This window comes from Kutzneria buriramensis, from assembly GCF_003387475.1.
In the GTDB taxonomy this organism is placed as follows: Bacteria; Actinomycetota; Actinomycetes; order Mycobacteriales; family Pseudonocardiaceae; genus Kutzneria; species Kutzneria buriramensis.
This window is the reverse complement of sequence record NZ_QUNO01000001.1, coordinates 737,361-849,614: the sequence shown is the minus strand read 5'-3', so window position 1 is coordinate 849,614 and position 112,254 is coordinate 737,361. Positions and strand designations below refer to the sequence as shown.

Sequence of the window (112,254 nt, the reverse complement as noted above, 5' to 3'; positions counted from 1 at the left end):
GCTCATCGGTGTCGGCGATCGACTGCTCGATCGACTTGGTCCGCCATAGGCCGCTGCCCGCCATGCACCCTCCCAGACTCCGTTGTCGGTGCTCCGACCCTACCGAGGAGTCCTGTCAAGATCGGGTTCCAGGTAGATGAGACGGGCCGCCGGTACCGCGGATCGCACCCGAACCTCCGCCTCGTCGATGGACCGGGCGACGTCGGCGACGGAGTCGGTGCCGTCGAAGGCGAGCTTGGCGGCGACCAGGATCTCCTCCGGCCCGAGGTACTGGGTGCGGATGTGGATCACCCGCTCCACGTTGCCGCCCTCCAGCTCCCGCACGATGGTGGCCAAGAGCTCCGGGCCGGCGCCCTCGCCGATGAGCAGGCTCTTCATCTCGATGATCAGCACGACCGCGATCAGCCCGAGCAGCGCGCCGATGGCGATGGTGGCGATGCCGTCCCACACGGGATTGCCCGTGACCAGCGACAGCACGACTCCCAGCAGCGCGAACACCAGGCCGAACAGGGCCCCGGTGTCCTCCAGCAGCACGATCGGCAGCTCGGGCACCTTGGCCTGGCGGATGAACTGCCACCAGGTGGCGCTGCCGCGCAGCTCCCGCGACTCGGCCATCGCGGTGCGGAAGCTGTAGCCCTCCAACAGCACGGCCAGGCCGAGGATCACCACGGCCACGATCGGCGCGTCCAGGGGCTCCGGGGCCTCCACCTTGTGGACGCCCTCGTACATGGCGAACAGCGCCCCCAGCGTGAACAGCAGCAGGGCGACGACGAACGAGTAGAAGTACCGGTCGCGGCCGTAGCCGAACGGGTGCTCGGCGTCCGCCTTGCGCTGCGAGGTCCGCTTGCCGAGCAGCAGCAGCCCCTGGTTGGCGGTGTCGGCGACCGAGTGCACGCCCTCGGCGAGCATCGACGACGATCCCGTCACGGCGAAGCCCACGAACTTCGCGACCGCGATGCCGGCGTTGGCGCTCAGCGCGGCGACAATGGCTTTGGTACCGCCCCCTGCTGACATGGGACAAAACCCTAATTGGTGGACGAACCGACCCCGGCAGTGGCCCGGAACACCGAGGCCGGCAGGCTGGTCGGCACGACGTCCACGGCCGGGTCGGCGGCGGCCAGCCAGGCCGACTCGCCGCGGCCCAGCGGCAGCTCCACGCCGTCGTCACGGCGCAGCGTGACGGCCCCGTCGATGCAGATCAGCACCTGCGGCCCGGGGTGGTCGATCCGCACCGGGGTGGCGTCCGAGGACCACTCCAGCCGGGACAGCTCGAACTCGGCCGCCGGCGTCCGGTAGACGAAGTCGTGCGGGGCGACCTCGTCGCCGGTCTGCACCGGCATCCGCCCGTACGAGAAGTCCAGCACCCGCAGCAGCTCCGGCACGTCCACGTGCTTGGGGGTGAGCCCGCAGCGCAGCACGTTGTCGGAGTTGGCGAGGATCTCGATGCCGGTGCCGCGCAGGTACGCGTGCGGGTTGCCGGCGGGCAGGTAGATCGCCTCGCCGGGCTGGAGCACGATCCGGTTCAGCAGCACGGCGGCCAGCACGCCGGCGTCGCCGGGGTAGGCCTCGCCCAGCTCCAGCACCGTCCGGCACTCCAGGTCGAACTCGCCGTGCTCCTTGACCTGCCGCACGCACGAGTCCAGCAGTTGCGGCAGCAGTTGCTGGAGGGCCTGCTGGGGCAGGGTGATCCAGGTGGTGAACAGCGCCCGCAGGCCGTCCGCGTCGGGCTGGCCGGCCAGCAGCTCGGTGTAGTGGTCCAGGCCGGGGGTGTCCAGGCCGCGCAACAGCCGCACGGTCCGCTCCGGGTCGGCGAAGCCGGCCAGGGCGTGGAACTCGGTCAGCGCGCAGATCAGCTCGGGCTTGGCCGTCGGATCCGGGTAGTTGCGGTTCTTGGCGTCCCGCGGGATGCCGGCGGCCTCCTCGCGGGCGAAGCCCTCGGCGGCCTGCGCCGCGGACGGGTGGGCCTGCAGGCTCAGCGGCTCATCGGCGGCCAGCACCTTGAGCAGGAACGGCAGCCGGCCGCCCCAGCGCTCGGCCAGCGCCGGGCCGAGTTGGCCGTCGGGGTCGGCGGCGAGCACGTCGAGCAGGGACCGTTCGTCGCCGTCCGCGTCGACGAGGCGGGACGGGCCGCCCGGGTGCGCCCCCATCCACAGCTCGGCCTCCGGGTGCGGGGCCGGCACGGGCTTGCCGAGCAGCTCAGCGATCGCGGTGCGCGAGCCCCATGCGTAGGGGCGCACCGCGTTGTGCAGCAACTCCACTCGTCGTCACTCCCTCACACGGCGGCCGGGGCGAAATACCCGGGGCCGCCGATGGTGCCGGCCGCGAGCCCCAGGTAGAGGGCGGCCAGCTCGAAACGCAGGGCAAGCACCGCGGCGCAGGTGGCATCGCCGCCGGAGACCTCGTCCAACCGGATCACGTCGGCGCCGGCCATCGTCGCCTCGGCCGTGCGGCGCATCGCCTCGGCGGCGTCGCTGCGGCCGACGGCCAGCAGCAGCACCCGGGGCTGGGTGGGCTGCTCGTCGTCCGGATCGGCGAACAGGTCGCTGCCGGAGCTGGACTGGACGGCGGCGCGGTGCAGGGCCGCGCGCCCGATGGCCTGCTGGTAGCCGGCCACGTCGCTGACCAGGCCGGCGTGGCTGGCCAGCACGAACGCGGCGTGCCAGGCCACGGCGGTGGCCGCCGGGTCCAGGCCCCACAGCAGCGGCGTGCGGTCGGCGACGCGCAGCGCCAGGCTCTTGGCCGGGTTCACGAACGACTCGTGCATCGGGTGGTCCCGCTCGGCCTCGCGGTCCAACTCGTCGGCCAGCTCGGCGATGTCCGTGCGGAGCAGCCCGAGCGCCCCGACCACGACCAGGCCGGCGGCCAGCGCGCGGGCGAAGCCGAAGCCGGTCGGCACCGGCACGCGCGGCGGCAGCAGCACGCCGCGCCCGGCGGCCGCGGCCGCCACCGGCCCGTCCGGCGGGGCCGTCACGACCACGCGCGCGCCGCGCCGGGTCGCCCGGTCCAGGGACTCCGCCAGCACCACGTCGCCGGGGTCGTCGGTGTGGGCGATGACCAGGTCCAGGGCCCCGATCCAGCTCGGCACCGCCTCGGCCAGCACCACCGGCACCGGGCACGCCGGCGTCAGAAGGGCGGCCAGCAGCTGCGCGGCGGCCACGCCGATGCCCGGCCGGGTCACCAGCACCAGGGCCCGCGGGCGCTCGTCGGCGAGCCGCCCGACGCCCGCCTCCTCGGCGGCCTCCGCGACCGCGCGCACCTGCGCGCCGGACATCGCGGCGGCGCGCAGCAGCCCGCCGCTGTCGGTGTCGGCCAGCCGTGACGGGTCGTCGAGCAGGGTGTCGTCGAGCACGTCAGGTCACCCGGCCAGGCCGCCCGGCGGCGGCACCGCCTCGTCCAGCAGCAGCACCGGGATGCCGTCCTGGACGGGGTAGCCGCGCCCGCACTCGGTGCAGGTCAGCATGTCCGCGTCGGCGTCGTCCGGGGTGCCCGGGCGCAGCGGCGCGTGGTCGGGCGACGGGCAGCGCAGGATCTCCAGCAGCTGCGGATCGAGCTGGACGGCCATCGGGTTCCTCCCTAGCGAAGAAGTCTCAGCGCCGCACGATGGCCAGCACCTCGTCGCGCAGCGCGGCGACCGCGCCCGCGTCGGGTGCCTCCACGTTCAACCGCAGCAGCGGCTCCGTGTTGGAGGCGCGCAGGTTGAACCAGCGGCCGTCTCCGAGGTCGACGGTCATGCCGTCCAGCTCGTCGAAGGTCACACCCTCGCGGTCGGCGAACGCCGCCCGCACGGCGGCGGTGCTGGCGGCCTGGTCGGCGACGGTCGAGTTGATCTCGCCGGACGCCTCGTAGCGGCAGAACTCGGCGGTCAGCTCGGCCAGCGACCCGTCCTGCTCGCCCAGCGCGGCCAGCACGTGCATGGCGGCCAGCATGCCGGTGTCGGCCCGCCAGAAGTCGCGGAAGTAGTAGTGCGCCGAGTGCTCGCCGCCGAAGATGGCGCCGGTCTCGGCCATCCGCTGCTTGATGAACGAGTGCCCGACGCGGGTCCGCACCGGCTTGCCGCCGTGCTCCTCCACGATCTCCGGCACGCAGCGGGAGGTGATCAGGTTGTGGATGATCGTGCCGCCCGGGTCCTTGGCCAGCTCGCGGGTGGCGACCAGGGCCGTCACCGCGCTCGGCGAGACCGGGTTGCCGTCGGCGTCGACCACGAAGCAGCGGTCCGCGTCGCCGTCGAAGGCCAGGCCGGCGTCCGCGCCCACCTCGACCACCCTGCGCTGGAGGTCGACCAGGTTGGCCGGGTCCAGCGGGTTGGCCTCGTGGTTCGGGAAGTTGCCGTCCAGCTCGAAGTACATCGGGACGACCTCGATCGGCAGCCCGGCGAACACCTCGGGCACCGTGTAGCCGCCCATGCCGTTGCCGGCGTCGACCGCGATCTTCAGCGGGCGGATGCCGCTGAGGTCCACGAGCTCGCGCAGGTAGGCGGCGTAGTCGGCGAGCATGTTCCGCTCGCTCACGCTGCCGTGACGGCCCTCGACGGCCGGCACCCCCTGCTGCGCCCACTCCCGGATCTCGGCCAGGCCGCTGTCCTGGCCCACCGGCGCCGCGCCGGCCCGGCAGAGCTTGATCCCGTTGTACTTGGCGGGGTTGTGGCTGGCGGTGAACATCGCGCCGGGCAGCTGGAGCTTGCCGGAGGCGAAGTACAGCATGTCGGTGCTGGCCAGGCCGATGGAGACGACGTCGACGCCCTGGCTGGTCACGCCCTCGGCGAAGGCCGCCGACAGCGCCGGCGACGAGTCCCGCATGTCGTACCCGATGACCACGGACGGGCCACCCACCAGCTTGGCGAACGCGGCGCCCAGCTCCCGGGTCACGGCGGCGTCGAGCTGCTCGCCGACCACCCCACGGATGTCGTAGGCCTTGACGATCGCAGACAGGTCGGGCACGCCTTCTCCCCGGTAGCTCGGATCTGTTCGGATGCCAGCCTACCGGCGCGTTCAGTCCTCGATCGGGTCGGGCAACACCCGCAGGTGGCCCCGACGATGGGCCCCCATCGGGTCGACCCGGGTCGGATCGACCCGGTCCACCGGTCGGTCGGCCCGGCCGGCCTCCCGCACCGCCTCCGCGAGCGCCGTCAGGTCGTCGACCGACGGCTCGGGAGCGGCGAACTCACCCTCATGCCTGACGACCTCCCAGCCGCGGGGCACCGTGAGCCGCATGGCGTGCTCCTCGCACAGGTCGTAACTGTGCGGTTCGGAGTAGGTGGCCAGGGGTCCGACGACCGCGGTGGAGTCCGCATAGGCGTAGGTGAGCGTGGCGACTGCCGGGTTCGTACACCCGGTTCGCGAGCACCGCCTCACGCTCCGCACGATCGCTGACGATAGCGCTTCCCACTCTTGGCGGCGTGCAGGCACGCGGGTGACACGCCCCCGCGTACGCTGACTGGCCGTGGTGATGGCTCGAGGATCCAGGCGTCGGGGACGCCGCAGTCGCGACCGGCACGGCCGTGGCCTGCGGGGACCCCTCTATCCGGCGACGCTGCCCGCCGCGCGCAGCCGGGCCGAGCGTTTCGACGCGCTCGTGATCGAGGCGCTCGAGCCGATCGAGGCGCGCTGGCGCACGGAGTTGACCCAACTGGACGTCGCGGTGGACGACGTGCCGGAGGTGCACGTCGGGCCGGACGACGAGCTGAGCTGGGAGGACGGCGTCGTCGACGACGGCAACGTGCCGCTGGCCCGGCTGGTGCCGGCCGGGGTCGACCGCCGCGGGCTGCCCACCCGGGCCCGGATCGTGCTGTACCGCCGGCCGCTGGAGGCGCGGGCCAAGGACGGGGCGGATCTCGCGGATCTCGTGCACGACGTGCTGGTCGAGCAGATCGCCAGCTACCTGGGCCTGGACCCGGACGTCATCGACGGGGATTAAGACCTGCCTGAGAGCCGGTGACCCGGTGGCCGCGAGGCCGCGCCGGTGCTTGGCACGGTTGGCAGATTTTTCGAGCGGCGCCACCCGGCGTACCCACCAGGAAGCCGACGCGGCGCTCGAAAAATCCGGCAAGGGACAGGCACCGGCTCAAAGGCGGCCTCGCTCCGCCGCGGCACGCGGCGAAACAAGCACCGTGAAGAGCAGGAAGGCGGCCTGGGCCAGGAGCAGGAAGCTCCGCAGGGTGCCGGGCTGGTCGACGGTGACGTCGGCGGCGGTGGTCGGCACCGGGACCGCGATGAGGTGGCCCCAGGCCCGCACGGTGGCCACCTGACGGCCGTCCACGGTCGCCCGCCAGCCGGGCTCGTCCTCGGCGGCCAGCACCAGCAGCCGGCCGCTCGGCCCGTCCGACACCCGTACGGCGATGTCCGGCGGAGCGGCGTCCACCGGCGCGATGCCGGGCGCCCCGAGCTCGGCGGGCGGGGTGCCGCCCGTGACGGCCTTCTGCGCCTGCTGCGGGGCCAGCAGCACCACGTGCCCGTTGGCCAGCTGCACCCGTACCACCGGCCGGCCGTCGGACATCGGCGGCGAGGCTGAGGCCAGTTCGCCGACGGAGTCGTGCAGCCGCCCGGCGGCCGCGGTGTCGGGCAGCACGATGTAGCTGACGCCGTCGGCGGCGAGCTGGGCGACGGCCGCCCTGGCGGCGTCGTGGTCGGTGCCGATCAGGTCCGCGCCGAGCTTGGCGATCCGTTCGGCGGCCCCCGGCACCGGTTCCAGGTCGTCGTCGCCGAAGCCGGCGAGCCCGCCGGCGGTCAACCGGGTCGGCCGGTCGCCGTGGGCCACCTCCAGGACGGTCTCGCCGGTCGACGCCAGCTCGTTGGCGATCGCCGGCACGAACCTCGGATCGCCGCCGGCCCGCAGCGGCCCCTGCCGCCCGGCCAGCAGCGCACTGGCGGCGAGCACCCCGACCACGACCACCGCCGCGCTCACGGCGGCGAACCGCACGTGCGGGATCGACCACACGACCGGCGCCGGCACGCACGCGCCGAGCACCACCAGCAGCAGCCCCGCGCCGGCGACGAGCATCGGCGCGCCGGTCCACACCCGGTTGTGCCAGAGAAACGCCACCACCACCGCGCCGCCGACGGCGACCACCAGGCCGGGCAGCACGTTCCGGTTGGCGCGCAACACCGCCGCGCTCACGCCGGCCACGACGACGAATGCCCCGATCACGCCAAGGGCTTCTGGGCCGCCCGGATCAAGGGTGACGATCCGGGTCCACGGCTCGGCCGGGTCGGGCAGCCGCGCGCCGATGCCGTGCAGCAGGACATCGGGGTGCTGCAACACGACCGCCGGCCACGGCAGCAGCAAAGCCAGCGGCAGCAACACGATCCCGAACAGCGCCAGCACGCGCCGGTGCCCCGGCACGGCGACGAAGCCGATCAGCACGCCGACCAGCACCAGCAGATGCGTCAACGGCGAGAAGGCGCCGATCACCGCCAGTCCGATGGACGTGCTCGCGACGGTGGCCACCCACGTGCCGGGTGCGTTGCCACGCAACAGGGTTGCCGCCCCGGCAAGCACCAGCGGCAGCACCAGGTGCACGACGACCACGTCCAGCCGCCCCTGCGACACCGCCGTCGCGGCCGCCGGCAGCAGCGCGTACGTGGCGGCGACCAGCGCGCGAATCGGCCTGGCGACACGCATCCGCCGCGTCGCCAGGTACGCCGAGACGCCGGCCAGCGGCAGGTCGCCGAACATCAGCACGGCCACCGCAGCCTTGGGACCGCCCAGCACCGCGCCGAGACTTCCCAGCACTGCCAAGGCCGCCGGGGCCGGCGCGGCCGTGCCGCCGGCCACCGGATGCCAGGTCGCCAGGTACGTCGACCAGGTGGTGGCGAGGTCCCGCACCGGCAGCAACCGGCCGCCGACGAGATCGGTGCCGAGCCGGCCGACGTTGACGAGCACGCCGAGCACCGACAGCGCCGCGAACATCCACAGCGCCGGCGACAGCAGCAGCTGCCGGATCACCTCGCCGCGATCGACCTCGACGATCATGAGGTCGGCCAGCGGATTCGGCGCCTCCTCGCCGCGCCGTCGCGGCGAGGGCCGAGGGCGTGGACTGGGTCTCATTCCCATCGGCGTCTGGGCCGCGACGGGCACGACGACGGCCGCCGGCCGCCGGAGTCCGGCCGGTCGGCGCGGCGCGCCACGCAGCGCGCCGGCCGGCAACGCCTGCGGCCCGACGGGAAGCTTGGCGTTGCGGCTGTCCTCGGGATCCAGCCACGCCGTCCGCGCCGTCTCCGGCGCCGGCAGCCGGCCGAGCACCGCGTCGGCCTGCACGCGCCGGCGCACCAGCACGGCCAGGCCGCTGCGGATCGCGTTGCGCAACCGCGTCAGCCGGCTGGTGAACAGTCCGCGCACACTTTTCTGCCCGGCGATCGAAGTTCGCCGGCGATCTGCCCGAGCGGACAGCAGATGCCCGCGCCCGCTCAGCAGATAGCGGACCGCGCCGAGCTCGGCACGCGCGTCCGGGACCCGCCGCAGCACCAGGAAACCCATGGCGCGCAACAGACACAGCAGCACCAGGCGCGGCAGGCCGATCAGGAAGGACGGCAGCGCGCAGTTGACCAGGAACGTGCGCACGCCGTGGGCGCGCTCGACGCCGCGACGGAACGGCCCCGGCGGCGCGGCCAGCGCGTCCAGCCGGCGTTCGCCTACACTGGCGGCGCGGACATGCCGCAGGCGAGCCGTCGGCACCGACAGCACCAGGCTGCCGGCTTTGTTTGCGCGCCAACCGAAATCCAGATCGTCGCCGAGCATCGGCAGCACCGGGTCGTAGCCGTCGAGCCGGCTCCACAGCTCCCGGGCGATCAGCGAGCCGGCCGAGGCCACCGCCAGGGATTCGGTGCTCTGCTCGAAAAACCGCGCCTGCGCGCTCTCCAGCGTGGAGATGCCGGTCTGCCGATGACCGGACGAATCCGTGGACAGTCCGGCCGAGACGACCGTGGTCGGGTCGTTCCAGTCCAGGCCGAGCGGCCCGAGCACGCCGGCGGCCGGCGACATCTCCGCCGCAGCCAGCAGCGCGGCCAGGCAGTCCGGCTCCGGCGCGCTGTCGTCGTGCAGCAGCCACAGCCACCGCCCGGGATCGCCCCAGCGCTGGATCGCGTGCCCCACGGCGGCCCGCACGGCGTCCCCGAAACCGGTTCCACGGGACATCGTCAGCACGCCGTCCAGCACGGGCTTGTCGCCGGATGCCGCCTCGGCCAACAACTTCGAGGTCCGGTCCCGGGAGCCCGTGTCCACCGCGATCACGTGCCGCGGCCGCGGCGTCGAGCGGCGCAGCGCGGACAGCGCCAGGCGCAGCCACGCCTCGCCGTCGTGGCACACGAGCACGGCGAGCACCGGCGCGGTGCGCAGGACCGGCTGGGCCTTACCGGGCAACTGGCCACTCCCATCGTCGGCGCCTGGAGCACACCGTACGACTGATCATCGGGCCAGCTGCCCGGAGGGTAAAGCCGCTAAGCGGGCCGCTTCTTCAACTTCCGGCGCTCCCGTTCGGACAGCCCGCCCCAGATGCCGAAGCGCTCGTCATGGGCCAGCGCGTACTCGAGACACTCCGAGCGCACCTCGCAGCCCTGACAGATCCGCTTGGCCTCCCGGGTGGATCCGCCCTTCTCGGGGAAGAACGCCTCCGGGTCGGTCTGCGCGCACAGGGCGCGCTCCTGCCACTCCTGCTCGTCCTCGTCGTCGAACACCCCGTCCAGCACCGTGAAATCCCTCTCACCGGATTCCAGCAGGCTGAACTCACGAACCGGCGCGATGCCGACGATCTCGGCCGCTTCCACGATGCGGCCTCCTTCTATTTCCATGTCCGTCCGCCTCCTCGCCTTCCGCACTCCCCGGTTGGCGGACACCACCCACCGCCCCCTCGACGGTGAATGACACCAATGTGATTACACCCGTGTCGTTGCAAGGGGTCAAGCGAAGTACACACGTCGGGGGACACCGTCACTGAGGGCTAGCAGGCACCGCCACCTGGTCATACCGCCGCCGGTCACCCTGGGCCACCGGGCACACTGGAGCTGTGAACCGATCTTCGGTGCGACCGAGCCCCCTGTTTCTCGGCCTGCTCGGCATGACAGTCATCGGTGCGGTGCTGTGCGCCCTGCCGGCGGCCGACCCGTTCACCGGCAGCCGGGCGCTGCTCACCCTGGGCGTCGTGCTGTTCGCCATCGGCGGCTGGGTCGTTTCCCTGTGCCTGCACGAGTTCGGCCACGCGTTCGTGGCCTACCGCGGCGGCGACCACGACGTGCGCACGCGCGGTTACCTGACGCTCGACCCGCGTCACTACACCGATCCAGTACTGAGCATCGTGCTGCCGCTGATCTACCTGATCATCGGAGGTATCCCGCTGCCCGGCGGCGCCGTCCTGATCAACCACTGGGCGCTGCGGTCGAGGCCGATCGAATCGCTGGTTTCCCTCGCCGGACCGCTGTTCAATCTTCTTATCGGCGTGCTGCTCAACGTCGTGCTGCTGGTCGTGAATCTGCCCACCGGCCTCGCGCTTGCCGTCGGCTACCTGGCCTTCCTCCAGGTGATGACCTTCCTGTTCAACATCCTGCCGGTGCCGGGCTTCGACGGCTTCGGCGTGATCTCGCCCTGGCTGTCCCGGGAGGCGCAGGCCGTCGCCATGAAGGTGCGGCCGTGGGCGCCGCTGGTGCTGTTCGCCCTGGTGATCAGCTTCTCCCAGGTCAGCGGCGTGTTCTTCGCCATCGCGCGGGCCCTGTTCGCCGCGCTCGGCGGCGATTACCAGCTCTTCGTCGCGGGCGACTTCATCTTCCGCTTCTGGCTCCGGTGAGGTTTCACCCGCAAGCGTGAAAGGATTGCGCCCTGTGAAGGTCGTGGTACTGGTCGGTGGCGTCGGCGGGGCGAGATTCCTGCTGGGCGTGAAGGCAGCTCTGCCCGAACAGGCAGAAGTCACCGCTTTGGTGAACACCGGGGACGACGTGTGGCTGCACGGCCTGCGCATCTGCCCGGACCTGGACACGTGCATGTACACGCTCGGCGGTGGCATCGACACCGAGCGCGGCTGGGGGCTGTCCGGGGAGACCTGGCGGGTCAAGGAGGAACTGGCCGCCTACGGCGCGGAGGCGCCGTGGTTCGGGCTGGGCGACCGGGACATCGCCACCCACCTCGTGCGCACGCGCATGCTGCGCGCCGGCTATCCGCTGTCGGCGGTCACCGAGGCGCTGTGCGCGCGCTGGGAGCCCGGCGTGCGGCTGCTGCCGATGACCGACGACCAGGTGGAGACGCACGTCGTGGTGGACGTGCCCGGCTCGGAGGACGAGCGGCGGGCGATCCACTTCCAGGAGTGGTGGATCCGGTACCACGCCGAGTTGCCGGCGCACTCGATCGTGCCGGTCGGCGCGGACGACGCCAAGCCGGCGCCGGGCGTGCTGGACGCCATCGCCGGCGCGGACGCGGTGTTGTTCGCACCGTCCAACCCCGTGGTCAGCGTCGGCACCGTGCTGTCGATCCCCGGTGTGCGCGAATCGGTTCGACAGACCTCGGCCGGTGTGGTCGGCATCTCCCCGATCATCGGCGACAAGCCGGTGCGCGGCATGGCCGACGCCTGCCTCACCGCGATCGGCGTGGAGACCAGCGCCGAGGCCGTCGGCCGGCACTACGGCTCCCGCAAGGCCGACGGCCTGCTGGACGGCTGGCTGATCGCGCCCGAGGACTCCGCGACCGTGGACGGCGTCGCCGTGCGCAACGTGCCGCTGCTGATGTCCGATGTGGACGCCACCGCGGACATGGTCCGCGCGGCGCTGGACCTCGCCGGCGTGTCGCTCGGCTGACCCGGTGCGCGGCGGCGCGAGGCGCCGCCGCGCACTGCGGCCCTACTGCTTCACCAGCGTGGCCACCTGGATGTGCGGCCAGGCGATCCCCAGGAAGTCCAGCGTCACCTGCTGGGTGTACTGGAGCTGCATGAACGTCCCGGTGCCGTCCGCGGACTGCACCTTCTCGATCCAGAAGATCGCGCTCATGCTCGTCGCGTTGGCGTTCTGCACGACGAACGGGATGTTCTGGATGCCGCCGGCGGTGCCGCCGACCTGGGTGGCGGTGCTGATGATCAGCACCGTGGTCTCGAGGATCTTCTGCTGGCTGATCGCCTCGGTCAGCACCACGTTCGGGTTGGCGATCGCGCCGTCCGGGATGCCGGGCGGCAGCGGCGTCGTGGTGAACGGGTCCAGGTAGGCGCCCGTCACCTTCTGGCCGGTGTTGGGGCCGGCGGAGAACGTCGGCGTCGAGTCGACCGGCGCGATCTCCGGCGGTCCGGCGACGGTCAGCGACGAGCCCTGCGCGAGCAGCGCGTCGCCGTGCGGAATGGTGGCCAGGCGGGCCACGCTGGCCGGCGCCGCCGGATCCGTGGTCGCCGGAATGTTCAGCCACATTCCCGGCTCCAGGTGCAGCGCCCCGTTGGTCACCGCGTCGCTGATCCGCTGGAGATAGTGCACGCCCAGGAAGAAGATGTCGTCCTGGCCGCTGCCCCGGTTCGGGATCGGCGCGCCGATCTCCGTGAACGACAACGTCTCCCGCGTGGCGTTGAGCTCGAGGAAGAACGGCTTGTTGTCGTGCTGGTCGGGACGCGAGATCAGATTGAAGCCATTGCCGACCCAGGTGCCCGGCAGTTCCAGCAGCGGACCGAGATCCGGGCCGGCGTCGGCGACGGGTGCACTGGCACGGAAAACAGCAGGCATTTCACAGCCCCCTTGTGTTGTTTCGGACTCGCGCCATGACCACCAGACAGGCGGCGAGCAGAATGATGTCCTTGAGCACGTACTGACCGGCCAGCGTCGGCGCGTGGTCCGGCCCGCTGAACAGCTCCCCCGGGAACAGCAGCACCGGCAGCAGGATCGCCAGCGCCCACGCGGTGAGCGGATACACGACGTAGCGCAGGCCCCGGCCGGTGATCAGCGACAGGCCGAGCAGGCACTCGACCGTGGCCAGCGCCGGCAGCGCCACCTGGTCCGGCACCAGTCCGAACGTCAGGATCCGGTTGACGTGCAGCACCAGATCCTGCGCCGGACTGACCCCGGGAAAGTATTTGAGAAATCCGAAACCGAAGATCACCAACCCCAGTGCGACGCGGAGCAGCGGAAAGCTGTACCGCGCCAACCAGTTGTCCACCTTCTCGCGCGACACCGGCGGTCCCGGTTTTGTCGCGCCGCGAACTGCCCCCATGTTTCTCCCCCTTGTCCCCCGACATAGGACAAGACGTCCACAGGGCCCGTCAGATGCGTGTCGCAGGACTCTTCGCCCTTTCGGCCAATTTCCTGGCGACCACCGAAACCGGCGAGTACAATCTGTCGGCCGAATTTCGGCGTCGACGGGGCAGCGCCGCGGTCGGGGGGCGCGCCGGCGTGGCAGGATGAGGACCCGTGAGCATCGCTGGCGTTTCGCACGAGCACCGAGCCGGGAGCCGACGTTGACCGATCACGCCGAGGGCTCCGTCGAACTGCTGCCGGTGCCCGGACTGCCCGAGTTCCGGCCCGGCGACGACCTGACCGCCGCGATCGCGCAGGCCGCGCCGTGGCTGCGCGACGGCGACGTGCTGGTGGTCACCAGCAAGATCGTGTCCAAAGTGGAGGGTCAGCTGGTGCCCGCGCCGGACGACCCGGAGGAACGCGAGGCCCGGCGGCGGGAGCTCGTGGTCTCCGAGTCGGTGCGGGTGCTGGCGCGGGTGAAGAACACCCTGATCACCCAGAACCGGCTCGGCATCGTGCAGGCCGCGTCCGGGGTGGACAACTCCAACGTGTCGCAGGCCGAGATCGCGCTGCTGCCGCTCGACCCCGACGCCTCGGCCCGGAAGCTGCGCACCGAGCTGCGCGAGCGGCTGGGCGTCTCCGTCGCCGTCGTGATCACCGACACCATGGGCCGGGCCTGGCGGGTCGGGCAGACCGACGCCGCCATCGGCGCGTCCGGGCTGCCGGTGGTCCGCAGCTACGCCGGCGAGGTCGACCGGCAGGGCAACGAGCTCGTGGTGACCGAGATCGCGCTGGCCGACGAGATCGCCGCCGCCGGCGACCTCGTCAAGGGCAAACTCGGCGCGGTGCCGGTGGCGGTCGTGCGCGGGTTGTCCCTGGCGGACAACGGATCCACCGCACGGGACCTGAACCGGCCCGTCGAGGAAGACCTGTTCCGGTTGGGCACCAACGAATCCATCGCGCAGGGCCGTCGCGAGGCCGTGCTGCTGCGGCGATCCGTGCGGAGTTTCAGTGGCGAGCCGGTGGACGAGGACGTGCTGCGGCGGGCCATCGGCGTGGCGTTGACGGCCCCCGCGCCGCACCACACGCATCCCGTGCGGTTCGTGTGGGTGCGGGACCGTGCGCGGCGGACCAAGCTGCTGGAGGCCATGCGCGACCAGTGGCGCGCCGACCTTCGTAACGACGGGTGGGACGAGGCGCGGATCGAGCGCCGCATCGCTCGCGGCGACCTGCTGTGGGGCGCGACCGAACTGGTGCTGCCGTTCATGGTCATGGACGGCGCCCACTCGTATCCCGACGCGTTGCGGCAAGGGGCCGAGCGCACCATGTTCACCGTCGCCGGCGGCGCCGCGGTGCAGGGGCTACTGGTCGCCCTGGCGGCCGAGGACCTCGCTTCGTGCTGGGTGTCGTCGACCATCTTCTGCCCCGACATCGTGCGGGCCGTGCTGGACCTGCCCGCCGACTGGTCGCCGCTCGGCGCCGTCGCCGTCGGTCATCCGGCCGACGGTGTCACCGGGCCTCGGCCGCCCGCGCCGACCGAACTGGGATTGGTGGAACTGTGACCGAGCTTGCGACGGCACCATTCAACGCAGGGACCTGGGTCACGGACCCGCCGAGCGCTGGCGAGGTGGGCCTGTGAGCCTGCATGCCGACGCCGTGTCGACGTTGACCGGGTGGCTGCCCGGCAGCGAGCCGCAGGAGGCGCTGCGGCAGGCGTTCCTCGGCTTCCTCGCCGCTCGTGAGGACGCGTGCCTGCGGTCGTGCGAGGCCGGGCACATCACCGCCTCGGCGCTGGTGCTCGACGCCACCGCCGAGAACGTCCTGCTGACGCTGCACCCTCGGGTCGGCCGGTGGCTCCAGCTCGGCGGTCACTGCGAGCCCGAGGATGCGACGCTGGTCGACGCCGCCCTGCGCGAGGCCGTCGAGGAGTCCGGCATTCGGGGGCTGCGCATCGAGTCCACACCGCTGCACGTCGACGTGCACCCCATCACGTGCTCGCTCGGCAAGCCCACCCGGCACTTCGACGTCCGGTTCCTCGTGCGCGCTCCCGTCGGGGCGAAGCCCGTGCGCAGCGCCGAGTCCGTGGATCTCCAGTGGTGGCCCGTCGAGGCGCTTCCGTCCAATGTGGACACCGTGCCCGAACTCGTGGATCTGGCGCTGTCCCGTTACCGCTAGATCGCCCGGTAGTCCCTGGCGGAGAACCGTGGTGCGAAGCGGGGTTTCCTGAACCCCGACGCCTCGATGTAGCGGACCGCGCGCTGGCGCTGCGGTCGGTACGGCTCGAGCACCTCGAGCATGCCGTCGTCGTCCAGCGCGCGGCCCACCAGCGCCCAGCCCACCACGCTCGGCAGGTGGAAGTCGCCCACACTCACCTCGTCCGCGTCGCCCCAGGCGCGCTGCGCCACCTCCGCCGTCGTCCACACCCCGATGCCCGGGATCAGGCGCAGCTTCTCCTTGCTGGTCAACGCATGCGCTGCCGCCGCCGCGTTCATCAACGTCCGCCGGCGCGCCCCGTCCACGCCCGCCTTGTGCCACTCCCAGTCCTTGATCGCCAGCAGCTGTCTCGGCGTCGGCGGCACCCTCATCCCCAGCGGCGCCGGCCCCGGCGCCGGCGTTCCGTAGCGACGGCACAGATCCCGCCAGGACCTTCTCGCCTCGTATCCCGTGACCTTCTGCTCCAGCACCGCCGGCACCAGGCTGTCCCAGACGCGGTCCGTCGCCCCCAACCGCAGCCCCGGATTGCGCCGCCTCGTCTCGGCGATCAGCTCGTGGTGGGCCTCGAACCCCTCCGGCTCGTCGTCGGCCCCCAGCAGCCTCGGCACCCCGTCCAGCAACTCCGGCGCCCCGGGTCCCCAGGCCCGCGCCACCACTTCGCCGTCCTGCCGCCTCAGCGCCAGCGACCCGGGCCCCGCGACCGTGTTCCCCGTCAGCCACACCGCCCCGTCCGGGCCCACCTGGAACGCCGGGTCCCCCGCCCCACGCCGCATCGGCCCGACCACCGCGCCCACATCGAGCGCGAAGTCAGGCCTCCAGCGACGGGTCAGGGCGTCCAAGGGCTACGCGTCCGTGGAGAAGCGGACGGAGGTGTCGGGCAGGTGGATGCCGGGCCAGACACGGGCGCCGTGGAGGAGCTCGCAGTGGGCGCCGACGGAGGCGTCGTCGCCGATGACGACGTCGCGGAGGACGGAGCCGGAGCCGACGACGGCACGGGCGCCGACCAATGACGCGGCGACGGTGGCGCCGGAGCGGATGACGGCGCCGTCGAAGAGGACGGAGCCGTCGACGACGGCGCCGGCTTCGACGACGCAACCGGCGCCGACGGTGGAGCCGCCGGTGAGGACGGCGGTCGGGTCGACGGAGGCGCCCTCGAGAACGATCGCGGAGCCGGGGGCGCCGGGGAGGGCGGCGGACGGGGCGATGCCGCGGACGAGGTCGGCGGAGCCCTGGACAAAAGCCCCGGGGGTGCCGAGATCGAGCCAGTACGACGAATCGACGTGCCCCTGGAGACGGCGGCCGGCGGCGAGCAGGCCGGGGAAGGTCTCCCGCTCCACCGACACCCGACGGCCGGTGGGAATGGTCATCAGCGCCTCGCGCCGGAACACGTAGCAACCGGCGTTGATCTGGTCGGTCGGCGGATTGTCGGTCTTCTCCAGGAACGCGGTGACCCGCCCGTCGGCGTCGGTCGGCACGCAGCCGAACGCCCGGGGGTCGGGAACCTTCACGAGGTGGAGGGTGACATCGGCGTCGTTGTCGCGGTGCGTGCCGACGACACCGGCGAGGTCCACCCCCGACAGGATGTCGCCGTTGAACACCATGACGTCGTCCTCGCGCAGCCGGTCGCCGACGTTGCGGATGCCGCCGCCGGTGTCCAGCGGCTCCTCCTCGACGACGTACTCGAGCTCCAGCCCCAGCCGAGACCCGTCGCCGAAGTACTCGGCGAACACCTCGGCCTTGTACGAGGTGCCGAGCACGACGTGCGTGATGCCCACGGCCCGGATCCGGGACAGCAGGTGCGTCAGGAACGGCACCCCCGCGGTGGGCAGCATGGGCTTGGGCGCTGAGAGCGTGAGCGGCCGGAGTCTGGTGCCCTTCCCCCCGACGAGCACGACGGCGTCCACCCCACTGACCTGCTGTCCGACGCTGGACGACATGCCGGTCTTCCTCCTCCACTGACGCGGGCCCAACCGAGGGAATACTCTTGCACGTGGCGGATCGACCGGGCATCGGACCCGGTGGCCGGCGGCACGCCAACCAGGAAGAGGTCGGGAGATGGACCCCCGCGACCGGGCCGACGCAGCACTCGCCCGCGCCAGCGCCCGCAGCCGGTGGGTGGTGACCCCGAACAACGCCACGTCGCCGATGGACGCGAAGCCGACCGTGCAGATCCCACGGGTGGTGGTCAACCAGAACGACCCCCGCGAGCAGGACCCCGACACGACGGTGGTGCTGCCGGGTTCGGTGGCGGCGGGCCAGGTGCCGGTGCCGCAGCAGCAGGCGCCGACCCAGCAGATCCCGCGGGCCCACCAGTCCCAGCCACTCCCGCACGTCCAGCCACGGGCTCAGCATTCGCAACCGCTCCCGCACGTCCAGCCGACCCAGCAGCTGCCGCAGCCTCCGCAGCAGCGGCCGGAGCCCGAGACGAAGCAGTTGCCGGGCATCATCCCGACCACGCAGCAGAACCCGGGCCGCCGTATCTCGCTGACGGACCGCCTCAGCGGGGCACTGCCGGAGGACGACCAGCCCTGAGCTCCAGCTTCAACCGCAGCGCCAGCCCGGCCTTGATGGCCAGCCGCAACGGCGCGTACCACGGCCCCCGATGGCGCTCGGACAGGTACTTGTACGCGCTGGCGTGGTGCGCGGCCAGCATCCGCTCGGACGCCCGCGCGGTGGCGTGCCCACCGAGGTGCACGACCTCCGCGGACGGCAGGTAGACGTTGAGCCAGCCGGCCCGCCCGAGCCGGTCGCCGAGGTCGACGTCCTCGAAGTACATGAAGTAGCTGGAGTCGAAGCCGTCGACGGAGTCGAACGCCTCACGCCGCATGAGCAGGCACGAACCGGACAGCCACCCGGCGGGCCGCTCGACGACGGAGGTGTCCTGCTGCCGGTACTCGCGCGTCCACGGGTTGCTGGGCCACACCTTGCCGAACGCGGCGTGCCCGAGCCCCTTGCCCAGCGACGGCAGCAGCCGCGCGGACGGGTACACGCGGCCGTCGGGCTCGCGGATGAGCGGCCCGAACGAGCCGCCGCGCGGCCACCGCGAGGCGCCCTCGATCAGGATGTCCAGTGAGCCGGCACCCCACTCGATGTCGGGGTTGACGATGACGACCCAGCCGACGTCGTCGGGCAGCTCGGCGACACCGCGGTTGGCGGCGCCGCCGTAGCCGAGGTTGCCACCGGTGCGCACGAGGCGGACGTCGTCCCGCTCGGCCGCGGCCTTCTCCGGCGCGCCGTCGGTGGACCCGTTGTCCGCGAGGATCACGGTGACGGGGCGCGTGGTGGCCTTGGCCAGCGTGTCGAGGAACCGGTCGAGCACCTCACCCGGGGAGTAGGTGATGGTCACGACCGCGAGTTCGTCGCCATACGTCTTCGGCTCGGGCTGCGTCACGCCGGATGAGACTAGTGGCGGGCGCGGCGGGCCAGTACAGCCGCCCGCCCGTACGCCTCGCGGTGCCAGGTGGCCGACGCCGCCCACGAGAACTCCTTGGCCCGCAGCTGCGCGGCCGCGGCCAGCGCCGACCGGCGGGCCGGGTCGTCCAACAGCTCGGTCAGGCCGGCGGCGATGTCGCCCGCGCCGACGCCGACGTACGCGACGGTGTCGCCGCCGACCTCGGGCAGGCTGAGCCGCCGGGTGGTGAGCACGCAGGCGCCGCTGGCCATGGCCTCCAGCACGGGCAGCCCGAAGCCCTCGCCGAGGCTCGGGTATGCCACCACGACCGCGCCGCCGAGGAATCCCGAGAGCTGCTCGAACGGCAGGTAGCCGGCGCGGATCACCCGGATCCGGTGAGGCACGGCGTCCAGGGCGTTCTCGATCTGCGTGTCCCAGCCGGGCTGGCCGGCGAGCACGAGCGCGGGCGGATCCGTGCGCCCCTGACAGGCGCGCGCGAAGCCGCGGATGAGCGCGGGCACGTTCTTGCGCGGCTCCAACGCCCCGAGGAACGCCACGTACGGCGTGTCGTCGAGGTTGAGTGCCTCGCGCACGGCCCTGATCTCCCCCGGCGACGGCGGGTGGAAGCGGTCGGCGTCGACGCCGTGGTGTGCGACCTGAAGCACGCGACGGTCGGCGTTGGCCACGCGCGTGAGCTCGTTCGCGGTGGCACGGCTGGGCACCACGCACACGGTCGCGCGTGCGAGCGACGCTCGCGTCCATGTTCGGAAGAAGCGGGCCTTGACCGACGAGTGCAGCAAGGGGTCGGTGAAGAAGGTGGCGTCGTGCAGCGTGACGACGGAGGCGACCGGACTGGCCAGCGGCATCGTGTAGTGCGGGGAGTGCAGCACGTCGACGCCGAGCGCCCGGGCCAGCCGCGGCAGCGCGCTCTGCTCCCACATCAGCCGCGCGGTGCGCGCGGCCACGGCCTCCGGCGCGGGCACGATGCGGGCGTTGGGCGCGAGCTCCGCGTACAGCGCGGCGTCACGCGGCTGGCAGACCAGGCTGAGCCGGGCCCCGTCCGCGTCCAGCGCCGCCGCCAGCGAGTCGACGTACCGTCCGACGCCGCCCCGGTCGGCGGGCACGGCGGTAGCGTCGATCAAGACGCTGGGGTCGAGATGGGGCACCCGAGCAGGGTACGGCGGGGTTGATGATCATTACCTGCGAATGGCGTAACCGTGTGTGCCCAGTCCCAGATGCGCCGTCCAAACCGATTCAGCCGCCCTGCGCCAAGTGAAGCGGCTCGCCCGCTGTCGACCTCGATCGCTCGCCGCGCGCGCCGCGGCCGGATCGTCGGTGACTGTGCGCAACGCCACTACCAGCGACTTCGGATCGCCGATTCGTGCGGTGACACCAGCGCCGTCGGCCACCTCGACCAGCGCCGGTACATCTGAGTGGACCACAGGAACGCCCGCCGCCATTGCTTCCAACAGCGGAAGGCCGAACCCCTCGGCGAGGCTCGGGACCGCCAGCACGGTCGCCCGATGGAGCACGACGGCGAGCTCGGCGTCGGTCAGCGCCCCCAGCAGCCTCACTCGTTCGGACGACACGTCGACGTTGCCCCAGCCCGTGGCCCCGACCAGCAACACGGGCAGATCCGGCGCATCCGGCAGGCCCATGGCCTCTATGAGCACATCTATGCCTTTGCGCGGTTCCAGCGTGCCGACGGCGAGGACGTAGCGCGGCGGCAACGCAAGCCGTCGAGCGACGGCATCGGCATCCGGCGGTTGGACCGCAAGCGCGGCGGTGACCCCGTGCCCGATCACCTGCACGTGCGCGGAGCCGGGGGCGTATTCGGCGAGCTCCTTCGCCACGGCGGCAGTCGGCACGACGATGCCGTGCGCCTTGCGTACGAGCCGGGACACCATGGTGCGGTGCCACTGCGCACCGTGCGGCGTGAGCGTCTCGGGATGCGTCCACGGCACCGTGTCGTGCACCGTGGCGACGAGCGTGCGCCCGCGTTTGACGACGGTCGGCGCGAGCGGCGTCGGTGCGTGCACGGCGTCGCCGCCGGGCCACAGTGGCACGCCACGCTGCCACAGTCGCGCCAGCACGGGCCGTGGCACCGGGAGCATGCGCGGGCCCTCGACACCGTCGATCTGTGCCGCGCTCGGGTCCGCACAACGCGCCACGACGCCCGTCACGGTCCAGCCGTCGGGAGCCGTCGCGGCGAGCGCGGCGGCGAGTTCCCTGGTGTAGCGGCCGGTGCCACCGGGCACAGGCGCGAGCAGCTGATCGGTCAGCACCACGAGTTCGGGCACGCCCAAGGGTGACATGTACCGTCTGCGGCCGTGGCTGAAGCCCGTTCGACCGTCGTGGTGGTGACCTGGCGCGGCCGGGCGCACATCCGTGAGTGCCTGGACGCGCTGGCGGCGCAGGACCGCGCGCCGCGCGTGCTGGTCGTCGACAACGCCTCCGACGACGGCACCGCCGACCTGCTCACGGGTCACGACGTGTTGAGGCTCACGCGCAATCGCGGCTACGCCGGCGCGCTGGCGGCGGCGCTCCCGCGCGTCGACACGGAGTTCGTGGCGTGGCTGAACGACGACGCCGTGCCCACACCGTCGTGGATCGCCACGCTGGAGGACGCCTTGGACCGCCATGGCGACGCCGCGGCGGTCACGTCGTCGCTGGAGCTGCCGGACGGTTCCGTGCAGTCGGTCGGCGTGAAGTTGACGGCCGACGGGCACGGCGCCGACACGGCGCTGGCCGGGCGTGAGGTGTTCGGCTTCTGCGGCGGCGCGGTGCTGATGCGCACCGCGGCACTGCGGTCTGTCGGCGGCGTACCGGCCGGATATTTCTGTTATTACGAGGACACCGACACCTCGTGGCGGCTGCGGCTGCGTGGCTGGCAGGTGATTTCCGTGCCGGCGCGGGTGGTGCACCGACACGGCGCGAGCAGTCGGCTCGGCTCCTCCAAGTTCCATCACTGGAACGAGCGCAACCGGCTGCTGATGCTGGTGCGCTGCGCACCGCTGCTGGTGGCGCTGGAGCAGCTGGCGCGCTTCACGGCGATCACCGCGACGCTGCCGTTCCGGAAGCGCCAGCAGGCGGCCAACTTCCAGGTGCCGCTGCGGCTGGCCGTGCTGGCGGACGTGCTGTGGCGGCTGCCGGCGGCGCTGGTCGCGCGGGCGCGGATCACCGCCACGGCCCGGGTGCGACGTCGCGCCCTGTGGCGCACCTGGGCCGGCCGTTAGCACAGGGCGTCGAGAATCCCGGCCAGCTCAACGGTTTTCGTCATCACGCCGAAGTGTGACGACGCCAGGTCGTGCACCTCGAACCGGCCGGCGTCGCTGATCATCTTGTCCTGCAACACCAGCGGGATCGCCCGGTCCTGCGTGAACCGGATGTACGTGCGCGGCACGCGACCGCCGGTCGCCGGCTGCAACGAGCAGTCCGACAGGCTCACGCCGTACGGCTCGTCCGGCTGCAACCCGCCGATCGACGCCCGCAGCTGCGCGTTCGTGCCGTCGGCCATGTACGTCTCCCGCAGCAGTGCCAACGTGTTCGGATCGTTGGTACGCCAGTTGAAGCGGTTGGCCAGCACCACGGCACCGTCCGCGGCGGACGGCAGCTCGTGCATCAGGCTGTCCGCGTTCTCCTTGCTCAGGAACAGATCCGCGACCGTCTGGCCGTTCGAGCAGCAGTACCCGGACATGTACACCGCGCGCTGCACCAGATGTGGCGCCGCGTTGCACACCGCGCTGATCGTCGCGCCGCCGAGGCTGTGCCCGACGAGGATCGCCGGACCCAGCCGCCTCAGCACCGAGACCACCCGGTTCACGTTGTCCTGCAACGAGATGCCCGCGATCGGCGATACCTCGGTGGCCATCGCGTGCAGGTCCTGCGGGGCCTGGTACCAGATCGGGAAGTAGCCCTCGGCGCCGTGACCGGGCAGGTCGACCGCCAGCGCGACCCGTCCGCGCTGGATCAGCTCGCCCGCGAGCGGCACCAGGTAGCCGGAGCTGCCGTGCGAACCGTGCACGAACACCAGCGGCGGCCGCCGGCGATCAGTCGCGGCCGAAGCCGCGGGCGCGAGGCCGGCACCGGCCGCGGCGGTCACACTCGCCGCGGCCAGGCCGAGCAGCTGCCGGCGGTTCACGCCGCCACCTGCGCGTTGCCGTTGGACTTCCGGCCGAACTGGGACCGCACCGAGGGCCGCATCGCCGACACGAACAGGGCGACCAGCACGAGCGCCTGCAGAGCCATCAGGATCTCCATCCAGATCGGGAACTGGCCGAGGCTGATGCCCCAGGCCAGGCCCAGCGAGCCGAGCACCGAGATCACGACCACGCGGATGTAGGTGGACCGGCGCCCCTTGCGCAGGTTGCGGGCGATGCCGACGTAGATCAGCGACACCAGCGACACCGCCACCGGCCGGATCCAGGTTGTGTTCTCGAACACGCTGTAGGCAGCCGCGCTGCCGTGCGCCTGGTACGCGACCAGCTGGCCGTAGAACACGAACGTCAGTGCCGCCTGGAGCAGTGCCAACCCGAGGTTGGCGTACAGCAGGTTGATCACCCTGGTCATCTCGTCCCCCTTGCTCGTCCGAGCCGCTTTTTGCTCGGCTGAGCAAAACATAGCTTGGTCGAGCACCCTGACGCAATCAGGGTTTACCCTGGTCTCCACGAGCCGGGGTTCGTAGGGCAGGCTGGTAGCCGTCACGTACGGAGGGAGACCAGCGTGTCGGAGGGGGTAACCCGACCGTCGGTGTCGGTTGTCGTCGTCAACTACCGCGGCGTCGAGGACACCCTGACCTGCCTGCGCGCTTTGCGCACGGAGCTGGACTACCCGCCCGACCGGCTCCAGCTGGTCTGCGTGGACAACAACTCCGGCGACGGCAGCGCCGAGCGGTTGCGGGCCGAACCAGGCGTGACGTTCGTGGCCGCCCCCGACAACCTCGGCTTCGCCGGCGGCTGCAACCTCGGCGTGCAGCACGCGACCGGCGAGGTGCTGGCCTTCCTCAACAACGACGCCCGGCCGCACGCGGACTGGGTGAGCGCCGCGGTCGCCACGCTCCGGGCCCAGCCCGACGTCGGCGCGGTCGCCAGCAAGGTGCTGGACTGGGACGGCAAGCTGATCGACTTCGTGGACGGCGGCCTGACCTGGTTCGGCATGGGCTACAAGCGGTTCGCCGGCCAGCCCGACGACGGCAGCCACGAGGTGCCCCGGGACGTGCTGTTCGGCACCGGCTCCGCGCTGTTCGTGCGGGCCGAGCTGTTCCGCGCGCTGGGCGGCTTCGACGAGCGCTTCTTCATGTTCTACGAGGACGTCGACCTGGGCTGGCGGCTCAACCTGCGCGGCTGGCGGGTGCGCTACGAGCCGCGGTCGGTCGCCTACCACCGCCACCACGCCTCGATGTCCGATGTGGACACCTCGCGCGAGTACTTCCTGTTGGAGCGCAACGCGCTCGCCGCGATGTACAAGAACCTCTCCGACGAGACGCTGGCCAAGGCGATGCCGGCCGCGATGGCGCTGGCGGTCCGCCGGGCCACCGCGAGGGGCGAGATCGACGCCGCCCAGCTGGAGATCACCAAGCGGCCCGCCGACCGCGCCGCCGACGCCGAACCCGTTGCCGTGCCCCGGGAAACGCTCGCCGGGCTGCTGGCCATCGACCAGTTCGTGGAGCTGCTGCCGACGCTGGCCGAGTCCCGCAAGGTCGAGCAGGCCGCGCGGGTGCGCACCGACGCCGACCTGGTTCCGTTGATGCGCAAGGCGATGGAGCCCGCCTACCCGCTGCCGCGCTACCTCGCCGCGCACGAGGCGCTGGTCGACGCGTTCGGCCTGGACGAGCCGTTCGGCCGGCCCCGCCGGGTGCTGGTGATCACCGGCGACGCGCTGGCCGAGCAGATGGCCGGGCCGGCGATCCGGGCCTGGCACATGGCCGAGACGCTGGCCGGCGAGCACGACGTGCGGCTGGTCTCGGTGAACAAGCGCTGCGACCCGCCGCAGGCCCCGTTCCCGGTGCTCCAGTCGACGGTCAAGGGCCTGCTCGGGCACGTCGACTGGGCGGACGTGATCGTGCTCCAGGGGCACGTGCTGGAGATGGTGCAGAGCCTGAAGAGCCCGCGCTCCACCAAGATCGTGGTCTGCGACGTGTACGACCCGATGCACCTGGAGCTGCTGGAACAGGCCAAGGAGGACAACGACGAGAAGCGCGGCAAGGACCTCGTCGGCGTCACCGCGGTGCTGAACAACCAGCTCAAGCGGGGCGACTTCTTCCTGTGCGCCTCCGACCGGCAGCGGCACTTCTGGCTGGGGCACCTGGCCGCGCTCGGCCGGCTCACCCCGCAGCTCTACGACGCCGACCCGACCGTGCGCTCGCTCATCGCCGAGGTGCCGTTCGGCCTGCCGGCCAAGCCCGCCCAGCGCACCGCGCCCGCGATCAAGGGCGTGGTCGACGGGATCTCCCAGCGGGACAAGGTGATCGTCTGGGGCGGCGGCGTCTACAACTGGTTCGACCCGATCACCCTGGTGCACGCCGTGGACCGGCTGCGCGCCCGGCACGACGACGTGCGGCTGTTCTTCATGGGCATGCGCCACCCCAACCCGGACGTGCCCGACATGGGCGTCGCCGGGCGCACCCGCGGGCTGGCCAACCGGCTCGGCCTGGCCGGCTCGCACGTGTTCTTCAACGAGCGCTGGGTCCCCTACGCCGACCGGCAGAACTGGCTGCTGGACGCCGACTGCGGCGTGACCACGCACTTCGAGCACGTGGAGACCACCTTCGCGTTCCGCACCCGGGTGCTGGACTACCTGTGGGCCGGGCTGCCCATCGTGACCACCGACGGTGACTCGTTCGCCGACCTGATCCGCCGCGAGCGGCTCGGCGTCGTCGTCTCGCCGGAGAATCCGGGTGAACTCGCCGAGGCGCTGGAGCGTGTGCTCTACGACCAGGAGTTCGCGGACGGGTGTCGGGAGCGGATAGCGGTGGTGCGGGAGCGGTTCACGTGGGACGTCGTGCTGGCGCCGCTGGTGGAGTTCTGCCGCTCCCCGCACCCGGCCGCCGACCGGCTGGTCAAGGCCGGTCCGCTGGTGCGGGAGACGCCGCTGGGCACGGTCGGCACGCTGCGTAGGGACTTGGGGTTGGTGCGGGAATACCTGAACGCGGGCGGGCCCGCGGAGCTGGCCAGGCGGGCCGCCGGTCGAGTCATCCGGTTGACCCGTGGCTGACCGGCTCAAGGTGCTGCTGGACGGCACGCCGCTGCTCGGGCAGCGCACCGGGATCGGCCGCTACACCGCGGCGCTGGCCGAGGAACTGGCATCCATGCCGGACGAGGTGGACGTGCGCGCGGTGGCGTACACGTTCCGTGGCTGGCGTGGCCTGCGTTCCGTGCTGCCGCACGGGGTTCGGGCGCGGGGCATGCCGGTGCCCGCGCGGCTGCTACGCAAGTGCTGGCTGCGGTCGTCCTTCCCGCCGGTGGAGATCTACGCCGGGCTGGCGGATGTCGTGCACGGCACCAACTTCGTGCTGCCGCCGGCGATGTTCGCCGGCGGCGTGATGACCGTGCACGACCTCGATTTCCTCGACGCCGTCGACGAATTGCCGCCCAGCGACCGGGAACTTCCCGAGCTGGTAAGGAAATCCGCGCGACGGGCCGCGGTGGTCTGCACTCCGACGGCTGCCGTGGCCAACATCGTCACGGAGCGGCTCGGCGTGCCGCAGGACCGGATCGTGGTCACCCCGCTCGGTGTCGACCCCGCCTGGTTCGCCGCCCGGCCGCCGAGCGATTCCTTGCGCGCCAGGCTGAATCTGCCGTCCGAGTACCTGCTCTTCGTCGGCGCCGACGGCCCCCGCAAGGGACTGCCGACGCTGCTGGAGGCGCACGCCGCCACGCCGTCGTTGCCGCCGCTGCTGCTCGTCGGCCCCGGTCATCGGTCCCTGAGCGACCGGGTGCACACCGCCGGCTACCTGTCCGATGTGGACCTTCGCAGCGTGGTCGCCGGCGCGGCGGCCGTCGCGCTGCCGTCCCGGGACGAGGGTTTCGGGCTACCGGTGCTGGAAGCCTTGGCCTGCAACGTGCCCGTGGTGTGCTCGGACGTGCCGGCGCTGCGTGAGGTCGCCGGCGACCAGGCCCACCTCGTGCCCGTCGGCGACGCCGAGGCGCTGGCGGCGGCCCTGGTCTCCGCGCTGGAGGACCCGCCGACCGCCGACCTGCTCGCCGCCCGCCGCGCCCACGCCTCCGTCTACACCTGGCGCCGCTGCGCGGAACGCACCCTCGACGCCTACCACATGGCCAAGAACTGACCTTCCCGTTTTGCAGTGAAGGGGGGCGTTCCCTGCGTTCAATGCAGGGAACGCCCCCTTCACTGCATAGGTCAGGGCCTGAGCTGGTCGCCGACGGTGGCGAACGCGGCCGTCAGGGCCTCCCGCCACGGGCGCAGCGGGGTCAGACCCGCCGCCGCCCACGCCGCCCCGGACAACACCGAGTACGCCGGCCGCGGCGCCGGCCGCGGGAAGTCGGCGGTGGTGCAGGGCTGCACCCGGTCCGGGTCCGCGCCGAGCTCCTCGAAGATGGCGCGGGTGAAGCCGTACCAGGTGGTCTCGCCGCCATTGGTCCCGTGCAGCACTCGCTGCGCCGGCGCACGGTCGCCGACAACCGCCTCGGCCAGCTCCAGCAGACCCGCCGCGAGGTCGGCCGACCAGGTCGGGGAACCCCGCTGGTCGTCCACCACGGACAGCGTCTCCCGCTGCCCCTCCAGCTTGACCATGGTCTTGACGAAGTTGCCGCCGGTCGCGCCGTACACCCACGCGGTGCGGATCACCCACGTCTGCTCGCCGGCCCCGAGCACTTCCTGCTCGCCGGCGAGCTTGCTCTTGCCGTACACCGACTTCGGCCCCGTCGGGTCGCCCGGCTCGTACGGCCGATCCCCGTCGCCCGGGAACACGTAGTCGGTCGACACGTGCAGCATCGGCACGCCGTTGAGAACCGCCGCCTTGGCCAGCTGTCCGGCCCCGGTGGCGTTGATCGCGTACGCCCGGTCCGGCTCGCCCTCGGCGGCGTCCACCGCGGTGTGCGCGGACGCGTTGACCAGCACCGGCCGCAGGCCGGCGTCCCGCGCTGCCAGCGCGAACGAGGCGACGGCGTCGTCGACCGCGCCGACGTCGGTGACGTCCAGCTCGGCCGAGCCGGGGGCGTGCAGCAGCCCGACCCGGTCGGCCAGCGCGGCGAGGTCACTGCCCAGCTGGCCGCGGCCGCCGGGCACCAGCAGTGCGAGACGGGTCACCGGGTCAGCCCGCCGACAGGGCGGCGCGCGCCTTGAGCGGCTCCCACCAGTCGCGGTTCTCCTTGTACCAGGCGACGGTGTCGGCCAGGCCCTGCTCGAACGACACCTGCGGGGTGTAGCCCAGCTCGGTGGAGATCTTGGTGATGTCCACCGAGTAGCGGCGGTCGTGGCCCTTGCGGTCGGCCACCTTCTCCACGAAGCTCCAGTCCCGGCCGGTGGCCTCGAGCAGCTTCTCGGTGAGCTCCTTGTTGGTCAGCTCGGTGCCGCCGCCGATGTTGTAGATCTCACCGGCCCGGCCCTTCTCGGCGACCAGCTGGATGCCGCGGCAGTGGTCGTCCACGTGCAGCCAGTCGCGCACGTTGAGGCCGTCGCCGTAGAGCGGCACCTTCTTGCCGTCGATCAGGTTGGTGACGAACAGCGGGATGACCTTCTCCGGGAAGTGGTACCGCCCGTAGTTGTTCGAGCACCGGGTGATGCACACCGGCAGCCCGTGGGTGCGGTGGTAGGAGCGGGCCATCAGGTCGGACCCGGCCTTGGCCGCGGAGTACGGCGAGTTCGGCTCCAGCGGGTGGGTCTCCGGCCAGGAGCCCTCGTCGATGGTGCCGTACACCTCGTCGGTGGAGATGTGCACGAACTTGCCGACGCCGGCCTCCAGCGCGCCCTGGAGCAGCGTCTGCGTGCCGAGCACGTTGGTCAGCACGAAGTCGGCCGAGCCGAGGATGGACCGGTCGACGTGCGACTCGGCGGCGAAGTGCACGACCAGGTCGGTGCCGGCCATCAGCTTGCCGACCAGCTCCGCGTCGCAGATGTCGCCGCGCACGAAACGCAGTCGCGGGCTGTCGGCGACGGGCGCGAGGTTCGCCTCGTTGCCGGCGTAGGTCAGCTTGTCCAGCACGACGACCTCGGCGTCGGCATACGCCGGGTACTGCCCGCCGAGAACCTTGCGCACGTAGTTGGACCCGATGAAGCCGGCCCCGCCTGTGACCAGGATTCGCATGCCGCCCACAGTACAAGGGGCCGATCGAGGACCCTTAGGCGGGATACCTCAGCAACTAAGACTCTCTCCGCACGTGATACATCTACCTCGACCGTGGGCGGTTCACGGCGAGCCGACGCAGGTCCGGCTACTGTCGATCACCGGCACGGGGAGGAACGCGATGCGTGAGCCGGCGGACAGATCGCGCGCGGCGCTGGCGGGGAGGGTCACCGGTCGGACCGTGGCCGCGCTGATGTCCGCGGTGGTCCTGGCGACCAGCGGCTACGGCTGGGTCGAGCTGAACCGGGTCCGAGGCATCACCACCACCGACGTGATCGAGACACACAAGCCCGCCCCCGGCGCCGCCACGACCACGCCGCCGGTGCCCGGCCTCGACGGCCCGCAGGACATCCTCATCGTCGGCCTCGACAGCCGCGCCGACGCCCAGGGCAACCCGCTGCCACAGGCGGTGCTCGACGAGCTGCACGCCGGTTCGGACGACGGCGAGCTCAACACCGACACCATGATCCTGCTGCACATCCCGGCCGACGGCCGCAGCGCGGTGGCGATCTCCTTCCCGCGCGACTCGTACGTGCAGATCGCAGGCGGCTACGGCAAGCACAAGCTGAACTCCGCGTACGCCTACGCCCGCAACGACGCCTACTCGACGCTGTCCGCCCAGGGCGTCAAGGGCGCGGACCTGGAGCAGCAGGCGGCGGTGGCCGGCCGGAAGAACCTGATCAAGACGATCGAGAACCTGACCGGCGGCGCGGTGACGATCAATCGCTACGCCGAGGTCAACCTGGCCAGCTTCTACGAGATCAGCCAGGCCATCGGCGGCGTGCCGGTGTGCCTGAACGCGCCGGTCAAGGAGTTCCGCTCCGGCATCGACCTGCCGGCCGGCCAGCAGGTGATCACCGGCGGGCAGGCGCTGGCCTTCGTCCGGCAGCGCTACGACCTGCCGCGCGGCGACCTGGACCGGATCGTGCGGCAGCAGGCGTTCCTGGCCGGCATGGTGCAGAAGGTGCTGTCCGCGGACACGCTGACCAGCCCGTCCAAGCTGAACGCGCTGATCGACGCGATCAAGAAGTCGGTGGTGATCAGCTCCGGCTGGGACCTGCTGACGTTCATGCAGCAGCTCCAGGGCATCGCCGGCGGCAGCGTGCGCTTCCAGACCATTCCCACCGGTCAGAACGTGACGTCGGACGAGGGCCAGTCGGTCACCCTCGTCGACCCGGACTCGGTGCACGACTTCGTCGCCGGCCTGACCGGCGGCAAGGTCGGCGCGACCACCCCGACCGGCACCACGACCCCGGGCAACGGCCGCATCACCGTCGACATGCGGGACGGTTCCGGCGCGGGCAACCTCGGCGCGTCGGTGCTCGACGAGCTGGTGGGCGACGGCTTCGTGCGGGGCGAGGATCTGAGCATCGCCACGCAGCCGGCCTCGGCCGTCCACTACGGCCCCGGCGCGTCGGACGACGCCGACAAGGTGGCGGCGGCGCTGGGCGGCAAGGTCGTCACCGAGCCGGATTCGGCGGTGCCGGCCGGACACGTCCGGGTGTATCTGGGCAAGGACTACAACGGGCCCGGCGCGCAGGGTTTCGCCATGACGCCCAAGTACGTGATCCCGTCGACCGCCGTGACGACCCCCACCAGTCCTTCCATTACGGCCGGTGGCGTGCCCTGCGTGAACTAGTGTGACCGCATGGGCAGCCGGGGACGGACGATCGCACGCGTGTGCGGCCGCACGTCCGTCGCGCTGGCGTCGATCGCCGTGCTGGCCGCGACGGCGTTCGCACGCAACATCCACGAGCAGGTCCAGCAGGCGGTCAACACCACTCCCGTGCTGGCCCAGGTCGCCACCGAGACCAACGCGCCGCCGAAGGACGACGGCGCCACGGACATCCTGCTGGTCGGCGACGACCGTCGGACCGACCTCAACGGCAATCCGCTGCCCGCCTCGATCCTGCGCCAGCTGCGGACCGAGGCCAACGACGGCCTCAGCACCGACACCCTGATCCTGCTGCGGATTCCCAAGGACGGCGGCCGGAGCACCGCGGTGTCGATCCCGCGGGACACCGAGGTGCCGATCCCCGGCTTTCGCACCGACAAGATCAACGCCGCCTACGGCGCGGTGAAATACCTGACGGCGCAACGGCTGCGGGCCGGCGGCGAGCACGACGACGCCGCCGTCGAACGGGACTCCGACGCCGCCGGGCGGCAGGCGCTGGTGGAGAGCGTGCAGAACCTGACCGGTCTGCGTGTCGACCACTACGCCGAGGTCAGCCTGTACGGCTTCTACCTGCTCAGCAAGGCCATCGGCGGCGTGCCGGTGTGCCTGCTGCACGCGACCAGCGATCCCAACTCCGGGGCCGACTTCCGCGCCGGGCCGCAGACCGTGTCCGGCAGCAACGCGCTGTCGTTCGTGCGACAGCGGGACAATCTGCCGCACGGGGACCTGGACCGGATCGTGCGGCAGCAGGTGTTCCTGGCGTCGGCCGCCAAGGAGGTCCTGTCCGCCGGCACACTGCTCGACGCCGGCCGGCTGGCCGCGCTCACCGCCGCCGTGCAGAAGTCCGTGGTGATCGACCAGGGCTGGGACGTGTTCGGCTTCGTGCAGCAGGCGCAGAGCCTGACCGGCGGCAACGTCGAGTTCGTGACGATTCCCGTGGTCAACCCCAACGGACGTAACGACCGCGGGCAGAGCGTGGTCGTCGTGGATCCGGACGCCGTGAAGAAGTTCGTCGCCGGCCTGGCCGCTGCCTCGCCGTCGGGCTTCACGTCGGCGGGCCCGCTTCGGTTGAACGCCGCTCCCGATCCCATCACCGTCAACGGGACTCGCTGCGTGAACTAGGCTGGCCGCCATGAGCGTCACCGCCCGGTTGTTCGCCCCGCTGCTGTCCGCGCCGGCCAAGCCGTTGATCACGCATTACGACGACGCGCTCGGCAGCCGGATCGAGCTGTCCCGGGCGACCGTGGCGAACTGGGCCGCCAAGACCGCGAACTGGCTGCGTGACGAGCTCGACGTCGAGGTCGGCAGCCCGGTTTCCGTTGCCCTGCCGTCGCACTGGCAGACCGTCGGCGTGCTGCTCGGGGCCTGGTGGTGCGGGGCTCACGTCGTCGCCGACCCCGAGGACGCCCTCGTCGCCTTCATCGGTCCCGACGGTTCCGCCCCCGGCGCCGAGTCCGTCGCCGTCGTCGCGCTGGATCCGTTGGGACGCGGCTTTTCCGGCGACGCTCCGGGCGGCGGGCTGGACTACCTCACCGAGTCCCGGATCTTCGGCGACGACTTCGTCGCGTACGACAAGGTTCCCGACGACGCGCCGGCCTTCCACGGATCCACTGTGGACGCCCTGATCACCCTGGCCGCCGACCGCGCCGCCGCGTTGCACATCGGCCCTGACGACCGCGTGCTGTCCACTCTGGACTGGTCCACTCCGGACGGTCTAGCCGACGGCCTGCTCGCGGTCCTGTCCGCCGGCGCCGCGCTCGTGCAGTGCAGCAACCTCGACACCGCCGCCCTGCCCAGGCGCCGCGAGTCCGAGCGCACCACCGTCGAGCTGCTCAGGCCGTAACGCTCGCTGACCCGATCAGGCCGCGGCCGCCTCCGGAACGGCCTTTTCCTTGCCTCGGAACAGGATTCGGTCCAGGCTGTAGGCGCCGCCGGCGAAGCCCGCCAGCAGTCCGCCGACCAGCAGACCCAGCTCCAGCTGCCCGCCCTCCGGCGCGATCAGCGGCGTGCCGAGCCGTGCGAACACGAACGCCCCCGCCATGTCGATCGCGATCAGCACTCCCACCACCGGCAGCCCGATCCCCAGCACCAGCGCCGCGCCGCCGACCAGCTCCACCACCGCCGCGAACACCGCCGACACTCCCGGCAGCGGCACCCCCATCTGCCCGAAACTCGCCGCCGTGCCGCCGATGCCGTACTCGAAGAACTTCTGCCAGCCGTGCAGCATCAGCACCACACCGATCACGACACGCGCCAGCAGGCCCGCGATGTTCCGGCCGTGTTCCACAGTGGACTCCTTACGCATTGGTGACGACCCCTCGCAGCCATGGCACCAGCGCCGAAGGACCCTCGCAACGCCCCGCCGGTGACTCTGATGAACCTTGGAGGACACCCTGAGTCAACGCTCAGGGCCTGCCCAGGGCGGTGCCCGAGGACTACCTTGGGACCATGACCACTGGGGTGGAGCCGGGCGCGACCGCGCGGCGGTCGTTGTGGAGTTACCGCCGGCAGGTGTCGTGGCCGTGGCGGTACCTCGCCTTCGGCTGCCTCTTCGCCACCGGGATCAACGTAGCCAACACGCCGCCCGGCGTCTTCTCGGCAGTGGGCGGGGCGGTGGGCCTGGCAATCGCCGTCGGCCTGGTCTTCGCCGGCTGCGCCGCCGCCCGCCGGCGGACATAGAGCGACGCCCGCCCGGTCGTCCGGGACCGGACGGGCGCCACGACCAAGTGGTCAACGCTGATCATGATCCCACGCCCGACCGGCGTGAGAAGTCACCACGCGGCAAGAAGATCGTCCGGAGTGACCACTGTCACGGAGCTCGCGGTCCCGCCGCAGCGCGCCACCGCGAGCAACGGCGTGCTGTCGTCGGCCCCGGGCAGTTGCGAGCGGTGCACGACCAGCCGGGCCAGGTCGTGCTCGTCGAACGGCCGGTTCTCGAGCCACTTGATCGAGCCGACGAAAGTGATCCGCTTCGCGATCGGCTGCCGGTCGGCCCCGACGAGGTCGATCTCCGGATCGTTGCTGCGCGTCCAGAATCCGCCGATCACCGCGGTGTCGTCGGGCACCGGTCCGCCGACGGTCCGCCGCAGCGTCTCCCGGATGACGGGTTCGATCGCCCGGCCGCGCCAGGACGTCCACGACTTCCTGATGCGGGCCAGCGTGAGGTCGCCTCGACCGCGTTCGATCTCCGGCAGGTACGGGCCGAGAAACGCCAGCCAGAACCGCAGATACGGATCGACGACGGTGTACCGGGTCTCCTTCGACGGCTGCGTGGACAGCGGTGTGGCGGCGTCGACCGAACGCTTCGACGTCAGCAGCTGGAGCCCTCGAGCCAAGCTGGCAGCGGGCATGTCGCCGGCCGCCCGCGCGATCAGCGTGAACGTCCGCTCGCCGGAGCCGATCGCGCCGAGGACACGACGGGCATTGGCCTCGGACGGGAACTCGGCCGCCAGCGATCGCTCGCCGCTGACGAGCAAAGCCGACGTCGGATCGCCGACGATCTCGCCGAGGTAGTCCCACACCGAGCTGCCGCGCGGCCATTCGTCCAGCACCAGCGGGAGACCGCCGGACACCAGGTAGGCGTCGAACGCCTCGGCGGCGGGCAGGTCGAGCATCGTCGCGACGTCGGCGGGGCTCAGCGCTGGCACCACCATCTCGGTCGCCCGCTGGTGGAACGGCCGCCCGTAGTCGTTGAGCGCCTCCATCATCGCCAGGTCCGAGCCGATGCACAGCAGCAGCACCGGACGCCGCGACAGCTCCCGGTCGAACAGCTTCTGCAGGGTTCCTTCGAAGCCCGGGTCGGTCGCGATGAGATACGGCATCTCGTCGAGCACGACGACGCTCGGACGGTCCTCCGGCAGTGCGGTCGCGAGCAGCCGCAGCGCCGCATCCCAGGTCTGCGGCGCCTGCCCGTCGAACAGCGCCGCACCGGGCAGGTCCGACGCCGCACCGGCCGCCGCGAACAGTTCCAGGTCGAGGTCGACGGTCGGCTGAGCCGAGGCCGTGAAGAACAGGGACGGCACGCCGGACCGTTCGATGAACTCCTCGGCGAGCCGCGACTTGCCGACCCGTCGCCGGCCGCGCATCAACACCGCGCGCCCGGGACGACCCGCCCGGCCGCCCTCAGCCGTCCGGGTCAACATCCGGCCGAGCAGCTCCAGCTCGCGATCCCGCCCGACGAATCCGTCCACGGCGCCACCAAGACTTTCATCGGTGAAACTCTCATCGATGAAAGTATCACCGATGAGAGTCTTCGGCGACGCCTGGGTGAGCGGTCAGCCGCGCAGCAGCGCGCGGGACATGACCACGCGCTGGATCTGGTTGGTGCCCTCGTAGATCTGGGTGATCTTGGCGTCGCGCATCATGCGCTCGACGGGGAAGTCGCGGGTGTAGCCGGCGCCGCCGAAGAGCTGGACGGCGTCGGTGGTGACCTCCATGGCGACGTCGGAGGCGTAGCACTTGGCGGCGGCGGTGATGAAGCCGATGTTGGGCTCGCCGCGCTCGGCCTTGGCGGCGGCGACGTAGACCATGTGCCGGGCGGCCTCGATCTTCATGGCCATGTCGGCCAGCATGAACTGCACGCCCTGGAAGTCGGCGATGGCCTGGCCGAACTGCTTGCGCTCCTTGACGTACGCGATGGCCGCCTCCAACGCGCCCTGCGCGATGCCGACGGCCTGCGCGCCGATGGTGGGGCGGGTGTGGTCGAGGGTCCGCAGCGCGGTCTTGAGACCGGTGCCGGGCTCGCCGATGATCCGGTCCCCGGGAATCGCGCAGTCCTCGAAGTAGATCTCCCGCGTGGGCGAGCCCTTGATGCCGAGCTTGCGCTCCTTGGCCCCCACCGAGAAGCCGGGGTCGTCCTTGTGCACGACGAAGGCCGAGATGCCGTTGGACGGCTTGGCGGCGTTCGGGTCGGTGACCGCCATGACGGTGTACCAGGTGGACTCGCCGGCGTTGGTGATCCAGCACTTGGTGCCGTTGAGCACCCACTGGTCACCGTCCTGCCGCGCCCGGGTCTTCATGGACGCGGTGTCGCTGCCGGCCTCCCGCTCGCTGAGCGCGTAGGACGCCATCGCCTCGCCGGCGGCGATCGACGGCAGCACCTGCCGCTTCAGCTCGTCCGACGCGGCCAGGATGATCGGCATGGTGCCGAGCTTGTTCACGGCCGGGATCAGCGAGGACGAGGCGCAGACCCGCGCGACCTCCTCGATGACGATGCAGGTCGCGACCGAGTCGGCCCCCTGCCCGTCGTACTCCTCGGGCACGTGGACGGCGGCGAAACCCGACTTGACCAGCGCGTCCAGCGCCTCACGGGGAAACCGCTCCTGGTCGTCGACCTCGGCCGCGAACGGCGCGATCTCCTTGTCCGCCAGGGCACGAATCGCCTGCCGCAGCTCCTCGTGCTCCTCGGCCAACTGGTAGGTGCCGAAGTCCGGGTTCACCGCACGCCTCCTGTTACCAACGAGTAGCAACGTTGCTGACGTGCATGTTAGCGGTCATTCACCTAGCTGCGCCTGTGCCTTGCGTCGCAGCGCGTCGTCCTTCTCCAGCACGAGCTGCTCCAGGCCGGCCTGGAAGCCGGCCATCCGGTCCCGCAGCACGGGGTCGGTGGCGCCCAGCATCCGCACGGCGAGCAGCCCCGCGTTGCGTGCGCCGCCCACGGACACGGTGGCCACCGGCACGCCGGCGGGCATCTGCACGATCGAGAGCAGCGAATCCAGCCCGTCGAGGTACTTCAGCGGCACCGGCACGCCGATCACCGGCAGCACGGTCGCCGACGCCACCATGCCGGGCAGGTGCGCCGCCCCGCCGGCGCCGGCGATGATCACCTGGAGGCCGCGGCCGGCGGCGTCGCGGGCGTAGTCGAGCATGCGCTGCGGGGTGCGGTGCGCGGAGATCACGCTGACCTCGTACGGCACGTCGAACTCGGCGAGCGCCTGCGCGGCGGCCTCCATGACGGGCCAGTCCGAGTCGCTGCCCATGATCACGCCAACCAGCGCCACCGCTACCTACCTCCGTGGATGTCGTACCCGTCGGCCCACTCGGCCTCGGCCAGCCAGCCGGCGGCCAGCGTCGCCCGCCGCCGGCACTCGGTCATGTCGTCGCCGAGCACGGTCACGTGCCCCACCTTGCGGCCCGGCCGCTCGGCCTTGCCGTACAGGTGGACGTGCGCGTCCCGGAACCGCGCGAACAGGTGGTGCAGCCGCTCGTCGACGCCCATCTTCGGGGTCGCCGCGGCGCCGAGCACGTTGGCCATCGCCACGGCCGGCGCGACGTTGTCGGTCGCGCCGAGCGGGTAGTCCAGCACGGCCCGCAGGTGCTGCTCGAACTGCGAGGTCCGGGCGCCCTCGATGGTCCAGTGCCCGGAGTTGTGCGGCCGCATCGCCAGCTCGTTGACGATCACGCCGTCCCGGGTGTCGAACAGTTCGACGGCCAGCACGCCGACCACGCCGAGCGCGTCGGCGACCTTGAGCGCCAGCTCCTGGGCGGCCTCGGACTCCTCGACGGGCACGTCCGGCGCGGGCGCGAGCACCTCGACGCAGATGCCGTCGGACTGCACGGTCTGCACCAGCGGCCACGACGCGCCCTGCCCGAACGGGGAGCGCGCGACCAGCGCGGCGAACTCCCGGCGCATCGGCACGCACTGCTCGACCAGCAGCGGCGTGCCGGCCTCCAGCAGCTCGGGCACCACGTTGTGGGCGCTCTGCGGCTGATTGAGCATCCACACGCCGCGGCCGTCGTAGCCGCCGCGGGCCGCCTTGAGCACACACGGCCAGCCGTGCGCGCCACCGAAGGCGAGCACGTCGCCGACCGAGGTGACCTCGGCGAACGGCGGGATCGGCAGCTCCAGCTCGGCGAGCTTGCGCCGCATCACCAGCTTGTCCTGGGCGTGCACCAGCGCGTCCGGCCCCGGGAACACCTTGACGCCCTCGGCGACCAGCGCGCGCAGGTGCTCGGTGGGCACGTGCTCGTGGTCGAAGGTGAGCACGTCACAGCCGGCGGCGAAGTCGCGCAGCGCCTGGAGGTCGGTGTGGTGGCCCAGCACGACGTCGGGGGTGACCAGCGGCGCCGGCTCGTCCGCTGTGACCGACAGCACACGCAGCGCCTGGCCGAGCGGGATCGCGGCTTGGTGCGTCATCCTGGCGAGCTGGCCGCCGCCCACCATGCCAACGACGGGAAGACCGGTGCGAGAGTCCACGGGTGGGTCAGCCTACCCGTGTGACGCGCCACACCCCCGCCCAGGCCACTCCGGCGAGCACCAGCGTCAGCACCGCGTACGTGATCACCTCCAACCACCGGAACGTCGCCACTCGCTCGACCGGCTGGTAGACCAGTACGGCGGACCGCAGGTAGGGCATCCCGTAGCCGCTGAGGTAGTACGCGCCGGGCGGCAGCCCGCCACCCTGCGGGGATGCCGCCACGCGAAGCGGCGGCACCCACCACAGCACCGTGAAGGCGACCACCAGTCGCACGGTCGCGAACACGATCAGTGTCGTGCCGATGGCCAGCACCGTGCGGCGCACCAGCAGCCCGACCGCCAGACCGAGGACGAACGCGAACAGCGCGTAGAGCACCTGCGTCGGCGGCCACTGCTCGAGCGCCTTGAAGTCGTCCATGCCGAAGTAGTTGCCGGATTCCTTCATCGCACCGACCAGCTGCCAGCTCGCGGCCGCGAGTACCCCCGACAGCAGCAGGACCGCCGCACCGAGCAGCGCGACCTTGCTGCCGAGCCAGCGCATGGGCGTCACGTCCTGCGCCCACGCCAGCAGATAGGTCCGCTGCTCGAACTCGCGGGCCAGCAGCGGCGCACCCCAGAACATGGCGACCAGGCCCGCCAGGATCGGCTGGCCGAAGTAGAGCGAGGCGTACACCCAACGCAGCTGGTCACCGAGTGCGCCAGGCACGCCGGTGATGCAGTCGTGCTGGGAGCAGGCGTCGTTCAGCTCCGCCACGGCCTGCCACATCCACAGCAGAAGCGCGCTGACGCCCGCGGTGACCACCAGCGTGCCGATGAGGGCGGTCCGGTGCTGCCGCCAGGTGATCCACAGCATCAGGCCACCATCCTTCGGCGCAGCACCAACCAGGCGGCGGCGAGCGTCACGGCGGCGATCGCCGCGTAGATGCCGAACTCGATCAGTTGCAGGTCCTGGATCCGATCGGGCGGCTGGGCGTCGACGTACTGCCGCACGATCTGGTTGCTGCCCATGCACTTCTGCACGCCGGTCGGACTGGTCGCCGCACACTGGGTGACAGCGTCCGATTTGGACAGTTCGTGGCCCGCGCCGTCCAGGTAGCCGAAACCGACCGGCATCGAGCCGTCCGGCGGCCCTTCGCCGATGTAGCGCAACGGCGGCAGCAGGTATGGCCGCGCGAACATCCCGAGACCGATCCGCAACGCCGCGTAGACGACGAGCGTGATTCCCATGGCCGGCACGGAACTGCGCGCCACCATGCCGGCGAGGATGCCGAGGCCGAAGGCCGCGAGCACCATCGTCAGCTGGAGCGGCGGCCACAGGTCGTACGGGGTCACGTCGCTGGGCGGATACTGCGAGGCGGCCACGATCCGGTCGTACAACACACGCGTGATCAGATTCACGGCGATCGTCAGCACCACCAGCGGCGCCAGCAGCTGCCCGACCCGGACCGCGAGCCAGCGCGTCGCCGACCGGTCGCGCGACCACACCAGCTTGTACGTGTTGTGCTCATATTCGCGTGCGACCAGGGGCGCGCCCCAGAAGACCGCGACCACCGTGGCGAACGCCGGCGGCCCGAGGACGAACAGCCCGTTGGCGGCTCGGGAATCGAGGTGGCTGCTCAGGTCCAGGTTCGGCACCACCACCGCGAACACCGCGATCAGCGCCACGGCGGCGATGATCGTGCTGCGTTGCAGGCGCCAGGTCAGCCAGCTCACGCGGCCACCGCCCGCGCGTTCTCCAGCCTGGCCAGCACGAGGTCCTCCAGCGTGACCGGCCGCGCGGTCCACGGCGCGGCCACCGGCTCGAAGCTCTCCATCAGGAACGTCGACTGGCCGCCGACATGGCTGGCCACCAGCACCTCGCCGGGCACCGGCGGCCGCTCCGAGCGCGGGCCGGCGTAGTTGCGGTGCGCGGCCAGCAGGTCGTCCACGTCCCCGGACAGCACCAGCTCGCCGTCGCCGAGCAGCAGCAGGTGGTCGGCGACCCCGCTGAGCTCGGCCACCACGTGCGTCGACATCAGCACGGTCATGTCGGTGTCCACGACGGCCGACAGCAGCTCCTTGACGACCTCGCGCCGGGCCAGGGGGTCCAAATTGGACAGCGGTTCGTCCAGCAGCAGCACCGAAGGCCGCGAGCCGATCGCCACCGCGAAGGACACCTGCGCCTGTTGGCCGCCGGACAGCTTGCCGCACGGCCGGTCCAACGGGACGTCGAAGCGGGCCAGCCAGTCCAGGGCGCGCTGCTGGTCCCACACCGTGTTCAGCTTGGACCCCAGCCGCAGCATGTCCCGCACGCTGAAGTGCCGGTACAGCGGCTTCTCCTGGGCGACGAAGGCGATCCGACGCTCGCCGGCCGGCAGCCGCACTCTCCCCTCGGTCGGCGGCAGCAGGCCGGCGAGCACGCTGAGCAGCGTGGTCTTGCCGGCGCCGTTCATCCCGACCAGTGCGGACACCCGGCCGGCGGGCAGCTCGAACGAGCAGTCCCGCAGCGCGACCTTGCGCCGGTAGCGCTTGCCGAGGCCCTCCACGGCCAGCGCGATCCCCTCAGTCATTCCCTCTCCCCTTCAAGGGCGGTGCGCAGGAGAGCGACCACGTCCTCGTCCTCCAGCCCGGACTTCCGGGCCCGCGCGAGCCACTCGACCAGCTCGTCGTAGAGCCGGGCGAGGTCCTTGCGGTCGGCGGTGCCCAGCGCGGCCTTCACGAACGTGCCGGCGCCCTGCCTGGCCTCGACGAGGCCGGCGAACTCCAGCTCGCGGTAGGCCTTGAGCACCGTGTTCGGGTTGACGCCGCTGGTGGCGACCACCTCGCGGACGGTCGGCAGCTTGTCGCCCGGCGTCAGCCAGCCCAGCCGCAGGGCCTCGCGGACCTGCTGGGCGAGCTGGAGATACGCCGGCATACCGCTGCCGCGGTCCACCCGGAACTCGACCACGTACGACATCCCCTCGCACCGAATTGTGTCACTAGACTAAGACACTAGCACAGCGTCACACTTGGTCGAGCCCCACACGGCGCGAGGGGATGTCGGGGACAGGGCCACGCAGCCGGCCGTGACAGGGATCAGACGCCCGGCCGCGCGGGGGTTCTCAGCCGCCCAGGTGGGCGAGCAGCTCGCAGGCCTCCAGGTGGCACTCGGGCAGCAGCTCCGGCCACACGCTGGGGGCGCCGACGTCGTGCAGGTGCGGGTCCACGGTCAGCCGCCGGGCCAGTAACCAGCGGACCCTGGCCAGCCGGGTGCTCGTCCGGCCGTCGCGGCGGGCCAGCACACCGGCCACCGACGGGCCGACCAGCGACACCGTCTCCCCGCCCGGGAACACCTCGCGCAGCACCTGCGCGACCAGCACCATCGCCACCGAGCGGGTCCAGCCCTCGACCGCCGACAGGTCCAGCCCGACCAGGATCAGCACGTGGTCGTCGGCGGCGCCGTCGCGGTACACCTCACCCAGCCGGGTGCGCAGGTAGCAGGTGGTGGTCATGCCCGTCATGGCGTCGACGGCCTCGCGCGTGCCGAGCTGGTCGGCGGCCGCGTCGGCCCAGCCGAGCGCCGCGGATCGCAGCAGCTTGGAGGGGAGCGCGTCGGGGTCGGCGGAGACCAGCGTCTCCCGGGAGGTCAGCACGGCGTGCAGCGCGGCGAGGTCCAGCAGCGTCTCGTCCAGCCCGGCGCCGGCGGCCGCCCGCGCCCGGCCCAGTGCCGGCACCACCTCGGCCAGGTCGGCCCCGGTCACCACCGCCGCGCACACCTCGTCGACCTCGGCCAACGCCCAGTCGCTGGGGAAGGGCCACCCGGACGCCAGGCTCGCGGAGCGCCACCGGGCCCGCAGTGTGCACAGCGCGTCACGGTGATCGTCTCGGCCGATCAGTGACGAGGCAGCATTGCGCGCAACCACTCGCCGCGCTCCTCTCTACTCCGGACGGGTCGACTGTCGACCCGAAGAAGTGACGGCGAGCGAACACGGGTATGACGCGGTTCCCCTCACCCGAACTGGTTGCCGGCGTGACGTCGGGCACGCGTTTCCGTCACACTGTGTCCGCTCGAGAGGGAGGAGAGGGGACCGTTGGCGACAGCTCCTCTTGAAGTGCCTGGTCCCAGCGACACAGAGCTCATCGAATCGGTCCGCGCGGGCGACACCGCGGCGTACGGCTCGCTGTACGAACGTCACGTCGGCGCGGCGTACAACCTCGCCCGCCAGCTGACGCGGTCCACCGCCGAGGCCGACGACCTGGTCGCCGAGGCGTTCGCCAAGGTCCTGGACACGCTGCGCGACGGCCGCGGCCCCGACTCCGCGTTCCGCGCCTACCTCCTCACCGCACTCCGTCACACCGCGTATGACAAGACGCGCCGCGACCGCAAGCTGGAGCTCGCCGAGGACGTCACGACGGTGGCGTCCCCCGAGGCCATCAGCGTGCAGTTCAGCGACACCGCCGTCTCCGGGCTGGAGCGCTCGCTCGCCGCGAAGGCGTTCGCGCGGCTGCCGGAGCGCTGGCAGGCCGTGCTGTGGCACACCGAGATCGAGGGCATGTCCCCCGCAGACGTCGCACCGATCCTGGGACTGACCGCCAACGGCGTGTCTGCGCTGGCATACCGAGCGCGCGAGGGCCTGCGGCAGGCGTACCTCCAGGTGCATCTCGCGGAGAGCACAGCCGACCGGTGCCGCGCGACCGTCGATCGCCTCGGCGCGTGGACCCGTGGCGGCCTGTCGAAGCGGGAGACCGCCCAGGTCGAGACCCACCTGGACGAGTGCGAACGGTGCCGCGCGCTCGCCGCCGAGCTCGCCGACGTCAACGGCGCGCTGCGGGCGATCGTCGCGCCGCTGGTGCTGGGCATCGGCACCGCCGGCTACCTCGCCACCATCGGCGCTACGACGGCGAAGGCCGCGACCGTGGTCGCCGCCGGCACCGCTGGTGGCGCAGCTGCCGGTGCGGCCGGCGCCGCGAGCTCCGTGCCGCGTCAGATGATCGGTGTCGGCGCATCCGCCGCCGCCCTCGCGGCGGTAGTCGTCCTCGCGCTGACGTCAGGGCAGAGCAAGCCCATCGTCGCCAACGCCGCGCCGCCACCGCCTCCGCCGGCGACAACCGCGCCGCCGGTGGTGCCACCGCCCACTCACAGTCCCACGCAGCCGCCACCGCCTCCTCCGCCGCCGACCACCACGACGACGGTGCCGAGCAGCCCCGCCACACAGGCACCGCCGCCACCACCGCCCACGACGACAACTCCCACGCCGAAGGCGGACCTCGTGCCGTCCGTGCCGGGGCAGCCGATCAGCCTCGTGCCGGGTGGGCCGGCGCAGGAGCTGCCGGTGACCGTCACCAACAACGGCAACGGGCCGTCCGACCCCGTCACCGCGAAGCTGAACCTGCCCAACGGCGTCACCGCCACCCAGGGCGGCACGCAGTCGTTCGCGGCGAGGGCGCTGCTCGCCAACCAGACCATCAGCTGCACCGGCGGCACCGGCACCATCAGCTGCACCACCGGTGTCGGGCTGGCCCCGGGCGAGTCCGTGACGTTCCGATTCGAGCTGGTGGCCGGGTTCGACGCGACCGGCGGCCAGATCACCGGCACGGTGATGGCCGACGGCGGCATGGCCATCCAGCTCGGCAGCGTCGACGTGCAGGTGCAGCAGCTCGACGACCTCGACCTGACGGCGACGGTGTGGCAGCACGACTTCTGGCTGCCACGCGTCGACGTGGCCGTGACGAACCTCAGCACACACGACGGCGTCGCCACCGTGACGGCGAACGCGCCGCGTGACGGCTGGTTGTTCACGCTCGCCCCGTGCCATCAGGACGGCGAGCAGATCAACTGCAAGTTCGACCTCGCGCGCGGGCAGACCACGCGGTTCAGCGTGTGGGTGTTCCGTTGGCACCACCGTGGCGACAGCGTCGAGATCGCCGCCTCGCTGGGCACCGCGCACAAGGTGATCGACGTGCCCGTCGACTGCGACCCGGCGGGCGGCGAGCCGCCGCTACCGCTGCCCGCGGTGCCGGTGACGCCGCCGTCCTCCGCGCTGCCGACGATCCCATCGACGACGACGCCTGGGTCGACCACCAAGCCGACGGTCCCGCCGGCGAAGACGACGCCGCCCACGTCCACCACCATGCAGCCGCCGTCGAAGACGACCACACCCGCGCCGCCTCCGACGACCACCACGACGACCCCGCCGCCGACCACCACGACCACCGATTCCACGACGCCGCCGCCTCCGCGCAGCGATCCGGGCCTGTGCTTACCGCTGCTCAACCCGAGGTGGCCCTACTGCTGACAGGGTGTCGACAGGTGCCCCAAACAGCCTCAATCGGGCACTCAGGGTGACCCCGTGAACCGGCTCCGCAGGGGGTTCGTAGACTGCCTGAGTGTCGTCCCTCGTGCATTTCGCGTTCAAATGCATTCCGGCGCCTCTGCGCGCGTTGATCATCAAGCACCGCGAGATGGTGCGCTTCGCAGTCGTCGGCGGCACGACCTTCGTGATCACGAACGTCGTCTGGTACGGCCTCAAGCTGACCGTGCTGGACACCAAGCCGATCACCGCCCAGGCGATCGGCATCGTGGTCGCGACCATCGTCTCGTACGTGCTCAGCCGCGAGTGGTCGTTCCAGACCAGGGGCGGCCGTGAGGGACACCACGAGGCGGCGCTGTTCTTCCTGGTCAGCGCCATCTGTGTGGCCATCAACCTGCTGCCCACGCTCGTCTCGCGCTACGTGTTCGGGCTCCAGACGCCGGCCGTCAGCCTGCCCGTGCAGGAACTGTCCGACTTCTTCTTCGGGTCCATCATCGGCACCCTGATCGCCATGGTCTTCCGCTGGTGGGCGCTCAAGAAGTTCGTGTTCCCGGCCGCCGACGTGCGCCCCGAGCGCGGCAGCAGCGTGGCCCACCTGCGGGCCGTGCCGACCGACGGCGAGGGGCAGTCGGAGCAGGTCGCCTGAGCCACTCGGGCGGACACCTGCGGTTTTCGTCCCTACACTCGGCGGAGTGTCCGTAGGCGAGACCCTCATCAGGCGCGTGCCGGAGCCCTTCCGGTCGTACGCGCTCAAGCACCGCGAGCTGGTGAAGTTCGCCGTAGTCGGCGGTACCTGCTTCATCATCGACACGGCGATCTTCCTGGTGCTCAAGAGCACCTTCCTGGCCACCCACCCGGTGACCGCGAAGATCATCGCGACCCTGATCGCCACCATCGTGTCGTACATCCTGAACCGGGAGTGGTCCTTCCGCACCCGCGGCGGCCGCGAGCGTCCCCACGAGGCGGCGCTGTTCTTCCTGGTCAGCGGCGTCGGCGTGGCCCTCAACTCGGTGCCGCTGTGGGTCTCCCGCTACGTGCTGCTGCTCGACCACAACCACCTCACCCCGTTCGGCGTCCAGGTCGCCGACTTCGTCAGCGCCCAGATCGTCGGCACCCTGCTCGCCATGGCGTTCCGCTGGTGGGCGTTCAAGAAGTTCGTCTTCCCCGACGCCAACGCCCGGCCCCGGCTCGTCAGGGACTGAGCCGACCGTTCCCCGGGCGGGTGGTGTTGTTGGCGGCGGGGGTTCGGGGGTGCCCGAGGCGGTGCGCCCGCGCGGCGCCGGCCGCCATGTCCCCCGCCCACAACACCGGATCGGTCGCGCCGAACCGGTGGGTCACGCGGAACTCAGGTCGGCTGGGCAGGCACTGGCGTGCGCCGATGACGCGGTCAGCGGCACCGGCACCGGCACCGGCACCGGCACCGGACGAGGCTGAACGTCCGGTCCGACAACATCTTTCGGGTCAATTCGCTCAAGGCCGCCCACGATGTGCCCCAGATCTACATTCGGTGTGCGTGAGAGCGCGACTCGCGGGGGTCAGCGGGGGCCGGGGTCGGCGCGCCAGCCCACGCCGGCGAGGAGGTCGTCGGACTTGGGGACGGGGAGGAAGATCACGAAGGTGGCGGGGCGGGCCGTGGCGAGCTGCATGCGGCCGCCGTCGGCGTCGACGAGGGCACGGGCCAGGGCAAGGCCGACGCCGGTCGAGCCGTGGCCGGAGACGCCGCGTTCGAAGATGTGACCGGCGAGCTCGTCGGGCACGCCGAGGCCGGCGTCGGAGACCTCGATGACGGCGGTGCCCTCGCTGACGCGGGCAGCGACGGTGACGGTGCCGTCGCCGTGCTGGAGGGCGTTGTCGAGCAGCACGCCGATGGCCTCCCGAAGCCGCGCGGGGGTGGCCCGTACGACGAGGCTGTCGGGCACCTTCATCCGCAGCAACCGGCCCTCGGCCCGCAGCCGCTGCCGCCATTCCTCGACGATGACGGGCAGCTCGGTGGCCAGCTCCAGCGGCTCGGCGCCCATCGCCCGGGCGGCCCGGGCGGCGGCGAGCAACTCGTCGAGCACCTCAGCCAACCGGTCGGCCTGCTCCAACGCGGCACCCGCCTCGGCGGCGGTCTCCTCCTCCGGATGCATGGCCAGCGCCTCGAGCCGGAGCTGAAGCGCGGTGAGCCGGCTGCGCAGCTGGTGGGACACGTCGCCGACGAGCTCCCGCTCCCGCGTGACGAGCTGGGCCAGCGCGGCGGCGGACGTGTCGAGCGCCTCGGCGAGGGCGTCGAGCTCCTGCACGCCGTGCCGGCGCGCGTCCGGACGGAAGTCGCCGGCGCCGAGCCGGGTGGCGCGCTCGGCGACGTGCTGAAGGGGCTCGGCGAGCCGCCGCGCGGTGAGGGTGGCGACGACGGTGCCGATGCTGACCGACAGCACGAGCAGCAGCAGCACTAACCCGCCCTCGCTGAGCTGGTCGCGGCGCATGCGGTCGGCGGGGATGGACAGCTCGATGGAGCCCGACGGCACGAGGTTGGCGGTGGCGGTCACGACGTCGCCGGTGGTCTGCGTCCCGGTGCGGCTGACGGAGCCGTCCGGACCGGTCACCTTGAGGTACGACGTCTTCGGCAGCGCGATCCGGATGTCGTCGACCTTGATCGTGTGCTTCTGCGCGTACTGCTCGTCGAGCAGGTCGGCGACGCGCGCGGCGTTCTCGTTCAGCGACGCCCGCACGTTGCTCTCGACCAGCAGCACCGTCGTGTACACCAGCGGCCCGCCCAGCGCGAGGCCGGTGACGGCGACCGCCAGCAGGATGGCCTGGAGGATCTTCTTGCGCATCCGCTACTCGGAGTTGAAGCGGAACCCGACCCCGCGCACGGTCGCGATCCGGCGCTCGGCGGCCTTGGGCGAGCCGTCGCCGAGCTTGCGGCGCAGCCACGACATGTGCATGTCGAGGGTCTTGCTGCTCTTCAGCTCGGGCCCGCTCCACACGTCGGACAGGATGTCCTCACGGGTGACCACCTGGCCGGCGTGCTGCATGAGCACCCGCAGCAGCTCGAACTCCTTGTTGGCCAGCTGGAGCTCGCGACCGTCCACAGTGACCCGCCGGGCGGCGAGGTCCATCCGCACGCCGTTGACCTCGACGGTGCCGGGCGACCGGCGCCGCAGCAGCGCCCGGATCCGGGCCAGCAGCTCGGCCAGCCGGAACGGCTTGGCCACGTAGTCGTCGGCGCCGGCGTCCAGGCCGACCACGAAGTCGACCTCGTCGGCCCGGGCGGTCAGCATCAGCACCGGCACGCTCCGGCCGCCCGCGCGCAGCCGGCGGCAGACCTCCAGCCCGTCCATGCCGGGCAGGCCCAGGTCCAGCACGAGCAGGTCCACGCCACCAGCGGTGGCCGCGTCCAGCGCAGTCGGGCCGTCGCCCACGACGTGCACGGCGTAGCCCTCACGGTGCAGGGCACGCGACAGCGGATCGGCGATCGCCGGGTCGTCCTCGGCCAGCAGTACCACGCTCACGCCAGTCAGAGTAGGCGTGACAACATCCAACCCGTGTCAACCTTTGGTGCCGACTTGGCCTTGGCGTTGCGGCTGGCGGACGCGGCCGACGCGATAACACTGTCCCGGTTCCGGGCCCGCGACCTGCGGGTGGAGCGCAAACCGGACCGCACGCCGGTCACCGACGCCGACGTCGCGGTCGAGGACGCGGTGCGCGAGCTGATCGCCGCCGAACGTCCGGACGACGCGATCATGGGCGAGGAGCGCGGCGGTAGCGCCGGGCCTGGGCGGACCTGGGTGCTGGATCCGATTGACGGCACCAAGAACTTCCTGCGCGGCGTGCCCGTGTGGGGAACGCTGGTGGCGCTGGTCGTCGACGGCCAGCCGCAGGTGGGCCTGTGCAGCGCCCCGGCGCTGGGCCGCCGCTGGTGGGCGGCCGCCGGCGAGGGCGCGTGGACGTCCGACCCGCTCACCGAGCCGAGAAAGATCTCCGTCTCGGGCGTGTCGGCCATGGAGGACGCGTACCTGACCACCACCGACCTCGGCGCGTGGACCACCTACCACTCGCGCGAGGCCTACCTGCGGCTGGTCGACGCCTGCTGGGAGAGCCGGGCGTTCGGCGACTTCTGGTGCCACTGCCTGGTCGCCGAGGGCGTCATGGACGTCGCCGCGGAGGCGATCGTCAATCCGTGGGACGTGGCGTTCGCGCAGATCCTGGTCACCGAGGCCGGCGGCCGGTTCACCGACCTCGGCGGCAAGCCGGACTACTCGGCCGGCTCGGCGCTGAGCACCAACGGCCACCTGCACGACGAGGCGCTGCGCCTGCTGGCGCGCTAGGTCAGACCTGCGGAGCCGGCGCCTGCGGAGCGGGCGCCGGCTGGGCGGCAACGGGCTCGGCCCGAACTGGTGCGGCCGGTTCCACCGCCGGCAGCACGCCGACCGCGCCGCGGGCCACCTGCGCCCAGGTCAGCCGGCCGAACAGGTAGTGGCAGGCGACCTGCTCGTTGCTGAACCGCGCCCAGTCGTAGCGGTTGCCCTGCTCGCGCCAGAACACCTCCCACGTGACGGTCCCCTCCTCGCCGAGGGGCTCCTCCCGCAGCAGGCACCACGCGTTGTCGGCCTCGGTGCCGACGGAGACCACCTCGGCGGGCACGCCGACGGTCTCCAGCCAGGTCGTGATCGACTCGGCGTTCATGCGACAGCCTCCAGGAAGCCCAGCGCGACGAGGTCCGCGGCGGGGTAGACGGATCGGTAGCGGACGCCGCCGCCGGCCTGGGCGAACCAGGCGGCGCTGATCGTCTGCCACATGGGCAGCGGGGCGAGCACCCGGTACCGGCGATAGCCGGCCTCAAGGTGCTCGGGCGGCAGCGAGCGCTGCGTGAACGGGGTGTTCTCGGCGCTGAACACGCGCCCCTCGGGGGTGCCGAAGCGGTCGATGACGGCGCCGGGTTCGAGCACGACGGCCTCGCCGGCGTCGCAGCCGCCCTCGGGGAACAGCTCGCCGGGCGGCCACGCGTACTCGGCGCGGCGCTCCTCGGTGCCGGCGCGGACCAGGAACCGGCGGTCCCAGTCCCGCTCGTTCTCGCCGCCGAGGGGGTCGTAGCCGTCGGCCAGCCCGCTGTCCTCGCCGCCACGCGGTTCGGGCGCCTCGGCCGGCGTCGACCCGAGCGCCTGGATGAGGCCGGAGTCGGGGTGGTCGTGCGGCGGGAACCGCAGGCCGGCGGCGTAGTCGACCTCGGCGGGCGGCGGCGGCAGCTGCCGCGCCGGCCGTGAGCTGGGCGTCGGCATGTGGCCGATGGGGAACATGTAGACGAGGAACAGGCCCGGCGAGACGGTCTTCTTCACCACCGGCTTCACCGGGGCGACGGAAGGGTCGACGTACACGCCCGAGAGGTCGCCGGGCGACGGTCGGCGCGTCGTCGAGTTGACGATCGCGCCGGCACCCGCGCCCTGCGCGCCGCCGGGCGGCTGCTGCGCGTACGCCTGGCCGACAGCGCCCTGACCAGCGCCGACGCCCGGCTGGCCGGCACCGACGGACCCAGCGCCACCAGCCATCGGGCCGCCGACAGCGCCACCACCGGCAACAGGCCCCCCGGCAACACCGCCAGCGACAGGACCGCCGGCAGCCGGACCCCCGGCGACAGGCCCTCCGGCAACGGGAGCACCGGCAACGGGACCGCCCGGCGCGCTGATCCCCGGCGCACCGGGCGCGCCGTACACCGGCCCGACCGGCATGCGCGGACCTGCCACGCCACCAGGACCGGCGGCGACCGGCGCATCCGCCGGCGGCGTCCAGTACGTGTTGCCGCCACCGCCACTAGGCGCCTGGTACGCGGGCGCCTCCGGTGCCGGAGGCGGGCTGTACACGGGAGCCGCCGACTGCACGGTCGTCGACTGCGGCACGTGCGGCGCGACATGCACCGGCCCCGTCGGCGTGGGATCCGAGTACACCGGCGAGGGCGTGTAGCCACCGCCACCGCCACCCGAGTAACCGCCGCCGTAGTCCGGCGGCGTTGCGGCGTCGACGACGTGCCGCGGTACAGGCCCGGTCGGCGCGGCGGAGTTGTCCAGCGGCACGACCGGCGGAGCCCCGGCCGGATGGGGGCCACCCACGGGGAACTGCCCGGTTGGCGCGTCGGCGCCCATCACCGGCAGCACCGGCAGGCCGGTCTTCGGGTCGATCACCTGCCCCGTGGTTTTGTCGACATATTGACCTGTGGCCGGGTCGACCTGGAACCGCGTCGGGTCCACGCCCGGCGTCGACATCAGCCCGTCCACGGTCGGCAGCCCGGAGGACAACCCCAGCAGGCCGCCGTTCTTCCCGGTCGCCTGGTACGACAGATCGGCCGGCGTATCCGCCGTGACGGTCGGCGTGGCCAGGGTCGACGGGTTCACCGCGCCGGTGAGGTCGCCGAGGATGCCGTTGATGTCCGCGCCGGCCCCCGACAGCAGCGTCGGCAGGCCGGCCTTGGACAGGTCGCCGGGCGTCGCGCCGGCCGCCCCGGCCTGCTGCGACACCGCCGTCAGCTTGCGCACGATCTCGACCTTGGCGGCGCCGATCTTCTGCGCGGCCTGCTCCAACCGGTCGGCGGCGGCCAGGCAGCCCTGCACGGCCTGCGTGAACTTGGCGTTCTCGCCCTGCACGAACTTGCCCCAGTACTGGTCGGCGGCGTCCGCGGCCTGGCCGCTCATCGCGCCGAGCGCGTCGCTGGCGGCCTTGTCGGCGTCCTTGGCCAGCGTCGTCAGCTTGGCCGCGGCCGTCCGCCACGCCTGCGCGGCGTTGTGCATCTTGGTCTCGTCGGCCTGCGGCCACTGCACGCCGACCTGCCCGGCGATCCCGGCCAGGTCGGCCGGCAGGGTGATGCCCATGTTTCCCCTCAGTCCGACGTGCCGGTGGCGATGACCTGGTCGGCCGACCGGTGGATGTGCGCGTGCTTGGCCAGCCGCCCGCCGACGTCGGTCAGCTGCCCGGGCAGGGCCTTGACCAGCTCGAACGTCGCCTCGGCGGACTCGAGGTAGCCGGTGGCGAAGCTCTGCCCGACCGAGTCGCCGCCCCAGCACCGGCCGGCTTCGGCCAGCGCGTCGGACAGCTCGGTGAAGATCGACTGCGCGGTGCCGGACAGCCCGTCGAGCTGGCCCGCCCGATCCAGTACCCGCTCGACGTCGGTGCTGAAACCGCCGGTGTTCACGCGTTCCTCCCGTCCACCAGCCAGTTGCGGTGCTCGAAGCTGTCGTCCTCGCGGGACGCCGGCCGCGGCGCCGGCGCGACCTCGGCGTCGGTCACGTCGGCGCGGCCGGACAGCACGGCGTCGGGATCGGCCCCAGCCGGCAGCACCGACGCCAGCTGCTCGTGCATGCGCTTGGTCGCGCGGGCGACCGCCAGATCCGTGGTGCGCACGATCGTCTCGGCCAGTTCGGCCGGCCGCAGCCGCCGGTAGGCGAGCTCGTCGATGACCAGGTCGATCAGCGTTCCCCTGGGCCCGACGGTCACGGTCACCAGCTCGTCGTGACTGGTCGCGGTCTCCTGGATCGCGGCCAGCCCGCGCTGCACCGCGACCAGTTGCTCCCGACTCCGCCGGTAGTCGGCCATCAGCTGGTCGACCTCGGCCTGGTGGTCAACTGGCACGCCGTAACCTCCCGCCATGGTGAGCACGTCAGAGGGTCGGACGTCCGTTCGCCGCGTTCGGTTCCACCCGATCGGGTAGGAATGAGCCGTGATCGCATTCGAGGACCTGCCCGCCGGCCGCGTGGTCGAGCTGGGCAGCACCGTCGTGGACCGGGACGAGATGGTGGCCTTCGCCGCCCGGTTCGACCCGCAGCCGTTCCACCTCGACGAGGAGGCCGGCAAGAACTCCGTGCTCGGCGGCCTGTGCGCGTCCGGCTGGTACACCATGTGCCTGTGGATGCGGGCGTACGCGGACCGCGTGCTGGCCGGCTCGACCTCGCAGGGCTCCCCCGGCGGCAAGGACCTGCTGTGGCCGGCGCCGGTGTTCCCGGGGGACAAACTGGACTTCTCGCTGGAGGTGCTGTCCGCACGGCTCTCGCGCAGCCGGCCGAATCTGGGCCTGGTGGAGATCCGCGCGCAGGCCGACCGGGACGGCCAGCCGGTGCTGCGGTCCACGTTCACGGGCATGTTCGGGACTAGCGCAGCCCGGAGCTGACGGCCTCGTGCACGGCGCGGGCCAGCGCGGCGCCGATCCGCGAGCGCGGCCCGCCGTACTGCTCGGCGGGCCCGAAAGTGGGGCACAGCAACACAACCGCGTCGGTGGCGGTGCCGGTGCCGTCGACGCCGGCCTCGAACAGGGCCTGAGACTTGGCCTCCGTCACGGTGGCCACGGCGTTCACCAGCGCCGCGGGTCCTAATCGGACGGGCAGCCGGCACACGGCGTTGATGGTGCCGATGCGTTCGCCGGTGGCGTCGGGCGCGGCGGCCCAGGTCGGCACGCGCACCCCGGTGGTCACGTAGGCGGTGACGCCTCGTTCCGTCACCGCGATGACCTTGCGCACGTCCACGGCGGTGAGCAGGCCGATGCCGGGGCCGGCCAGGTTGAGCTCCCGGGCGATCTCCGCGATGTGTCGGTCCGGGTCGAGCCGGTCGTAGCCCGATGGCACGGTGGCGTTGAGCACCCAACCGCGATCGCCGATGCCGCCGCCGTAGGGCGCCGAGGAAATGGCCAGCCGGGGTTCGTCGAAACGCCACACGAGCACCGGCGACGAGTCGACGAAGGCCGTGATCACCGGAGGTCTCTCCGGACCAGGGCCCGCTTGATGCCCCGCCGGCCGATCAGCTCGAAGCCGGCTTCCATGAACATCGCCAGGGTGCCGTGGTACAGGGTGCTGACCTGCTTGCGTTCCCCGTCCGTGTCGGTGGGGTAGCCCTCGATGCAGCGGGCGCCGTGCTCTGCCGCGTAGGTCACGGCGGCGGCCAGAAGCGATCTCGTGATGCCGGTACCGCGGGCCGTGCGGTGCACGAAGAAACAGGTCACCGACCACACGTCCGACAGGTCTTCACGGGGATCGGGCGGCGCGGCGACCGCGGAGCGGTCCAGGCGGATGTGCGCCAGCCGCGGCGCGACGGCCACCCAGCCCAGGGCCCGACCGCCGGCGTCCATCGCGAGCAGACCCACCGGCTCGCCGGAGCCGACGAGCTCCCCCAGCGCCTCGCGGTTCGGCTCCCCCTTGTTGCGCTTGAACTCCGTGGCCGTGCGGCGGAACCACATGCACCAGCAGCCGCTGGCGCCGCCCTGCGGCCCGAGCAACTCCTGGAGCGCGGGCCAGTTCCGCTCGGTCAGGGCCTCGACCGTGACGTCGAGCCCGGTGCCGGCACTCATCCGGCCAGGGCCCGCACGACCCGCGACGGGCTCGGCCGCCCCAGCCGCTCCGCCATCCACGCGCTGGTGGCTACCAGCGCGTCCAGGTCGACGCCGTGCTCGACACCCAGACCGTCCAGCATCCACACCAGGTCCTCGGTGGCGAGGTTGCCGGTCGCCGACTCCGCGTACGGACAGCCGCCCAGGCCGCCGGCCGACGAGTCCACTGTGGTCACTCCACAACGCAGTGCCGCCAACGTGTTCGACAGCGCCTGGCCGTAGGTGTCGTGGAAGTGCACGGCCAGGTTGTCGACCGTCGGGAAGCCGCCGACGACCGCCTCGACCTGTCCGGGCGTGGCGACGCCGATGGTGTCGCCCAGCGACAGCTGCGAGCAGCCCATGTCCAGCAGCCGGGTCCCGACCGACACCACCTGCGCCGGCGATACGTGCCCCTCCCAAGGGTCGCCGAAGCACATCGACACGTAGGCGCGGACGTCCAGGCCCTCCTTGCGGGCGCGGGCGACCACCGGCTCGAACATCGCGAACTGTTCGTCCAGAGTTCGGTTGAGGTTCTTGTTGGCGAACGTCTCGGTGGCGCTGCCGAAGATCGCGATGTGCCGGACGCCGGCGGCCAGCGCGCGGTCCAGGCCGCGCTCGTTGGGCACCAGCACCGGGTAGGCCACGCCGTCCCGCTGCTTGAGGCCGGCCAACAGCTGCTCGGCGTCGGCCAGCTGCGGCACCCACTGCGGGTGCACGAAGCTGGTCGCCTCCAGCACGGACAGGCCGGCGTCGGCCAGCCGGTCCAGGAACTCCAGCTTCACCGCGACGTCCACGACCGACGACTCGTTCTGGAGGCCGTCGCGCGCGCCGACCTCCCAGATCGTGACGCGCTCGGGCAGCCCGTCGGCGCGGACCGTGCTGGGCAGGCCGACGGATCGGGCCGTCACCGGTGGCCCCGCTCGGAGTGGCCGGGGTGGAAGTCGTCATTGGGGTCGTCGTTGATCTCCCGGTAGAGCAGCGAGTGCACGTACTCCACGTTGGGGATGTCGTCGAACTCCAGCGGCTCGTCCGACGCCGACTCGATGATCAGCGTGCCCGCGCCGACCAGCCGGTCCAGCAGGCCGTGCCGGAACTGCACGCTGTTGATCCGGGACATCGGGATGTCGATGCCGGTCCGGGTCAGCACGCCCTCGCGCACCATCACACGGTGGGTGGTGAGCACGAAGTGCGTGGTCCGCCAGCGGATCAGCGGCCCGAGCACGATCCACACGATCACGATGAGGGCGATCGCCCCGATCGCGATCCAGGCGTACTCGCGCCAGCTCTGGCTGCTGACCAGCGCGGCGAGATAGGCGCCCGCGGCGACCGTGATCAGGAAGACCACCGTCGGCCAGAACAGCATCTTCCAGTGCGGGTGCTTGTGGATCACGACGTGCTCGTCCTCGCCGAGCAGGTCGTCTGGATAGGCCACGGCGATTCCTCCCGAAGCTGGTGACGCCGCCACGGTACCGGTGGTCAGTCGGCCGCCGATCGCAGGTGCACCACGTCACCTGCGTGGACGCTGTGCCGGCGGCCGTCCTCGGTGCGGATCACGAGCTGCCCGTCGACGTCGATCTCGACGGCGGTTCCCTGGAGCTCACGGTCGCCGGGGAGCTCGATACGCACCAACTGGCCCAGGGTGGAGCAGTGTCGGCGGTACTCGGCGTGCAGGCCGGAGGTGAGCGGATCGCCGTCGTGCTGCCGCCAGGCGTCGTCCAGCTCGGCGAGGTTGCGCAGCAGGTGGACGGCGATTTCCGTACGGTCCGTGGTGGTCGCGCCCTGCTGCTCCAGCGAGGTCGCCGGCAGGCCGCCCGCGCCGGGCGGCACGTCGCCGGGCAGGGTCGCGACGTTCAGGCCCATGCCCAGCACCACGGCCCCGTCGGCCTCGGCGAGGACGCCGGCGCACTTGGACCCGTTGGCGAGCAGGTCGTTCGGCCACTTCAGGACGGCGTCGACGCCGAGGGTGTTGGCGGTGCGGGCCAGCGCGACGCCGGCGAGCAGGGTGATCCACGGGATCCGGTGCGGCGGCACGTCCGGGCGGAGCAGGACGCTCACGTACAGGCCGGTGTGCGGCGGGGAGACCCAGGTGCGGGCGCGGCGGCCCTGGCCGGCGGTCTGCTCCTCGGCGAACAGCACGGTGCGGTCGGCGGCGCCCGTGCGGGCGGCCTCCCGCAGGTCGGCGTTGGTGGAGCCGGTGCTCGCGACGACGTCGACCTGTGCGTACGGGCCAATCAGCGCGGCTCGCAACCGGTTCTCGTCCAGGGGTTGGGGCACGGTTGCAGAGCGTATGTGCCTGAAACCGACATTCGGTGTGTCTGTAAGCGTGACTCGCCGGGGTGATGTGGGCTACGTGTCAGTAACCTCCGGCGGGACCGTGGTTAGAGTGCCTCGGCATGAGCAGTGCGACCGAGCCAGTGGGTGTCGCTCCAACGGCGGAGCCGGACATCCACACCACCGCCGGCAAGCTGGCCGACCTCTACCGCCGCAACGACGAGGCGGTGCACGCGGGATCCGAGCGTGCCATCGAGAAGCAGCACGCCAAGGGCAAGCTCACCGCCCGGGAGCGGATCGACCTGCTGCTCGATCCCGGCTCGTTCATCGAACTCGACGAGCACGCCCGCCACCGGTCGACCAACTTCGGCCAGGAGCGCAACCGGCCCTACGGCGACGGCGTGGTCACCGGCTACGGCACCGTCGACGGCCGCCGGGTGTGCGTGTTCAGCCAGGACGTGACCATCTTCGGCGGCTCGCTGGGCGAGGTCTACGGCGAGAAGATCGTCAAGATCATGGACCTGGCCATGAAGACCGGCAGCCCGATCGTCGGCATCAACGAGGGCGGCGGCGCGCGCATCCAGGAGGGCGTGGTCTCGCTCGGCCTGTACGGCGAGATCTTCCGCCGCAACACGCACGCCTCCGGCGTGATCCCGCAGATCTCGCTGATCATGGGCTCGGCCGCCGGCGGCCACGTCTACTCGCCCGCGCTCACCGACTTCACCGTGATGGTCGACAAGACCTCGCACATGTTCATCACCGGCCCGGACGTGATCAAGACCGTCACCGGCGAGGACGTGGGCTTCGAGGAGCTCGGCGGCGGCCGGACCCACAACACCAAGTCCGGCAACGCGCACTACCTCGGCTCCGACGAGGAGGACGCCATCTCCTACGTCAAGGAGCTGCTGTCCTACCTGCCGTCCAACAACCTCGCCGAGCCGCCGGTCTTCCCGGGGATGGAGGAGGCCGGCTCGGTCGCGGACGGGCTCACCGACGCCGACCGCGAGCTGGACACGATCGTGCCCGACTCGGCCAACCAGCCCTACGACATCCACGAGGTGATCTCCCGCGTCGTCGACGACGGCGAGTTCCTCGAGGTGCACCAGCTGTTCGCGCCGAACATCGTGGTCGGCTTCGGCCGGCTGGAGGGCCACGCGGTCGGCGTGGTCGCCAACCAGCCGACCCAGTTCGCCGGCTGCCTGGACATCGACGCCAGCGAGAAGGCGGCCCGCTTCGTCCGCACCTGCGACGCCTTCAACATCCCGGTGCTGACCTTCGTGGACGTGCCGGGCTTCCTGCCGGGCACCGACCAGGAGTGGAACGGCATCATCCGCCGCGGCGCCAAGCTGATCTACGCCTACGCCGAGGCGACGGTGCCGCTGGTCACGGTGATCACCCGCAAGGCCTACGGCGGCGCGTACGACGTGATGGGCTCCAAGCACCTGGGCGCGGACCTGAACCTGGCCTGGCCGACCGCGCAGATCGCGGTGATGGGCGCGCAGGGCGCGGCCAACATCGTGCACCGGCGCACGCTGGCCGAGGCCAAGGAGCGCGGCGAGGACGTGGAAGCGTTGCGCGCCAAGCTGATCCAGGAGTACGAGGACACGCTGTGCAACCCGTACGTGGCCGCCGAGCGCGGCTACGTCGACTCGGTGATCCCTCCCTCCTACACCCGGGGCTATGTCGCCCGCGCGCTGCGCACCCTGCGCGAGAAGCGGGAAGCGTTGCCGCCCAAGAAGCATGGGAACATCCCGCTGTGAGCGGCGAAGAGCGTCCGCTGCTGCGTGTCGTCCGGGGCAACCCGGACGACACCGAACTGGCCGTGCTGACCGCGGTGGTGAGCGCCGTCGCGGCCGCCCCCACCCGTTCGGACGAACCCGCCGCGCCGTCCCGCTGGGGCGCCCCGCAGCTGCGCCAACCGCTGCGGCCGGGCCCTGGCGCGTGGCAGTTCTCCCACCGCTGACGACAGACCCGCCTATCGGCTCTACTGCGTGACTCGGGACGGTTCGTAACGTCGTTCCGGTGAAGGTGACACGGTTATCCACCCTGCTGACCGGTCTCGTCGCCGGGTTGACGATGGCGCTCGTCCCGGGTCTGGCCGGGGCTGCCCCCGCGGCCCCGCACGACGGCGGCAGCCAGCCGATCTACAGCTACGCCAACGCGATCCGTGAGACCGCCTGGGTCGACACCGGCCTGAAGGACCCGAGCGGCAAGGCGGTCCGGGTCGCCGCGGACATCATCCGCCCCTCGGAGCTGAGCTCCGGGGTGCCGGTGATCATGGACGCCAGCCCCTACTACGCCTGCTGCGGGCGCGGCAACGAGTCACAGCTCAAGACCTACGACTCGGCCGGCAAGCCGCTCCAGTTCCCGCTGTACTACGACAACTACTTCGTGCCCCGCGGCTACGCGATCGTGCTGGTGGACCTGGCCGGCACCAACCGCTCCAACGGCTGCGTGGACGTCGGCGGCCCGTCGGACATCGGCTCGGCCAAGGCCGTGGTCGACTGGCTGAACGGCCGCGCCACCGCGTACACCTCCGCCACCGGGTCGACCACCGTGAGGGCCACCTGGACCAGCGGCAGCGTCGGCATGATCGGCAAGTCCTGGGACGGAACCATCGCCAACGGCGTGGCCGCCACGGGGGTCGCCGGCCTGAAGACGGTCGTGCCGATCTCGGCGATCTCCTCCTGGTACGACTACTACCGGGCCAACGGCGCCGACCTGACCGCCGGCCAGCCGTCCGGGCTGTCCAGCCTGGTGGAGAACTCCGCCGCGCAGAACGGCTGCGGCAGCGTGCAGTCCGCGATCGACGCCGGCTCGCCCACCAACGGCAACTACACGTCCTGGTGGGACCAGCGCAACTACTACAAGTCGGCCGCCAACGTGCACGCCAGCGTGTTCATCGCACACGGTGTCGAGGACACGAACGTCAAGACGATCAACTTCGGGCAGTGGTGGGACGCGCTGGCCGCGCAGGGCGTGGAGCGCAAGATCTGGCTGTCCCAGACCAGCCACGTGGACCCGTTCGACTACCGCCGCACGCAGTGGGTGGACACCCTGCACCAGTGGTTCGACCACTACCTGTTGGGCGTGGACAACGGCATCCAGAACGGGCCGCAGCTGTCGGTGGAACGCACCCCCGACAACTGGGTCGACGCCGCCAGCTTCCCCGAGGCGGCCACCGCCACGTCGCTGAAGTTGAGCGGCACCACCACGAACGGCCTCGGCAAGCTCGGCAGCACCGCGCCGAAGGCCGGCGCGGTGGAGACGTTCACGGACAACCCCAGCCTGAGCGAGACCAACTGGGAGTCCAATCCGGACACCGCCAACAGCGCCCGGGTCGTGTTCAGCAGCGGCACTCTTTCCTCCCCCGTCACGGTCTCGGGCACCAGCACGATCACCGTGACGGCGTCGTCGTCGGGCACCAGCGGGCAGGTGTCGGCGGTGCTCGTCGACCTCGGGCCGGAGACCGTGCGCAACTTCGACGGTGACGGCGAGGGCATCGTCACGGGCACCACCCGGACGTGCTTCGGCTCCGGGACGCCCAGCGACACCGGCTGCTTCCTCGACACCTCGGCCGACACGATCGACGTCAACGCCGAGGTGATCAGCCGCGGCTGGGCCGACCTCGGCCACTACGCGTCGCTGGGCAGCAAGGCGACCTTGACGCCGGGCAAGCAGTACACGATGACGTTCAAGCTGGCGACGACCGACCACCAGGTGGCGGCCGGGCACCGGCTCGCGCTCATCGTCGGCGGCACCGACAACGGCTACATCACGGCCGGCAGCGGCAAGCCGAAGATCACGCTCAGCCTCACCGGCACCTCCATCCAGGTTCCGCTGGTGGGTTCCCTGCCGTAATCGCGGATGCCACGGGCGGGCCCGCCCCGCCCGTGGCCTAGGGTTCGCAGCCGTGCGACTCGTTCTCGGCTCCGCGTCCCCCGCCCGCCTCGGTGTGCTGCGTGCCGCCGGCATCGACCCCGTCGTCCGGGTGTCCGGTGTCGACGAGGACGCCGTCGCGGCGGCGCTGACCGATCCCCGCCCCGACGAGCTCGTCACCGCGCTGGCCGAGGCCAAGGCGCACGCCGTCGTCGAGGCGCTGGCCGGCGAGCTGCCGGACGCGGTGGTCATCGGCTGCGACTCGATGCTGTCGATCAACGGCCGGATGGTCGGCAAGCCCGGCACCCCCGAGGTGGCCCGCGCCCGCTGGCAGGAGATGGCCGGCAAGACCGGCGACCTGCTCACCGGCCACGTCGTGCTGCGCCTGGTCGACGGCGCCGTGGCCCGTCAGGCCTCCGGCGCGGAGACCACCACCGTCCGCTTCGGCACCCCCACCGACGCCGAGCTCGACGCCTACATCGCCACCGGCGAGCCGCTGGCCGTCGCCGGCGCGTTCACATTGGACGGCATGGGCGGCTGGTTCGTCGACGGCATCGACGGCGACCACTCCAGCGTGATCGGGATCAGCCTGCCGCTGACCCGCCGGCTGCTGGCCGAGGTCGGCGTCAGCGTCGTCGACCTGTGGTCATGAGGAGCACTCGGACAGCTTCGACGGCGCCACCTCGGGCCACCCCGGCAGGTCCTGCGGCCGCGCGTAGACGGCGCTGCACCCCACCTCGTCGCCGGTGAGCTGGAACACGTCGGCCACGACCTTCGTGCACGAGGCGGCGGGATTGTCGCCGCAGCGCCGCTGCACCGTCACCACATCGGGTGTTCCGTCGCCGTCGACGTCGCGCAGCGCGAGGTAGCCGGCGTCCGAGCCGAACGGCATAGCGGTCTGGCTCCACGCCCCGGCCTTGTCGACGTACACCTCGCCGACCACGCCGCCGTCCTGCGGCCCCTGGAGCAGGCAGGCCGACGTCTTGCCCTCCTCGCAGGTGATCGACTTCCCGACCACGGTGGGGATCTGCGAGCTGAAGACGACCGTGCCGCGGTCCGAGGTGATACGCAGCCGCGCGGACTGGCCCTTGCCGTCGGCCAGCAGCTCGACGGTCTCCTTGAACTGCGGCATCGACACGCTGGCCAGTTTCACGCACGCCGCCTGCCCGCACAGCTGGACCTGTTCGGGCGTCGCGGGGCCCGCGTCCACCCGCGTGCCCTGCCCCGACTCGCCCGCGGCCGACCGCAGCTGCCGCATCACGACCGTGGTGCCCAGGGCGGCGACCAACACCAGCGCGGCGGCCACAACCGCGATCACAACCGGTCGGGACGTCCTGGTCATGCGCCGGCACCTCCTGTCGTTCCCCCCGAGTCTGCACGTCAACCCCGCCCCCGCGCTCGTCCGGCCGTGAGCATGGTCTCCCCCCGCGCGGGGTTACTCGTCCGTAGACTGCTGCGAAACGCGCAGTCGTACGAGGAGGTATGGCGTGCCAGAGTCGGCCGCAGACCTGGGCCCCATCACGCTGCACAAGGTCCTGGTCGCCAATCGTGGTGAGATCGCCGTACGGGTGATCCGCGCCTGTCGCGACGCCGGCCTGGCCAGCGTCGCCGTGTACGCGGACCCGGACCGGGACGCGCCCTTCGCGCGGATGGCCGACGAGGCCTTCGCCCTCGGCGGCTCGACCCCCGGCGAGAGCTACCTCGTGATCGACAAGCTGCTGGACGTCGCCAAGCGCGCCGGCGCCGACGCGGTGCACCCCGGCTACGGCTTCCTGTCGGAGAACGCCGACTTCGCGCAGGCCGTGCTGGACGCCGGCCTGGTCTGGATCGGGCCGTCCCCGCAGGCCATCCGCGACCTCGGCGACAAGGTCACCGCCCGGCACATCGCCATGCGCGCCGGCGCGCCGCTGGTGCCCGGCACCAAGGACCCGGTGTCCGGTCCCGACGAGATCGTCGCCTTCGCGCGGGAGCACGGGCTGCCGGTGGCGATCAAGGCCGCCTTCGGCGGCGGCGGCCGCGGCCTGAAGGTCGCCCGCACCATCGAGGAGATCCCCGAGCTGTTCGACTCCGCCGTCCGCGAGGCCGTCACGGCGTTCGGGCGCGGCGAGTGCTTCGTGGAGCGCTACCTGGACAAGCCCCGCCACGTCGAGGCGCAGGTGGTCGCCGACAAGCACGGCAACGTGATCGTCGTTGGCACCCGCGACTGCTCGCTTCAGCGCCGGCACCAGAAGCTGGTCGAGGAGGCGCCCGCGCCGTTCCTCACCGACGAGCAGCGCGCCCGGATCCACAGCAGTGCCAAGGCGATCTGCGCCGAGGCCGGCTACTACGGCGCCGGCACCGTCGAGTACCTCGTCGGCCTGGACGGGTCGATCTCCTTCCTGGAGGTCAACACCCGGCTCCAGGTCGAGCACCCGGTCAGCGAGGAGACCTCGGGCATCGACCTGGTGCTGGAACAGTTCCGCATCGCCGCCAACGAGAAGCTCCGCTTCACCGAGGACCCGGCCCCGCGCGGCCACTCCATCGAGTTCCGGATCAACGGCGAGGACGCCGGCCGCAACTTCCTGCCCGCGCCCGGTGTCGTGACGACGTTCGTCGAGCCGGCCGGCCCCGGTGTGCGCGTGGACGCCGGCGTGCGCTCGGGCGACGTGATCGGCGGCCAGTTCGACTCGTTGCTGGCCAAGCTGATCGTCACCGGCGAGGACCGGCGGCAGGCGCTGGCCCGGGCCCGCCGCGCGCTGGACGAGATGGTGGTCGAGGGCATGGCCACCGTGCTGCCGTTCCACCGCGCCGTCGTCCGGGATTCGGCGTTCACCGCCGAGGACGGATTCACCGTGCACACCCGGTGGATCGAGACGGAGTTCGACAACACCATCGCGCCGTTCACCGACCCGGCCACCGCCGAGGAGGAGGACGGCGAGCGGCAGACCGTGGTCGTCGAGGTCGGCGGCCGTCGGCTGGAGGTGTCGCTGCCGTCGACGCTGTCCGTCGGCGCGGCCGCCCCGGCCGCGGCAAAGGCCAAGCCCCGCAAGCGTGCCGGCAAGTCCTCGGCGGCCGTGTCCGGTGACGCCGTGGCGGCGCCGATGCAGGGCACGATCGTCAAGGTCGCGGTCGCCGACGGGCAGGTCGTCGAGGCCGGCGAGCTGCTGGTGGTGCTGGAGGCCATGAAGATGGAGAACCCGGTCACCGCGCACAAGGCCGGCACGGTGAGGGGACTCGCGGCCACTCCGGGCGAAACGGTCACGCAGGGCACGGTGTTGTTGGAGATCAAGGACTGACCTGACGGATGTCATGACGGACAACCGTGGGTGCGCCGTACGATTGGCCACGTGAACGAGTCCCCGGACATGCGGATCGGTGACACCGAACGCGAGCAGGCGCTCGCCGCGCTCGGCGAGCACATGAGCGCCGGTCGGTTGACCATCGACGAGTACGGGGAGCGGTCGGCCAAGGTGACCGCCGCGCGCACCCGCGGCGAGCTGGTGGAGCTGTTCACCGACCTGCCGGACCCCCAGCCGGGTTCGGCGCCCCGGCCGCAGCCGGCGGCTGCGCCCACGCAGCCGCCGGCCAAGATTGCCGAGGCCGAGGTCTCCCGCCGCACCGGCCTCCGGGTGTCCATGGCCACCATCTCGGCCGCCAGCTGGCCGGTGTGCATCGCGATCGGCCTCACCACCGAGCGGTGGCAGTTCATGGCCGTGCCGTTCCTGCTGAGCTGGTTCACCGGCGCGCTCTGGGGCCGTGGCCGTCACGACGACCGGGACCAGGGCCGCCGCGAGCGTGACCGCTGGCGCGAGGAACGCCACCAGATCCGGGACGACATGCGTCGCCGTCGAAGGGAAATCCGCGGGGATTAGGTTGGATCCCGTGGAACCGGTCGAGATCAACGCGGGTAGGTACTACCTCCGTCAGTTGCGGGCCGACGACAGGATCGACGACCGGCCGTCGATCCTGGAGGCGTTCACCGATCCGATCAGCCTGCGCTGGATCAGCCACCGCATCACGGACCTGGCCGGCGCGGGCGACTACGTGGCGATGCGGGCCCGGCAGTGGGCCGACGACGAGCGCTGCTCGTGGGCGGTGGCCGACCAGAACACCGGGGAGCTGCTGGGCGAGGTCGGGCTCAAGGACCTGAACCTCGACGCCGGTTTCGCGGCGGCGGCCTGCTGGGCCGCGCCCCGGCACCGCAATCGCGGCGTGGTCAGCGATGGCCTGGCCGCGGCGCTGCGGTTCGGCGCCGGCGCGCTGGGCCTGACCAGGGTCGAGTACCTGTTCCAGGACGGCAACGAGTCGTCGCGGCGGGTCGCGGAGAAGTGCGGCTTCGCCTACGACCGGACGGTCGACCAGTGCGGGGCGAAGGTGCACGTCTGGACCCGGTCGCTAGTCTGACCGGCCATGCGACTCGCGCTGCTCCTGCTGTGCGCGGCGGTGGCCCTCGCGGGCTGCTCCGTGTTCCCGGTGTCCGAGGCCAGCCAGACGCACGACAACACCACGTCGGCCTCGCCGGCGCCGACGACTCCCACCACGACCAGCCTCACGCTGCCGCCGCGACCGCGGGAGCTGCCGCTGGACAAGGTCAACCCGTGCACCATCCTGACCAAGCAGCAGCGGACGCAGCTGAGCCTGGACACCACGCCCACGCCGTACACCGACACCGAGCTCAAGGCCCGGGCCTGCACCATCCGGGGGACCTACAGCGGCCAGGTCGCGCGGCTCGCTCTCGTCACGAACGAGGGCGCCGAGCTGTGGATCTCCGACGAGGCGCAGAACACCGCCAAGGTGATCTCCGTCATCGGCTTCCCGGCGCTGGAGGTGCGCACCCCCAACCTGGACACGCTCTGTAACGTCGAGGTCGACGTGGCCCAGGGCGAGTTCCTGGACGTGCTGTTCCGGGACGGCGGCAGCGCCACCCCGATCCCCCAAGATGATCTTTGCCTTGGCGCGCAACGGGTCGCCGAGGCGGCCATGAACAGCCTGTCCACCGGCCACTGATGGCGGATTGACAGCACCGGGCGGGTGGATTTCACCCTAGCCACTCCCGGCCGTCACGCAGTGTCGCTAGAGTGTGTGGGCCACCCCAACCAGCGGAGGTCACTCGTGCCGCAACGGACCACGACGCCCGACCCGGCCGCGGTGGCTTCGGGCGGCTTCCGGGTCGATCCGGCCGCGATCCCCGGCCTGCGCAAGGTGTTCACCACCGCGCTGGTGAAGCTGGACCAGCAGATCGAGATGGCCATCTCGGACGTGCGGATCCGGCCGTGGGCCGGCGACCCCGTCAGCCAGCAGGCCGCGAGCGACTTCAACAACCACGCCTCCGGCGGTGACTCCGCGCTGGACGCGTTGCAGGCCTACCAGCGCCAGCTGCGGGGCGCGCTGGACGCGTTGACCGAGGTCGAGCAGGGGTACCACACCGTGGAGCAGGACAACACCAGGCTGATCCAGCAGGGTGGCTGCTGATGACCGGCGTGCGGTGGCGGGGCTACACCCACCAGGAGCTGTACGACGCGATCAACGCCGGGCCCGGCGCGGCCGCCTCCGCCGACCCCGCCGCGCGCTGGGGCGCGATCTCCACCACGCTGTCGGAGATCAGCGGCGACCTGAACTCCGGCATCGGGACCGCCACCGCGCACTGGAGCGGCGCCGCGTCCGAGTCGGCGATGGCCGGGATCGCGCAGCTGGCCAAGTGGGCCGACGAGGCCCACGCCAACGCCGAGAACGTGCGCGTCAGCACCGAGGTGCAGGCCGACTACGTCACGCAGGCGCGGGCCGACATGCCGCCGCCCGTGCCGACGCCGCCCGGGCCGTCCGACTGGCTCGGCAACCTGGTCGCGCTGTTCACCGGGCAGATCGACGCCGAGGTCATCGAGGCCGCCCAGGACGCCGCCGCGACGCGGGCGTTCGAGGTGATGAGCACGTACGAGACGAACACCGCCACCAACACCGCCTCGCTGCGGGCGTTCGACGCCGTGCCCGTCGTGACCGCTCCCGTCGTACCCCACCAGCGCGGGTTCTGACTTGCTGACCCTGTCCGAGCTCGAGTTCGACGTGCTGTGGGAGCACCTCCGGCTGCCCGAGATGCCGCTCGCGATCAAGGTCGCGTCGCCCGGGAAAACGCACGTCGAACGCGAGGACATCACCCGCACCGTCTGGGACTCGCTGGCCGACCGCGGCCTCGTCGGCGGTTCCCGGGGCATCGACGAGGACCTCGTCGACCTGCTCGGATTGCTCGACCAGCCCGACTGCGAGCTCGACGCGCGGCTCTGGCTCGACGGCGGCGTGCGGGCCCTGGTCGCCGCCAAGGGTTCCGACGCCGTGCTCGCCCGCCTCGCCGACGGCTGCCTGACGCTGACGCCCGTCGAGGTCTCCTCGCTGCCCCGCGCCGCGCTGTCCCTGCTGCCCGAGCTGCCCGCCGGTCCCGGCTACTCCATCACCGTGCCCAGCGCCGACCTCGACGCCGCCGCCGCGGAGGCCGAGACCGCCGACGAGCTCGGCTGGATCCTGCGGGACCACGGCGTCTCCCCCGACGAGGCCGACGAGTTGGCCGCCATGGTCGGCAACGTCCGCCGCCGCGGCCAGTTCGGCGCCGCCGCCCGCGACCAGTGGGGCCGTCGCCACCGCCCCGACCGCGTCATCGGCTTCTTCGACACCCCGCGCGGCCGCTACGTCCAGATCCGCCGCGCCAAGCCCGGCGGCGTCGCCTGGAGCACCGTCGCCCCCGCCGACGACCGCCGCCTCGACCAGCACATCACCGCCCTGTTGAACGACGCCGTCGGCCTCACCCTGTAGCTCTTTTGCCACATGCGCTTCCTACTTGTCACCAGCTGCCAAATGGGAAGCGCATGTGGCATCGCTCAGCCCTTGACGCCAGATGCGCTTCCTATGTGGCGTCAAGGGCCAAGTAGGAAGCGCATGTGGCGGAAAAGCCGGTCAGCCGACGGGGTCGCGGAGGTCGCGGGCTTCGGGGGCGCTGATGCGGCGGGCATCCGCCGCCTGGTCGTTGGGCTCCGACTGGGAGTCCCGCTCGGCCTGCACCCGCGCCGTGTAAACCTCGATCTCACGGGCGATCCGCGCCTCGTCCCAGCCCAGTACCCCGGCCATCAGCCGAGCGACCTGGTCGGCGCAGTCGACACCGCGGTGCGGGTACTCGATGGAGATCCGGGTCCGCCGGGTGAGGGCGTCCTCCAGGTGCAGCGCCCCCTCGTGCGAGGCGGCGTAGACGATCTCGACCTGGAGGTAGTCGGGGGCGGCGGGCAAGGGGCGCAGCAGGTCGGGATCGCCGTCGGCGACGGCGAGCACCTCGTGCACGAGCGACCCGTACCGGTCGAGCAGGTGCCGCACGCGGTACGGGTGCAGCCCGTGCCGGGTGGCGAGGTGGTCGGCCTGATTGACCAACGCGTAGTAGCCGTCGGCGCCGACGAGCGGCACCTTGTCGGTGATGGACGGCTGGAGCCGCCCGGTCAGGTCGGCCCCGGCGGCGTCGACGGCGTCAGCGGCCATCACGCGGTACGTCGTGTACTTGCCGCCGGCGATCGCGACGAGACCGGGGGCGACGCGGGCGACGGCGTGCTCGCGGGAGAGCTTCGACGTGGACTCGCTCTCGCCGGCCAGCAGCGGCCGCAGACCGGCGTACACGCCCTCGATGTCGTCGTGCGTGAGCGGCGTGGCCAGCACGGTGTTGACGTGGTCGAGGATGTAGTCGATGTCGGCCTTGGTGGCGGCGGGATGCGCCAGGTCGAGGTTCCAGTCGGTGTCGGTGGTGCCGACGATCCAGTGGTTGCGCCACGGGATCACGAACAGCACGGACTTCTCGGTGCGCAGGATGAGCCCGGACTCGGCGACGATCCGGTCCCGCGGCACGACGATGTGCACGCCCTTGCTGGCCCGCACCCGGAACCGCCCGCGGCTGCCGGACAGCCGCTGCAACTCGTCCGTCCACACGCCGGTGCAGTTGATGACGGCGTTGGCCTTGACCTCGGTCTCCCGACCGTCCTCGGCGTCGCGCACGCGTACGCCGGAGATCCGGTCGGCCTCCCGCAGGAAGCCGATGACCTGCGTGGACGTCCGTACCACGGCGCCGTAGTGGGCGGCGGTGCGCCCGACGGTCATGGTGTGCCGCGCGTCGTCGGACTGGGCGTCGTAGTACCGGATGCCGCCGATGAGCGCGGACCGCTTGAGCGCGGGGAACATCCGCAGCGCGCCGGCGCGGGTGAGGTGCTTCTGCCCCGGCACCGAGCGGGCGCCGCCCATGGTGTCGTACATGAGCAGGCCGGCCGCGGTGTACGGCCGCTCCCAGTACCGGTGGCTGAGCGGGTAGAGGAAGCTGACCGGCTTGACCAGGTGCGGCGCGATCCGCGTGAGCATCAGCTCACGTTCGCGCAGCGCCTCCCGCACCAGCCCGAACTCCAACTGCTCCAGGTACCGCAGGCCGCCGTGGAACAGCTTGCTGGACCGGCTGGACGTGCCGGACGCGAGGTCGCGGGCCTCGACCAGCGCCACCTTCAGGCCGCGGGTCGCGGCGTCGAGCGCGGTGCCGACGCCGACCACGCCGCCGCCGACCACCACGACGTCGAACGTCTCCGAGCCCAGTCGCTGCCAGTCGCGCTCCCGCTCCGCGAGGCCGAGTCGGCCGGTCTCCGCCGAGGCGGCCACCTGTGTCGCTGGAGCTGCTGCTGGTTTCCGGGTGGCCACGCCACTCGCCTCCCGCCGGTCGAGGAGTCGGATACGACGGATCATCACGCTACCTGCAACCCGCCCTCGGCGGGCAGTGGAGCCGTTCGGCCATGGACAGCACCGGTACCGCTAAGTAACGTCCGTTTTCCCGTTTCCAACGGCGTCGACGGGCGTGGAGGTGGCTATGGGCTATGGCGCGATCTTCGTCTGGGAGACTCTCGGCACCGCGCTGCTGATCCTGTTGGGCACCGGTGTGGTGGCCAACGCGGTGCTCAAGAACACCAACGGCAACAACGGCGGCACCCTGTTCATCAACGTCGGGTGGGGCTTCGCGGTCTTCACCGGCGCGAGTGTCGCCAATCCGAGTGGTGCTCACCTGAATCCGGCGGTGACGCTGGGGCTGGCCATCGCCAAGAAGGTCAGCTGGGACAAGGTCCCCTTCTACTTCGCCGGCGAGATGGCCGGCGCGATCATCGGTGCGATGCTCTGCTGGGCGACGTACAAGCTCCAGTTCGACAAGCACGACGAGCCGCAGAACACGCTGGGCATCTTCTCCACGGCGCCGCGCATCCCGGGCGTCGCCTGGAACCTGGTGACCGAGATCATCGGCACCTTCGTGCTGCTCATCTGGATCCTGGAGAGCCCGACGGTCAAGGCCGGCTCGGACGGCATCCCGCAGTTCGGCAACTCGGCGCTGGGCTACGCCGGCGTGGCGTTCGTGGTGCTGGTGATCGGCACCTCGCTCGGCGGCCCGACCGGCTATGCCATCAACCCCGCCCGCGACCTGGGCCCGCGACTCGCGTACGTGTTCCTGATGCCGATCAAGGGCAAGGGCGACGGCAACTGGGGATACTCCTGGGTGCCGGTCGTCGGCCCGCTGGTCGGCGGCGCGCTCGCGGCGCTGCTCGCCCTCGCTCTGCCCGCATCCTGAAAGTCCGGAAAGGCGAATTCATGTCCTCCTATGTGGCAGCCATCGACCAGGGCACGACGTCGACCCGCTGCATGATCTTCGACCACTCCGGCCGGGTGGTCGCGGTCGACCAGAAGGAGCACCGCCAGATCTTCCCGAAGGCCGGCTGGGTGGAGCACGACCCCGAGGAGGTGTGGGCCAACACCAGAGAGGTCGCGGCCGGCGCCGTCGCCAAGGCCGACCTGCACGTCAGCGACATCGCCGCGGTCGGCATCACCAACCAGCGCGAGACCGCGGTGGTGTGGGACCGGACCACCGGCAAGCCGGTGTACAACGCGATCGTCTGGCAGGACACCCGCACCGACAAGATCTGCGACGAGCTCGCCGCGCTCGGCGGCGGGCAGGAGCGCTACCGGGCCAGGACCGGCCTGCCGCTGGCGACGTACTTCTCGGGTCCGAAGATCCGCTGGATCCTGGACAACGTCGAGGGCGCGCGGCAAAAAGCCGAGGCCGGCGACCTGGTGTTCGGCAACATGGACACCTGGGTGCTGTGGAACATGACCGGCGGCGTCGACGGCGGCGTGCACGTCACCGACCCGACCAACGCCTCCCGCACCCTGCTGATGGACCTGGACACGCTGGCCTGGGACGCCGGCATCGCCCAGGACATGGGCATCCCGCTGTCCATGCTGCCGGAGATCCGCTCCTCGTCCGAGGAGTACGGCAAGGTGCGCGAGCGCGGCGCGCTGGCCGGCGTGCCGATCTCGGGCATCCTCGGCGACCAGCAGGCAGCCACCTTCGGCCAGGCCTGCCTGTCGCCCGGCGAGGCCAAGAACACCTACGGCACCGGCAACTTCGTGCTGCTCAACACCGGCACGGAGAAGGTGCTCAGCGAGAACGGGCTGCTCACCACGGTCTGCTACAAGATCGGCTCGGACGCGACGGTGTACGCGCTGGAGGGCTCCATCGCGGTCACCGGCTCGCTGGTGCAGTGGATCCGGGACAACCTGGGCATGATCAGCTCGGCGGCGGAGATCGAGGAGCACGCCCGGTCCGTCGAGGACAACGGCGGCTGCTACTTCGTGCCGGCGTTCTCGGGCCTGTTCGCGCCGTACTGGCGGTCCGACGCCCGCGGCGCGATCGTCGGCCTCACCCGCTTCGTGAACAAGGGCCACCTCGCCCGCGCTGTACTGGAGGCCACGGCGTTCCAGACCCGCGAGGTCATCGACGCCATGAACGCCGACTCGGGAGTGCCGCTGACCTCGCTGAAGGTGGACGGCGGCATGGTCGTCAACGAGCTGCTCATGCAGTTCCAGTCCGACATCCTCGGTGTGCCGGTGATCCGGCCGGTGGTCGCGGAGACCACCGCGCTGGGCGCGGCGTACGCGGCCGGGCTGGCGGTCGGGTTCTGGAAGAGCGAGGACGACATCCGCCAGAACTGGGCCAAGGACAAGGAGTGGGCGCCGGCGATGGACGAGGACCGCCGCGCCTCGGAGTACGCGAACTGGAAGAAGGCCGTCACCAAGACCTTCGACTGGGTGTGATGGTGCTGAGGGGCCGGTTCTGGCCGGCCCCTCAGGCCTTGTCCAGTGTGGCGAACACGATCACGTTGTCCACGTAGCTGTGCGCCTCGCTGTCGAACGCGCCGCCGCAGGTGATCACCCGCAGGTCGGCGGTGCTGGTGTTGCCGTAGACCGCGTCGGTCGGGAAGTTGGCCTTGGGGGCCAGCTCCACCTTCTGCACGGTGAACGTCGCGGTGGTCTTGTCCTGGCGGGCGACGGAGATCTTGTCGCCGGCGGCCAGCTCGTGCAGCCGGAAGAAGATGCCGGCCTGCTTGTTCCCGTCGACGTGGCCGAGGATCACCGCCGGCCCGATCTCGCCGGGCGTGGGGCCCTCCTTGTACCAACCGGCCTGCATCGGCGTGCTCACCGGCGGCACCTCGATGGTCTGGTCGGCGTTGAGGCCGAGCGGCACCAGCGACGAGTGCGCGCCGATCTTGGGGATGTCCACCGACACCGGCGTGGACGCCGCCAGCGACGGCGGCTTGGGCGCATCGGTGGTTGTGGTGGTGGCGTGAGTGGTCGCCGCCGCCGCGGGCGAGGGTTCCGGCGCGGGCTGGCCGCCGCACGCGGCCGTTGCGAGGGCGAGGGCCAGCAGCAGCCCGGTCAGGGCCTTCTTCATGGTGAGCTCCGGGTGTGTTGGTCGCGCCGCCGTGGCTTTCGTGCACCCCTGCAAAACGAAAGCCGCGACGGCGCGACCGATGATGGGCTCGCCATCACCCACCAGACGTAAGCCGGTGGCCGACGGGTTGCCTCAGACGACGGATTCGTTCGGACGAGTCACTCGACGACGGTGGCGGTGGCTCCGCCACCGGTCTGCGGCGCGCCCACCGGCGTCTTGGTGACCTGCTTGGCCGGCACCGTGAAATTGGTGGTGACGGTCTTGTCCCCGCAGGTCAGCGCCAAGTAGTAGGTGCCGGCACTGGTACCCGGCCGGAGCGTGGCGGTGGCGGCGACGTTGCCGTCGTAGTGGTTGGTCGGCGTGTACCCGTAGTTGCTGAAGAAGAGCGCCGGCGAGAAGAACACGCCCTTGACGTTGTCCGGGCAGTAGCCGAACGCGACGTTGCCCTCCGTGTACTGGTACACGTTGGTTCGACCGGGCAGCGCAGCGGTATCGGCGTTGAGCTGCACGGTCTGCTGCTTCTGGGCCGGCGGCGTCGTCGTCGTGGTGGGCGGCGGCGTGGTCTGCGCCGGCACCGTGAAAACGGCGTCGACCTCCTTGTCTCCACAGGTCATGAACAGCGGCCAGGTACCGGGAGTGACAGGGAGACCGGGCTTCAGCGTCGCCCGGGCGGCGACGTTGCCGTGGTAGTGGTCGGTCGGCCCGTACTGGTAGTCGCTGAAAACCAGTGCCGGCGAGGAGAACACGCCCTTGCCGTTCGGGCAGTTGCCGAACGCCGTGTTGCCCCCGGTGAACTGGTACACGTTGACGTTGCTGCCGGCGTTGAGCTGGACGGTCGGCTTGTCGTTGTCGGCCGCGAGCGCGACCGGCGCGAACGCGGTCAGGGCGGCGGCGGCAGCGACGCCGCCCACGATCATCTTGCGGAACATTTCTCGATCCCCCCGTTGGGCATCTTGCTCGGACACCACAAAGACGTGGCGATATCCGACAAGTTGCGCCTGGTCAGGGGCAACCTTTTCGGGGCTTCAGGCGTTCAAGCGAGTTGGCCTCAGTCGAGGTCGTCGTGCCGCATCAGCTGGCGGCCGGCGTCGGTGATCGAGCCGGACAGCGACGGGTACACCGAGAACGTGTGGGCCAGGTGCTCGACGGTCAGCTGGTTCTGCACGGCCAGCGCGATCGGCAGGATCAGCTCGCTGGCCGAGGGCGCCACCACCACGCCGCCGATGACCACGCCGGTGGCTGGACGGCAGAACAGCTTCACGAAGCCGCGACGCAGGCCCTCCATCTTGGCGCGGGGGTTGGTGGCCAGCGGCAGCATGATCGTGCGGGCCGGCACCTCGCCGGAGTCGATCGCCTGCTGGCTGATGCCGACGGTGGCGATCTCGGGGTTGGTGAAGACGTTCGCGGCGACGGTCTTGAGCCGGATCGGCTGCACGCCCTCACCGAGCGCGTGCCACATGGCGATGCGGCCCTGCATGGCGGCGACCGAGGCCAGCATCAGCACGCCGGTGCAGTCGCCGGCGGCGTACACGCCGCTGACCGAGGTGCGGGACACCCGGTCCACCGGGATGAAGCCGCCGCCGCCCGGCTCGATGCCGAGCTTGTCCAGGCCGATGTCGCTGGTGTTGGGCACGGAGCCGACGGTCATCAGGGCGTGGCTTCCCTCGACCGTGCGACCGTCCTCCAGGTAGACCTTGACGCCCTTCTCGGTGCGCTCGACCCGGCTGGCGCGGCCGTGCTTGGCCATCTCGCTGCCGCGCTCGGTGAACACGTCCTCCAGCACGGCGGCGGCGTCGGCGTCCTCGTGCGGCAGCACCCGGTCCCGGCTGGAGACGAGGGTGACCTTGACGCCGATCTCGGTGTAGGCGGAGGCGAACTCCGCACCGGTCACGCCGGAGCCGATCACGATCAGGTGCTCGGGCAACTCGGTGAGGTCGTAGATCTGCCGCCAGTCCAGGATGCGCTCGCCGTCGGGCACCGCGCCCGGCAACACGCGCGGGGTGGCCCCGGTGGCGATCAACACCACATCGGCCGGCAGCACCTCGGTGCCGCCGTCGGCGGTGTGGGCGACGACACGGTGCTGGGCCAGGCCCGGCGCGTCGTCGCAGAACCGCGCGGTGCCGGTGATGATGCGCACGCCCTCGCGCTGGAGCTTCGCCCGCACGTCCGCGGACTGGGCCAGTGCCAGCCCCTTCACCCGTCCGTGGACGACCGGCACGTCCACCGCGGCTTCCGAGTTCTCGGTGCGAATGCCCAGCTCACCGGCGTTGCGGAAGGCCGAGCGGGCACCGGCGGAGGCGATGTAGGTCTTGGACGGCACGCAGTCGTAGAGCACGCAGGCGCCGCCGAGGCCGTCCCGCTCGACCACGGTCACGTCGGCCCCGTGCGGCGCGGCGACCAGCGCCGCCTCGTAGCCGGCCGGGCCACCGCCCATGATCACGATCCGGGTCACCGGGTTCCTCCCAATACGCCTGTCCGCGGGCGCTACGAACTTACATCCTCACGCGCCGAGCGCTCGGCGTCCCGACCCCTGATCACATCGGTCGCTAGGCTGTCGGTCGTGCCGCTCTACGCCGCGTACGGATCCAACATGGACCCGAACCAGATGATGGAGCGAGCCCCGCACTCCCCGATGGCGGGGACCGGGTGGCTCGCCGGTTGGCGCCTGTCCTTCGGCGGCGAGGATCTCGGCTGGGAGGGCTCGCTCGCGACCATCGTCGAGGACCCCGACTCGCAGGTCTTCGTCGTGCTCTACGACGTCAGCCCCCGGGACGAGGCCAGGCTGGACCGCTGGGAGGGCTCGCTCGGCCTGTACAAGAAGATCAGGCTGCGGGCCCAGACCCTGGAGGGCACCGTCGTGGCGTGGCTCTACGTGCTCGACGCCTACGAGGGCGGCCTCCCCTCCGCCCGCTACCTCGGCGTAGTGGCCGACGCCGCCGAAGCCGCCGGCGCCCCCGACGACTACGTCAACGACCTGAGAACCCGCCCCTGCCGAGGCATCACCGGCTAGACCAACCCCCGCGAGTCGCGCTCTCAGACACACCGAATGTAAGCCTCAGGCCGACAACCGGCGGCTGGCCAGCGCCTCTCGAACCTCGCTGACCAGCCGAAACGGCGCCATGAGGTCGTCGATCGTGGCACGGATGACGAGCCAGCCCCGCCCCGCGAGGTCCGCGTCACGGGCCCGGTCTCGATCCTTCCGCTCGGCGTGGGCTGCATACCCGTCGTATTCGACGGCGAGCCGGTACTCGGGCCAGGCGAAGTCGAGCCGGTACAACTCGTGGCCGTCGATCGTGGTGATCGAATACTGCGGAACCGGCACCGGCAGCTCACGGTCGTAGAACATCAGCAGCAGATGGCTCTCGAACGGCGATTCCGGCAACCCGGTCGCCAGGTCGAGCAACAGTCGAGCCTGCCTCGTGCCGCGAATGTCCTCACGGGCGCTGATCGCCCGCGACACCGAGTCACGAAATCCGGGCCGCTGGGCCTCGGGCAGTCCGCCGAGCATCTGATCGGCGCAGGCCAGGGCGGTGGGCCGGCGCGCGCGACAGAGGAGGTCGGCCAGCACCAGATCGGGCGCGAGCAGCCGCAGGCCATCGATCTCGACAACGTCGTCCTCGGTGAAGGTGCCATTGTGGACGGCGATTCCCGGCACCCTGGATATGCGCCGCACATAGGGCACGAGAACGTCGATCGGGGCGAAGTCGGCGGCGGTGCAGCCATACATTCGAGCCGCCGTGTGTCTGGTCAGCACCGCTCGTTCGCCGGCGAGCAGCAGTGCGGCCGCGGCCCGGGTGCGCAACTGGTTCGCCAGGTCCCTACGCACCACCACATGCCTGTGGAAGGCGACCAGTTGGCCCTGCTCGGTCGCGGTGCGCACCGGATAGCGGCCGACTGCGGCAATGAGGTCGCGCCGCCGGTAGGCGCCGTGGAGTCCGTTCGGTAGTTCGATCACGGATCCACGGTGCCGCCGGCGGCACGCTGCCGAAAGCCCCACTCCACAGACTGTGGATAACTCCCACAGGGTGTGGATAACTGCCTGAAACCTACATTCGGTGTGCCTGAGAGCGCGACTCGCGGGGGTTAGGCGAGGGAGGTCAGGGCGGTGTGGACCATGACGCGGACGCCGGCGAGGAGGGCGCGTTCGTCGAGGACGAAGGTGGGCTGGTGGAGGTCGTACTGACGGCCCTCACCGGACCAGACGCCCAGACGGGCGAAGGAGCCGGAGACGTGCTCCAGGTACCAGCCGAAGTCCTCGCCCCCGGACGACTGCTCGGTGCCGGCCAGGGCGTCCTCGCCCAGCGCCGCCTCGATGCCGGCGCGCAGCACCGCCGTGCTCTCGGCGTCGTTCACCACCGGCGGCACGCCGCGGCGGTGCTCCAGCTCGAAGCCGACGCCGGTGGGCCACAGCAGGGACTGCACGAGGTCCTTGACCAGCGGCTCCAGGTCGTTCCACACCCGGTGGTCGCCGGTACGGAGGGTGCCGCGCAGCAGGCCGTCCTGCGGCACCGCGTTGGCGGCCTGGCCGGCGTGCACCGCACCCCAGGTCAGCACCGTGCCCGAGCGCGGGTCGACGCGCCGGCTGAGCAGCGCCGGCAGGCCGGTGATCACGGTGCCGAGGGCGTGCACGAGGTCGGCGGTCAGGTGCGGCCGCGACGTGTGCCCGCCGGGCGAGGTGAGCTTGAGCTCCAGCAGGTCCGCGGCCGACGTGATGGCCCCGACGCGGGTGCCGACGCGGCCGACCTCCAGCCGCGGGTCGCAGTGCAGGCCGAAGATCCGGTCCACGCCGTCGAGGCCGCCGGCCGCGATGACGTCCAGCGCGCCGCCGGGCATGGACTCCTCGGCCGGCTGGAAGATCAGCCGGACCCGGCCGGGCAGCTCCGGCGCGGACGCCAGGGCGAGCGCCGCGCCGAGCAGGACCGCCGTGTGGGCGTCGTGGCCGCAGGCGTGGCAGGCGCCGTCGTTGACGGACGCGAAGGCCAGGCCGGTGTTCTCCTGAAGCGGCAGGGCGTCGATGTCGGCCCGCAGCGCCACGCAGCGCTCGCCGGTGCCGATGTCGCAGATCAGGCCGGTGCCGCCGGGCAGCACGGTCGGGTGCAGACCCACCGAGCGGAGCACCTCGGCCACGAGCTCCGTGGTGTCGTTCTCCTGCCGGGACAGCTCCGGGTGGGCATGGATGTGCCGCCGCCAGGCCACGACGTCGGCCGCACCCGAGGCCAGCCACTCGTCGAGCCAGGCCGGGCCGCGCCCGACGCCCAAGTCCGCCACGTCGGACATGCTGACCCCGGAATCGGTGATCAGCACGTCGGACTTCTCGTCGTGCCGGCGGCCGTCGCCCTCCATGGGCAGTTCGGGCCGCGAGTCCAGCACGGTCACGCCGCACCTCCAGCGCGTGCCACGCGGCTGGCCACACCGGCCAGCAACCTGTCCCGCTGGGCGGGACTGGTCGCCGCGGCCACCGCCGTCCACGCCAACGCGAGCGCGCCGTCCAGCACGGCACGGTCCCCGGTCGGTGTGGCGCAGGCGGCGGCGAACTCCGGTTGGTGGTTCACCGCGTCTCCGCAGTCGATCGCAATTGATGGGTGGATACCGGGCAGCGCTCGGGTGACGTTGCCCATGTCGGTGCTGCCGGTCAGGCGGAGCAGCTCGTCTTCGTGACTCATCGGCGTACGGCCGATTTCCGTCACGGCCGCGCGGTACGCGTCGGCCAGCCACGGGTCCGGCGCCAGCTCGGTGTACTCCGCCGAGATCTGTCTCACCTCGTGCGTGCACCCGGTGCCGACGGCGCCGGCGGTGAAGCAACCCTGGATCCGGTCGACCAGGCGCCGCAACGACTCATAGTCTGCCGCGCGCAGGTAGAACTGGGCAGAGGCCAGGGCCGGCACAATATTGGGCGCGGCCCCGCCGTGCGTCACGATGCCGTGCACCATCTGCCTCGGCTCCAGGTGCTGACGGGCCAGGCCGATGGCGACCTGCGCGACGGTCAGCGCGTCAGCGGCGTTCACGCCCAGTTCGGGCGCGGCCGCGGCGTGCGAGGCCCGGCCGGTGTACTCGACCTCGAGGTCGACGATGGCCAGTGAGGGCGACGCGACCGCCTCGTACGGCGCGGGATGCACCATCATGGCCAGCCCGACGCCGTCGAACACGCCCCGTTCCAACAGCTGGACCTTGCCGCCGCCGGACTCCTCGGCCGGGGTACCCACGAGCTTGATCGTTACGCCCAGCTCGTCGGCGACGTCACGCAGCGCGATCGCGGCGCCGGTCGAGGCGGCGGCGATGATGTTGTGCCCACAGGCGTGGCCGACCTCGGGCAGCGCGTCGTACTCCGCGCACAGGCCGATGACCAGGTCTCCGTCGCCGTACGTGGCGGTGAACGCCGTGTCCAGCCCGGCGACGCCGCGCTGCACCTGGAAGCCCTCGCGCTCGGCGAGATCGGCCACCTTGGCGGCGCTGCGGTGCTCGCGATAGGCCAGCTCGGGCTCGGCGTGAATGCTCCTGGAGAGGCCCACGAGCGCGTCCGCGTACCGCTCAACGGATGAACGGCAGGCGGCCTTGGGGTCTCTCACCCCAACCATCCTGCACCAAGCGTGCTGGCCGCTCGCTGGAGTTTCGTCCCTTCAGGGCCAGCCGGCAGCCAGATTGCGACGAACGGTGCAGCGGGTCGCGGAAAGTTATGCCTGGCTGTAGCCGACCCGCGGTTGATGATCATGAATTCGTCTGCGGACGGTCAACTGTCCCACATCGTGGGAAACGGGATCAGCTGCTCTTCTGACGCTTCTTCCGGATCCGCCGGCCGTACCAGACGATCGCGAACAGCACGATGACGATCAACGCGATGATCAGCTTCTGCCGCGCGTCGTCGGACAGGCTCTGGTTCTGCGGCGGGTTCAGCGACGGGCCGGGCTGGGGTGTGGTCTGCCCGAACGCGGGGGCCGCGAACAGCACGCCGAACACCAGCACGGTGACGAACGCAGTCACCCGGGCCATGAACCGCCTCCTCAGCCTGTTGATCACCAGCCTACGTGGCCGTGGATCTGCGCGACAGCCGCCGTGTAGGCGGCGCGCACCTCGGCCCCGCCGCCGGTCGGCGGCAGCGCCTCGGCGTGCACGGGCCAGTCCGGCGGCTCGGCCGCGCCGGACAGCGCCCACGCCGCCTGCCGGGCCGCGCCCAGCGCAACGTACTCGGCGGGCTCGGGCACCTCGACCGGCGCGTCGAACAACCCGGACGCGACGGCCTGCACGGCCGCCGACCGCGCGGCGCCGCCGATCAGCAGTACCCGCCGGGCCTGCACGCCAACCCGGCGCAGCTCGGCGAGCCCGTCGGCCAGCCCGCACAGCATGCCCTCGACGGCCGCGCGCGCCATGTTCTCCGGCGTGAGGTTGGTGCGGCGAATGCCGGTCAGCGTGCCCGAGGCGTCCGGCAGGTTGGGCGTCCGCTCACCGTCCAAATAGGGCACGAGCACGAGGCCGCCGGAGCCCGGTTCGGCGCGCAGCGCAAGGGCGTCCAGGCCGGCGAGGTCGGTGCCGAGCAGCGCCGCCGTCGCGGTCAGCACCCGCGCGGCGTTCAAAGTGCAGACGAGCGGCAGGTAGCGGCCGGTCGCGTCGCAGAAGCCGGCGACGAACCCGGTCGCGTCGGCGCTGCCCTTCTCGGTCACGGCGAAGACCGTGCCCGAGGTGCCCAGCGACACGACGACGTCGCCGGGTCCCGCCTTGAGCGCGAGCGCCGCGCCCATGTTGTCCCCCGTGCCTGCGGCGATCAGCATGCCGTCCGTGGTGCGCCCGCTGGATTCGGCCGGTCCCAGCAGGCGGGGCAGCCGGGGGGTGCGGCCGCCGAAGGCTTCGGACAGCAGGTCCGGCAGCCATTCACCGGTGTGCGGCGAGAAATAGCCCGTGCCGGACGCGTCGCCGCGGTCGGTCGCCGGTTCCGAGCCCGGCTCGGCCAGCCGCCAGGACACGAAGTCGTGCGGCAGCATCACGCGGTCGACCCGATCCGCGGCCGCCGGCTCGTGCTCGGCCAGCCACGCCAGCTTGGTCACGGTGAAGCTCGGCACCGGCACCGAACCGGTCAGCTCGGCCAGCCGCTCGGGGCCGTGCTTGGCGACGAACCGCTCGGTTTCGGCCGCCGACCTGGTGTCGTTCCACAGCAGCGCGGGCCGCACCGGCCGGCCGTCGGCGTCCACGGTGACCAGCCCGTGCTGCTGGCCGGCGACCGCGATCGCGGCGATCGGCTCGGCCACGTTCCCGCGGGCCTCGGCCATCGCACGATCGCAGGCGACCTGCCACGCCTGCGGGTCGACCTCGGTGCCCTCGGGGTGCGGCGACCGCCCCTCGCCGACCACCCGGCCCGTCTCGGCCTCGACCACCAGCGCTTTCGTCGACTGCGTTGACGAGTCGACACCGATCACCAAGGTCACGTCCTCGATCAAACCCGAGCCACCGGCCCGGCGGAAGGCTTCAACGGCGGTCGCCGCCGTACACCGAGGCCACGAGCGCCGCCTCGACGGCCGCCAGCACCTCGGCGGCGGCCGGCGGCATCGGCTTCGCCGCGCGGTCCAGCCAGGCCCGCAACTGCCGGCGGTCCAGCTGCGGCTCGCACAGGTCGTCCAGGCCGAGCTGCCAGGCCAGCAGCGCGAGGCTCACGTTGTAGACGTCCGGTTTGGCCGGTCCCAGCACCGCCGACCGGATCTCGGCCCGCCCGCCGGCCGCGACGAGCAGGTCCACCGGCGGGTAGCGGAAGGTCCGGCGCAGCAGCCCGCGCTCGGCGATCTTGCTGATCAGGCCGGCCTCGGCGAGCTGGTCGACCACCATGTCGACGACGGCCGGCCGCAGATGGTCGATCCACTCCCGCAGCGGATATGCGACCGGCTCCGCGGCGATCTCGGCGACCACGGCGGCCGATGCCCGGTCGGCGTCGCGGCCGTGTTTTCCAGTGACGATCGGGCATCCGCCGTTGACAGATATCCGCCCGGTGAACAATAGATCGCAGATAATTGCGCCCGACAAACATATCTCCAGGGCCGGCCGTGCCACCTGCGGTTTTCCCGTGAACTCGTCGTGGGCGAGGTAGAACAGGGCCTCCACCAGGGGCGGACGGGAGTTCACGGCGGGCACGCACGGGAAAACTAGCGGCTGCGTGATCCGCTGTCGAATGGCTACGATCGGCCGCCAATGGTGGGATGACTGCCCCTGGGGGAAATCTGTGGCCACTCGAACACCGCTGCGGGAACGCGGCCTTGCCCGCCCGCGCCTCGGAGTCGTGCAAATTCTGTTCTTCGTAGTCGGCGCCTCCGGCCCGCTCTACGCAATCGCCGGCGGCGTGACCGCGACGTACGCGGTGACCGGCGTGATGGGCGTGCCGCTGTCCTTCGTGCTGCTGGCGCCGGTGCTCGCGCTGTTCGCGGTCGGTTATGCCGCGATGAGCAGATACATCACCAATGCCGGCGCTTTCTACCCGTATGTCGTGAACGGATTGGGACGTTCCAGCGGCGTCGCGGTCTCGTTCGTGGCGCTCGTCGCGTACAACGCCATCCAGATCAGCATCTACGGCCTGTTCGGCTGGTCGCTGTCGAACTGGCTGAACCCGCTGCTCGGCATGGACACGCCGTGGTGGCTGTGGGCGCTGGTGATCGCGCTGGTCATCGGCACACTGGGCGTGCTGCGCGTGGACCTGAACGCCAAGGTGCTCGGCGTGCTGCTGGTGCTGGAGTGCCTGGTGATCGTCGTGACGGTCGTGACGCTGCTCGGATCGCCCGACGGCGGCGGAGCCCCGTCGCTGGCGCCGTTGGCGCCGAGCAACCTGTTCACCACCGGCGTCGGCGCCGTGTTCGCGTTCTCGATCGCCGTGTTCACCGGCTTCGAGGGCGCGGCGACCTACAGCGAGGAGGCCCGGGATCCGCGCAAGACCGTCGCCCGCGCCACCTACCTCGCCGTCGCGTTGACCGCTATGCTGTACGCCCTGTCGGCACTGGCGATGGCCGACGCGGCCGGACCGTCCAACATCATCGGCGCCGCCCAGCAGTCCGGGCCCGGCCTGCTGTTCGACCTCACCGCGACGCGGCTCGGCGGCCTGTTCTCCAGCGTCGCCTACGCCCTGTTCATCACCAGCCAGTTCGCGTCGCTGCTGAGCTTCCACAACGCCATCGCCCGCTACTTCTTCGCGCTGGGTCGGGAGGGAGTGCTGCCGGAGGTGCTCGCCCGCACCAACCGCCGCACCGGCGCGCCGGCCGCGGGTTCGTTGCTGCAGACGGCTTTCGGGCTGATCGTGGTGGCGGTCTTCGCCGCCTTCGGCCGGGATCCGTTCACGGAGTTGTTCAGCTGGCTGGGCACCATGGCGTCGACCGGCGTGGTGCTGGTGATGGCGGCCGTGTCGGTGTCGGTCATCGGCTTCTTCCGCAAGCGGCAGCACGAGGAGACGCCGTGGCGGCACACCGTCGCGCCGGCGCTGGCGACCGTGTTCCTGCTGGTGATCTTCGTCCTGATCATCTGGAACTTCGACGTGCTGCTCGGCACCGCCGGCGACTCGCCGCTGCGCTGGATCCTGCCCGGAATCCTCGTCCTGGCGGGCATTGCCGGCTTCGCACGGGCTTCCGTGCTGCGCGGCCGCAAGCCCGAGGTGTACGCCGGCATCGGAAAGGCGGACTGAGCCGTGGAGGACGTGATCCGGCCGGCCTCGCGGTCCGAAGTGGACGTCGTCGCGCGGGTGCTGTCCGAGGCGTTCCAGGACGATCCCGTGAGCACGTGGGTGTTTCCGGGCGGCGAGCGCCGCCGGGAGCTGCACCCCGAGTTCTTCCGCGCGTTCACCGAGGCCGCCTTCGCCGACGGCGAGGTGTATCTGGCCCATGACCGAACCGCCGCGTCGCTGTGGTTCCGGACCGAGGGCGGCGAGAGCCCGGAGGAGTTCCTGGACCGGTTCGCCGCCCTCGACGAGGAGGATTTCCTGCGGCTGAAGGAGATCATGGAGCTGCTCGGCGCGAACGGCGCCGACTCGGCGCCGCACCTGCACTGGCAGTTCTGTGGCATTCTGCCGTCGGCGCAACGGAAGGGGCTCGGCAGCGCGATCGCCCGCCAGCACTTCCGGCGGCTGGACGCCGACGGCATCCCCTGCTCCGGCGAGGCCAGCTCCCCGACCAGCCTCCGGCTGTGGCGGCGGCACGGTTTCGTGGACGCCGGCGAGCCGTACGGGCCGCCCGGCGGGCCCCTGTTCTACCCGATCTGGCGGGAGCCGCAGGGCTAACCCTTCAGTGCGGCCAACGTTCGCTCGCGTTCGGGGCCGGCGACACTGACCAGCAGTTCGGTGACGCCGGCCTCCTCGAGTCGACGAAGTTCCGCCGCCACGACCTTTTCGTCGCCGATGATGGCCGTCTCCACCACACTGGTCAGTCCTTGACGGTCGAGGTGCCTGCGGTAGTTGGGCAGGTCGCCGACCGCGGACGTCTCGGTGGCGATCTGCTGGCGCAGCGCGTCGGCGTCGTCGGTGACGCCGACCATCGCCGTGAGCACGATCTCCTTGCCGTGCAAGCGAGGTGCGACCAGTTCGGTGACGCCCTTCGCCGTCGTCCACACGAGGATCGTGCCGTCGGCGAGCTCGTCGGCGATGCCCAGCATGACCGGCCCCAGCGCGGAGATCAGCAGCTTCGGCGGCCGCACATCGGGGATGTGCGGCGGGTTGTGCAGCAGCGGCCGGAGCTTCGTCAGGTAATCCCGAATGTGCGTGGCCGGTCGGTCGTAGCTGACGCCGTAGCGCTCCTCCACCGCTGGTCGGTGGCTCGGCCCGATGCCGAGCACGAACCGGTTGCCGGTCGCGGCCTGCGCGGACAGCGCCGCGGCAGCCAGCGCCGCCGGGTGCCGCGGGTACGTCACGGTGACCGCCGTGCCGATGTCGACGCCCGGTACGCGGGCGCCGATCAGCGCCGCCAGCGTCACCGGGTCCCAGCCGACCGTCTCGTTGACGTAGACGGCGTCGACCTCGGCCGCCGCAGCCTCCTCGACCAGGTCTTCCAGCGTCCGGTCGACGCTGTTCAGGAACACCCCGAGTCGCATTGCCTCCCCCTAACATGAATCATGGATTCCGGTTACCGACCCTAGCGTAAGGTGAATCCGGAATTCCACTTCTTGGGAGGACTTGTGCGGGCCGATGCGCGGCGCAACCGCGAGCTGATCGTGCGGGCGGCGACGCGCGTCTTCATGGACACCGGCTGCTCGGGGTCCATGGAGGACATCGCCCAGGCCGCCGGCCTCGGCGTCGGCACGCTCTACCGGCACTTTCCCGATCGCGCCGGGCTGCTCGCGCTGATCACCTGCGACGTCGTCAGCCGGCTCGCCGCCCAGGTCGAGGCGGCCGCCGCGACCGACCTGCCACGCTGGGAGGTGCTGCTCGGCTACGTGCGCGACGCCGTCCGCGAACCGCTGGCGATGCTCAAGTCGGTGTCCACCGACGACCCCGTCGTGGCCGGGCCGGCCGAGCGGCTGCACGCCGTGCTCGGCCGGGTGGTCGAGGGCGCGCAGGCCGAGGGCAGCCTGCGTGCCGACCTGGAAACCGCTGCGGTCACTGACCTTCTCGGCCTGGTGGTCTGCCGCCCCGGCGCCCGGGACGACGATCCTCTCGCGACAGTCGTCCTTGACGGACTGCGGGCGCCGGGCCTGGAGAACCGGCCCGACGCGATTCGTGGACAATGACCGGCATGTCCACGCCGGAACCCCCGCCGCCCGCCCGCGTGATCGCCGGCCGGTACCGGCTCGAACACGTCCTGGGCAACGGGTCGATGGGCACGGTGTGGGCCGCCTACGACGAGTTCCTGCAACGCAAGGTCGCCGTCAAGGAAGTGCTGCTGCCGCCGGGCATCCCGGCCGGAGAGGCAGACGCGTTGCGCGAACGGACACTGCGGGAGGCGCGGGCGATCGCCGTGCTGTCCCACCCGAACGTGGTGACGCTGCACGACATCGCGCGCCAGGACGGCGAGCCGTTCGTGGTGATGGAGCTCGTGCCGTCGCGCAGCCTGGCCGAGGTGGTGCGCCAGCAGGGTCCGCTGAACACCGCGCAGGCCGCCGCCGTGGCCGACGCCGTCGCCGCCGGGCTGGAGGCGGCGCACCGGGCCGGCATCACGCACCGTGACGTCAAGCCGGGCAACGTGCTGGTCGGCTACAGCGGCCAGATCAAGCTCACCGACTTCGGCATCGCCCGCAACGTCGCCGAGAGCACGATGACCAGCACCGGCATCATGCTGGGCTCGCCGGCCTACATCGCGCCGGAGGTGGCCTCCGGCCAGGCGGTGACGCCGGCCGCCGACCTGTGGAGCCTCGGCGCGACCCTGTTCGCGGTGGTCGAGGGCGTGCCCCCGTACGACGCCGACGACGACCCGCTGGACACCGTCACCGAGGTGGTGCACGGCGACGTGCCGCGGCCGACCAGGGCCGGCGCGCTGGAGCCGATCGTCACCGGGCTGATGGTCAAGGACCCGGACGCCCGGATGGCGCTGACCGAGGTGCGCCGCCGGCTGCGCCCGCTGCTGTCGGACCCCGGCACCGGGCTGTTCCCGATTCCCGACCCCGGCAGCACACCGCCGCCCCCGTCCCGGCCGCGCCGCCCCGCCGCCTCGCTGTCCAAGCAGTTCGCGCCGCCGAAGGCCCCGATCGCGCCGACCGACACGCCGCTGGCCAGCGACCCGGGCCCGCTGCCGTTCACGGTCAGCCCCCCGCCCGCGCCGCGGCGGCGTCGCGGCAAGCTCGGAACGGCGGTCTTGGCGCTGGTCGCGGCGGTGATCGTGGTGCTGTCGCTGGCGGGCGGATTCGTGCTCACGCGCTTCCTCGGCGGCCAGTCGCTGCTGCCGCCGACGGTGGCCTTCGCCGGCACCCTCAGCCCGTCCACCACGCCGAGCGCCACCAAGATCGCGACCACCCGCGTGCAGGCCAAGGCCGTGATCACGACCGGCGGCGCGGGCGGCTCCGGCGGCGGCTTCGGCCTGGACGTGCCCAACGACTGGCAGCAGTTCATCCAGACCCGGCCGAACACCGACCTCCTGCCGGGCCGCGCGCAGGTGTTCTTCATCAGCCCGGACGGCGTGCAGGAGCTGTCCGTGCAGCGCTTCCCGCAGTTCACCGACGTCGACAAGTACCTGACGGCGGTGCAGGACCAGCCGGCGAAGGTCCTCGCGAGGACGCCGATCCAGGTGGAGGGCTTCACCGACGGCCAGGAGATCCAGTACCAGCAGGAGCAGCCCGGGTCGATCCAGTTCACCATCGCCATGGTGCTGGTGAAGGGCGACGACCTGTGGGTGGTCGGCGCCAAGGCCCCGGTCAGCCACGGCGACAGCCAGGTCAAGAGCCTGTTCACGCAGATCGCCGAGCAATTCCGGGTCACCGGCTGAGGGTGATTTAGAGTCGCCGGTGTGACCGGTATCAGCGAAGACTCCATCACCCCCGACGCGCTCGCGACGGCCGCCGCGGCGGCGCTCGTCGAGCGCGTCGGCATCGCCCAGCACGACGTCGCCGTGGTCCTCGGCTCCGGCTGGCGGCCGGCGGCCGACGTGATCGGCGAGGCCGAGCACGAGGTGCCGATGCCGGAACTGCCCGGATTCCGGGCGCCGACCGCCGTCGGCCACGGCGGCACCATCCGCTCGCTGCGCATCGGCGGCAACCGTGTCCTGATCATGCTGGGCCGCACCCACCTGTACGAGGGCTACGGCGTCGACCCGGTGGTGCACAACGTGCGCACCGCGACCGCCGCCGGCGTGCGCACCGTCATCCTCACCAACGCCGCCGGCGGCCTGCGCCAGGGCATGTCCGTGGGGCAGCCGGTGCTGATCAGCGACCACCTCAACCTCACCGCGCGCTCGCCGCTGGTCGGGGCCCGGTTCGTGGACCTCACCGACCTGTACTCGGCGCGGCTGCGGGACGTGGCCCGCACCATCCGTCCGGACCTGGAGGACGGCGTCTACGCGGCGCTGCCCGGCCCCCACTTCGAGACGCCGGCCGAGATCCGGATGCTGCGCACCATGGGCGCGGACCTGGTCGGCATGTCCACCGCGCTGGAGGCGATCGCCGCCCGCGCGGCCGGCGCCGAGGTGTTCGGCCTGTCGCTGGTGACGAACCTGGCCGCCGGCATCACCGGCGAGCCGCTCAACCACGAGGAGGTCCTGGAGGCCGGCCGGCTGGCCGCCACCGACATGGGCACCCTGCTGCGCGATCTGGTGGCGAAGGCATGAGTGAGCTTGCGAGCGAACCATTCAACGCGGAGCGTCCGCGGACGCGGACACCGAGCGCTAGCGAGGTGCCGCAGTGAGCATCGCGCCGGCGCTGCGGGACGCCACGTTCCGGTGGATCGCCGACGACCCGGACCAGGATGCCCGCACCGAGTTGCAGGGCATCCTGGCGCAGGCGATCGCCGGCGACCAGGCGTCGATCGACGAGCTGGCCGACCGGATGGGCGGACCGCTGACGTTCGGCACCGCCGGGCTGCGCGGGCCCGTGCGCGCCGGCGCGAACGGCATGAACGAGGCGGTGGTCGTGCGCACCACCGCCGGCCTCGCGGACTGGTTGCAGCGCAACGGTCACGGCGGCGGTGTGGTCGTCGTCGGCCGCGACGCCCGGCACGGCTCGGAGCAGTTCCACCGGGCCGCCGCCGGCGTGCTGGCGGCGGCCGGCTTCGACGTGCGGGTGCTCGACGGGCCGCTGCCGACGCCGGTCACGGCGTTCCTCGTGCGGCGGCTGAACGCGGTCGCCGGCGTGCAGATCACGGCGTCGCACAACCCGCCCGCCGACAACGGGTACAAGCTGTACATCGAGCACGGCGCCCAGATCGTGCCGCCGACCGACCGTCAGATCGAGGCGGCGATCGCGCAGGTGCCGGCCGCCGTCTCGGTGCCGCGTTCGACGAACTGGACGACCGTGTCCGCTGACGACGTCGCCGCGTACGTCACGCGGGCGGCGAGCCTGCCGGTCGGCGGCGTGCGGACGCTGCGGGTGGCGGCGACGCCGATGCACGGCGTGGGCGCGGCGACGCTGGCTTCCGTGCTGGCGGCGGCCGAGTTCACCGACGTGCACTTCGTGCCGCAGCAGCAGGATCCGGACGCCGACTTCCCGACCGTGTCGTTCCCGAATCCGGAGGAGCCGGGGGCCACCGACTTGCTGCTGGCGCTGGCCGAGTCCGTCGATGCCGACCTGGCGATCGCCCTCGACCCGGACGCCGACCGGTGCGCGCTGGGCGTTCGCGAGCGCGACGGCTCGTGGCGGATGCTGCGCGGCGACGAGACCGGGGTCCTGCTCGGCGAGCACGTGCTGTCCACAATGGACGCCACCGGGGCATTGGTGGCGACCACGATCGTGTCGTCCTCGCTGCTGTCCAAGGTCGCCGCCGCGCACGGCGCCCGCTACGACGAGACGCTGACCGGCTTCAAGTGGCTGGTCCGGGCCGGCGACGGCGCCGGAACCGGCCTGGTCTACGCGTACGAGGAGGCGCTGGGGCACTGCGTCGACCCGGACTACGTGCGGGACAAGGACGGCATCTCGGCCGCGGTGCTCGCGTGCGACCTGGCCGCCGGGCTCAAGGCGGAGGGCCGGACGCCGCTGGACGTGCTGGACGATCTGGCCGTTGCGCACGGTTTGCACCTGACCGACCAGGTTTCGCTGCGGGTGACCGATCTGGGGCGGATCGGCGTGCTGATGGCCAAGCTGCGCACCGAGCCGCCGGCGGCGCTGGCGGGCGTCTCGGTGGCCGCGGAGGACCTGCGGCCGCGTGCCGACGTGCTGGCGCTGCGGGGCGAAGGGGTGCGGGTGCTGATCCGGCCGTCGGGGACGGAGCCGAAGCTCAAGGCGTACCTGGAGATCGTGGAACCGGTGCCGGACCGGGACGGTCTGGCCGCCGCGCGGCAGCGAGCCGTGGCACGGCTGGCCGCGCTGCGCGGCGACGTTGCCGCGCTGTTCGAGTGACGGCTCAGCCCGCCGCGATGACCAGCGAGCCCACGGCCACCACCAGGAACACGCCAGCGAGCACATAGGGGATGTTGCCCGGTCCCGACACCGGTCGGGGCCGGCCCTCCGTCATGCCGGCGATGGCCGCGCGGCCGAAGGCGTAGGCGACGGAGCACAGGCACAGTCCGAAGGCGAGCAGGACCGTGTTGGCCGAGTAGGGGGTGTGGTCGATGCCGGGCCACAGCGACAGGACCACGAGCGGTGCACCGATCAGGCCGATGCCTACGGCGAGCCAGCCCGCGTAGATCACACGCTTGCGCCGGCTGCCGGACAGGAGAGTCGAGGTTACGTCCACAGTTCTTCCATCTATACCAGCGTTTCTCTTTGATGAGACGGCCGGGGTGGCGATCCGGTTGCCTCGAGTTCCGCCCGTTTCCCTTGACGCGTCGGCACATCGCGTCTGACACCCTGCGTCACCCGTTGCGCATTCACATCGCGGAATCGCGCAGGCAGCACGAATGTCGGCGGTGTCCGCGGCTACGCACCGTCGACCGGTTGCGGCGGCGCGGGCGGCTCGGCATCGTCTGATGGGTGCCCCGACTGCTGATCGTGCACCACACGCCGTCGCCGAATCTTCAGGCGATGTTCGAGTCGGTTGTGGCCGGAGCCACAACGCCGGAGATCGAGGGCGTGGAGGTGGTGCGCAAACCGGCGCTCGCCGTCACGGCCGTCGACGTCCTGGAGGCCGACGGCTTCGTGCTCGGCACGCCGGCGTCGCTGGGCTACATGTCCGGGGCGCTGAAGGTGTTCTTCGACCTCGTGTACTACCCGTGCCTGGACGCCACGCAGGGTCGCCCGTACGGGTTGTACGTGCACGGCAACAGCGACATGTCCGGCGCCGTGCGCAGTGTGGAGGGCATCACCAAGGGGTTGGGCTGGAACCGCGTCGCCGAGCACGTGCTGGTCACCGCCACGCCGTCGAGGGACGACCTCCAGGCCTGCTGGGAGCTCGGCGCGACGGTGGCCGCCGGCCTCATGGCATGACAAAGCCGCCGGCCTCGGGTTTCGAGACCGGCGGCTCTCGTTCACGTCACCTGTTGACCGAACGCAGCCCTGCTTCGGGATAGCGCGCTCCCGCGACGGCGTCGAGCGGGACGGCCGCCTCGATCGCGGCGATGTCGTCGGCGGTCAGCTTCAGGTCGGCCGCGGCGACGTTCTCCTCCAGGTACTTGATCCGCTTGGTGCCCGGGATCGGCACCACGTCCTGGCCGCGGTGCTGCACCCAGGCCAGCGCCAACTGGCCGGGCGTGACGCCGCGCTCGGCCGCCAGCGCCTTCAGCGCGTCGACGATCGCCTGGTTCTTGGCGAGGTTCTCCTCGCTGAACCGCGGCTGGAGGGCGGCGCGGAAATCGCCCTCGCCGAAGCTGTCGGTCGAGGTGAAGCGGCCGGTCAGGAAGCCTCGGCCCAGGGGCGAGTACGCCACGATGCCGATGCCCAGCTCACGGCACACCGGGACGATCTCGTCCTCGATGTCGCGTGACCACAGCGACCATTCCGTCTGCAAAGCGGTGATCGGGTGAACGGCGTGCGCGCGGCGGATCGTCTCCGGTCCGGCCTCCGACAACCCCAGGTAACGGACCTTGCCCGCCTGCACGAGCTCGGCCATCGCGCCGACCGTCTCCTCGATCGGCACATTCGGATCGACCCGATGTTGATAATATAGATCAATGTTGTCAACATTGATCCGCTGTAGACTACTATTGACGGCCTGATGCACATAAGCGGCGTCGCCGCGAATGCCCCGCAAGCCCGGGTCGTTCTTGTCGCGGACGAAGCCGAACTTGGTGGCCAGCACGATCCGGTCGCGCCGGTCGGCGATGGCCTTTCCGACCAGTTCCTCGTTCGCGCCGATGCCGTACATGTCGGCGGTGTCGAGAAGCGTGACGCCCAGGTCGATCGCGCGATGGATGGTCGCGATCGACTCCTCGTCGTCGCCCTGTCCGTAGAACTCGCTCATCCCCATGCAACCGAGGCCCTGCGCGGACACCTCCAGGTCGCCGAGCTTGCGCGATTCCATCTCTCTCCTTGTCAGCGTCCGACGAGTTTCTGCATTTCGGGGCGGTACCGGTCGCCGACCACCGCGTCGACGGGCGCGGCAGCCTCGATCGCCGCCAGGTCGTCGGCGGTCAGCTTCAGGTCGGCCGCGGCGACGTTCTCCTCCAGGTACTTGCGCCGCTTGGTGCCCGGAATCGGCACCACGTCGTCGCCCTGGTGCTGCACCCACGCCAGCGCCAGCTGACCCGCGGTGACGCCGCGCTCGGCCGCCAGCGAGTTGAGCTCGTCGACGATTGCGAGGTTTCGGTCGAAGTTCTCGCCGCTGAACCGCGGCAGGCTCCGCCGCATGTCGTCGGAGTCGAGCTTGTCGACCGACGTCACGCTGCCCGTCAGAAATCCCCGGCCGAGCGGCGAGAACGGCACGATGCCGATGCCGAGTTCGCGGCAGACCGCCAGGATCTCCGCCTCGATGTCCCTGGTCCACAGCGACCACTCGCTCTGAAGTGCCGTGATCGGGTGCACCGCGTGCGCCCGGCGGATCGTCTCCGGTCCGGCCTCCGACAACCCCAGGTAACGGACCTTGCCCGCCTGCACGAGCTCCGCCATCGCGCCGACCGTCTCCTCGATCGGCACATTCGGATCGACCCGATGTTGATAATATAGATCAATGTTGTCAATATTGATCCGCTGTAGACTACTGTTGACGGCCTGATGCACATAAGCGGCGTCGCCACGGATGGCGATCGCGCCCTCCGTGGACACGAACCCGAACTTCGTCGCAATCGCCACCTGGTCGCGGCGGCCCTTGAGGGCCCGGCCGAGCAGCTCTTCGTTCGCGCCGCGGCCGTACTGGTCGGCGGTGTCGAAGAGCGTGACGCCGAGGTCGATCGCCCGGTGGACGGTCGCGATCGACTCGGCCTCGTCGCCCTGGCCGTAGGACTGGCTCATGCCCATGCAGCCCAGACCCTGCGCGCCGACCGCCAGCTCGCCGAGCCGCCTGGTCGGAAGCGTCACGCCGACACCTCCTGCACCAGCGACTCGCCGGCCATCTTGGCCTCGATGTCGGCGTAGTTGGTGATCTTGTAGTCGAGGATGGCCAGGCACGCCTGGAGTTCGGCGATGCGCTGCCGGACGTCCGTCCGGTGGTCGTAGAGCAGCTGCTTGCGCCGGCCCGCCGTGGCCAGGCCCTTGTGGCGCAACTGGGCGTATTCGCGCATCAGCCGGATCGGCATCCCGGTCGTGCGCAGCTTGGTGAGGAACTCCAGCCAGGAGAGGTCCTCGTCGGAGTACGAGCGACGTCCCCCCGAGTCCCGGGCCGGTGGGTCGACCAGCCCGATTCGTTCGTAGTAGCGGAGGGTGTCGATGGACAACCCGCTGCGTTCCGCTGCCTGGGCGATCGAGTAAGTCACGACATCGACCGTAGAAGCTGGAGTGCGCTCCAGGTCAAGCGTGACCACTCGTCGAACCAGTAGCAAACGTTTGTCCACAGCCCTCGAGTTATCCACAGCAAGATCCACAACCAGCGAACACGCCCACCCCGCCGAGTAGGCTGGCAGCGGGGCCGGCCCCCAGGGTTGGGCGGGGGCGTTTCCGCGGTCCGGCGAAGTCAGACCTTGGGCACGGACCAGTTCTCGAAGCGGGTGGCGAGGTCCACGACCTCCAGGCGGCCGTGGGCCACGGCGCGGACGACGCCCAGGGCCTCGTCCTCGTCGGCGTCGATCCACCAGCCGTTGATGTCGCACAGGGCGACGGCGGCGACCCAGCCGAGGCGCCAGTTGCCTTCGGCGAGGGGGCGGGTGCGGACGATGGAGTGCAGCACGGCGGCGGCCTTGAGCCAGAGGGTGTTGTAGGCCTCGACCCCGAGCACGGTGGCCCGGGGTCGATGGGCGGCGGAGTCGAGCAGGCCGAGGTCACGGACGACGAGGTCGCCGCCGGTGACGGCGGTGGCCAGCACGAGCAGGTCGCCGGCGTCGAGGTAGTCCACTCAGGCCGGACCGAACCGATCGAGCAGCCCCTGGTAGCGCGGCAGCACCCGGCCGAGCACCTCGCCGAGCTGCTCCTCCTTCTGCAACCGGGCCCAGCGCTCGGCCAGCGCGAGTCGCACGATCTCCTGCTTGGAGCGCCCCTCGGCCGCCGCCAGCTCGTCGAGCTGGCGGTTCTCCTCGTCGCTCAACCGCAGAGTCATCGCCACGCCGCCACGGTACCAATCTGGTATCAGACGGGTCCAGCGGTGGCCAGGCGCTTGCGCGAGCTGTTGCTGTCCCTGGTGACGGGCTCGTGGCTGAACGCCCCGGCCAGCCCGAAGGCGGGCATGTTGGCGTAGATGACCTCGGCCTTGCCGGGTGACACCAGGTAGGTCTCGTGCCACACACCCACGGTGCCGTCGGCGCCGACGGCCCGGTTGTAGGCCTTCCACGCCTCCAGGTGCGGCGCCTCCTTGGCCGCCGCGAAGTTGATCAGATCCTCGGCGCTGCGCCAGTACGACAGCAGGATCGTGGTCCGCCCGAACCACGAGTGCCCGCCGAGAAAGCCCAGCTCGGGGTGCTTGCCGAGGTGCACGAGCATCCGCGGCATGGCGCTGGCCACCGGAAACCACTTGTCCACCCGCCACGGCTTGTTGAACCGCATGCCGATCAGGAACACGGCGCCGCCCTCCTCGGGCAGCCGGGCCGTCCACCGTCCGTCGAAGACCATCTCGGATCCCTCCCCACGTTTTGTGACGCCGTTATAAAACACCGTTTCGGATACACTCGTCAAGTGCCACGACCGAAGACCCACGACGAGGCCCTGCGCGGACGGCTGCTGACCTGCGCGGCGGAACTGATCGCCACGGACGGGGTGGACGCGCTCAGCCTGCGCAAGCTCGCCACCGACGTCAGCACGTCGACGACGGCGGTCTACTCGCTGTTCGGCGGCAAGCCCGGCCTGATCAGAACCGTCTACCTGGAGGCGTTCAAGGGCTTCACGCGGCAGCTGAGCGCGGCCCCGACCTCGGAGGACCCGGCCGAGGACCTGATCCAGCTCGGCCTGGCCTATCGCCGGTACGCGCTGGCGGAACCACACCTCTACGCGCTGCTCTTCACGGACGCGGCCCGCGCCCACATCCAGCAGGACGTCCTGCTGGCGGAGGTGTCGGAAAGCGGCTTCCGCCGGCTCTACGACACCGTGCAGCGCGGCGTCGACAGCGGCGTCTACGTCGACGAGTCGCCGGACGTCATCGCGGCCTCGGCCTGGGGCCTGGTGCACGGCCTGATGTCGCTGGAACTCCAGGGCAACATGCCGCCGCGAGAGGTGATGGAGCCGGCCTACGAGCGAGCGGTCCGCGCCCTCGTGGACGGCTGGCGACGCACCCGCGGCCGGAACGAAACGAGACCCGGGGAAGTGGCCGCCACGTGACCTCCCCGGGCCTCGCACTCGAAATAATGTGGTCCAGACCACCTTTCGTCAAGGTCTAGACCAGTGCGGACACTCGAAAGACGCAGCCGGAAAACTGGCAACCGTTAGTTGTAAAGGTTTTCTCAGACCGCCCCGTACTGACGGTCACCGGCGTCGCCGAGGCCGGGCACGATGAAGCCGGACTCGTTGAGCCGCTCGTCCACGCTCGCGGTCACCACCCGCACCGGCAGCCCGGACTCCTCCAGCCGCCGGATGCCCTCGGGCGCGGCCAGCGCGCACACGGCGGTCACATCGGCGGCGCCGCGCTCGGTGAGCAGGTTGATGGTGTGCACCATCGACCCGCCGGTGGCCAGCATCGGGTCCAGCACCAGCACCGGCCGCCCGGCCAGGCTCTCCGGCAGCGACTCCATGTACGGCGTGGGCTGGAGGGTGTGCTCGTCGCGGGCCAGCCCGACGAAGCCCATCTGGGCGTCCGGGATGAGCTTGTGCGCCTGGTCGGCCATGCCCAGCCCGGCCCGCAGCACCGGCACCAGCAGCGGCGGGTTGCTCAGCCGGTAGCCCTCGGTGCGGGCCACCGGCGTGTGGATCCGCTCGATGGCCACCGGGGCCTCACGGGTCGCCTCGTAGACGAGCATCACGGTCAGCTCGTGCAGGGCGGCCCGGAACGCGGCGCTGTCGGTGCGCGCGTCCCGCATGGTGGTCAGGCGGGCCCTGGCCAGCGGGTGATCGACGACGAGGACGTCCATGGGTGGTCACGGTAGCCGCCGGATGTCCGGCTCCAACGTGACAGGTCCCCCATCTGGTTGACAGTGCGCCGCGGGGTGTTTTAGATAGCCTCGCCTTACTTACAGGTAAGGCACACCTGATCTGGAGACCCGATGCTGCCCACATTCGTGATCGGACTGCGCGAGGGCCTGGAGGCCGCGCTGATCGTCGGGATCATCGCCGCGTTCCTGGCCCAGCAGGGCCGCAAGGACGCGCTTCGCCAGGTCTGGACCGGTGTGGGCATCGCGGTTGCGCTGTGCGTCGTGATCGGCGTCGCGCTCCGCGTGATCTCCCAGGAGCTGCCGCAGCAGGGCCAGGAGGGCCTGGAGACGGTCGTCGGCGCGCTGGCCGTGGTGATGGTCACGTACATGGTGCTGTGGATGGCGAAGCACTCCCGCGGCCTGAAGAGGGAACTCGAGGGCGCCGCGGCGAGCGCGCTGGCCCAGGGCTCAACGATGGCGCTGGTCGTGATGGCGTTCCTGGCCGTGCTGCGCGAGGGCTTCGAGACCGCTGTCTTCCTGCTGGCGCTGACCCAGGCCAGCGGCAACGCCACGCTGTCGTTCCTCGGCGCGGTGCTGGGCATCCTGGTCGCCGCCGGCATCGGCTACGGCATCTACAAGGGCGGCGTGCGGCTCAACCTCAGCCGGTTCTTCCGGATCACCGGCATCGTGCTGGTGATCGTCGCGGCCGGTCTGGTCATGTCCACGCTGCACACGGCGTTCGAAGCGCACTGGATCTCGTTCGGCCAGCAGCGGGCGCTCGACCTGTCGTGGCTGGTGGTGCAGGGCACGCCGCTGTACTCGCTGTTCAGCGGGGTGCTGGGGGTGCAGCCGTACCCGACGGTGATCGAGGTGACGGGCTGGCTGGTCTACGCCGTCCCGATGCTCGCCTACGTGTTGTGGCCGAGGACGGCCGCCAAGAAGAAGCTGATTGGAGCGACCAACCCGTGAGAAGCACCACCATCGGCCTGACCGCGCTCGCCGCGGCGGCGACTCTGGCCCTCACCGCGTGCGGGGGCGGCAGCACCAGCGGCAGCGCGCCGTCGAACGCGCCCGCCGGCGCGGGTGGCGACGTCACGGTGGCGCTGACCGGCGACGGGTGCCAGCCCTCGCCGGCCACGATCGGCAGCGGCGCGGTGAACTTCAAGGTGTCCAACAAGGACGCCGGCGCGGTCACCGAGGCGGAGCTGCTGTCGGGCGGCCAGATGCTGGGCGAGCAGGAGAACCTCACGCCCGGCCTGGACGGCGGCTTCTCGCTGGAGCTGGCCAAGGGCGACTACCAGATCTACTGCCCGGGCGCCAAGAAGGACCACTGGGACTTCCACGTGACCGGCGACGCCGGCAAGTCGTGGAAGGACAACCCGGTTCTGGTGTCCGCGACCACCGACTACGGCAAGTGGGTCACCGACCAGGTCACCCGGCTGGTGACCGGCACGCAGGCGTTCGCGGCGGCGGTGAAGTCGGGCGACCTCACTGCTTCCGGCATCGCCTACGGCCAGGCGCGCGTGTTCTACGAGAAGGTCGAGCCGGTCGCGGAGATCTGGGGCGACCTGGACAAGAACATCGACGGCCGCGTCGACGACTTCGACAATCCCGCTGACTTCAAGGGTTTCCACCGGATCGAGCAGGCGATCTTCGAGACGAGGAAGCTGGACGGCATGGGCCCGGTGGCCGACGAGCTCGTCAAGAACGTGACCTCGCTGCAGCAGCTGGTGGCCAAGGCGACCTATCAGCCGGCCGAGATCGCCAACGGCGCCACGGAGCTCGTCAACGAGATCCAGAAGTCCAAGGTGACCGGCGAGGAGGAGCGGTACTCGCACATCGACCTCCTCGACTTCAAGGCCAACCTGGACGGCTCGATGGAGGCGTTCAACCTCCTGCTGCCGGCGCTGCAGAAGACCGCGCCCGAGCTGGCCAGGTCGGTGCAGGACCGCAACGCGGCCGTGGAGGCGGCGCTCAAGCCGTACGCGCAGAGCCCGGGCTACCTCAACACCGGTTACGTGGACTACTCGACGGTGTCCAAGGACCAGCAGAAGGTGTTGTCCCAGGCCGTGAACGCGCTGGGCGAGGCCATGTCGCAGGTCGCGGCGAAGGTCGCGCAATGACGCCGGCACTGTCCCGCCGAAGGCTGTTCTCCGGGCTGGGCGCGGTCGGCATCGGCGGCCTGGTCGCGGCCGACGCGACGGCGATGTCCGCCAGCGCCGCGAACGACCCGCAGATCGTACCGTTCCGGGCCGCGAACCAGGCCGGAATCGTGACGCCGCAACAGGATCGGCTGACCTTCGCGGCCTTCGACGTGGTCACCAAGGACCGCGCCGAGCTGGTCCGCCTGCTCAAGACGTGGACGACCGCGGCCGAGTCGATGACCAAGGGCCAGCTGGTGCCCGGCGGCGAGACGGATCTGCAGGCGCCGCCGGCCGACACCGGCGAGGCCGACGGCCTCAAACCCGGCAACCTGACCGTGACGATCGGCTTCGGGCCGTCACTGTTCGACGACCGGTTCGGGCTGGCGTCGAAGAAGCCGGCGGCGTTGAAGCCGTTGCCGAAGCTCGCGCCGGAGAACCTCGATCCCGCTTACACCGGCGGGGATCTGTGCATCCAGGCGTGCGCGGACGACCCGCAGGTGACGTTCCACGCGGTGCGCAACCTGGCCCGGCTCGGGGCGGGAACCGTTGTGCTGCGGTGGATGCAGCTCGGCTTCGGCCGCACGGCGTCCACGTCGAGCGCGCAGGCGACGCCGCGGAACCTGATGGGATTCAAGGACGGCACCCGCAACGTCCGCGCCGAGCAGACCGACGTGCTCGACCGATGCGTGTGGATCGGCGACGAGACCGACCAGCCGTGGCTGCGCGGCGGCAGTTACGTGGTGGCGCGGCGAATCCGGATGTACATCGAGACCTGGGACCGGGACTACCTGGCCGACCAGCAGAACGTGTTCGGGCGCTACAAGGCGTCCGGCGCGCCGCTGGGCAGGACCGACGAGTTCGACACCCCGGATCTCGGCAGCAGCGACATCCCCGACAACGCGCACATCCGGCTCGCGTCGCCGGAGCACAACGGCGGCATCCACCTGCTGCGACGGGGCTACTCGTTCACCGACGGCATCGACGCCACCGGAAACCTGCTCGGCGGCCTGTTCTTCATCGCGTACATGAAGGATCCCAAGCAGTTCGTGACCGTGCAGACGGCGTTGGCCGGGGACGCGTTGAACGAGTACATCCAGCACATCGGCAGCGGCGTGTTCGTCTGTCCGCCAGGGGTCACACCGGGGCAGTACTGGGGACAGGGCCTGTTCACGTAGCGTTCATGGCCCCGGCGGCGATGTTCCAGGCGGCGAGAGCGGTCACGAAGGGCGGTGCGGCATGGCGGAGTCCGGGTGCGTCGCGGTGCAGTGCACGTGCTGGGTGTGCACGCTGCGACGCCGGCGCCGACCGGTCCCGCGACGCCCGTCGCGTGGGCCTTCCGCGGGATCTCCCGCGCGGCGGTAGCGCGAGGTTCTAGGCTGCTCGTCGTGAGCGAGCAGCCTGACCCCATGTCGATGCGGGCCTCGGACGCCGACCGCGAGCGGGTGGCGCAGGTGCTGCACCAGGCGATGGCCGAGGGCCGGCTGACCGTCAGCGAGTTGGACGAGCGGCTGGTCGGGCTGTACCAGGCGAAGACCTTCGGCGAGCTGGTGCCGTTCACCCGTGACCTGCCGGACGTGCCGACGGTTCTCCCTGCGGTTCCGGCCGCGAGCGGTCAGGTCGCGCCGATGGTCGGCGGCGCCGGGACGTCCACGGCGTCGCTGGCGATCATGAGTTCGAGCGTGCGCAGCGGCGAGTGGGTGGTGCCGCCGCAGTACTCGGCGACGGCGTTCATGGGCGAGGTGAAGCTGGACCTGCGGGAGGCCAGCTTCGAGGCGGCCGAGTGCGCGATCACCGCCACCGTGATCATGGGTGAGGTCAAGATCATCGTGCCGCCGGACCTGACCGTGCAGATCAACGGCGTCGGCATCATGGGCGAGTTCGAGCGGGCCGCCGACGGCCCGGGCGCCCCGGGTTCGCCCGTGCTCCGCATCAACGGCATGGCCCTGATGGGCGCCGTCTCCATCCGCCGCAAGCCCCGCAAGAACTCCCCCCGCCAACTCCGCGGCTGAACCCCGCGAGTCGCGCGCTCGGACACACCGAATGTGCGTTTGGGGCAGAACCCTCGCCCGCCGGCACACCGAACGTACGAATTCAGCCGAGGGTGTCCCTCGTTGGCGGGACACGGCCGCGGTTTCACCCGCCTGGCCAGCGACCGTGGATCTAACCTGTGGCGAACGCTGGGACAACTCCAGGAGTCGTCATGGTGAACGTGGTGGCTTTGACGCTCGACGACGGCAACAACGTGCTCGTCGAGGTGGACGGCGGCCTCGACCGCTCCGGCTCCCTCGTCACCGAGGCCGGCGGAGCGCTGCGCGAGGCGGTCGAGAAGGTGCGGCCGACACTCCAGGCGGCGCTGGCGAACCTGCGCAACGGCGCTGAACCCCCGACCGAGGTGACCATCCAGTTCGGGCTGAAGGTGACCGGCGGCACGGCGTCCGAGGCCCGCTGCACCATCACGGCCAACTGGGTGGCGTGACCCCGGTCTGTCGGAAACCGACCTTTGGTGTGACGCTCGGCGGGGTGTGCCCGAGAGCTGGATTCGGTGTGCCCGAGAGCGCGACTCGCCGGGTCTGCCTCAAACGCACATTCGGTGTGTCTGAGAGCGCGACTCGCGGGGGTTGGGTCGCGGGGTCAGACGGCGGGGCGGGTGGCTTGGGGGTTGAGGGCGGCCAACTGGGCCTCGATCAGGTCCAGGAAGGCGTCGACCTCGTCCTGGTCGTAGCCCTCGCCCTCGATCAGGGCCTCGTCGAACTGGACGTCGCGGACCTGGGCGGCGGTGAGGGTGCCCTGGCCCCGCAGGGTGGCCTCGACCTTGTCGAGAAAGCGGTCGACCTGGTCCTCGTCGTAGCCGCGGTCGTTCCGGTGGGCGGTGTGGAAGCCCACCGCCACGATGTCGTCGGCGGTCAGGGTTCTCGGCCGGCCGCCTAGTCGCTCCAGCACCTTGGCCACGATCAGCAGGAACGCGTCCACGCCGTCCTCGTTGTACCCGTCGGCACCGGCGCCGGCCCGCCGGAACCGGACATTGCGGACCTCGGCCACGGACAGCCGGTCGGTGCCGTGCAGCGCCCCCACGACCCGGTCGAGGAAGGCGTCGACCTCGACGATGTCGTAGCCGCAGCCCAGCGCCTCGGCGGCCAGCGCCAGGAACTGGTCCACCTCGTAGTCGAAGTAGCCCTCCTCGCCGGCCGGCGGCTTGTGGAACTTGACCTTGTTCACCTCCTGGCCGGTGAGGTTGTCCTCGCCGGCCAGGGTCGCCTCGATGCGGTCGACGAAGTCGTCCACCTCGCCCGGGTGGTAGGCCCGGCGCCCCGGCGGGGGCGGGTTGAACACGACGGCATGCACCTCGTCCGGGGTCAATGTCACGGCGCCCTCCTCACGTCCATGAGGACATACGCACGCAAGTGGCACTTAGACTCGATCCCATGTCTGCCCCTTCTACGACAGAGTTGTCGGAGGTCACGCGCGACGACGCGTCCCTGCGGCGCTTCCTGCACGGGCTGCCCGGGGTCGACCAGGTCGGCGTGGAACAGCGCGCGGCCACCCTCGGCACGCGGAGCATCAAGAAGGCCTCGAAACTCCAGGCCATCGACACCGCGATCTCCATGGTCGACCTGACCACCCTGGAGGGCGCCGACACGCCCGGCAAGGTCCGCACGCTCACAGCCAAGGCCCGCCGGCCCGATCCCGAGTACGCCGAGGTGCCGCACGTCGGCGCGGTCTGCGTCTACCCCGACCTGGTGGCCACCGCGGTGGCCGGGGTCGGCGACAGCGGGGTGGGGGTGGCCTCGGTCGCCACCGCGTTCCCGTCGGGCCGGTCCAACCTGGCGGTCAAGCTCGCCGACACCGAGCTGGCGGTCGAGGCCGGCGCCACCGAGATCGACATGGTGATCGACCGGGGCGCCTTCCTGTCCGGCCGCTACGGCCAGGTGTACGAGGAGATCGTCGCGGTCAAGGCGGCCTGTGGGGACGCGCACCTCAAGGTGATCCTGGAGACCGGCGAGCTCTCGACGTACGACAACGTGCGCCGGGCGTCCTGGCTGGCGCTGCTGGCCGGCGGCGACTTCATCAAGACCTCGACCGGCAAGGTCTCCCCCGCCGCCACGCTGCCCGTCACGCACGTGATGCTCCAGGCGGTGCGAGACTGGCGGGACCGCACCGGCGAGCTGCGCGGCGTGAAGCCGGCCGGCGGCATCCGGACCACCAAGGACGCGATCCGCTACCTGGTCGCCGTCCACGAGGTGGCCGGCCCGGAGTGGCTGACCCCGAAACTGTTCCGGTTCGGCGCGTCCAGCCTGCTCAACGACCTGTTGATGCAGCGGCGCACCCAGTTGGAGGGCCACTACAGCGGCCCGGACTACGTGACGGTGGACTGAGATGAGCAGCAACTGGGAGTACGCGCCCGCGCCCGAGTCGCGGGACATCGCGAACCTGAAGCCGGCCTACCGCATGTTCGTCGACGGCAAGTTCGTCGAGGGATCCGGCGAGCCGCTGAAGACGGTCAACCCGGCGACCGAGGAGGTGCTGGCCGAGGTCGGCACGGCCTCGGCGGCCGACGTCGACAACGCCGTGAAGGCCGCCCGCCGGGCCTACGACCGGATCTGGGGCAGGATGCCCGGGGCCGAGCGGGCCAAGTACATCTTCCGCATCGCGCGGCTGATCCAGGAGCGGGCGCGCGAGCTGGCCGTGCTGGAGAGCCTGGACAACGGCAAGCCGATCCGCGAGTCGCGTGACGTCGACGTGCCCACGGCCGCGGCGCACTTCTTCTACCACGCGGGGTGGGCCGACAAGCTGGGCTACGCCGGCTTCGGGCCGGACCCGCGGCCGCTGGGCGTGGCCGGGCAGGTCATCCCGTGGAACTTCCCACTGCTGATGGCGGCGTGGAAGATCGCGCCGGCGCTGGCCTGCGGCAACACCGTCGTGCTGAAGCCGGCCGAGACGACGCCGCTGACCGCGCTGGTGCTGGCCGAGATCTGCCAGCAGGCCGACCTGCCGCCGGGTGTGGTCAACATCCTGCCGGGCGCCGGCGACGTCGGCTCCGAGCTGGTCAACCACGCCGGCGTGGACAAGGTGGCGTTCACCGGGTCGACCGAGGTCGGCAAGCTGATCCAGCGCTCGCTGGCCGGCTCCGGCAAGAAGATGACGATGGAGCTGGGCGGCAAGGCCGCCAACATCGTGTTCGACGACGCGCCGCTGGACCAGGCCGTCGAGGGCATTGTGAACGGGATCTTCTTCAACCAGGGGCACGTCTGCTGCGCCGGCTCCCGCCTGCTGGTGCAGGAGTCCATCGCCGACGAGCTGCTGGACAAGCTGCGCTACCGGGTGTCCACGCTGCGGGTCGGCGATTCGCTGGACAAGAACACCGACGTCGGCGCGATCAACTCCCGGGCCCAGCTGGAGAAGATCCAGGAGCTGGCCGCCGCCGGCGACGCCGAGGGCGCGCAGCGCTGGACCAGCCCGGTTCCGGTGCCCGAAAAAGGTTTCTTCTTCGCCCCCACGGTGTTCTCCGACGTGCAGCAGTCGATGCGGATCGCCCGTGAGGAGATCTTCGGGCCGGTGCTGTCGGTGCTCACCTTCCGCACGCCGGACGAGGCCGTGGCCAAGGCGAACAACACCCCGTACGGGCTGTCCGCGGGCATCTGGACCGAGAAGGGGTCCCGGATCCTGTGGGCGGCGCAGCGGATGCGGGCCGGCGTGGTGTGGGCCAACACGTTCAACCGTTTCGACCCGACCGCGCCGTTCGGCGGCTACCAGGAGTCGGGCTTCGGCCGCGAGGGCGGCCGCGCCGGGCTGGAGGCGTACCTCGATGTCTGACCGCATTTCCGTCGCCAAGACGTACAAGCTCTACATCGGCGGGGCGTTCCCCCGCTCCGAGTCCGGCCGGTCCTACCCGGTCAACGACTCGCGCGGCGGCTTCCTGGCCAACGCCTCCCAGGGCTCTCGCAAGGACGCCCGCGACGCGGTGGCCGCCGCCCGCAAGGCGTTTCCCGGCTGGTCCGGGGCGACCGCCTACAACCGGGGGCAGGTCCTGTACCGGGTCGCCGAGCTGTTGGAGGGTCGGCGCGAGCAGTTCGTCGCCGAGGTCGCCGCCAGCGAGGGCACCAAGCGTGGCGAGTCCATTGTGGACGCCGCCATCGACCGGTGGGTCTGGTACGCCGGTTGGACCGACAAGGTCGCCAGCGTGTTCGGCGCGTCCAACCCCGTCGCCGGGCCGTACTTCTCGTTCAGCGTGCCCGAGCCCACCGGCGTCGTCGCCGTGCTCGCGCCGCAGGCGTCGTCGCTGCTCGGGCTGGTCAGCGTGGTCGCGCCGGTGATCGCCACCGGCAACACCTGCGTGGTCGTCGCCAGCCAGGACCGGCCGCTGCCGGCGATCACCCTGTCCGAGGTGCTGGCCACCTCCGACGTGCCCGGCGGCGTGGTCAACGTGCTGACCGGGCGTACCGCGGAGATCGCGCCGTGGCTCGCCGCGCACGCCGACGTGAACGCCCTCGACCTGACCGGCGCGCCGGAGGCCATCAAGGCCGACCTGGAGCGGGCCGCCGCCGGCACCGTGAAGCGGCTGGTGCGGTCGGGCCGGGGCGAGCCGGACTGGGCCCGGGAGCCCGACGTCAGCCGGCTGCGCGCGGTCCTGGAGACCAAGACCGTCTGGCACCCGATGGGTGTGTGACAAGGAGCCGGGCCCTCGGGGCCCGGCTCCTTCGTCAGAGCCGTTCGATGATGGTGGCGTTGGCCAGGCCGCCGGCCTCGCACATGGTCTGCAGGCCGTAGCGGCCGCCGGTCTGCTCCAGCACGCCGAGTAGGGTGGTCATCAGCCGGGCGCCGCTGGCGCCGAGGGGGTGGCCGATGGCGGTGGCGCCGCCGTTGACGTTGACGCGGCTCAGGTCGGCGCCGGTCTCGGCCTGCCAGGCCAGTACGACGCTGGCGAACGCCTCGTTGACCTCGAAGGCGTCGATGTCGGCGAGGGTGAGGCCGGCTCGGTCGAGCACCTTGCGGGTGGCCGGGATGATGCCGGTGAGCATGAACAGTGGGTCGTCGCCGACGACGGCGAAGGAGTGCAGCCGGGCCCGGGGCCGCAGGCCCAGCCGGGCGGCGGTCTCGCTGCTGGTGATCAGGACGGCGGCGGAGCCGTCGTTGACCGGGCTGGAGTTGCCGGCGGTGATCCGCCAGTCCAGGTCGGGGAAGCGCTGCTGCCAGATGTCCGCCTTGAAGGCGGGCTTGAGGCCGGCCAGCACCTCGGGGGTGGTGCTCGGGCGCACCGACTCGTCCCCGTTGACCTCGACGGAGTCCACCTTGATCGGGGCGACCTCGGCGGCGAACCGGCCGTCGGACCAGGCGGTGGCGGTCCGGCGGTGGCTCTCGGCGGCGAAGGCGTCCAACTGCTCGCGGGAGAGGTTCCAGCGCTGGGCGATCAGCTCGGCGCTGATGCCCTGTGGGACGAGGCCCTCGGGGTAGCGGGCGGCGACGCCGGGGCCGAGGAAGTCCCGGCCGGCGGCCTGGCTGCCGATCGGGATCCGGCTCATGGACTCGATGCCCGACGCGATCACCACGTCGTACGCGCCGGCGATGACGCCCTGCGCGGCGAAGTGGATGGCCTGCTGGCTGCTGCCGCACTGCCGGTCGACGGTGACCGCCGGCACGGACTCGGGCAGCCCGGCGGCGAGCGCGGCCCAGCGGGCGGTGTTGCCGCTCTGCTCCCCGATCTGGCCGACGGCGCCGCTGATCACGTCGTCGACGACGGCCGGGTCGATGCCGGTCCGCTCGATCAGCGACCGGATGGCGTGCGCGTGCAGGTCGACGGGGTGCACCCCGGACAGCGCCCCGCCCGGCTTGCCCTTGCCGATCGGTGTCCGTACCGCGTCGACGATGACGGCGTCCCTCATGACTCCTCCTCAGCCTCTACCTGCTGAGTTGGATTTTAGGACTCATTAACGATGAAGAAGAGGCCCGAGGTGAGCGGGCTCACCCCGGGCCTGTCCTCACGTCACTCGATCAGGCGCCCTCGGCGGCCAGGTCGATGCCGTCGATGTCCACCTTCTCGCCCTTGCCGGCGATGGCGTTCTTCGGCGCCCGGGCCCGCCGCTGCGGCCGCGGCAGCGCGGTGGGCGGCGGGGGCGGGGTCGGCGCGCCGCCGCCGAGGATGAGCTCGGCGAAGGTGGCCATGGCCTCGTCCAGCTGGCTGGCGTTGCGCCGCTCGGACTCCTCGTTGGCGCCGCGCACCAGGGAGACCAGGCGGTCGGCGTCAGGACGCGCGGACAGCGTGCCGTGCACGTCCTGAAGGCCGGTGCTGACGGTGCCGGCCAGGTCGCCGATGCGCTCGCCGACGCCGGTGCCGACGGCGTCCACGCGGGTGTCGATCTCGTCCAGACGGGTGGAGACCTGCTCCAGGCGGCGGGCCAGCGCCTCCAGGCGGTCGGTCGGGTCCACGGCCGGCCGGGACATGAGGTCGTCCAGCTTGGCGTGCACGGAGTCGTGGGTGGCGCTGATCCGGTCGTTGACCGTGCCGTGCACCTCGGCCAGGCGGCTCTCCAGCTCGGCGCGGGCGCCGCCGATGGCGCCCTCCAGCGAGGCCCGCGAGTCGCCGATGCCGGCGCGGATGCCGTCGCCCGTCTCGGCCACGGAGCGCTGGAGCGCCTCCTTGGTGCCGTCCAGGTGCTCGTGCACGCCCTCGTCGACCTCGTCGATGCGGCTGCGCAGGGCGGTCTCCAGCGCCTCGAGGCGCTCGCGGATCGGCGCGTGCAGCACGCCGGGCAGCGCGTCGGCCTTGCCGTCCTGCTTGTCCAGGTGGCCGTCGACGTCGTCGAGGCGCTTGTGGATGTGGGTCAGCTTGTCCTCGAGGCCGTCCATCCGGCCGGCGACGCCCTCGAAGCGGCCGCCGACGCCGTCCAGCCGGCCGTCCAGCTGCGCGAACGGCTTGGCCAGCTTGTCGACCATGCTCTCCAGGGCGCGGCCGAGCTCGGAGATGGCGCCGTCCTGCGCCTCGAGCTTGGCCAGTGCCTCGTCCAGACGCTCGGCCAGCACGCTGACCTCGGTGCGGTCCGGCAGCTCCGACAGCCGCTTGCGAACGGAACCCAGCGATTCGAGCGGGGACATCCGCGCGTGGATCTCGTCGAGGGCGTCGAAGATCTGCTGCTGTTCGCTCTCACGGATCTCCGCGGCGCGCGTGAGCATGTTGCGCATCCGATCGAAGGACATCGTGGAGTTGTTGTTCTCGTTCACGGCTGGGGCCTTCGTCCATGGGGATGGGGAGACTCAGCGACTCTAGCCAGCTACGCACGGCGACACGAACCGGCCCCACGGATCTTGACGAAGACGTGCCCCGATTTGCGTCGTTCGGAGCACGCGGACGGCCGCGTGGGACCTAGTCGATCTTCATTCGGTTGCTGACTGAAACCAAAAATCCCCGTTCGAGTGACGCGATACCCCGACGTGGTGGCACACCGTGTGCGAGATACCACTCGTCAGCGGGGGCCGCCATACGAGAGGGTGGATTTCACCGACACGGCTAACACCGTCCATGATCATAGCGCCCCAAGATCGCCGCGACCGGGAAGGTGCCCGCGGCGGAGGTACCGTGTCGCAATGCCTACGCCGATGACCCCCGAGGCGATCCGCCGCGCCCCCAAGGTGCTCCTGCACGACCACCTGGACGGCGGGTTGCGGCCCCAGACCGTGATCGAACTGGCCGACACCATCGGCTACCCAGATCTGCCCACCACCGACCCCGCCGCGCTGGGCACATGGTTCCGCGACGCCGCCGACTCCGGCTCGCTCGTCCGCTATCTGGAGACCTTCGCCCACACGTGCGGGGTGATGCAGTCCGAACAGGCCCTGGTCCGGGTCGCCGCCGAGGCGGCCGAGGATCTGGCCGCCGACGGCGTGGTCTACGCCGAGGTCCGCTACGCGCCGGAGCTCTTCGAGCCCAGCGGACTGTCGCTGGAGCAGGTCGTCGAGGCCGTGCAGGAGGGCTTCCGGCTGGGCGAGCGCAACACCGGCAACAAGATCCGGATCGGCACGCTGCTGTGCGCGATGCGGCAGAACGAGGGCTGGCTGCGCATCGCCGAGCTGGCCGTCCGCTACCGCGACGCCGGCGTCATCGGCTTCGACATCGCCGGGCCCGAGGCCGGCTTCCCGCCCACCCGCGGCCTCGACGCGTTCGAGTACCTGCGGCAGCAGAACGCCCACTTCACCATTCACGCCGGCGAGGCGTTCGGGCTGCCGTCCATCTGGGAGGCCATCCAGCACTGCGGCACCGACCGGCTCGGGCACGGCGTGCGCATCGTCGACGACATCACCCGCGACGCCGACGGCTCCGTCCACATCGGACGGCTGGCCGGCTTCGTCCGGGACAAGCGCATCCCGCTGGAGATGTGCCCCTCGTCCAACGTGCAGACCGGCGCGGCCAAGTCGATCGCCGAGCACCCCATCGGCCTGCTCACCGACCTGCGGTTCCGAGTGACAGTCAACACCGACAACCGGCTGATGAGCGGCTGCACGATGTCCAGCGAGTTCGCCGCGCTGCACGAGGCGTTCGGCTACGGCTGGGCCGACATGCAGTGGTTCACCGTGAACGCGATGAAGTCCGCGTTCATCGGCTCCGACGAGCGGCTGGCCCTGATCAACGAGGTGATCAAGCCCGGCTACGCCGAGCTGATGGCCTGAGACTCGAAGGTAGCCTGAGCCCATGCTGACCCGCCTCGAGGTCCACGGCTTCAAGAACCTGGTGGACGTGCAGGTCGAGTTCGGCGCATTCACCTGCATCGCCGGAGCCAACGGCGTCGGCAAGTCGAACGTCTTCGACGCGATCGAGTTCCTGTCTCACCTCGCGTCGGAACCGCTGGCCGACGCCGCGAGGCGGGTCCGAGGGCCGTCGGGCGAACGTGGCGGCGACCCCCGGGACCTCTTCTGGGACGGCTACCGCGAACACGACCGGGTCATGCGCTTCGCCGTGGAGATGATCGTCCCGCGCGAAGCGGCAGACGACCTGGGCAACACCGCGGTGGCCGCCGAGACGTTTCTCCGATACGAACTGGAGCTGGGCTACATCGCGTCGACCGAACGCGGCACAGCCGGACGATTGGCGCTGATCAAGGAAGACTTGACCGGCATCGACCAGAGTGACCGACTGCGTTTCCGACAGTCGGCCCCATTCGCAAGCACCGTTCTCGCCGATAGGCAACGCCGTGGCCGATACCTCGCTACTACGTCACACGGGGACGTTGTCGTCTTCCACGACACGGAAGACTTCGCACGGGTAGCAGCCACGGGACGTGCCAACAGGACCGTTCTGAGCACGGTGATCCCGGGCCAGCCGACTGTTCTCGCCGCACGCCAGGAGATGCGGAGTTGGCGACGACTGGCCTTGGAACCGTCGGCACTGCGCGCACCGGACGGATTCTCCGACCCCAGACAGCTGGGCGTGGACGGCCGCCACCTGGCGGCCACGCTGTACCGGATCGCCAACGATGACGATCCGGATGCCGCCTACGCGCGGGTCGCCGACCGACTCTCGGATCTCGCCGGCGTGGGCGTGAACGAGATCGGCGTCGATCCGGACGAGGTGCGAGAAGTCTTCACCTTGTTCTTGACCGAACGGTCCGGTCTTCGTCTGCCGGCACGCGCATTGTCCGAGGGCACGCTCCGCTTCCTGGCGCTGTGCGTTTTGCTCGAGGACCCGACCGTCACCGGACTGCTGTGCATGGAGGAACCTGAGAACGGGATCCACCCGGCGAACCTGTCGGCCATGGTCGGCCTGGTGCGTGAGCTCGCCGTCGACACGTCGCTGCCGCCCGGCGACGACAATCCCTTTCGCCAGGTCATCGTCAACACGCATTCGCCGACCGTCGTACAACTGTGCAGTGCCGACGAACTGCTGTTCGCCGAACGTGTCCGTCAACAGGCGCCGGACGGCACCACCACGGCCGGAATCGCATTGACGCCCTTTCAGGGGTCCTGGCGGGCCAAGGACGGCGAAGCGGTGGCGACTCTCGCCGATTTCGTCCCCTATCTGGCCACTCCCCCGGACACCCACCTCCAACTGCCGACGGACCTGACCCGATGACGCTGTACTCCGGACTGTTCGTCGCCGAGGGATCTTCGGACGCACCGCTGGCCGGGCTCGTGACGGAGCTGTTCGCGGCCCACGACATCCGCCTCAGGCTCCAGGAGCCCGACTTCACCTGGCTCAGGGTGGCCAAGGATGTGCAGTCGAAGGTTCATGCCGGGATCGAACTGGCCAAGACCAACTTCGACGTCGTGGTGGTACATCGAGACGCCGACAACGCCGGTCACGCCGCGCGGACGAGGGAGATCGTCGATGCCGTCGCGACCGTGACGCGTGGCTCGCACGTCGTCCCGGTGGTACCCGTTCGGATGACCGAGGCCTGGCTACTACTGGACGAGGCCGCGATTCGACGCGTCGCCGGCAATCCCAAGGGACGTGCCGGTCTGGGGTTGCCCAAGCCGCACGAGGTGGAGTCGGTCGCAGACCCGAAGCACGTTCTCAAGCAGTGCCTGCTCGCGGCGGCCGACTGCACCGGCCGACGGCACAACCAGGTGGCCAGGCGCTTCGACGAACACCGGCGCAACCTCCTTGAGCGGCTTGATCCGCACGGGCCTGTCACCAAGCTGGCCAGTTGGCAGCGCCTGGTCGACTCGGTGGCGGCGGCCGCCGAGCTGATGGCCTGATTCCAGGATCCGGGAATTTGTTGCCGTAGCCGAAGTATCGGGGCTAGCGTCCAACATGTAGGCGGTGGTGTCCACATGTTGGGAGGCGCTCGGTGGCCGAGAACCCGCGCCGGTGGCTGATCCTGGGCCTGGGGCTGTCCGCCCAGGCCGCGGCTTGCACGTTCGTGTACGGCCTCCCGTTCCTCGTGCCGTACATCAGGGCGGCGGAGGGGCTGTCGCTGGCCGAGGTCGGCGTGTTGGTGTCGGCGCCGACCGTCGGCCTGCTGCTGACGCTGATCGCCTGGGGCGCGGCGGCGGACCGGTACGGCGAGCGCGTGGTGATGGCGCTCGGGCTCGGGGCGGCCGGCGTGCTGGTGGCGGTTGGCGGCGTGGGCACGCACGACGTGCTGCCGCTGGGGGTGCTGCTGCTGGTCGCCGGGGCGGCGAGCGCGTCGGTGAACGCGGCCAGTGGGCGGGTCGTGATGGGCTGGTTCGGGCCGCGCGAACGCGGTCTGGCGATGGGCATCCGGCAGACGGCGCAGCCGGTCGGCGTCGGCGTGGCGGCGCTGACGCTGCCGTTCCTGGGGCAGGCCTTCGGTTACCGCGCGGCGCTGCTGTTCCCGGCGGTCCTTTGTGTCCTGTTGGCCGTGCTGGTGGCGGTGCTCGTACAGGATCCGCCGCGGCCGCCGCGCAAGGAGACGGAACGGACGCGCTCCCCGTACCTGGAGTCGTCGGCGCTGTGGCGGTTGCACGGGTCGAGCGCCCTGCTGGTGGTGCCGCAGTTCGCCATTTCGGCGTTCAGCCTGGAGTACCTGGTCAGCGCGCAGAACTGGACGCCGGGGGCGGCCGGCGTGTTCCTGGGCGTTGTGCAGGCGGCCGGGGCTGCGGGACGCATCGCCACGGGGCGGTGGGCAGATCTGGCCGGCAGCCGGCTGCGACCGATGCGACAACTCGCGGTGGCCAGCACACTGGTGATGCTGCTGCTGGGCCTGGGTGACCTGGTCGCGCCGTGGCTGGCGGTGGCGGTGATCGCCGTCGGTGCGGTGATCACCGTGGCGGACAACGGTTTGGGCTTCACGGCGACCGCCGAGCTGGCGGGGACGGCGTGGTCGGGGCGGGCGCTGGGGGCGCAGAACACGGCCCAGAACATCGCCGCCGCGCTGACCCCGCCGCTGCTCGGGGCGTTGGTCGGCGGGTCCAGCTACGCGCTGGCCTTCGCCGTCGGGGCGGTTTTCCCGCTGCTGGCGGTCTTCACCACGCCGGTGGCGGCGGAAGATGCGCGCCGCGAGCTGGCAGAGGCCCCCTGACGCAGTGAAGGGGGCATTCCTCGCATTGAACGCGAGGAATGCCCCCTTCCGAGCACGAATCAGTGCGTGCGGAAGCGACCCTCGAGACCCTCGACCAGGGCCTTCCAGGCCTCGACCTCGGCGTCGAACGGGGCGCTGGGCGCCAGCCGCGTCGGGTCGGGCCGGACCACGAAGGACACCAGCCAGCCCAGGCTCTCGGACTGGGCCAGGGCCGCGGCGACGGACTCGTCGCCGGCCCAGGTGGCGGCGTCCTCGATGAGCTCGACGGCCAGGTCCAGCTGCACCGGGTCGACCGAGTCGGGGCCCTCGGCGATGTCGTCGGCGATGCCGTTGAGCACGTAGACGTTGTCGTCGTGCACCTCGACCTCGAGCTCGCCGGCGGTGGCCTTGGTGGCGACCTCGTCCCAGGTGGCGACCTCGGTGATGTCGTTGCCGGCCAGCTCGTTGCCGGTGTTCACCAGGAACCGGCCGAGCGCCTTGGCCGAGCCGAACACGTCGATCTCGCCGGAGTTGCCCAGGAACACCGGCTCGTCGTCGACGTAGCAGCGCAGCGTGTAGTACTCGTTGTCGCCCAGGATGATCTTGACGGGGTCGATGCCGACCTCGCCCCAGAAGCCCAGGTCCTCGGGCTCGTCGTCGGGCTGGCGCTCGGCGGCGTCCTCGTCGGCGTCGGCCTCCTCGGCCTCCTGCTGCTCGGCGTCGGCCAGCTCCTGCTCGGCCTCGGCCAGCGCCTTCTCGTCGACCTCGGGCACCGTCACGATCGCGTCGATCGCGTCCAGCACCTCGTCCCAGCGGTCCACCACGACCTTGGCCAGCTCGGTCCAGCGGCGCTCGCCGTCCCGGCCGGTGAACGGGAAGGTGCCCTGCGGCAGCAGCGCGAAGCCGTCCACCGAGTCCAGCACCTCGTTGACCTTGTCCAGCTCGCACACGTCGGCCAGCGAGCGCAGGATCGACACCACGTCGGCCAGCTCGCCGATGGTCCAGGTGTCCGGGTCCTCCGACACCAGCTCCGGCACGCCGACGAGGTCGAACTGGTGGTTCTCGTCGGGCACCAGCTCGACGGCCGACAGGGCCGGCAGCACGTGCCAGGCGGGGTGGTCGGTCAGATCGTGCTCGGTGGCGGTGCGCACGAAGGCGGCCAGCCGCGCGGCGTCCGGGAAGGCGTAGAGGTCCTCCTCGTGCCCGAGGAACGCCTCCCACTCCTCGCCCTCCTCGCGCCAGCGCGGCGCCCACAACGTGATCAGGTCGCCCTGGGGGAGCCCGAGCTCGATCGGGACGATGTCCTGAGCCATCTGGAGACCTCCCGGTCACGGCCAGCGCTGTCTGCGGGAACGCCGCAGATGCTACGTGGTCGCCGGATCATCACAGTTGACTAGGGGGTCTTCTCCCACACGGTGAGGTCGAAGGTGACCTGTGCGCCGACCGCCGGATGGAACACGACCAGCGCGAACCGGCCCTGGGCGCTGGTCGTGCAGTACGCCCCGCCGGCCAGGATCTGGTTCACGGACAGCGTCGGCGCGTAGGCGGTGGCGGCCGCGCAGTCGGCGTAGCCGGCGTTCTGCTGGGTCGGCGCGAAGCCCCGGCCG

Annotated in this window: 117 protein-coding genes and 1 pseudogene (2 of these 118 running past the window's edge); 52 read left to right on the top strand and 66 right to left on the bottom strand. The window is 71.4% G+C overall.

The genetic code is table 11. The annotated features are described in order from the left end of the window. The 7 genes in view from BCF44_RS04105 to BCF44_RS04075 are tightly spaced (at most 51 nt apart) and all read right to left on the bottom strand, a layout consistent with a single transcriptional unit that may run on beyond the window. Positions 1–64: the 5' end (the start) of an amino acid permease gene (locus tag BCF44_RS04105; protein WP_116172656.1), read on the bottom strand. Its footprint begins 1,418 nt before the window's first position; the window shows 64 of its 1,482 coding nt (coding positions 1–64); the start codon lies at positions 62–64; its stop codon lies off the left edge, out of view. 35 nt (positions 65–99) lie between these two features. After that, on the bottom strand, positions 100–1,014 hold the full coding sequence (locus tag BCF44_RS04100) for a cation diffusion facilitator family transporter (protein WP_116172655.1): 915 nt from the start codon (positions 1,012–1,014) through the stop codon (positions 100–102). 11 nt (positions 1,015–1,025) lie between these two features. Beyond that, positions 1,026–2,258: a mannose-6-phosphate isomerase, class I gene (gene manA, locus BCF44_RS04095; RefSeq protein WP_116172654.1), complete on the bottom strand. Its 1,233-nt coding sequence runs from the start codon at positions 2,256–2,258 to the stop codon at positions 1,026–1,028. A 14-nt stretch (positions 2,259–2,272) separates the two neighbouring features. Next, positions 2,273–3,349 (bottom strand): SIS domain-containing protein, encoded by a 1,077-nt coding sequence (locus BCF44_RS04090; protein WP_116172653.1) that lies wholly within the window; start codon positions 3,347–3,349, stop codon positions 2,273–2,275. A 6-nt stretch (positions 3,350–3,355) separates the two neighbouring features. Beyond that, positions 3,356–3,562, bottom strand: coding sequence for a Trm112 family protein (locus tag BCF44_RS04085; RefSeq protein ID WP_116172652.1), 207 nt, complete (start codon positions 3,560–3,562; stop codon positions 3,356–3,358). A gap of 25 nt (positions 3,563–3,587) precedes the next feature. Next, complete coding sequence (locus BCF44_RS04080) at positions 3,588–4,937, bottom strand: phosphomannomutase/phosphoglucomutase (RefSeq protein ID WP_116172651.1); 1,350 nt, start codon at positions 4,935–4,937, stop codon at positions 3,588–3,590. A gap of 51 nt (positions 4,938–4,988) precedes the next feature. Next, complete coding sequence (locus BCF44_RS04075) at positions 4,989–5,360, bottom strand: DUF3499 domain-containing protein (protein ID WP_211352871.1); 372 nt, start codon at positions 5,358–5,360, stop codon at positions 4,989–4,991. 85 nt (positions 5,361–5,445) lie between these two features. Between BCF44_RS04075 and BCF44_RS04070 the strand changes: the two genes are divergently transcribed. Next, positions 5,446–5,913 (top strand): metallopeptidase family protein, encoded by a 468-nt coding sequence (locus BCF44_RS04070; protein ID WP_116172897.1) that lies wholly within the window; start codon positions 5,446–5,448, stop codon positions 5,911–5,913. Between the two features lie 147 nt (positions 5,914–6,060). Here BCF44_RS04070 and BCF44_RS04065 read toward each other — a convergent pair whose 3' ends face one another. Both BCF44_RS04065 and BCF44_RS04060 read right to left on the bottom strand, forming a co-directional pair. Continuing rightward, positions 6,061–9,354 (bottom strand): glycosyltransferase family 2 protein, encoded by a 3,294-nt coding sequence (locus BCF44_RS04065; protein WP_116172649.1) that lies wholly within the window; start codon positions 9,352–9,354, stop codon positions 6,061–6,063. A 77-nt stretch (positions 9,355–9,431) separates the two neighbouring features. Further along, positions 9,432–9,680 (bottom strand): WhiB family transcriptional regulator, encoded by a 249-nt coding sequence (locus BCF44_RS04060; protein ID WP_170217340.1) that lies wholly within the window; start codon positions 9,678–9,680, stop codon positions 9,432–9,434. 368 nt (positions 9,681–10,048) lie between these two features. Between BCF44_RS04060 and BCF44_RS04055 the strand changes: the two genes are divergently transcribed. Beyond that, positions 10,049–10,771: a site-2 protease family protein gene (locus BCF44_RS04055; RefSeq protein WP_246014815.1), complete on the top strand. Its 723-nt coding sequence runs from the start codon at positions 10,049–10,051 to the stop codon at positions 10,769–10,771. 34 nt (positions 10,772–10,805) lie between these two features. Continuing rightward, positions 10,806–11,771 carry a 2-phospho-L-lactate transferase gene (gene cofD / locus BCF44_RS04050; RefSeq protein ID WP_116172647.1) on the top strand — a complete coding sequence of 322 codons (966 nt, stop codon included), beginning with the start codon at positions 10,806–10,808 and terminating at the stop codon, positions 11,769–11,771. A 42-nt stretch (positions 11,772–11,813) separates the two neighbouring features. Here cofD and BCF44_RS04045 read toward each other — a convergent pair whose 3' ends face one another. Then, a complete protein-coding gene (locus tag BCF44_RS04045; RefSeq protein ID WP_116172646.1) occupies positions 11,814–12,674 on the bottom strand; it encodes a heme-binding protein in 861 nt (286 codons plus the stop codon). A gap of 1 nt (position 12,675) precedes the next feature. Then, complete coding sequence (locus BCF44_RS04040) at positions 12,676–13,158, bottom strand: DoxX family protein (RefSeq protein ID WP_116172645.1); 483 nt, start codon at positions 13,156–13,158, stop codon at positions 12,676–12,678. A gap of 244 nt (positions 13,159–13,402) precedes the next feature. Here BCF44_RS04040 and BCF44_RS04035 point away from each other — a divergent pair, with 244 nt between their 5' ends. Continuing rightward, on the top strand, positions 13,403–14,743 hold the full coding sequence (locus BCF44_RS04035) for a coenzyme F420-0:L-glutamate ligase (RefSeq protein ID WP_116172644.1): 1,341 nt from the start codon (positions 13,403–13,405) through the stop codon (positions 14,741–14,743). A 73-nt stretch (positions 14,744–14,816) separates the two neighbouring features. Beyond that, positions 14,817–15,356: an NUDIX hydrolase gene (locus BCF44_RS04030; protein WP_116172643.1), complete on the top strand. Its 540-nt coding sequence runs from the start codon at positions 14,817–14,819 to the stop codon at positions 15,354–15,356. On the opposite strand, the gene BCF44_RS04025 is transcribed toward BCF44_RS04030, so the two are convergent. After that, entirely contained in the window at positions 15,353–16,168 is an 816-nt protein-coding gene (locus BCF44_RS04025) for a DNA-3-methyladenine glycosylase family protein (RefSeq protein ID WP_116172895.1), read from the bottom strand. The genes BCF44_RS04030 and BCF44_RS04025 overlap by 4 nt on opposite strands. A gap of 69 nt (positions 16,169–16,237) precedes the next feature. Next, complete coding sequence (gene manB / locus BCF44_RS04020; protein WP_116172642.1) at positions 16,238–17,332, bottom strand: mannose-1-phosphate guanylyltransferase; 1,095 nt, start codon at positions 17,330–17,332, stop codon at positions 16,238–16,240. A gap of 118 nt (positions 17,333–17,450) precedes the next feature. Here manB and BCF44_RS04015 point away from each other — a divergent pair, with 118 nt between their 5' ends. Next, positions 17,451–17,927, top strand: coding sequence for a hypothetical protein (locus BCF44_RS04015; protein ID WP_116172641.1), 477 nt, complete (start codon positions 17,451–17,453; stop codon positions 17,925–17,927). Here the strand turns inward: BCF44_RS04015 and BCF44_RS04010 are convergent. Genes BCF44_RS04010 through BCF44_RS04000 form a run of 3 tightly spaced genes read right to left on the bottom strand, consistent with a single transcriptional unit; the run spans position 17,893 to position 21,086 of the window. Then, positions 17,893–18,786 (bottom strand): glycosyltransferase family 2 protein, encoded by an 894-nt coding sequence (locus BCF44_RS04010; RefSeq protein ID WP_211352869.1) that lies wholly within the window; start codon positions 18,784–18,786, stop codon positions 17,893–17,895. The two genes, BCF44_RS04015 and BCF44_RS04010, sit on opposite strands and share 35 nt — an antisense overlap. A gap of 11 nt (positions 18,787–18,797) precedes the next feature. After that, on the bottom strand, positions 18,798–19,952 hold the full coding sequence (locus BCF44_RS04005; RefSeq protein WP_116172640.1) for a glycosyltransferase family 4 protein: 1,155 nt from the start codon (positions 19,950–19,952) through the stop codon (positions 18,798–18,800). Positions 19,953–19,982: 30 nt separating this feature from the next. Then, entirely contained in the window at positions 19,983–21,086 is a 1,104-nt protein-coding gene (locus BCF44_RS04000) for a glycosyltransferase family 4 protein (protein ID WP_211352868.1), read from the bottom strand. 30 nt (positions 21,087–21,116) lie between these two features. On the opposite strand from BCF44_RS04000, the gene BCF44_RS03995 reads away from it, so the two are divergent. Beyond that, a complete protein-coding gene (locus BCF44_RS03995) occupies positions 21,117–22,022 on the top strand; it encodes a glycosyltransferase (RefSeq protein ID WP_116172638.1) in 906 nt (301 codons plus the stop codon). Here BCF44_RS03995 and BCF44_RS55280 read toward each other — a convergent pair. Next, positions 22,019–22,927 carry an alpha/beta fold hydrolase gene (locus BCF44_RS55280; RefSeq protein ID WP_170217313.1) on the bottom strand — a complete coding sequence of 303 codons (909 nt, stop codon included), beginning with the start codon at positions 22,925–22,927 and terminating at the stop codon, positions 22,019–22,021. The two genes, BCF44_RS03995 and BCF44_RS55280, sit on opposite strands and share 4 nt — an antisense overlap. Further along, the gene (locus BCF44_RS55275) at positions 22,924–23,355 is read right to left on the bottom strand and encodes a hypothetical protein (protein WP_170217312.1); all 432 of its coding nucleotides are present in this window, start codon (positions 23,353–23,355) and stop codon (positions 22,924–22,926) included. Before BCF44_RS55275 ends, BCF44_RS55280 begins: the two co-directional genes overlap by 4 nt. A gap of 153 nt (positions 23,356–23,508) precedes the next feature. Between BCF44_RS55275 and BCF44_RS03985 the strand changes: the two genes are divergently transcribed. Both BCF44_RS03985 and BCF44_RS03980 read left to right on the top strand, forming a co-directional pair. Continuing rightward, positions 23,509–25,998 (top strand): glycosyltransferase, encoded by a 2,490-nt coding sequence (locus tag BCF44_RS03985; protein ID WP_211352867.1) that lies wholly within the window; start codon positions 23,509–23,511, stop codon positions 25,996–25,998. Then, positions 25,991–27,073, top strand: a complete 1,083-nt coding sequence (locus tag BCF44_RS03980; RefSeq protein ID WP_116172635.1) for a glycosyltransferase family 4 protein — start codon at positions 25,991–25,993, stop codon at positions 27,071–27,073. Before BCF44_RS03985 ends, BCF44_RS03980 begins: the two co-directional genes overlap by 8 nt. Positions 27,074–27,144: 71 nt before the next feature. Here BCF44_RS03980 and rfbD read toward each other — a convergent pair whose 3' ends face one another. Beyond that, positions 27,145–28,053 carry a dTDP-4-dehydrorhamnose reductase gene (rfbD, locus tag BCF44_RS03975; RefSeq protein ID WP_116172634.1) on the bottom strand — a complete coding sequence of 303 codons (909 nt, stop codon included), beginning with the start codon at positions 28,051–28,053 and terminating at the stop codon, positions 27,145–27,147. A 4-nt stretch (positions 28,054–28,057) separates the two neighbouring features. Next, a complete protein-coding gene (gene rfbB, locus BCF44_RS03970) occupies positions 28,058–29,050 on the bottom strand; it encodes a dTDP-glucose 4,6-dehydratase (protein WP_116172633.1) in 993 nt (330 codons plus the stop codon). 160 nt (positions 29,051–29,210) lie between these two features. Between rfbB and BCF44_RS03965 the strand changes: the two genes are divergently transcribed. From BCF44_RS03965 to BCF44_RS03955, 3 genes are read left to right on the top strand one after another with little or no spacing between them, the layout of a single operon-like run. Beyond that, complete coding sequence (locus tag BCF44_RS03965; protein WP_116172632.1) at positions 29,211–30,728, top strand: LCP family protein; 1,518 nt, start codon at positions 29,211–29,213, stop codon at positions 30,726–30,728. A 9-nt stretch (positions 30,729–30,737) separates the two neighbouring features. Continuing rightward, entirely contained in the window at positions 30,738–31,886 is a 1,149-nt protein-coding gene (locus tag BCF44_RS03960; protein ID WP_116172631.1) for an LCP family protein, read from the top strand. 10 nt (positions 31,887–31,896) lie between these two features. Next, positions 31,897–32,607 (top strand): TIGR03089 family protein, encoded by a 711-nt coding sequence (locus tag BCF44_RS03955; RefSeq protein WP_116172630.1) that lies wholly within the window; start codon positions 31,897–31,899, stop codon positions 32,605–32,607. A gap of 15 nt (positions 32,608–32,622) precedes the next feature. Here the strand turns inward: BCF44_RS03955 and BCF44_RS03950 are convergent, their stop codons facing one another. Next, positions 32,623–33,051 carry a DoxX family protein gene (locus BCF44_RS03950; RefSeq protein ID WP_246014814.1) on the bottom strand — a complete coding sequence of 143 codons (429 nt, stop codon included), beginning with the start codon at positions 33,049–33,051 and terminating at the stop codon, positions 32,623–32,625. Positions 33,052–33,212: 161 nt separating this feature from the next. Between BCF44_RS03950 and BCF44_RS03945 the strand changes: the two genes are divergently transcribed. Further along, positions 33,213–33,443, top strand: a complete 231-nt coding sequence (locus BCF44_RS03945) for a hypothetical protein (RefSeq protein ID WP_147328383.1) — start codon at positions 33,213–33,215, stop codon at positions 33,441–33,443. A 92-nt stretch (positions 33,444–33,535) separates the two neighbouring features. Here the strand turns inward: BCF44_RS03945 and BCF44_RS03940 are convergent, their stop codons facing one another. The 9 genes from BCF44_RS03940 to BCF44_RS03900 all read right to left on the bottom strand — a co-directional run bounded on the left by BCF44_RS03940 (position 33,536) and on the right by BCF44_RS03900 (position 41,840). Next, positions 33,536–34,954, bottom strand: coding sequence for an ATP-binding protein (locus BCF44_RS03940; protein WP_246014813.1), 1,419 nt, complete (start codon positions 34,952–34,954; stop codon positions 33,536–33,538). A gap of 84 nt (positions 34,955–35,038) precedes the next feature. Further along, positions 35,039–36,202: an acyl-CoA dehydrogenase gene (locus BCF44_RS03935; protein ID WP_116172627.1), complete on the bottom strand. Its 1,164-nt coding sequence runs from the start codon at positions 36,200–36,202 to the stop codon at positions 35,039–35,041. Between the two features lie 54 nt (positions 36,203–36,256). Continuing rightward, positions 36,257–36,742, bottom strand: a complete 486-nt coding sequence (gene purE / locus BCF44_RS03930; protein WP_116172892.1) for a 5-(carboxyamino)imidazole ribonucleotide mutase — start codon at positions 36,740–36,742, stop codon at positions 36,257–36,259. Positions 36,743–36,765: 23 nt separating this feature from the next. Then, positions 36,766–37,959 carry a 5-(carboxyamino)imidazole ribonucleotide synthase gene (locus tag BCF44_RS03925; RefSeq protein WP_116172626.1) on the bottom strand — a complete coding sequence of 398 codons (1,194 nt, stop codon included), beginning with the start codon at positions 37,957–37,959 and terminating at the stop codon, positions 36,766–36,768. A gap of 7 nt (positions 37,960–37,966) precedes the next feature. Continuing rightward, positions 37,967–38,812: a hypothetical protein gene (locus BCF44_RS03920; protein WP_116172625.1), complete on the bottom strand. Its 846-nt coding sequence runs from the start codon at positions 38,810–38,812 to the stop codon at positions 37,967–37,969. Continuing rightward, positions 38,812–39,672 (bottom strand): ABC transporter permease, encoded by an 861-nt coding sequence (locus tag BCF44_RS03915; RefSeq protein WP_116172624.1) that lies wholly within the window; start codon positions 39,670–39,672, stop codon positions 38,812–38,814. The genes BCF44_RS03920 and BCF44_RS03915 overlap by 1 nt, the downstream gene beginning before the upstream one ends. Then, entirely contained in the window at positions 39,669–40,508 is an 840-nt protein-coding gene (locus tag BCF44_RS03910) for an ABC transporter ATP-binding protein (RefSeq protein ID WP_116172623.1), read from the bottom strand. The genes BCF44_RS03915 and BCF44_RS03910 overlap by 4 nt, the downstream gene beginning before the upstream one ends. Further along, on the bottom strand, positions 40,505–40,885 hold the full coding sequence (locus tag BCF44_RS03905; protein WP_116172891.1) for a GntR family transcriptional regulator: 381 nt from the start codon (positions 40,883–40,885) through the stop codon (positions 40,505–40,507). The genes BCF44_RS03910 and BCF44_RS03905 overlap by 4 nt, the downstream gene beginning before the upstream one ends. Positions 40,886–41,039: 154 nt before the next feature. After that, positions 41,040–41,840 (bottom strand): hypothetical protein, encoded by an 801-nt coding sequence (locus tag BCF44_RS03900; RefSeq protein WP_116172622.1) that lies wholly within the window; start codon positions 41,838–41,840, stop codon positions 41,040–41,042. A gap of 189 nt (positions 41,841–42,029) precedes the next feature. Here BCF44_RS03900 and BCF44_RS03895 point away from each other — a divergent pair, with 189 nt between their 5' ends. The 3 genes from BCF44_RS03895 (at position 42,030) to BCF44_RS03885 (ending at position 45,430) form a co-directional block, all read left to right on the top strand. After that, positions 42,030–44,213, top strand: a complete 2,184-nt coding sequence (locus BCF44_RS03895) for a sigma-70 family RNA polymerase sigma factor (RefSeq protein ID WP_246014811.1) — start codon at positions 42,030–42,032, stop codon at positions 44,211–44,213. Positions 44,214–44,379: 166 nt separating this feature from the next. Continuing rightward, a complete protein-coding gene (locus tag BCF44_RS03890) occupies positions 44,380–44,874 on the top strand; it encodes a GtrA family protein (protein ID WP_116172890.1) in 495 nt (164 codons plus the stop codon). 46 nt (positions 44,875–44,920) lie between these two features. Then, positions 44,921–45,430 (top strand): GtrA family protein, encoded by a 510-nt coding sequence (locus BCF44_RS03885; protein ID WP_116172620.1) that lies wholly within the window; start codon positions 44,921–44,923, stop codon positions 45,428–45,430. Between the two features lie 333 nt (positions 45,431–45,763). Here BCF44_RS03885 and BCF44_RS03880 read toward each other — a convergent pair whose 3' ends face one another. Next, positions 45,764–47,044 carry an ATP-binding protein gene (locus tag BCF44_RS03880; RefSeq protein WP_116172619.1) on the bottom strand — a complete coding sequence of 427 codons (1,281 nt, stop codon included), beginning with the start codon at positions 47,042–47,044 and terminating at the stop codon, positions 45,764–45,766. Between the two features lie 3 nt (positions 47,045–47,047). After that, positions 47,048–47,722, bottom strand: a complete 675-nt coding sequence (locus tag BCF44_RS03875) for a response regulator transcription factor (RefSeq protein ID WP_116172618.1) — start codon at positions 47,720–47,722, stop codon at positions 47,048–47,050. A gap of 33 nt (positions 47,723–47,755) precedes the next feature. Between BCF44_RS03875 and hisN the strand changes: the two genes are divergently transcribed. After that, entirely contained in the window at positions 47,756–48,538 is a 783-nt protein-coding gene (gene hisN / locus BCF44_RS03870; RefSeq protein ID WP_116172617.1) for a histidinol-phosphatase, read from the top strand. 88 nt (positions 48,539–48,626) lie between these two features. Here hisN and BCF44_RS03865 read toward each other — a convergent pair. From BCF44_RS03865 to BCF44_RS03850, 4 genes and pseudogenes are all read right to left on the bottom strand, one after another. After that, positions 48,627–48,896 (bottom strand): annotated as a pseudogene (locus tag BCF44_RS03865) (hypothetical protein); the annotation flags it as partial. Beyond that, complete coding sequence (locus BCF44_RS03860; protein WP_116172616.1) at positions 48,893–51,070, bottom strand: glycohydrolase toxin TNT-related protein; 2,178 nt, start codon at positions 51,068–51,070, stop codon at positions 48,893–48,895. The pseudogene BCF44_RS03865 and the gene BCF44_RS03860, both read right to left, overlap by 4 nt. Positions 51,071–51,078: 8 nt before the next feature. Next, positions 51,079–51,390, bottom strand: a complete 312-nt coding sequence (locus BCF44_RS03855) for a WXG100 family type VII secretion target (protein ID WP_116172615.1) — start codon at positions 51,388–51,390, stop codon at positions 51,079–51,081. Continuing rightward, complete coding sequence (locus BCF44_RS03850) at positions 51,387–51,827, bottom strand: YbaB/EbfC family nucleoid-associated protein (RefSeq protein WP_246014810.1); 441 nt, start codon at positions 51,825–51,827, stop codon at positions 51,387–51,389. The genes BCF44_RS03855 and BCF44_RS03850 overlap by 4 nt, the downstream gene beginning before the upstream one ends. A gap of 88 nt (positions 51,828–51,915) precedes the next feature. Here BCF44_RS03850 and BCF44_RS03845 point away from each other — a divergent pair, with 88 nt between their 5' ends. Next, positions 51,916–52,362: a MaoC family dehydratase gene (locus tag BCF44_RS03845; RefSeq protein WP_246014809.1), complete on the top strand. Its 447-nt coding sequence runs from the start codon at positions 51,916–51,918 to the stop codon at positions 52,360–52,362. Here the strand turns inward: BCF44_RS03845 and BCF44_RS03840 are convergent. The 5 genes from BCF44_RS03840 to BCF44_RS03820 are packed head-to-tail and all read right to left on the bottom strand — an operon-like array spanning position 52,343 to position 55,824. Then, positions 52,343–52,939 (bottom strand): adenosylcobinamide amidohydrolase, encoded by a 597-nt coding sequence (locus BCF44_RS03840; protein ID WP_116172614.1) that lies wholly within the window; start codon positions 52,937–52,939, stop codon positions 52,343–52,345. The two genes, BCF44_RS03845 and BCF44_RS03840, sit on opposite strands and share 20 nt — an antisense overlap. Beyond that, positions 52,936–53,532, bottom strand: a complete 597-nt coding sequence (locus tag BCF44_RS03835; protein WP_116172613.1) for a GNAT family N-acetyltransferase — start codon at positions 53,530–53,532, stop codon at positions 52,936–52,938. Before BCF44_RS03835 ends, BCF44_RS03840 begins: the two co-directional genes overlap by 4 nt. Further along, on the bottom strand, positions 53,529–54,458 hold the full coding sequence (locus tag BCF44_RS03830; RefSeq protein ID WP_116172612.1) for a hydroxymethylglutaryl-CoA lyase: 930 nt from the start codon (positions 54,456–54,458) through the stop codon (positions 53,529–53,531). Before BCF44_RS03830 ends, BCF44_RS03835 begins: the two co-directional genes overlap by 4 nt. After that, positions 54,455–54,982, bottom strand: coding sequence for a PH domain-containing protein (locus tag BCF44_RS03825; RefSeq protein WP_116172611.1), 528 nt, complete (start codon positions 54,980–54,982; stop codon positions 54,455–54,457). Before BCF44_RS03825 ends, BCF44_RS03830 begins: the two co-directional genes overlap by 4 nt. 44 nt (positions 54,983–55,026) lie before the next feature. Continuing rightward, on the bottom strand, positions 55,027–55,824 hold the full coding sequence (locus BCF44_RS03820) for a biotin--[acetyl-CoA-carboxylase] ligase (RefSeq protein WP_116172610.1): 798 nt from the start codon (positions 55,822–55,824) through the stop codon (positions 55,027–55,029). Positions 55,825–55,943: 119 nt separating this feature from the next. Here BCF44_RS03820 and BCF44_RS03815 point away from each other — a divergent pair, with 119 nt between their 5' ends. Genes BCF44_RS03815 through BCF44_RS03800 form a run of 4 tightly spaced genes read left to right on the top strand, consistent with a single transcriptional unit; the run spans position 55,944 to position 60,352 of the window. Beyond that, entirely contained in the window at positions 55,944–57,581 is a 1,638-nt protein-coding gene (locus BCF44_RS03815) for an acyl-CoA carboxylase subunit beta (RefSeq protein WP_116172609.1), read from the top strand. Next, positions 57,578–57,784, top strand: coding sequence for an acyl-CoA carboxylase subunit epsilon (locus BCF44_RS03810; RefSeq protein ID WP_116172608.1), 207 nt, complete (start codon positions 57,578–57,580; stop codon positions 57,782–57,784). Before BCF44_RS03815 ends, BCF44_RS03810 begins: the two co-directional genes overlap by 4 nt. Before the next feature lie 59 nt (positions 57,785–57,843). Beyond that, positions 57,844–59,682 (top strand): Xaa-Pro dipeptidyl-peptidase, encoded by a 1,839-nt coding sequence (locus BCF44_RS03805; RefSeq protein ID WP_342775554.1) that lies wholly within the window; start codon positions 57,844–57,846, stop codon positions 59,680–59,682. 52 nt (positions 59,683–59,734) lie between these two features. Continuing rightward, complete coding sequence (locus BCF44_RS03800; protein WP_116172607.1) at positions 59,735–60,352, top strand: Maf family protein; 618 nt, start codon at positions 59,735–59,737, stop codon at positions 60,350–60,352. On the opposite strand, the gene BCF44_RS03795 is transcribed toward BCF44_RS03800, so the two are convergent. Then, positions 60,347–61,042 (bottom strand): hypothetical protein, encoded by a 696-nt coding sequence (locus tag BCF44_RS03795; protein WP_147328382.1) that lies wholly within the window; start codon positions 61,040–61,042, stop codon positions 60,347–60,349. The genes BCF44_RS03800 and BCF44_RS03795 overlap by 6 nt on opposite strands. A gap of 145 nt (positions 61,043–61,187) precedes the next feature. On the opposite strand from BCF44_RS03795, the gene BCF44_RS03790 reads away from it, so the two are divergent. The 7 genes from BCF44_RS03790 (at position 61,188) to BCF44_RS03760 (ending at position 66,480) form a co-directional block, all read left to right on the top strand. Further along, positions 61,188–62,975: an acetyl/propionyl/methylcrotonyl-CoA carboxylase subunit alpha gene (locus tag BCF44_RS03790; protein WP_116172605.1), complete on the top strand. Its 1,788-nt coding sequence runs from the start codon at positions 61,188–61,190 to the stop codon at positions 62,973–62,975. 51 nt (positions 62,976–63,026) lie between these two features. Further along, a complete protein-coding gene (locus BCF44_RS03785; protein ID WP_246014808.1) occupies positions 63,027–63,551 on the top strand; it encodes a DUF1707 SHOCT-like domain-containing protein in 525 nt (174 codons plus the stop codon). 10 nt (positions 63,552–63,561) lie between these two features. Continuing rightward, the gene (locus tag BCF44_RS03780) at positions 63,562–64,083 is read left to right on the top strand and encodes a GNAT family N-acetyltransferase (RefSeq protein WP_116172885.1); all 522 of its coding nucleotides are present in this window, start codon (positions 63,562–63,564) and stop codon (positions 64,081–64,083) included. Positions 64,084–64,089: 6 nt separating this feature from the next. Continuing rightward, positions 64,090–64,686, top strand: coding sequence for a DUF3558 domain-containing protein (locus BCF44_RS03775; RefSeq protein ID WP_116172604.1), 597 nt, complete (start codon positions 64,090–64,092; stop codon positions 64,684–64,686). 105 nt (positions 64,687–64,791) lie between these two features. Further along, a complete protein-coding gene (locus BCF44_RS03770; protein WP_116172603.1) occupies positions 64,792–65,151 on the top strand; it encodes a transcriptional regulator in 360 nt (119 codons plus the stop codon). Next, positions 65,151–65,708: a PPE domain-containing protein gene (locus BCF44_RS03765; protein WP_116172602.1), complete on the top strand. Its 558-nt coding sequence runs from the start codon at positions 65,151–65,153 to the stop codon at positions 65,706–65,708. The genes BCF44_RS03770 and BCF44_RS03765 overlap by 1 nt, the downstream gene beginning before the upstream one ends. A gap of 1 nt (position 65,709) precedes the next feature. Continuing rightward, positions 65,710–66,480 carry an ESX secretion-associated protein EspG gene (locus BCF44_RS03760; protein ID WP_246014807.1) on the top strand — a complete coding sequence of 257 codons (771 nt, stop codon included), beginning with the start codon at positions 65,710–65,712 and terminating at the stop codon, positions 66,478–66,480. 141 nt (positions 66,481–66,621) lie between these two features. On the opposite strand, the gene BCF44_RS03755 is transcribed toward BCF44_RS03760, so the two are convergent. Then, a complete protein-coding gene (locus BCF44_RS03755) occupies positions 66,622–68,427 on the bottom strand; it encodes a glycerol-3-phosphate dehydrogenase/oxidase (protein ID WP_116172601.1) in 1,806 nt (601 codons plus the stop codon). Between the two features lie 121 nt (positions 68,428–68,548). Here BCF44_RS03755 and BCF44_RS03750 point away from each other — a divergent pair, with 121 nt between their 5' ends. Continuing rightward, the gene (locus BCF44_RS03750; RefSeq protein ID WP_116172600.1) at positions 68,549–69,295 is read left to right on the top strand and encodes an MIP/aquaporin family protein; all 747 of its coding nucleotides are present in this window, start codon (positions 68,549–68,551) and stop codon (positions 69,293–69,295) included. A 20-nt stretch (positions 69,296–69,315) separates the two neighbouring features. Further along, a complete protein-coding gene (glpK, locus tag BCF44_RS03745) occupies positions 69,316–70,818 on the top strand; it encodes a glycerol kinase GlpK (RefSeq protein WP_116172599.1) in 1,503 nt (500 codons plus the stop codon). Positions 70,819–70,849: 31 nt separating this feature from the next. On the opposite strand, the gene BCF44_RS03740 is transcribed toward glpK, so the two are convergent. From BCF44_RS03740 to BCF44_RS03730, 3 genes are all read right to left on the bottom strand, one after another. Continuing rightward, positions 70,850–71,455, bottom strand: a complete 606-nt coding sequence (locus BCF44_RS03740) for a class F sortase (RefSeq protein ID WP_116172598.1) — start codon at positions 71,453–71,455, stop codon at positions 70,850–70,852. A gap of 158 nt (positions 71,456–71,613) precedes the next feature. Continuing rightward, positions 71,614–72,384 carry a hypothetical protein gene (locus BCF44_RS03735; protein WP_116172597.1) on the bottom strand — a complete coding sequence of 257 codons (771 nt, stop codon included), beginning with the start codon at positions 72,382–72,384 and terminating at the stop codon, positions 71,614–71,616. 119 nt (positions 72,385–72,503) lie between these two features. Then, a complete protein-coding gene (locus BCF44_RS03730; protein WP_116172596.1) occupies positions 72,504–73,907 on the bottom strand; it encodes an NAD(P)H-quinone dehydrogenase in 1,404 nt (467 codons plus the stop codon). A gap of 108 nt (positions 73,908–74,015) precedes the next feature. Between BCF44_RS03730 and BCF44_RS03725 the strand changes: the two genes are divergently transcribed. Continuing rightward, positions 74,016–74,465 carry a gamma-glutamylcyclotransferase family protein gene (locus BCF44_RS03725; RefSeq protein WP_116172595.1) on the top strand — a complete coding sequence of 150 codons (450 nt, stop codon included), beginning with the start codon at positions 74,016–74,018 and terminating at the stop codon, positions 74,463–74,465. A 45-nt stretch (positions 74,466–74,510) separates the two neighbouring features. Here the strand turns inward: BCF44_RS03725 and BCF44_RS03720 are convergent, their stop codons facing one another. From BCF44_RS03720 to BCF44_RS03695, 6 genes are all read right to left on the bottom strand, one after another. Beyond that, positions 74,511–75,410: an endonuclease domain-containing protein gene (locus BCF44_RS03720; protein ID WP_246014806.1), complete on the bottom strand. Its 900-nt coding sequence runs from the start codon at positions 75,408–75,410 to the stop codon at positions 74,511–74,513. Positions 75,411–75,538: 128 nt separating this feature from the next. Next, entirely contained in the window at positions 75,539–76,831 is a 1,293-nt protein-coding gene (locus tag BCF44_RS03715) for an amidohydrolase (protein WP_116172594.1), read from the bottom strand. Next, positions 76,828–78,021: a M20 family metallopeptidase gene (locus BCF44_RS03710; protein ID WP_246014805.1), complete on the bottom strand. Its 1,194-nt coding sequence runs from the start codon at positions 78,019–78,021 to the stop codon at positions 76,828–76,830. Before BCF44_RS03710 ends, BCF44_RS03715 begins: the two co-directional genes overlap by 4 nt. Positions 78,022–78,211: 190 nt before the next feature. Continuing rightward, on the bottom strand, positions 78,212–78,442 hold the full coding sequence (locus tag BCF44_RS03705) for a hypothetical protein (RefSeq protein WP_116172592.1): 231 nt from the start codon (positions 78,440–78,442) through the stop codon (positions 78,212–78,214). A 23-nt stretch (positions 78,443–78,465) separates the two neighbouring features. Continuing rightward, a complete protein-coding gene (xylB, locus tag BCF44_RS03700) occupies positions 78,466–79,881 on the bottom strand; it encodes a xylulokinase (protein WP_116172591.1) in 1,416 nt (471 codons plus the stop codon). A gap of 28 nt (positions 79,882–79,909) precedes the next feature. After that, on the bottom strand, positions 79,910–80,566 hold the full coding sequence (locus BCF44_RS03695) for a GOLPH3/VPS74 family protein (protein WP_170217311.1): 657 nt from the start codon (positions 80,564–80,566) through the stop codon (positions 79,910–79,912). Positions 80,567–80,654: 88 nt separating this feature from the next. Between BCF44_RS03695 and BCF44_RS03690 the strand changes: the two genes are divergently transcribed. Then, positions 80,655–82,097, top strand: a complete 1,443-nt coding sequence (locus BCF44_RS03690; protein ID WP_246014803.1) for an APC family permease — start codon at positions 80,655–80,657, stop codon at positions 82,095–82,097. A 3-nt stretch (positions 82,098–82,100) separates the two neighbouring features. After that, positions 82,101–82,688 carry an N-acetyltransferase gene (locus tag BCF44_RS03685; RefSeq protein WP_116172589.1) on the top strand — a complete coding sequence of 196 codons (588 nt, stop codon included), beginning with the start codon at positions 82,101–82,103 and terminating at the stop codon, positions 82,686–82,688. Here BCF44_RS03685 and BCF44_RS03680 read toward each other — a convergent pair. Further along, positions 82,685–83,494 (bottom strand): LLM class flavin-dependent oxidoreductase, encoded by an 810-nt coding sequence (locus BCF44_RS03680; protein ID WP_116172588.1) that lies wholly within the window; start codon positions 83,492–83,494, stop codon positions 82,685–82,687. The genes BCF44_RS03685 and BCF44_RS03680 overlap by 4 nt on opposite strands. An 84-nt stretch (positions 83,495–83,578) precedes the next feature. Here BCF44_RS03680 and BCF44_RS03675 point away from each other — a divergent pair, with 84 nt between their 5' ends. The 4 genes from BCF44_RS03675 (at position 83,579) to BCF44_RS03660 (ending at position 88,378) form a co-directional block, all read left to right on the top strand. Continuing rightward, a complete protein-coding gene (locus BCF44_RS03675) occupies positions 83,579–84,130 on the top strand; it encodes a TetR/AcrR family transcriptional regulator (protein WP_116172587.1) in 552 nt (183 codons plus the stop codon). Between the two features lie 5 nt (positions 84,131–84,135). Beyond that, complete coding sequence (locus BCF44_RS03670; protein ID WP_246014802.1) at positions 84,136–85,818, top strand: serine/threonine-protein kinase; 1,683 nt, start codon at positions 84,136–84,138, stop codon at positions 85,816–85,818. Between the two features lie 21 nt (positions 85,819–85,839). Continuing rightward, complete coding sequence (locus BCF44_RS03665; protein WP_211352866.1) at positions 85,840–86,655, top strand: purine-nucleoside phosphorylase; 816 nt, start codon at positions 85,840–85,842, stop codon at positions 86,653–86,655. A gap of 73 nt (positions 86,656–86,728) precedes the next feature. Continuing rightward, positions 86,729–88,378 (top strand): phospho-sugar mutase, encoded by a 1,650-nt coding sequence (locus BCF44_RS03660; protein WP_116172586.1) that lies wholly within the window; start codon positions 86,729–86,731, stop codon positions 88,376–88,378. 4 nt (positions 88,379–88,382) lie between these two features. On the opposite strand, the gene BCF44_RS03655 is transcribed toward BCF44_RS03660, so the two are convergent. Beyond that, complete coding sequence (locus tag BCF44_RS03655) at positions 88,383–88,715, bottom strand: hypothetical protein (RefSeq protein ID WP_116172585.1); 333 nt, start codon at positions 88,713–88,715, stop codon at positions 88,383–88,385. 236 nt (positions 88,716–88,951) lie between these two features. Between BCF44_RS03655 and BCF44_RS03650 the strand changes: the two genes are divergently transcribed. Then, positions 88,952–89,404, top strand: a complete 453-nt coding sequence (locus BCF44_RS03650; RefSeq protein WP_116172584.1) for a flavodoxin family protein — start codon at positions 88,952–88,954, stop codon at positions 89,402–89,404. 46 nt (positions 89,405–89,450) lie between these two features. Here BCF44_RS03650 and BCF44_RS03645 read toward each other — a convergent pair whose 3' ends face one another. The 6 genes from BCF44_RS03645 to BCF44_RS03620 all read right to left on the bottom strand — a co-directional run bounded on the left by BCF44_RS03645 (position 89,451) and on the right by BCF44_RS03620 (position 93,109). Further along, entirely contained in the window at positions 89,451–90,437 is a 987-nt protein-coding gene (locus tag BCF44_RS03645; protein WP_116172583.1) for an aldo/keto reductase, read from the bottom strand. 11 nt (positions 90,438–90,448) lie between these two features. Continuing rightward, positions 90,449–91,369, bottom strand: a complete 921-nt coding sequence (locus BCF44_RS03640) for an aldo/keto reductase (RefSeq protein ID WP_116172879.1) — start codon at positions 91,367–91,369, stop codon at positions 90,449–90,451. Between the two features lie 56 nt (positions 91,370–91,425). Beyond that, positions 91,426–91,824: a MerR family transcriptional regulator gene (locus BCF44_RS03635; RefSeq protein ID WP_116172582.1), complete on the bottom strand. Its 399-nt coding sequence runs from the start codon at positions 91,822–91,824 to the stop codon at positions 91,426–91,428. A 197-nt stretch (positions 91,825–92,021) separates the two neighbouring features. Then, on the bottom strand, positions 92,022–92,399 hold the full coding sequence (locus BCF44_RS03630) for a type II toxin-antitoxin system death-on-curing family toxin (protein WP_116172581.1): 378 nt from the start codon (positions 92,397–92,399) through the stop codon (positions 92,022–92,024). Then, positions 92,400–92,600, bottom strand: a complete 201-nt coding sequence (locus BCF44_RS03625; protein WP_246014835.1) for a ribbon-helix-helix domain-containing protein — start codon at positions 92,598–92,600, stop codon at positions 92,400–92,402. 29 nt (positions 92,601–92,629) lie between these two features. Continuing rightward, on the bottom strand, positions 92,630–93,109 hold the full coding sequence (locus BCF44_RS03620; RefSeq protein WP_116172579.1) for a DUF4188 domain-containing protein: 480 nt from the start codon (positions 93,107–93,109) through the stop codon (positions 92,630–92,632). 63 nt (positions 93,110–93,172) lie between these two features. Between BCF44_RS03620 and BCF44_RS03615 the strand changes: the two genes are divergently transcribed. Then, positions 93,173–93,811 carry a TetR/AcrR family transcriptional regulator gene (locus BCF44_RS03615; RefSeq protein WP_116172578.1) on the top strand — a complete coding sequence of 213 codons (639 nt, stop codon included), beginning with the start codon at positions 93,173–93,175 and terminating at the stop codon, positions 93,809–93,811. Between the two features lie 122 nt (positions 93,812–93,933). On the opposite strand, the gene upp is transcribed toward BCF44_RS03615, so the two are convergent. Beyond that, positions 93,934–94,557: a uracil phosphoribosyltransferase gene (upp, locus tag BCF44_RS03610; RefSeq protein WP_116172577.1), complete on the bottom strand. Its 624-nt coding sequence runs from the start codon at positions 94,555–94,557 to the stop codon at positions 93,934–93,936. Between the two features lie 132 nt (positions 94,558–94,689). Here upp and efeU point away from each other — a divergent pair, with 132 nt between their 5' ends. The 5 genes from efeU to BCF44_RS03585 all read left to right on the top strand — a co-directional run bounded on the left by efeU (position 94,690) and on the right by BCF44_RS03585 (position 99,177). Next, complete coding sequence (gene efeU / locus BCF44_RS03605) at positions 94,690–95,526, top strand: iron uptake transporter permease EfeU (RefSeq protein WP_116172576.1); 837 nt, start codon at positions 94,690–94,692, stop codon at positions 95,524–95,526. After that, complete coding sequence (efeO, locus tag BCF44_RS03600; protein ID WP_116172575.1) at positions 95,523–96,680, top strand: iron uptake system protein EfeO; 1,158 nt, start codon at positions 95,523–95,525, stop codon at positions 96,678–96,680. The genes efeU and efeO overlap by 4 nt, the downstream gene beginning before the upstream one ends. Further along, positions 96,677–97,876: an iron uptake transporter deferrochelatase/peroxidase subunit gene (gene efeB / locus BCF44_RS03595; RefSeq protein WP_116172574.1), complete on the top strand. Its 1,200-nt coding sequence runs from the start codon at positions 96,677–96,679 to the stop codon at positions 97,874–97,876. The genes efeO and efeB overlap by 4 nt, the downstream gene beginning before the upstream one ends. A 210-nt stretch (positions 97,877–98,086) precedes the next feature. After that, the gene (locus BCF44_RS03590; RefSeq protein WP_116172573.1) at positions 98,087–98,710 is read left to right on the top strand and encodes a DUF1707 SHOCT-like domain-containing protein; all 624 of its coding nucleotides are present in this window, start codon (positions 98,087–98,089) and stop codon (positions 98,708–98,710) included. A 191-nt stretch (positions 98,711–98,901) separates the two neighbouring features. After that, on the top strand, positions 98,902–99,177 hold the full coding sequence (locus BCF44_RS03585) for a CU044_2847 family protein (RefSeq protein ID WP_116172572.1): 276 nt from the start codon (positions 98,902–98,904) through the stop codon (positions 99,175–99,177). A gap of 155 nt (positions 99,178–99,332) precedes the next feature. Here the strand turns inward: BCF44_RS03585 and BCF44_RS56490 are convergent, their stop codons facing one another. Continuing rightward, positions 99,333–100,064 carry a DivIVA domain-containing protein gene (locus tag BCF44_RS56490; RefSeq protein WP_211352865.1) on the bottom strand — a complete coding sequence of 244 codons (732 nt, stop codon included), beginning with the start codon at positions 100,062–100,064 and terminating at the stop codon, positions 99,333–99,335. Positions 100,065–100,123: 59 nt separating this feature from the next. Here BCF44_RS56490 and deoC point away from each other — a divergent pair, with 59 nt between their 5' ends. The 3 genes from deoC to BCF44_RS03560 are packed head-to-tail and all read left to right on the top strand — an operon-like array spanning position 100,124 to position 103,365. Next, positions 100,124–101,074 carry a deoxyribose-phosphate aldolase gene (deoC, locus tag BCF44_RS03570; protein WP_116172571.1) on the top strand — a complete coding sequence of 317 codons (951 nt, stop codon included), beginning with the start codon at positions 100,124–100,126 and terminating at the stop codon, positions 101,072–101,074. A 1-nt stretch (position 101,075) separates the two neighbouring features. After that, a complete protein-coding gene (locus tag BCF44_RS03565) occupies positions 101,076–102,512 on the top strand; it encodes an aldehyde dehydrogenase family protein (RefSeq protein WP_116172570.1) in 1,437 nt (478 codons plus the stop codon). Further along, positions 102,505–103,365, top strand: a complete 861-nt coding sequence (locus tag BCF44_RS03560) for an aldehyde dehydrogenase family protein (RefSeq protein WP_116172569.1) — start codon at positions 102,505–102,507, stop codon at positions 103,363–103,365. The genes BCF44_RS03565 and BCF44_RS03560 overlap by 8 nt, the downstream gene beginning before the upstream one ends. 34 nt (positions 103,366–103,399) lie before the next feature. Here BCF44_RS03560 and BCF44_RS03555 read toward each other — a convergent pair whose 3' ends face one another. Beyond that, a complete protein-coding gene (locus BCF44_RS03555) occupies positions 103,400–104,578 on the bottom strand; it encodes a thiolase family protein (protein ID WP_116172568.1) in 1,179 nt (392 codons plus the stop codon). A 109-nt stretch (positions 104,579–104,687) separates the two neighbouring features. Beyond that, complete coding sequence (locus BCF44_RS03550) at positions 104,688–105,890, bottom strand: hypothetical protein (RefSeq protein WP_116172877.1); 1,203 nt, start codon at positions 105,888–105,890, stop codon at positions 104,688–104,690. 387 nt (positions 105,891–106,277) lie between these two features. Between BCF44_RS03550 and BCF44_RS03545 the strand changes: the two genes are divergently transcribed. From BCF44_RS03545 to BCF44_RS03530, 4 genes are all read left to right on the top strand, one after another. Then, the gene (locus tag BCF44_RS03545) at positions 106,278–107,357 is read left to right on the top strand and encodes an adenosine deaminase (protein WP_116172567.1); all 1,080 of its coding nucleotides are present in this window, start codon (positions 106,278–106,280) and stop codon (positions 107,355–107,357) included. Between the two features lie 22 nt (positions 107,358–107,379). Then, positions 107,380–108,756 carry an AAA family ATPase gene (locus tag BCF44_RS03540; RefSeq protein ID WP_116172566.1) on the top strand — a complete coding sequence of 459 codons (1,377 nt, stop codon included), beginning with the start codon at positions 107,380–107,382 and terminating at the stop codon, positions 108,754–108,756. Further along, entirely contained in the window at positions 108,753–109,382 is a 630-nt protein-coding gene (locus BCF44_RS03535) for a DUF4276 family protein (protein WP_116172565.1), read from the top strand. Before BCF44_RS03540 ends, BCF44_RS03535 begins: the two co-directional genes overlap by 4 nt. Positions 109,383–109,474: 92 nt before the next feature. Further along, the gene (locus BCF44_RS03530) at positions 109,475–110,668 is read left to right on the top strand and encodes an MFS transporter (RefSeq protein ID WP_211352864.1); all 1,194 of its coding nucleotides are present in this window, start codon (positions 109,475–109,477) and stop codon (positions 110,666–110,668) included. A 59-nt stretch (positions 110,669–110,727) separates the two neighbouring features. Here the strand turns inward: BCF44_RS03530 and BCF44_RS03525 are convergent, their stop codons facing one another. Together BCF44_RS03525 and BCF44_RS56485 are read right to left on the bottom strand one after the other, a co-directional pair. Next, the gene (locus BCF44_RS03525) at positions 110,728–111,960 is read right to left on the bottom strand and encodes a primosomal protein (protein WP_116172564.1); all 1,233 of its coding nucleotides are present in this window, start codon (positions 111,958–111,960) and stop codon (positions 110,728–110,730) included. Between the two features lie 80 nt (positions 111,961–112,040). Next, positions 112,041–112,254: the final stretch of a hypothetical protein gene (locus BCF44_RS56485; protein ID WP_211352863.1), read on the bottom strand. The gene runs 449 nt beyond the window's last position; only the last 214 of its 663 coding nucleotides appear in the window; the start codon falls outside the window, past its right edge; the stop codon is at positions 112,041–112,043.

What these genes read in the sequence shown, in the direction of transcription:
- BCF44_RS03910 (WP_116172623.1), bottom strand. Translation starts at nt 40,508, where the DNA reads ATGACTGAGGGGATCGCGCTGGCCGTGGAGGGCCTCGGCAAGCGCTAC.
- BCF44_RS03835 (WP_116172613.1), bottom strand. Translation starts at nt 53,532, where the DNA reads ATGAGTGCCGGCACCGGGCTCGACGTCACGGTCGAGGCCCTGACCGAG.
- BCF44_RS04100 (WP_116172655.1), bottom strand. Translation starts at nt 1,014, where the DNA reads ATGTCAGCAGGGGGCGGTACCAAAGCCATTGTCGCCGCGCTGAGCGCC.
- BCF44_RS03625 (WP_246014835.1), bottom strand. Translation starts at nt 92,600, where the DNA reads ATGACTCTGCGGTTGAGCGACGAGGAGAACCGCCAGCTCGACGAGCTG.
- BCF44_RS04015 (WP_116172641.1), top strand. Translation starts at nt 17,451, where the DNA reads ATGGACCCCCGCGACCGGGCCGACGCAGCACTCGCCCGCGCCAGCGCC.
- BCF44_RS03945 (WP_147328383.1), top strand. Translation starts at nt 33,213, where the DNA reads ATGACCACTGGGGTGGAGCCGGGCGCGACCGCGCGGCGGTCGTTGTGG.
- BCF44_RS03620 (WP_116172579.1), bottom strand. Translation starts at nt 93,109, where the DNA reads ATGGTCTTCGACGGACGGTGGACGGCCCGGCTGCCCGAGGAGGGCGGC.
- BCF44_RS04025 (WP_116172895.1), bottom strand. Translation starts at nt 16,168, where the DNA reads ATGCGGCGTGGGGCGGGGGACCCGGCGTTCCAGGTGGGCCCGGACGGG.
- BCF44_RS03775 (WP_116172604.1), top strand. Translation starts at nt 64,090, where the DNA reads ATGCGACTCGCGCTGCTCCTGCTGTGCGCGGCGGTGGCCCTCGCGGGC.
- BCF44_RS04070 (WP_116172897.1), top strand. Translation starts at nt 5,446, where the DNA reads ATGGCTCGAGGATCCAGGCGTCGGGGACGCCGCAGTCGCGACCGGCAC.
- BCF44_RS03545 (WP_116172567.1), top strand. Translation starts at nt 106,278, where the DNA reads ATGCCTACGCCGATGACCCCCGAGGCGATCCGCCGCGCCCCCAAGGTG.
- efeB (WP_116172574.1), top strand. Translation starts at nt 96,677, where the DNA reads ATGACGCCGGCACTGTCCCGCCGAAGGCTGTTCTCCGGGCTGGGCGCG.
- BCF44_RS03640 (WP_116172879.1), bottom strand. Translation starts at nt 91,369, where the DNA reads ATGGGCATGAGCCAGTCCTACGGCCAGGGCGACGAGGCCGAGTCGATC.
- BCF44_RS03645 (WP_116172583.1), bottom strand. Translation starts at nt 90,437, where the DNA reads ATGGAATCGCGCAAGCTCGGCGACCTGGAGGTGTCCGCGCAGGGCCTC.
- BCF44_RS03535 (WP_116172565.1), top strand. Translation starts at nt 108,753, where the DNA reads ATGACGCTGTACTCCGGACTGTTCGTCGCCGAGGGATCTTCGGACGCA.
- purE (WP_116172892.1), bottom strand. Translation starts at nt 36,742, where the DNA reads ATGGGCAGCGACTCGGACTGGCCCGTCATGGAGGCCGCCGCGCAGGCG.
- BCF44_RS04040 (WP_116172645.1), bottom strand. Translation starts at nt 13,158, where the DNA reads ATGGGGGCAGTTCGCGGCGCGACAAAACCGGGACCGCCGGTGTCGCGC.
- BCF44_RS03550 (WP_116172877.1), bottom strand. Translation starts at nt 105,890, where the DNA reads ATGTCCTTCGATCGGATGCGCAACATGCTCACGCGCGCCGCGGAGATC.
- BCF44_RS03680 (WP_116172588.1), bottom strand. Translation starts at nt 83,494, where the DNA reads ATGCGACTCGGGGTGTTCCTGAACAGCGTCGACCGGACGCTGGAAGAC.
- BCF44_RS03795 (WP_147328382.1), bottom strand. Translation starts at nt 61,042, where the DNA reads ATGACCAGGACGTCCCGACCGGTTGTGATCGCGGTTGTGGCCGCCGCG.
- BCF44_RS03920 (WP_116172625.1), bottom strand. Translation starts at nt 38,812, where the DNA reads ATGCTGTGGATCACCTGGCGGCAGCACCGGACCGCCCTCATCGGCACG.
- glpK (WP_116172599.1), top strand. Translation starts at nt 69,316, where the DNA reads ATGTCCTCCTATGTGGCAGCCATCGACCAGGGCACGACGTCGACCCGC.
- BCF44_RS03955 (WP_116172630.1), top strand. Translation starts at nt 31,897, where the DNA reads ATGAGCGTCACCGCCCGGTTGTTCGCCCCGCTGCTGTCCGCGCCGGCC.
- BCF44_RS03750 (WP_116172600.1), top strand. Translation starts at nt 68,549, where the DNA reads ATGGGCTATGGCGCGATCTTCGTCTGGGAGACTCTCGGCACCGCGCTG.
- upp (WP_116172577.1), bottom strand. Translation starts at nt 94,557, where the DNA reads ATGGACGTCCTCGTCGTCGATCACCCGCTGGCCAGGGCCCGCCTGACC.
- manB (WP_116172642.1), bottom strand. Translation starts at nt 17,332, where the DNA reads ATGTCGTCCAGCGTCGGACAGCAGGTCAGTGGGGTGGACGCCGTCGTG.
- BCF44_RS03565 (WP_116172570.1), top strand. Translation starts at nt 101,076, where the DNA reads ATGAGCAGCAACTGGGAGTACGCGCCCGCGCCCGAGTCGCGGGACATC.
- deoC (WP_116172571.1), top strand. Translation starts at nt 100,124, where the DNA reads ATGTCTGCCCCTTCTACGACAGAGTTGTCGGAGGTCACGCGCGACGAC.
- BCF44_RS03735 (WP_116172597.1), bottom strand. Translation starts at nt 72,384, where the DNA reads ATGTTCCGCAAGATGATCGTGGGCGGCGTCGCTGCCGCCGCCGCCCTG.
- BCF44_RS03880 (WP_116172619.1), bottom strand. Translation starts at nt 47,044, where the DNA reads ATGCGCAAGAAGATCCTCCAGGCCATCCTGCTGGCGGTCGCCGTCACC.
- BCF44_RS03960 (WP_116172631.1), top strand. Translation starts at nt 30,738, where the DNA reads ATGGGCAGCCGGGGACGGACGATCGCACGCGTGTGCGGCCGCACGTCC.
- BCF44_RS04055 (WP_246014815.1), top strand. Translation starts at nt 10,049, where the DNA reads ATGACAGTCATCGGTGCGGTGCTGTGCGCCCTGCCGGCGGCCGACCCG.
- BCF44_RS03890 (WP_116172890.1), top strand. Translation starts at nt 44,380, where the DNA reads ATGGTGCGCTTCGCAGTCGTCGGCGGCACGACCTTCGTGATCACGAAC.
- BCF44_RS03965 (WP_116172632.1), top strand. Translation starts at nt 29,211, where the DNA reads ATGCGTGAGCCGGCGGACAGATCGCGCGCGGCGCTGGCGGGGAGGGTC.
- BCF44_RS03540 (WP_116172566.1), top strand. Translation starts at nt 107,380, where the DNA reads ATGCTGACCCGCCTCGAGGTCCACGGCTTCAAGAACCTGGTGGACGTG.
- BCF44_RS03555 (WP_116172568.1), bottom strand. Translation starts at nt 104,578, where the DNA reads ATGAGGGACGCCGTCATCGTCGACGCGGTACGGACACCGATCGGCAAG.
- rfbB (WP_116172633.1), bottom strand. Translation starts at nt 29,050, where the DNA reads ATGCGAATCCTGGTCACAGGCGGGGCCGGCTTCATCGGGTCCAACTAC.
- BCF44_RS03525 (WP_116172564.1), bottom strand. Translation starts at nt 111,960, where the DNA reads ATGGCTCAGGACATCGTCCCGATCGAGCTCGGGCTCCCCCAGGGCGAC.
- BCF44_RS04045 (WP_116172646.1), bottom strand. Translation starts at nt 12,674, where the DNA reads ATGCCTGCTGTTTTCCGTGCCAGTGCACCCGTCGCCGACGCCGGCCCG.
- BCF44_RS03585 (WP_116172572.1), top strand. Translation starts at nt 98,902, where the DNA reads ATGGTGAACGTGGTGGCTTTGACGCTCGACGACGGCAACAACGTGCTC.
- BCF44_RS03755 (WP_116172601.1), bottom strand. Translation starts at nt 68,427, where the DNA reads ATGATCCGTCGTATCCGACTCCTCGACCGGCGGGAGGCGAGTGGCGTG.
- efeU (WP_116172576.1), top strand. Translation starts at nt 94,690, where the DNA reads ATGCTGCCCACATTCGTGATCGGACTGCGCGAGGGCCTGGAGGCCGCG.
- BCF44_RS03705 (WP_116172592.1), bottom strand. Translation starts at nt 78,442, where the DNA reads ATGGCCCGGGTGACTGCGTTCGTCACCGTGCTGGTGTTCGGCGTGCTG.
- BCF44_RS04085 (WP_116172652.1), bottom strand. Translation starts at nt 3,562, where the DNA reads ATGGCCGTCCAGCTCGATCCGCAGCTGCTGGAGATCCTGCGCTGCCCG.
- BCF44_RS03670 (WP_246014802.1), top strand. Translation starts at nt 84,136, where the DNA reads ATGTCCACGCCGGAACCCCCGCCGCCCGCCCGCGTGATCGCCGGCCGG.
- BCF44_RS03740 (WP_116172598.1), bottom strand. Translation starts at nt 71,455, where the DNA reads ATGAAGAAGGCCCTGACCGGGCTGCTGCTGGCCCTCGCCCTCGCAACG.
- BCF44_RS55275 (WP_170217312.1), bottom strand. Translation starts at nt 23,355, where the DNA reads ATGACCAGGGTGATCAACCTGCTGTACGCCAACCTCGGGTTGGCACTG.
- BCF44_RS03560 (WP_116172569.1), top strand. Translation starts at nt 102,505, where the DNA reads ATGTCTGACCGCATTTCCGTCGCCAAGACGTACAAGCTCTACATCGGC.
- BCF44_RS03765 (WP_116172602.1), top strand. Translation starts at nt 65,151, where the DNA reads ATGACCGGCGTGCGGTGGCGGGGCTACACCCACCAGGAGCTGTACGAC.
- BCF44_RS03860 (WP_116172616.1), bottom strand. Translation starts at nt 51,070, where the DNA reads ATGGGCATCACCCTGCCGGCCGACCTGGCCGGGATCGCCGGGCAGGTC.
- BCF44_RS03815 (WP_116172609.1), top strand. Translation starts at nt 55,944, where the DNA reads ATGAGCAGTGCGACCGAGCCAGTGGGTGTCGCTCCAACGGCGGAGCCG.